The 115343-nt window shown below is 65.3% G+C and carries 114 protein-coding genes (2 of these 114 only partly in view); 9 read left to right on the top strand and 105 right to left on the bottom strand.

The window, feature by feature from the left end:
- The 3 genes from BMW72_RS03605 to guaB all read right to left on the bottom strand — a co-directional run.
- On the bottom strand, positions 1–357 hold the 5' portion of the coding sequence (locus BMW72_RS03605; protein WP_092107331.1) for a glycerol-3-phosphate dehydrogenase/oxidase. The gene continues 1374 nt to the left of window position 1, outside the view; 357 of the gene's 1731 nt are visible here — the first part of the coding sequence; its start codon is at positions 355–357; its stop codon lies beyond the left edge, outside the window.
- A 127-nt stretch (positions 358–484) separates the two neighbouring features.
- The gene (locus BMW72_RS03600; RefSeq protein WP_092107329.1) at positions 485–1603 is read right to left on the bottom strand and encodes a GuaB3 family IMP dehydrogenase-related protein; all 1119 of its coding nucleotides are present in this window, start codon (positions 1601–1603) and stop codon (positions 485–487) included.
- Positions 1604–1681: 78 nt separating this feature from the next.
- Positions 1682–3184, bottom strand: coding sequence for an IMP dehydrogenase (guaB, locus tag BMW72_RS03595; RefSeq protein WP_092107327.1), 1503 nt, complete (start codon positions 3182–3184; stop codon positions 1682–1684).
- Positions 3185–3481: 297 nt separating this feature from the next.
- Between guaB and BMW72_RS03590 the strand changes: the two genes are divergently transcribed.
- From BMW72_RS03590 to BMW72_RS03575, 4 genes are all read left to right on the top strand, one after another.
- Positions 3482–4747: a branched-chain amino acid ABC transporter permease gene (locus tag BMW72_RS03590; protein ID WP_092107325.1), complete on the top strand. Its 1266-nt coding sequence runs from the start codon at positions 3482–3484 to the stop codon at positions 4745–4747.
- 8 nt (positions 4748–4755) lie between these two features.
- The gene (locus BMW72_RS03585; RefSeq protein ID WP_092107323.1) at positions 4756–5736 is read left to right on the top strand and encodes a branched-chain amino acid ABC transporter permease; all 981 of its coding nucleotides are present in this window, start codon (positions 4756–4758) and stop codon (positions 5734–5736) included.
- Between the two features lie 73 nt (positions 5737–5809).
- Positions 5810–6685, top strand: a complete 876-nt coding sequence (locus BMW72_RS03580) for an ABC transporter ATP-binding protein (protein WP_241983957.1) — start codon at positions 5810–5812, stop codon at positions 6683–6685.
- Complete coding sequence (locus BMW72_RS03575; RefSeq protein WP_092107319.1) at positions 6672–7439, top strand: ABC transporter ATP-binding protein; 768 nt, start codon at positions 6672–6674, stop codon at positions 7437–7439. Before BMW72_RS03580 ends, BMW72_RS03575 begins: the two co-directional genes overlap by 14 nt.
- 186 nt (positions 7440–7625) lie before the next feature.
- On the opposite strand, the gene BMW72_RS03570 is transcribed toward BMW72_RS03575, so the two are convergent.
- The 4 genes from BMW72_RS03570 to groES all read right to left on the bottom strand — a co-directional run bounded on the left by BMW72_RS03570 (position 7626) and on the right by groES (position 11171).
- A complete protein-coding gene (locus BMW72_RS03570) occupies positions 7626–8930 on the bottom strand; it encodes an ABC transporter substrate-binding protein (RefSeq protein WP_092107317.1) in 1305 nt (434 codons plus the stop codon).
- A gap of 127 nt (positions 8931–9057) precedes the next feature.
- A complete protein-coding gene (locus tag BMW72_RS03565; protein ID WP_092107315.1) occupies positions 9058–9765 on the bottom strand; it encodes an ABC transporter substrate-binding protein in 708 nt (235 codons plus the stop codon).
- 44 nt (positions 9766–9809) lie between these two features.
- Positions 9810–10754, bottom strand: coding sequence for an EamA family transporter RarD (gene rarD / locus BMW72_RS03560; protein WP_092107313.1), 945 nt, complete (start codon positions 10752–10754; stop codon positions 9810–9812).
- A 120-nt stretch (positions 10755–10874) separates the two neighbouring features.
- A complete protein-coding gene (groES, locus tag BMW72_RS03555; RefSeq protein WP_092107311.1) occupies positions 10875–11171 on the bottom strand; it encodes a co-chaperone GroES in 297 nt (98 codons plus the stop codon).
- Positions 11172–11296: 125 nt separating this feature from the next.
- Between groES and BMW72_RS03550 the strand changes: the two genes are divergently transcribed.
- Positions 11297–12502, top strand: coding sequence for a class I SAM-dependent methyltransferase (locus BMW72_RS03550; RefSeq protein WP_092107309.1), 1206 nt, complete (start codon positions 11297–11299; stop codon positions 12500–12502).
- Positions 12503–12609: 107 nt separating this feature from the next.
- On the opposite strand, the gene BMW72_RS03545 is transcribed toward BMW72_RS03550, so the two are convergent.
- The 10 genes from BMW72_RS03545 to glmS form a co-directional block, all read right to left on the bottom strand.
- Positions 12610–13011 (bottom strand): hypothetical protein, encoded by a 402-nt coding sequence (locus tag BMW72_RS03545; protein ID WP_092107307.1) that lies wholly within the window; start codon positions 13009–13011, stop codon positions 12610–12612.
- A 75-nt stretch (positions 13012–13086) separates the two neighbouring features.
- Entirely contained in the window at positions 13087–13539 is a 453-nt protein-coding gene (locus BMW72_RS03540; protein WP_092107305.1) for a DUF4190 domain-containing protein, read from the bottom strand.
- Positions 13540–13592: 53 nt separating this feature from the next.
- On the bottom strand, positions 13593–14702 hold the full coding sequence (gene tsaD / locus BMW72_RS03535) for a tRNA (adenosine(37)-N6)-threonylcarbamoyltransferase complex transferase subunit TsaD (RefSeq protein ID WP_370448755.1): 1110 nt from the start codon (positions 14700–14702) through the stop codon (positions 13593–13595).
- The gene (gene rimI, locus BMW72_RS03530; protein WP_092107303.1) at positions 14699–15196 is read right to left on the bottom strand and encodes a ribosomal protein S18-alanine N-acetyltransferase; all 498 of its coding nucleotides are present in this window, start codon (positions 15194–15196) and stop codon (positions 14699–14701) included. The genes tsaD and rimI overlap by 4 nt, the downstream gene beginning before the upstream one ends.
- Positions 15193–15828, bottom strand: a complete 636-nt coding sequence (gene tsaB / locus BMW72_RS03525) for a tRNA (adenosine(37)-N6)-threonylcarbamoyltransferase complex dimerization subunit type 1 TsaB (protein WP_092107301.1) — start codon at positions 15826–15828, stop codon at positions 15193–15195. The genes rimI and tsaB overlap by 4 nt, the downstream gene beginning before the upstream one ends.
- A gap of 108 nt (positions 15829–15936) precedes the next feature.
- Positions 15937–16752, bottom strand: a complete 816-nt coding sequence (locus BMW72_RS03520; RefSeq protein ID WP_241983939.1) for a sulfite exporter TauE/SafE family protein — start codon at positions 16750–16752, stop codon at positions 15937–15939.
- A gap of 44 nt (positions 16753–16796) precedes the next feature.
- A complete protein-coding gene (gene tsaE / locus BMW72_RS03515; RefSeq protein ID WP_092107299.1) occupies positions 16797–17333 on the bottom strand; it encodes a tRNA (adenosine(37)-N6)-threonylcarbamoyltransferase complex ATPase subunit type 1 TsaE in 537 nt (178 codons plus the stop codon).
- Entirely contained in the window at positions 17326–18447 is a 1122-nt protein-coding gene (alr, locus tag BMW72_RS03510; protein WP_241983938.1) for an alanine racemase, read from the bottom strand. The genes tsaE and alr overlap by 8 nt, the downstream gene beginning before the upstream one ends.
- Positions 18444–18800 carry a holo-ACP synthase gene (locus BMW72_RS03505; RefSeq protein ID WP_092107295.1) on the bottom strand — a complete coding sequence of 119 codons (357 nt, stop codon included), beginning with the start codon at positions 18798–18800 and terminating at the stop codon, positions 18444–18446. The genes alr and BMW72_RS03505 overlap by 4 nt, the downstream gene beginning before the upstream one ends.
- A gap of 7 nt (positions 18801–18807) precedes the next feature.
- On the bottom strand, positions 18808–20658 hold the full coding sequence (gene glmS, locus BMW72_RS03500; protein WP_092107293.1) for a glutamine--fructose-6-phosphate transaminase (isomerizing): 1851 nt from the start codon (positions 20656–20658) through the stop codon (positions 18808–18810).
- 34 nt (positions 20659–20692) lie between these two features.
- Here glmS and coaA point away from each other — a divergent pair, with 34 nt between their 5' ends.
- Complete coding sequence (gene coaA, locus BMW72_RS03495; protein ID WP_092107291.1) at positions 20693–21649, top strand: type I pantothenate kinase; 957 nt, start codon at positions 20693–20695, stop codon at positions 21647–21649.
- Positions 21650–21751: 102 nt separating this feature from the next.
- Here the strand turns inward: coaA and glmM are convergent, their stop codons facing one another.
- The 4 genes from glmM to BMW72_RS03475 form a co-directional block, all read right to left on the bottom strand.
- Positions 21752–23113: a phosphoglucosamine mutase gene (gene glmM, locus BMW72_RS03490; RefSeq protein ID WP_092107289.1), complete on the bottom strand. Its 1362-nt coding sequence runs from the start codon at positions 23111–23113 to the stop codon at positions 21752–21754.
- Between the two features lie 19 nt (positions 23114–23132).
- Positions 23133–23618 carry a 30S ribosomal protein S9 gene (rpsI, locus tag BMW72_RS03485; protein WP_092107287.1) on the bottom strand — a complete coding sequence of 162 codons (486 nt, stop codon included), beginning with the start codon at positions 23616–23618 and terminating at the stop codon, positions 23133–23135.
- Positions 23619–23685: 67 nt separating this feature from the next.
- Positions 23686–24132 carry a 50S ribosomal protein L13 gene (rplM, locus tag BMW72_RS03480; RefSeq protein WP_092107284.1) on the bottom strand — a complete coding sequence of 149 codons (447 nt, stop codon included), beginning with the start codon at positions 24130–24132 and terminating at the stop codon, positions 23686–23688.
- A 138-nt stretch (positions 24133–24270) separates the two neighbouring features.
- Complete coding sequence (locus BMW72_RS03475; RefSeq protein ID WP_241983937.1) at positions 24271–25215, bottom strand: tRNA pseudouridine synthase A; 945 nt, start codon at positions 25213–25215, stop codon at positions 24271–24273.
- A gap of 92 nt (positions 25216–25307) precedes the next feature.
- On the opposite strand from BMW72_RS03475, the gene BMW72_RS03470 reads away from it, so the two are divergent.
- Positions 25308–27263, top strand: coding sequence for an acyltransferase family protein (locus tag BMW72_RS03470; protein ID WP_092107280.1), 1956 nt, complete (start codon positions 25308–25310; stop codon positions 27261–27263).
- 1 nt (position 27264) lies between these two features.
- On the opposite strand, the gene BMW72_RS03465 is transcribed toward BMW72_RS03470, so the two are convergent.
- The 12 genes from BMW72_RS03465 to BMW72_RS03410 form a co-directional block, all read right to left on the bottom strand.
- A complete protein-coding gene (locus BMW72_RS03465; protein ID WP_092107278.1) occupies positions 27265–28308 on the bottom strand; it encodes a GNAT family N-acetyltransferase in 1044 nt (347 codons plus the stop codon).
- Between the two features lie 33 nt (positions 28309–28341).
- Positions 28342–29385 carry a GNAT family N-acetyltransferase gene (locus tag BMW72_RS03460; RefSeq protein WP_092107276.1) on the bottom strand — a complete coding sequence of 348 codons (1044 nt, stop codon included), beginning with the start codon at positions 29383–29385 and terminating at the stop codon, positions 28342–28344.
- An 81-nt stretch (positions 29386–29466) separates the two neighbouring features.
- Positions 29467–29994 (bottom strand): 50S ribosomal protein L17, encoded by a 528-nt coding sequence (gene rplQ, locus BMW72_RS03455; RefSeq protein ID WP_092107274.1) that lies wholly within the window; start codon positions 29992–29994, stop codon positions 29467–29469.
- Between the two features lie 50 nt (positions 29995–30044).
- Positions 30045–31034 (bottom strand): DNA-directed RNA polymerase subunit alpha, encoded by a 990-nt coding sequence (locus BMW72_RS03450; RefSeq protein WP_092107272.1) that lies wholly within the window; start codon positions 31032–31034, stop codon positions 30045–30047.
- Between the two features lie 127 nt (positions 31035–31161).
- Positions 31162–31560 (bottom strand): 30S ribosomal protein S11, encoded by a 399-nt coding sequence (rpsK, locus tag BMW72_RS03445; RefSeq protein WP_092107270.1) that lies wholly within the window; start codon positions 31558–31560, stop codon positions 31162–31164.
- 46 nt (positions 31561–31606) lie between these two features.
- Positions 31607–31981, bottom strand: coding sequence for a 30S ribosomal protein S13 (rpsM, locus tag BMW72_RS03440; RefSeq protein ID WP_092107268.1), 375 nt, complete (start codon positions 31979–31981; stop codon positions 31607–31609).
- Between the two features lie 166 nt (positions 31982–32147).
- Positions 32148–32261: a 50S ribosomal protein L36 gene (rpmJ, locus tag BMW72_RS03435; RefSeq protein WP_035834639.1), complete on the bottom strand. Its 114-nt coding sequence runs from the start codon at positions 32259–32261 to the stop codon at positions 32148–32150.
- Between the two features lie 66 nt (positions 32262–32327).
- Entirely contained in the window at positions 32328–32549 is a 222-nt protein-coding gene (gene infA / locus BMW72_RS03430; RefSeq protein WP_035834638.1) for a translation initiation factor IF-1, read from the bottom strand.
- A 215-nt stretch (positions 32550–32764) separates the two neighbouring features.
- On the bottom strand, positions 32765–33919 hold the full coding sequence (locus tag BMW72_RS03425) for a mannitol-1-phosphate 5-dehydrogenase (RefSeq protein WP_092107266.1): 1155 nt from the start codon (positions 33917–33919) through the stop codon (positions 32765–32767).
- The gene (locus BMW72_RS03420) at positions 33916–34356 is read right to left on the bottom strand and encodes a PTS mannitol transporter subunit IIA (RefSeq protein ID WP_092107264.1); all 441 of its coding nucleotides are present in this window, start codon (positions 34354–34356) and stop codon (positions 33916–33918) included. The genes BMW72_RS03425 and BMW72_RS03420 overlap by 4 nt, the downstream gene beginning before the upstream one ends.
- A complete protein-coding gene (locus BMW72_RS03415; RefSeq protein ID WP_092107262.1) occupies positions 34353–35924 on the bottom strand; it encodes a PTS mannitol transporter subunit IIBC in 1572 nt (523 codons plus the stop codon). The genes BMW72_RS03420 and BMW72_RS03415 overlap by 4 nt, the downstream gene beginning before the upstream one ends.
- Positions 35921–36289 carry a PTS sugar transporter subunit IIB gene (locus BMW72_RS03410; protein WP_092107260.1) on the bottom strand — a complete coding sequence of 123 codons (369 nt, stop codon included), beginning with the start codon at positions 36287–36289 and terminating at the stop codon, positions 35921–35923. Before BMW72_RS03410 ends, BMW72_RS03415 begins: the two co-directional genes overlap by 4 nt.
- A 142-nt stretch (positions 36290–36431) precedes the next feature.
- Here BMW72_RS03410 and BMW72_RS03405 point away from each other — a divergent pair, with 142 nt between their 5' ends.
- Positions 36432–38372, top strand: coding sequence for a BglG family transcription antiterminator (locus BMW72_RS03405; protein ID WP_092107258.1), 1941 nt, complete (start codon positions 36432–36434; stop codon positions 38370–38372).
- Here the strand turns inward: BMW72_RS03405 and map are convergent, their stop codons facing one another.
- From map to BMW72_RS03100, 61 genes are all read right to left on the bottom strand, one after another.
- A complete protein-coding gene (gene map, locus BMW72_RS03400; protein WP_092107609.1) occupies positions 38373–39155 on the bottom strand; it encodes a type I methionyl aminopeptidase in 783 nt (260 codons plus the stop codon).
- Between the two features lie 150 nt (positions 39156–39305).
- On the bottom strand, positions 39306–39902 hold the full coding sequence (locus BMW72_RS03395) for an adenylate kinase (RefSeq protein WP_092107256.1): 597 nt from the start codon (positions 39900–39902) through the stop codon (positions 39306–39308).
- A complete protein-coding gene (gene secY, locus BMW72_RS03390; protein WP_092107607.1) occupies positions 39899–41221 on the bottom strand; it encodes a preprotein translocase subunit SecY in 1323 nt (440 codons plus the stop codon). The genes BMW72_RS03395 and secY overlap by 4 nt, the downstream gene beginning before the upstream one ends.
- Before the next feature lie 126 nt (positions 41222–41347).
- Complete coding sequence (rplO, locus tag BMW72_RS03385) at positions 41348–41926, bottom strand: 50S ribosomal protein L15 (RefSeq protein WP_092107254.1); 579 nt, start codon at positions 41924–41926, stop codon at positions 41348–41350.
- Complete coding sequence (gene rpmD / locus BMW72_RS03380) at positions 41926–42108, bottom strand: 50S ribosomal protein L30 (protein ID WP_066597599.1); 183 nt, start codon at positions 42106–42108, stop codon at positions 41926–41928. The genes rplO and rpmD overlap by 1 nt, the downstream gene beginning before the upstream one ends.
- Complete coding sequence (rpsE, locus tag BMW72_RS03375; protein ID WP_369827303.1) at positions 42108–42815, bottom strand: 30S ribosomal protein S5; 708 nt, start codon at positions 42813–42815, stop codon at positions 42108–42110. The genes rpmD and rpsE overlap by 1 nt, the downstream gene beginning before the upstream one ends.
- A complete protein-coding gene (gene rplR, locus BMW72_RS03370; RefSeq protein ID WP_092107252.1) occupies positions 42812–43183 on the bottom strand; it encodes a 50S ribosomal protein L18 in 372 nt (123 codons plus the stop codon). Before rplR ends, rpsE begins: the two co-directional genes overlap by 4 nt.
- Before the next feature lie 2 nt (positions 43184–43185).
- Positions 43186–43722, bottom strand: coding sequence for a 50S ribosomal protein L6 (gene rplF, locus BMW72_RS03365; protein WP_092107250.1), 537 nt, complete (start codon positions 43720–43722; stop codon positions 43186–43188).
- Positions 43723–43728: 6 nt separating this feature from the next.
- Positions 43729–44127 carry a 30S ribosomal protein S8 gene (rpsH, locus tag BMW72_RS03360; RefSeq protein WP_092107248.1) on the bottom strand — a complete coding sequence of 133 codons (399 nt, stop codon included), beginning with the start codon at positions 44125–44127 and terminating at the stop codon, positions 43729–43731.
- 205 nt (positions 44128–44332) lie between these two features.
- Complete coding sequence (gene rplE / locus BMW72_RS03355) at positions 44333–44941, bottom strand: 50S ribosomal protein L5 (protein ID WP_092107246.1); 609 nt, start codon at positions 44939–44941, stop codon at positions 44333–44335.
- Positions 44941–45300, bottom strand: coding sequence for a 50S ribosomal protein L24 (gene rplX, locus BMW72_RS03350; RefSeq protein ID WP_092107244.1), 360 nt, complete (start codon positions 45298–45300; stop codon positions 44941–44943). Before rplX ends, rplE begins: the two co-directional genes overlap by 1 nt.
- A gap of 2 nt (positions 45301–45302) precedes the next feature.
- A complete protein-coding gene (rplN, locus tag BMW72_RS03345) occupies positions 45303–45671 on the bottom strand; it encodes a 50S ribosomal protein L14 (protein ID WP_035834620.1) in 369 nt (122 codons plus the stop codon).
- A 34-nt stretch (positions 45672–45705) separates the two neighbouring features.
- Entirely contained in the window at positions 45706–46005 is a 300-nt protein-coding gene (gene rpsQ / locus BMW72_RS03340; protein ID WP_035834619.1) for a 30S ribosomal protein S17, read from the bottom strand.
- A 2-nt stretch (positions 46006–46007) separates the two neighbouring features.
- The gene (gene rpmC / locus BMW72_RS19480; RefSeq protein ID WP_092107242.1) at positions 46008–46352 is read right to left on the bottom strand and encodes a 50S ribosomal protein L29; all 345 of its coding nucleotides are present in this window, start codon (positions 46350–46352) and stop codon (positions 46008–46010) included.
- Positions 46352–46771, bottom strand: coding sequence for a 50S ribosomal protein L16 (gene rplP, locus BMW72_RS03330; protein WP_035880247.1), 420 nt, complete (start codon positions 46769–46771; stop codon positions 46352–46354). The genes rpmC and rplP overlap by 1 nt, the downstream gene beginning before the upstream one ends.
- Positions 46771–47541, bottom strand: a complete 771-nt coding sequence (gene rpsC / locus BMW72_RS03325; protein WP_092107240.1) for a 30S ribosomal protein S3 — start codon at positions 47539–47541, stop codon at positions 46771–46773. Before rpsC ends, rplP begins: the two co-directional genes overlap by 1 nt.
- Entirely contained in the window at positions 47541–47906 is a 366-nt protein-coding gene (rplV, locus tag BMW72_RS03320; protein ID WP_035880249.1) for a 50S ribosomal protein L22, read from the bottom strand. The genes rpsC and rplV overlap by 1 nt, the downstream gene beginning before the upstream one ends.
- 26 nt (positions 47907–47932) lie before the next feature.
- Positions 47933–48214, bottom strand: coding sequence for a 30S ribosomal protein S19 (gene rpsS / locus BMW72_RS03315; protein ID WP_092107237.1), 282 nt, complete (start codon positions 48212–48214; stop codon positions 47933–47935).
- A gap of 9 nt (positions 48215–48223) precedes the next feature.
- The gene (gene rplB, locus BMW72_RS03310) at positions 48224–49063 is read right to left on the bottom strand and encodes a 50S ribosomal protein L2 (protein ID WP_092107235.1); all 840 of its coding nucleotides are present in this window, start codon (positions 49061–49063) and stop codon (positions 48224–48226) included.
- 22 nt (positions 49064–49085) lie between these two features.
- Entirely contained in the window at positions 49086–49388 is a 303-nt protein-coding gene (gene rplW / locus BMW72_RS03305; protein WP_092107233.1) for a 50S ribosomal protein L23, read from the bottom strand.
- Positions 49388–50038, bottom strand: a complete 651-nt coding sequence (rplD, locus tag BMW72_RS03300) for a 50S ribosomal protein L4 (RefSeq protein WP_092107231.1) — start codon at positions 50036–50038, stop codon at positions 49388–49390. The genes rplW and rplD overlap by 1 nt, the downstream gene beginning before the upstream one ends.
- Positions 50039–50043: 5 nt before the next feature.
- Positions 50044–50703 (bottom strand): 50S ribosomal protein L3, encoded by a 660-nt coding sequence (rplC, locus tag BMW72_RS03295; protein WP_092107229.1) that lies wholly within the window; start codon positions 50701–50703, stop codon positions 50044–50046.
- A gap of 8 nt (positions 50704–50711) precedes the next feature.
- On the bottom strand, positions 50712–51020 hold the full coding sequence (rpsJ, locus tag BMW72_RS03290; protein ID WP_035834607.1) for a 30S ribosomal protein S10: 309 nt from the start codon (positions 51018–51020) through the stop codon (positions 50712–50714).
- Positions 51021–51504: 484 nt separating this feature from the next.
- Complete coding sequence (locus BMW72_RS03285; protein WP_092107227.1) at positions 51505–51948, bottom strand: hypothetical protein; 444 nt, start codon at positions 51946–51948, stop codon at positions 51505–51507.
- Between the two features lie 189 nt (positions 51949–52137).
- Positions 52138–53331 carry an elongation factor Tu gene (tuf, locus tag BMW72_RS03280; RefSeq protein ID WP_092107225.1) on the bottom strand — a complete coding sequence of 398 codons (1194 nt, stop codon included), beginning with the start codon at positions 53329–53331 and terminating at the stop codon, positions 52138–52140.
- 134 nt (positions 53332–53465) lie between these two features.
- A complete protein-coding gene (gene fusA / locus BMW72_RS03275) occupies positions 53466–55580 on the bottom strand; it encodes an elongation factor G (RefSeq protein ID WP_092107223.1) in 2115 nt (704 codons plus the stop codon).
- 129 nt (positions 55581–55709) lie between these two features.
- Positions 55710–56180 (bottom strand): 30S ribosomal protein S7, encoded by a 471-nt coding sequence (gene rpsG, locus BMW72_RS03270; RefSeq protein ID WP_092107221.1) that lies wholly within the window; start codon positions 56178–56180, stop codon positions 55710–55712.
- Positions 56180–56554 carry a 30S ribosomal protein S12 gene (gene rpsL, locus BMW72_RS03265; protein ID WP_035834602.1) on the bottom strand — a complete coding sequence of 125 codons (375 nt, stop codon included), beginning with the start codon at positions 56552–56554 and terminating at the stop codon, positions 56180–56182. The genes rpsG and rpsL overlap by 1 nt, the downstream gene beginning before the upstream one ends.
- Before the next feature lie 509 nt (positions 56555–57063).
- Positions 57064–57792: a hypothetical protein gene (locus tag BMW72_RS03260; protein WP_092107217.1), complete on the bottom strand. Its 729-nt coding sequence runs from the start codon at positions 57790–57792 to the stop codon at positions 57064–57066.
- Positions 57793–58001: 209 nt separating this feature from the next.
- Positions 58002–58493, bottom strand: a complete 492-nt coding sequence (locus BMW72_RS03255) for a DUF6121 family protein (protein ID WP_092107215.1) — start codon at positions 58491–58493, stop codon at positions 58002–58004.
- A gap of 289 nt (positions 58494–58782) precedes the next feature.
- Positions 58783–59838, bottom strand: a complete 1056-nt coding sequence (locus tag BMW72_RS03250; protein ID WP_092107213.1) for a hypothetical protein — start codon at positions 59836–59838, stop codon at positions 58783–58785.
- A gap of 87 nt (positions 59839–59925) precedes the next feature.
- Positions 59926–60600 carry a hypothetical protein gene (locus BMW72_RS03245; RefSeq protein WP_092107211.1) on the bottom strand — a complete coding sequence of 225 codons (675 nt, stop codon included), beginning with the start codon at positions 60598–60600 and terminating at the stop codon, positions 59926–59928.
- Complete coding sequence (locus BMW72_RS03240; RefSeq protein ID WP_174721730.1) at positions 60597–61283, bottom strand: hypothetical protein; 687 nt, start codon at positions 61281–61283, stop codon at positions 60597–60599. The genes BMW72_RS03245 and BMW72_RS03240 overlap by 4 nt, the downstream gene beginning before the upstream one ends.
- Positions 61280–62380 (bottom strand): type IV pilus assembly protein PilM, encoded by a 1101-nt coding sequence (pilM, locus tag BMW72_RS03235; protein ID WP_092107209.1) that lies wholly within the window; start codon positions 62378–62380, stop codon positions 61280–61282. Before pilM (BMW72_RS03235) ends, BMW72_RS03240 begins: the two co-directional genes overlap by 4 nt.
- A gap of 64 nt (positions 62381–62444) precedes the next feature.
- Positions 62445–64250 (bottom strand): hypothetical protein, encoded by a 1806-nt coding sequence (locus BMW72_RS03230; protein ID WP_241983935.1) that lies wholly within the window; start codon positions 64248–64250, stop codon positions 62445–62447.
- Positions 64247–64921, bottom strand: a complete 675-nt coding sequence (locus tag BMW72_RS03225; RefSeq protein ID WP_166787740.1) for a PilW family protein — start codon at positions 64919–64921, stop codon at positions 64247–64249. The genes BMW72_RS03230 and BMW72_RS03225 overlap by 4 nt, the downstream gene beginning before the upstream one ends.
- The gene (locus BMW72_RS03220) at positions 64918–66318 is read right to left on the bottom strand and encodes a type II secretion system protein (protein WP_134450381.1); all 1401 of its coding nucleotides are present in this window, start codon (positions 66316–66318) and stop codon (positions 64918–64920) included. Before BMW72_RS03220 ends, BMW72_RS03225 begins: the two co-directional genes overlap by 4 nt.
- Positions 66319–66482: 164 nt before the next feature.
- The gene (locus tag BMW72_RS19475) at positions 66483–66932 is read right to left on the bottom strand and encodes a type II secretion system protein (RefSeq protein WP_092107203.1); all 450 of its coding nucleotides are present in this window, start codon (positions 66930–66932) and stop codon (positions 66483–66485) included.
- A 279-nt stretch (positions 66933–67211) separates the two neighbouring features.
- Positions 67212–68441, bottom strand: coding sequence for a type II secretion system F family protein (locus tag BMW72_RS03210; protein ID WP_092107201.1), 1230 nt, complete (start codon positions 68439–68441; stop codon positions 67212–67214).
- Positions 68441–69898 (bottom strand): type IV pilus twitching motility protein PilT, encoded by a 1458-nt coding sequence (locus BMW72_RS03205; RefSeq protein ID WP_277871550.1) that lies wholly within the window; start codon positions 69896–69898, stop codon positions 68441–68443. The genes BMW72_RS03210 and BMW72_RS03205 overlap by 1 nt, the downstream gene beginning before the upstream one ends.
- Before the next feature lie 231 nt (positions 69899–70129).
- Positions 70130–71797, bottom strand: coding sequence for a GspE/PulE family protein (locus tag BMW72_RS03200; protein WP_092107199.1), 1668 nt, complete (start codon positions 71795–71797; stop codon positions 70130–70132).
- Positions 71798–71950: 153 nt separating this feature from the next.
- On the bottom strand, positions 71951–72559 hold the full coding sequence (locus BMW72_RS03195) for a hypothetical protein (protein ID WP_092107197.1): 609 nt from the start codon (positions 72557–72559) through the stop codon (positions 71951–71953).
- A 3-nt stretch (positions 72560–72562) separates the two neighbouring features.
- The gene (gene pilM, locus BMW72_RS03190; protein ID WP_092107195.1) at positions 72563–74257 is read right to left on the bottom strand and encodes a type IV pilus assembly protein PilM; all 1695 of its coding nucleotides are present in this window, start codon (positions 74255–74257) and stop codon (positions 72563–72565) included.
- Positions 74258–74339: 82 nt separating this feature from the next.
- Positions 74340–75167, bottom strand: a complete 828-nt coding sequence (locus tag BMW72_RS03185) for a prepilin peptidase (protein WP_092107193.1) — start codon at positions 75165–75167, stop codon at positions 74340–74342.
- Positions 75160–76659 carry a hypothetical protein gene (locus BMW72_RS03180; protein ID WP_092107191.1) on the bottom strand — a complete coding sequence of 500 codons (1500 nt, stop codon included), beginning with the start codon at positions 76657–76659 and terminating at the stop codon, positions 75160–75162. The genes BMW72_RS03185 and BMW72_RS03180 overlap by 8 nt, the downstream gene beginning before the upstream one ends.
- Before the next feature lie 11 nt (positions 76660–76670).
- The gene (locus tag BMW72_RS03175; protein ID WP_092107189.1) at positions 76671–77276 is read right to left on the bottom strand and encodes a PilW family protein; all 606 of its coding nucleotides are present in this window, start codon (positions 77274–77276) and stop codon (positions 76671–76673) included.
- A gap of 7 nt (positions 77277–77283) precedes the next feature.
- Complete coding sequence (locus tag BMW72_RS03170; protein ID WP_479684264.1) at positions 77284–77676, bottom strand: type IV pilus modification PilV family protein; 393 nt, start codon at positions 77674–77676, stop codon at positions 77284–77286.
- A 72-nt stretch (positions 77677–77748) separates the two neighbouring features.
- Positions 77749–78192: a prepilin-type N-terminal cleavage/methylation domain-containing protein gene (locus BMW72_RS03165; protein WP_092107185.1), complete on the bottom strand. Its 444-nt coding sequence runs from the start codon at positions 78190–78192 to the stop codon at positions 77749–77751.
- A gap of 161 nt (positions 78193–78353) precedes the next feature.
- Positions 78354–79583, bottom strand: coding sequence for a type II secretion system F family protein (locus tag BMW72_RS03160; protein WP_092107183.1), 1230 nt, complete (start codon positions 79581–79583; stop codon positions 78354–78356).
- Positions 79583–80758 (bottom strand): type IV pilus twitching motility protein PilT, encoded by a 1176-nt coding sequence (locus BMW72_RS03155; protein ID WP_174843171.1) that lies wholly within the window; start codon positions 80756–80758, stop codon positions 79583–79585. The genes BMW72_RS03160 and BMW72_RS03155 overlap by 1 nt, the downstream gene beginning before the upstream one ends.
- Positions 80745–82415, bottom strand: coding sequence for a GspE/PulE family protein (locus BMW72_RS03150; RefSeq protein ID WP_092107181.1), 1671 nt, complete (start codon positions 82413–82415; stop codon positions 80745–80747). Before BMW72_RS03150 ends, BMW72_RS03155 begins: the two co-directional genes overlap by 14 nt.
- A gap of 206 nt (positions 82416–82621) precedes the next feature.
- On the bottom strand, positions 82622–84511 hold the full coding sequence (locus BMW72_RS18940; protein WP_092107179.1) for a DUF7937 domain-containing protein: 1890 nt from the start codon (positions 84509–84511) through the stop codon (positions 82622–82624).
- A gap of 83 nt (positions 84512–84594) precedes the next feature.
- Complete coding sequence (locus BMW72_RS03140) at positions 84595–86238, bottom strand: variant leucine-rich repeat-containing protein (protein WP_092107177.1); 1644 nt, start codon at positions 86236–86238, stop codon at positions 84595–84597.
- 69 nt (positions 86239–86307) lie between these two features.
- Entirely contained in the window at positions 86308–87096 is a 789-nt protein-coding gene (locus tag BMW72_RS03135) for a hypothetical protein (RefSeq protein ID WP_092107175.1), read from the bottom strand.
- Positions 87083–87946 (bottom strand): PP2C family protein-serine/threonine phosphatase, encoded by an 864-nt coding sequence (locus tag BMW72_RS03130; protein ID WP_092107173.1) that lies wholly within the window; start codon positions 87944–87946, stop codon positions 87083–87085. The genes BMW72_RS03135 and BMW72_RS03130 overlap by 14 nt, the downstream gene beginning before the upstream one ends.
- Positions 87947–87949: 3 nt before the next feature.
- Positions 87950–89416: a DUF5684 domain-containing protein gene (locus BMW72_RS03125; protein WP_092107171.1), complete on the bottom strand. Its 1467-nt coding sequence runs from the start codon at positions 89414–89416 to the stop codon at positions 87950–87952.
- Positions 89417–92083: a transglutaminase-like domain-containing protein gene (locus tag BMW72_RS03120; protein WP_092107169.1), complete on the bottom strand. Its 2667-nt coding sequence runs from the start codon at positions 92081–92083 to the stop codon at positions 89417–89419.
- Complete coding sequence (locus BMW72_RS03115; RefSeq protein ID WP_092107167.1) at positions 92080–93468, bottom strand: DUF58 domain-containing protein; 1389 nt, start codon at positions 93466–93468, stop codon at positions 92080–92082. Before BMW72_RS03115 ends, BMW72_RS03120 begins: the two co-directional genes overlap by 4 nt.
- Complete coding sequence (locus BMW72_RS03110) at positions 93465–94430, bottom strand: AAA family ATPase (RefSeq protein ID WP_092107165.1); 966 nt, start codon at positions 94428–94430, stop codon at positions 93465–93467. The genes BMW72_RS03115 and BMW72_RS03110 overlap by 4 nt, the downstream gene beginning before the upstream one ends.
- A gap of 29 nt (positions 94431–94459) precedes the next feature.
- On the bottom strand, positions 94460–100474 hold the full coding sequence (locus BMW72_RS03105; protein ID WP_092107163.1) for an Ig-like domain-containing protein: 6015 nt from the start codon (positions 100472–100474) through the stop codon (positions 94460–94462).
- Positions 100474–101616, bottom strand: coding sequence for a serine/threonine-protein kinase (locus tag BMW72_RS03100; RefSeq protein ID WP_092107161.1), 1143 nt, complete (start codon positions 101614–101616; stop codon positions 100474–100476). The genes BMW72_RS03105 and BMW72_RS03100 overlap by 1 nt, the downstream gene beginning before the upstream one ends.
- Positions 101617–101897: 281 nt before the next feature.
- Here BMW72_RS03100 and BMW72_RS03095 point away from each other — a divergent pair, with 281 nt between their 5' ends.
- Positions 101898–104792, top strand: coding sequence for a putative bifunctional diguanylate cyclase/phosphodiesterase (locus BMW72_RS03095; RefSeq protein WP_092107159.1), 2895 nt, complete (start codon positions 101898–101900; stop codon positions 104790–104792).
- A gap of 12 nt (positions 104793–104804) precedes the next feature.
- Here BMW72_RS03095 and BMW72_RS03090 read toward each other — a convergent pair whose 3' ends face one another.
- The 11 genes from BMW72_RS03090 to BMW72_RS03040 all read right to left on the bottom strand — a co-directional run.
- Positions 104805–105461 carry a hypothetical protein gene (locus tag BMW72_RS03090; protein ID WP_092107157.1) on the bottom strand — a complete coding sequence of 219 codons (657 nt, stop codon included), beginning with the start codon at positions 105459–105461 and terminating at the stop codon, positions 104805–104807.
- Positions 105462–105463: 2 nt separating this feature from the next.
- Entirely contained in the window at positions 105464–106132 is a 669-nt protein-coding gene (locus tag BMW72_RS03085) for a hypothetical protein (protein ID WP_092107155.1), read from the bottom strand.
- Positions 106129–107232 carry a type IV pilus assembly protein PilM gene (gene pilM / locus BMW72_RS03080; RefSeq protein ID WP_092107153.1) on the bottom strand — a complete coding sequence of 368 codons (1104 nt, stop codon included), beginning with the start codon at positions 107230–107232 and terminating at the stop codon, positions 106129–106131. The genes BMW72_RS03085 and pilM (BMW72_RS03080) overlap by 4 nt, the downstream gene beginning before the upstream one ends.
- 6 nt (positions 107233–107238) lie before the next feature.
- A complete protein-coding gene (locus tag BMW72_RS03075) occupies positions 107239–108660 on the bottom strand; it encodes a hypothetical protein (protein ID WP_134450380.1) in 1422 nt (473 codons plus the stop codon).
- Complete coding sequence (locus BMW72_RS03070; protein WP_092107149.1) at positions 108651–109256, bottom strand: type II secretion system protein; 606 nt, start codon at positions 109254–109256, stop codon at positions 108651–108653. The genes BMW72_RS03075 and BMW72_RS03070 overlap by 10 nt, the downstream gene beginning before the upstream one ends.
- Positions 109253–109687: a type IV pilus modification PilV family protein gene (locus BMW72_RS03065; RefSeq protein ID WP_092107147.1), complete on the bottom strand. Its 435-nt coding sequence runs from the start codon at positions 109685–109687 to the stop codon at positions 109253–109255. Before BMW72_RS03065 ends, BMW72_RS03070 begins: the two co-directional genes overlap by 4 nt.
- Before the next feature lie 36 nt (positions 109688–109723).
- On the bottom strand, positions 109724–110164 hold the full coding sequence (locus BMW72_RS19470; RefSeq protein WP_277871549.1) for a type IV pilin protein: 441 nt from the start codon (positions 110162–110164) through the stop codon (positions 109724–109726).
- A gap of 180 nt (positions 110165–110344) precedes the next feature.
- Positions 110345–111574, bottom strand: a complete 1230-nt coding sequence (locus BMW72_RS03055) for a type II secretion system F family protein (RefSeq protein ID WP_092107145.1) — start codon at positions 111572–111574, stop codon at positions 110345–110347.
- A complete protein-coding gene (locus tag BMW72_RS03050; RefSeq protein ID WP_092107143.1) occupies positions 111571–112890 on the bottom strand; it encodes a type IV pilus twitching motility protein PilT in 1320 nt (439 codons plus the stop codon). The genes BMW72_RS03055 and BMW72_RS03050 overlap by 4 nt, the downstream gene beginning before the upstream one ends.
- A gap of 18 nt (positions 112891–112908) precedes the next feature.
- Positions 112909–114591: a GspE/PulE family protein gene (locus BMW72_RS03045; RefSeq protein ID WP_092107593.1), complete on the bottom strand. Its 1683-nt coding sequence runs from the start codon at positions 114589–114591 to the stop codon at positions 112909–112911.
- 329 nt (positions 114592–114920) lie between these two features.
- A protein-coding gene (locus BMW72_RS03040) for a DNA-directed RNA polymerase subunit beta' (protein WP_092107141.1) crosses the window boundary here: on the bottom strand, positions 114921–115343 show its end. 3501 nt of this gene lie beyond the right edge of the window; only the last 423 of its 3924 coding nucleotides appear in the window; the start codon falls outside the window, past its right edge; the stop codon is at positions 114921–114923.

Genomic DNA, 115343 nt, shown 5'->3' with positions numbered 1-115343 from the left:
TTTGAGCGGGTACAGAAACCGCACCGGTTTGACGAGATGCGGCGCGATGCGCTGCAACAGCAGCCCCCGCTCGGTGAGCGCCTCACGCACGAGGCGGAAGTCGAGCTGCTCCAGGTAGCGGATGCCGCCGTGCACGAGCTTGGACGACCGGCTCGACGTACCCGACGCCCAGTCCCGCGCCTCGAGGATGCCGACGCTCAGGCCCCGGGTGACGGCATCGAGGGCTGCACCGGCCCCGACGATGCCGCCACCGACGACGAGAATGTCGAGCTCTTTCTCTTTGAGCTTGGCGAGAGCGGCGACCCGCTCCTCAGGCCCCAATTTTGTGGACCGGGTGACCGAATTGTGGGAGGCCATTGCTGCTCCTGTTCAGACTCAGTGTTCAAAGACGAGCGGTCAGGGGAGGTGCGACAAACAACTGCGACTTCATTGTTGCGGGTAATGCTGAAAAGTACGTCTATCTTCGGCGTTGGTTCTTCTGACGCTAGTTCACTCGGTACGGCGCGACAACCACTTCAACCCGTTGAAATTCCTTGAGATCGGAGTAGCCCGTGGTCGCCATCGATCGACGCAGCGCGCCGATCAGGTTGGCGGTGCCGTCTGCGACCGGTGCCGGGCCGTAGAGAATCTCTTCGAGCGGGGCCACGGTACCGACTTCGACGCGCTTGCCGCGCGGAAGCTGCGGGTGGTGCGCCTCGGCGCCCCAGTGGAATCCGCCGCCGGGGGCATCCGTGGCCCGGGCCAGGGCGGTACCGAGCATGACGGCGTCGGCGCCGCACGCGACGGCCTTGACGATATCACCGGAGGTGCCGAGGCCGCCGTCGGCGATGACGTGCACGTAACGGCCGCCGGACTCGTCCATGTAGTCGCGGCGCGCGCCGGCGACATCCGCTACGGCGGTGGCCATCGGGGCGTGGATGCCGAGGGTCGCGCGGGTGGTCGACGCCGCTCCTCCGCCGAAACCGACCAGAACACCGGCCGCGCCCGTGCGCATGAGGTGCAGCGCTGCGGTGTAGGTGGCCGCACCGCCCACGATCACGGGAACGTCGAGCTCGTAGATGAACTTCTTGAGGTTGAGCGGTTCCTGGTTCTGCGACACGTGCTCGGCCGACACGGTCGTGCCGCGAATCACGAACAGGTCGACGCCGGCAGCGACGACGGTTTCGTAGAGTTCCTGCGTGCGCTGGGGTGAGAGCGCGCCGGCCACGGTAACGCCGCCCGCACGAATCTCGGCGAGGCGTGCGGTGACGAGCGCAGGCTGGATCGGAGCGGAGTACATCTCCTGCATGCGGGCGGTGGCCTTGTCGGCGGGCAGGCTGCGAATTTCGGCGAGCAACGGCTCCGGGTTCTCGTGCCGGGTCCACAGGCCTTCAAGGTCGAGCACGCCGACGCCGCCCAGCTGGCCCATCATGATGGCCGTGGTGGGCGAGACGACGGAGTCCATCGGGGCGGCCAGCACCGGAATGGCGAACTGGTAGGCGTCGATGGTCCAGCCGACCGACACGTCCTCCGGGTCGCGGGTGCGCCGACTCGGCACCACCGCGATGTCGTCGAAGGCGTATACGCGGCGAGCGCGCTTGGAACGGCCGATCTCGATTTCCATGGTTACAGTTTAGAGGACAGCCCCGACATCCCATTTTCGAGCGAATGCCGACGGGCATCCGCTCGAGAAAGGCTGGCCCTAGCGGCGGTAGTTCGGGGCTTCGACCACGATCTGCACGTCGTGCGGGTGCGATTCCTTGAGTCCGGCGGGGGTGATGCGCACAAACTTGCCCTTTTGCTTGAGCTCGGCGATGGTGCGCGCGCCCACGTAGAACATGGACTGGCGCAGGCCGCCGACGAGCTGGTAAGCCACGGCGGCGAGGGGTCCGCGGAACGGAACCTGGCCCTCAATGCCCTCGGGAATCAGCTTCTCGTCGCTCGGAACGTCACTCTGAAAGTAGCGGTCCTTCGAGTACGACGTCTTCGAGCCACGGGTCTGCAGCGCGCCGAGCGAACCCATGCCGCGATAGGTCTTGAACTGCTTGCCGTTGACGAACACGAGTTCGCCGGGGCTTTCGGTGCACCCGGCGAGCAGGGAGCCGAGCATGACGGTGTCGGCGCCGGCCACGAGAGCCTTGGCGATATCGCCGGAATACTGCAGTCCGCCGTCGGCGATCACCGGGATGCCGGTTTCGCGGGCGGCGAGGGAGGCCTGGTAGACGGCGGTGATCTGGGGAACGCCCACACCGGCCACGATGCGGGTGGTGCAGATCGAGCCGGGGCCCACGCCCACCTTGATGGCGTCGGCGCCCGCGTCGATGAGCGCCTGGGCGCCGGAGCGCGTGGCCACGTTTCCGCCGATCACGTCGACATCGGCGAACGCCTTGTCGGACTTCAGACGACGGATGATGTCGAGCACGCCGGCGCTGTCGCCGTTGGCGGTGTCGACCACGAGCACGTCGACCCCCGATTCGAGCAGGGCGGTCGCGCGCTGCCAGGCGTCACCGAAGAAGCCGATGGCTGCTCCGACCCGCAGGCGTCCGGCGTCGTCCTTCGTGGCGAGGGGGTATTCCTCGCTCTTGTCGAAGTCCTTGACCGTGATCAGGCCGGTGAGCTTGCCGTTGGCGTCGATCAGGGGGAGCTTTTCGATCTTGTGCTTCGCGAAGATTGCGAGCGCGTCTTCGGGGGCCATCCCGACCTTGCCGGTGATCAGCGGAGACCGTGTCATGACCTCGCTCACCCGGGTGAGCGCCTTCTTGGCATACGGCACGAAACGCATGTCTCGGTTGGTGATGATTCCCACGAGGATTCCGTCGCCGTCGATGACGGGCAGCCCGCTCACGCGGAACTGGCCGCACAGGGCGTCGACCTCGGCCACGGTGGCGTCGGGCGACGTGGTCACCGGGTTGGTGATCATTCCGGATTCGCTGCGCTTGACCAGATCCACCTGCTCGGCCTGGTCACCGATCGACAGGTTACGGTGCAGGATGCCGAGACCGCCCTCGCGCGCCATCGCGATGGCCATGCGGGTCTCCGTGACGGTGTCCATGGCACTGGAGAGCAGCGGCAGCGACACATCGATGCGCCGGGTCAGGCGGGATTTGGTGACCGCCTCACTCGGAATGACGTCGGTATGCCCCGGCAAGAGCAGCACGTCGTCGTAGGTGAGCCCGGTGAATCCGAACGGATCTGGCTGATCCATGAAACCCCTTTACCTGTAGCTAAAAACAGAAAAATATCCGGCAAAACGCGCTACCACCGCACGGGACGTGAAGTAACTAGACCGGTCCTTCAATGTTAAGCGTGTTTGGGCCCATCACATTCCGCGCACAATTACCGCGGGTTGCGGAGTTTCGAAACATATAGGACATAATCGGCACGTACTCTCAACAACGACGTTGGCAGTACTTGCCCGGCGTCCGCTCGGTTACCCACCGGTCGGCACCCACATGGAGGTCCCGTGAAGTCCACTCTTACGGCTCAGAGATACATACCCAGGATGCTGGCCATTCTGTTCGTGACGCTTCTCGCAGCCCTGACCATGGCCACCTTTTCGGTGAGCAGCGCGCACGCCGACGAGGTCGGCACCGAGTTCGAGTTCACGATCTCCGGCAATGTGCAGTTCGACGGTGAGGCCCTCGACGGCGTCGCGATCGCCGTGGACGGCAACGGCTATCAGGCCGACACCGTGACGGATGCCGAGGGCCGTTGGGCGATCGGTGTTCCCGAGAAAGGCACCTACGAGGTAACCCTCGACGAGGACACCCTGCCCGAAGGTGTCGTCGTCGCCGAGGGTGGCAACGTCATCGATACCGAGTTCGGATTGACCGACCGAAAATCGGTGAACTTCTTCCTCGGCGAAGGTACCCGCAACACGGTGAGCTTCTTCGACCAGTTCGTCAACCGATTCTTTAACGGCCTGAACTTCGGCCTGTTGCTGGCCCTCGCGGCAATCGGCGTGTCGCTGATCTTCGGCACCACCGGGCTGAGCAACTTTGCCCACGCCGAGCTGATCACCTTCGGCGCGCTGATGACGCTGGTGTTCTCGGTCACCCTGGGACTGCCGGTCTGGCTCGCCATTTTGATCGCCATCGCGCTCAGCGGCGCCCTCGGGTACAGCCTCGATGCGGTGCTCTGGAAACCACTGCGCCGTAAGGGCGTGGCGGTGATCCCCCTCATGATCGTGAGCATCGGACTCTCGCTCGCCCTGCGCTACCTGTACCAATACTTCTTCGGCGGCAGCACGAGTCAGCTTCCGGGCGCCGGCATGGCCGATCTCAAGTTCGGCCCGATCTCGCTCTCTCCCATCGACCTCGCGAGCATGGGCATCAGCATCGTGGTACTGCTCGCCGTGGCCTACTTTCTACTGCGCACCCGCATCGGCAAGGCCACCCGCGCCGTGTCCGACAACCCGAGCCTGGCCTCGGCGAGCGGCATCGACGTTGACAACGTCATTCGCATCGTCTGGGTGGTCGGCGCGGCCCTCGCCGGACTCAGCGGCGTGCTTTGGGCCTACTTCCGCCCCGGTGTCAGCTGGGACATGGGCTTTCAGATGCTGCTGCTGGTCTTCGCTGCCGTCACTCTCGGCGGTCTCGGCACCGCCTTCGGTGCCCTCGTCGGCTCTCTCATCGTCGGGCTCTTCGTTGAGCTGTCGACGCTCTGGCTTCCGTCCGACATGAAAATCGTCGGCGCCCTCGTCATTTTGATCCTCGTGCTGCTGTTTCGACCACAGGGCATTCTGGGTCGCAAAGAAAGAATTGGTTAGGGGTTCACATGGACTGGGGAGCAATCTTCAACAACGCCGCCGTCGAGCTGATCAGCCCGACCACGGCCGCCTACGCACTGGCCGCCCTCGGGCTCGCCGTGCACTTCGGTTACACCGGCCTGCTGAACTTCGGCCAGGCCGGGTTCATGGCCCTCGGCGCCTACGGTTATGCCATTTCTATTCTGACCTTCGGGTTTCCCGTCTGGGGTGCCTTTCTGGTCGGCGTCGGGGCATCCGTTGTCTTCGCGCTGATTTTGGGTATTCCGACGCTGCGACTGCGCGCTGACTATCTCGCGATCGTCACAATCGCGGCCGCCGAGATCGTGCGACTGTTGTTCACGACGAACACCTTCGCCTCGGTCACCGGTTCGGCCAACGGCCTCAGCGGTTACAAGAACGAATTTGCGGCGCTGAACCCGCTCGCAGATGGTACTTACGGCTTCGGCCCGTTCACCAACAACGCCTACGACACCTGGCTGCGCATCGTGGCCTGGTCGATCGTGATTCTCGCGGCTCTGCTGGTCTGGCAGATCATGCGCAGCCCCTGGGGCCGAGTCATTAAGGGTATCCGTGAAGACGAAGACGCGGTGCGCGCCCTTGGCAAGAACGTCTACGCCTACAAGATGCAGTCGCTCATCTTCGGTGGCGTGCTCGGCACCATCGCCGGCATGATCTTCGCCCTGCCGCGAGCGGTCGTACCGTCGAACTACCAGACGACGCTGACCTTTTTCATCTACGCCATACTGCTGCTCGGCGGGGCTGCGACGGTGCTCGGTCCCATCATCGGTTCGATGATCTTCTGGGTGCTGCTGTCCTTCTTCTCCGGTTTCATCGCCCGCGCCGTTGAGGCGGGCTGGTTGCCGTTCATGACGGCGATCCAGGGCGGTCAGCTGCGCTTCATCCTGGTGGGAGTGGCGATCATGTTAATCGTCATCTTCAGACCGCAAGGCATCTTCGGCAATAAGAAGGAGTTGGCTTTTGTCCGCTAACGCTGTCCCTCTCGATTCCGCGGCTCCGCTCGAGCCGCCCGTCCCCACCAAGAAGCCGGTCAAGACGACCGGGCTGCACATCGGTGAGGCTGAACCCGGCTGCGCCAAGGTCGACCCTATTCTCGTCGTCGACAACGTGCGACGCACGTTCGGTGGTCTCACCGCAGTGGATGTCGCCCACGTCGAGGTTCCGCGCGGCGCGATCACCGCGCTGATCGGCCCCAACGGCGCCGGCAAGACCACCCTGTTCAATCTGCTGACCGGCTTCGACAAGCCCGACGACGGCAAATGGACCTTCGATGGCCGCTCCCTCGCCGGTGTTCCCGCTTATCGGGTAGCCCGGATGGGCCAGATTCGCACCTTTCAGCTGACCAAAGCCCTCGGGCTGCTCACCGTGATGGACAACATGCTGCTCGGCGCCAAGGGCCAGACCGGCGAGAACATGTTCCGCGCCCTGATGCCGTTCCTCTGGCGCAACCAGGAAGAGGAGAATCGGGCCAAGGCCATTGATCTGCTCACCCGGTTCAAGCTCGACACCAAGAAAGACGACTACGCGGCGAGCCTCTCCGGCGGTCAGCGCAAGCTGCTCGAAATGGCGCGGGCGCTCATGAGCGACCCAACCCTGGTGATGCTCGACGAACCGATGGCCGGGGTCAACCCGGCACTGACCCAGTCGCTGCTCGACCACATTCTCAACCTCAAGTCGCAGGGCATGACCGTTTTGTTCGTGGAGCACGATATGCACATGGTGCGGCACATCGCCGACTGGGTGATCGTGATGGCCGAGGGCAAGGTGGTCGCCGAGGGCGACCCTCACGAGGTCATGAAAAACCCGGCCGTGATCGACGCCTACCTCGGGTCGCACCACGACGAGGACATCGGCGAAGACCTGAACACCGAGACCGAGAACGTGTCAGCCATAAAGGAGTTGCTCGATGACGAACGCTGAACCGCTGGCCGCTCCGGCGCCCACTGAGACCCGGGAGGCGGTGGTCGAGGTCAAGAACGTCACGGCCGGCTACGTCACCGGTGTGAACATTCTCAATTCCTGCTCGCTGACCGCCTACGCCGGCGAGCTGATCGGCATCATCGGCCCGAACGGCGCCGGCAAATCGACGCTGCTCAAGTCGATCTTCGGCCAGGTGAAGGTACGCGACGGCGACATTCTGCTGCGCGGCAAGAACATCACCAATCTCAAGGCCAACAAGCTCGTCGCGCAGGGCGTGGGCTTCGTTCCGCAGAACAACAACGTGTTTCCCACCCTGACCATTCGCGAAAACCTCGAGATGGGCATCTTTCTCAAGCCCAGGGGACTCGTCGAGCGGCTCGAATTCGTCACCGAGATTTTTCCCGAGCTGAGCAAACGGATGTCGCAGCGCGCCGGGTCGCTCTCGGGCGGTGAACGCCAGATGGTGGCCATGAGTCGAGCGCTCATGATGGGCCCGCACGTGCTGCTGCTCGATGAGCCGAGCGCCGGCCTCTCCCCGGTGCGCCAGGACGAAGCCTTTCTGCGGGTGAAAGAGATCAACAAGGCCGGCGTGACCACGATCATGGTGGAGCAGAACGCTCGTCGTTGCCTGCAAATCTGTGACCGCGGCTATGTGCTCGATCAGGGCCGGGATGCCTACACCGGCACCGGACGTGAGCTTTTGAACGACCCCAAGGTGATCGGCCTGTACCTCGGAACCCTCGGGCAGGACTAGCACCCGCATCAGCTGTATCAGCCCGTGGCGGCGTCCGACACTCTCTCGGACGCCGCTTCTGTGTGTGGGATTGCTGAGCGGATGCCGGCGGCCGGCTCAGCGCATCCGCTCGCGTGAATGGACGGGGTACGCAGAAGGGCCCCGACCGAAGTCGGGGCCCTTCACTCATTCAGCTAAGCGGTGGAGCTAGTTGATGCGCGCGTACTTGTTGGTGGCGTCGAACTCGTAGATGCCGATGCTGGCGCCGGTCGGGTCGCCATTCTCGTCGAACGTGATCGGGCCGGAGAAGCCGTCGTAATTGATCTGATCGCCGGCTTTCAGGGCTGCAGCAGCCTCGGCGAAGTCGGTAACCTTGCTGCCATCACCGGTTCCGCCGGAGACCTGACGCAGGTAGCTCGCAATGGATTCACCCGACACGTCGTTGGCCGCGTAGGCGGCCAGGGCAATCAAAATCACGGCGTCGTAGGATTCCGCGGCGTAGCTGTAGTCCGTCAGCGTCGGGTCGACCTCGAGGAGGCGGGTGGTGAAGTCACCGAGCGAGGCGGTGTCGAGGCCGGGCAGCGTACCCTTGGAGCCCTCGATAAGGCCGGGTGCGAAGTCGGAGCTGTAGTCGGCGACGTTTCCGTCGACGAAGTACAGCTTGTCGCCGGGGAAACCGGAACCGACGAGCGCCGGGACGATGACCTTGGCCTGGTCGAACGTGACAAGCGCGATCGCGTCGGGATCTGCCGCGGTAACTTCAGCGATCTGCGAGGCGAAGTTGGAATCGCCCTCATTGAACAGCGAGGTCGCTACGACTTCGCCGCCAGCCGCCTCGAACGCGTCGCTGGTGTACTTGGCCAGGCCGGTTCCGTAGGCATCGTTCAGCACGATCAGGCCGAGGGTGGCGTTGCCGTCATCAGCGATCTGGGTGCCGAGCACTTCGCCCTGCAAGACGTCGGACGGAGCCGTACGCCAGTACAGGCCCTTGTCGTCATAGGTCGTGAAGGCGTCCGAGGTGTTGGCCGGGGAGAACTGCACGACGCCGGCGCCGGTGATCTGGTCGATCACGGTCTTGGAGACACCCGAGGAGGCCGCACCGATGATCGCCGAGACGTTCTTCGACAGCAGGTCGGTCACGGAGACGGTGGCGGTGTCGGTCGTGGTGTCGCCCGAGTCACGCAACGTGACATCGACCGTGATGCCGAGGTCGGCCTCGTTGATGTCCCTCACAGCGAGCTGAACGCCGGCTTCTTCGGGCGGTCCGAGGAAGGCCAGTCCACCACTCTGCGGGAGGATGGTGCCGATGTTCAGAGTCAGATCCCGATCACCGGCCTCCACCGTCTGGAAATCCGCGGTCTCCGCCGCCGACGGTGCCGCAGAATCACTGGGCTCGGTCGCTGCTCCATTGCTGCAGCCGGTGAGCACGAGTGCGCTCACTCCGACCAGTGCGATACCGGTAACGAGGGTACGAACTGAGCGGGAGGCCGAGGCCTTCGCGAATACGCTCATGTTGCTCCTTGATAGTTGAAGAGGGGTAAGTCTGGTCAGCCGATTGACTGCCGTGGTGACAGAGTAGGGAATCAAGGACCGAGAAACCTACCTGTGCGTGTTACAACCGTGTAAAGCGACCAAATCGTTACGAACGGCGGCCAGTGATCCCCTGATAATCAATGATTTGCTTCTCACTCAGGGCGAGCACACACTCGCCCCAGGAAGCGCACACAACGCTGCCGGAAATCACCCGGAGCCAGCCCGCTTCGAGCGACGCACCCCCGTCGTCGCCGGTGATCACGGCGGCCAGGGCCGCCGTGACAACCCCGTCGTAGGCTTCCGCGCCGCCGTCGGTGCCGGTCAGGCCCGGGTCGGCAGTTTTCAGCCGGGCCGTGAATGCCTCATCAGCGGCAAGCGGCGTGCCGCCGTTGGCGAAGGTGCCGAGGGCAACGGTGGCGGCGTTGCCAACGGAGTTTTCAGCATCCGTCGGCAAGGCCGTTGTCGCGTCCCACAGCACGAGGTCGACACCGCGTGCCACCAGGTCGGCGTAGGCGGCGGCGAGGTCGCCGGCGGAGTTGCGGTGAATGAGCTGCACGGGCTGAGTGGGGACGGCCTGTTCGGCGAGGATATCGCGCACGGCCAGTTCGGTGCCCGCCACCTGGGCGGCGCCGCTCACGGCGTTGTCACCGGTCATCGGGAACAGGGTGCCGATGACGAGCGTTCCGTCGCCCGAGGGGGCTGTCGTCGCGGCCATCGTCGGGGTCGAAGTCGGTGTGGCACCCGATGTGCCCGTGCATCCGGTGAGGACGAGGGTGCCAAGTAGGGCGGCGACGATGAGCGGGCGACGGGGCATCTGGATCCTTTAGTGCGGGGGCTGTTCTTTTAGAATATCGACGCTCAGGCCGGCTCGAGGGCGCTTCGGCGTGGAGCGCGACCCGAGACCACCATGTCGACCGTCAAAATGACCAAGGCCACCCAGACCAGGCCGAAGCCGATCCAGCGTTCGACCGGCATCGCCTCGTTCAGCACGAATACGCCGACGAGAAACTGAATGACGGGCGCGACGAACTGGATGAGTCCGAGCACCGTCAGCGGCAGGCGCCGGGCTGCGGCGGCAAAGAGCAGGAGGGGAACCGCGGTGATCACACCGGCCGCGAGCAACCCGACCGTGTGCAGGGGCGAGACCGTGCCGAAGGTGAGGCCGGAAATGCCCGAGACGACCAACAGTTGCACGACGGCGACCGGGGCGAGCCAGGCCGTTTCGAGGGTGAGGCCGGTCACGGCGTCGACGTTCGGGCCGACGCGCTTCTTGATCAGGCCGTAGAACCCGAAGGAGAACGCGAGAATCAGCGAGATCCAGGGCAGCGAGCCGTAGCCGACAGCGAGAACGACGACGGCGAGAAGACTGATGCCGATGGCGATCCACTGCAGTCGACGCAGGTGTTCGCGCAGCACGAAGACGCCAAGCAACACGGTGACGATGGGGTTGATGAAGTAGCCGAGGGCCGCTTCGACGACGTGCCCGCTAGTCGCGGCGATCACGTAGGTCTGCCAGTTGATGAAGATGAACACCCCGGCCAGGCCCATCGTCCAGACCAGGCGCGGCTGCCTGAGTGCCCGCCCGAGCACGCCCCAGGTGCGGGTGACCGTGATGATCAGGGCGCAGAACACGAGCGAGAACAGCACCCGCCAGGCCACGATTTCAAAGGCACCGGACGGGGCCAGCAGCAGAAAGTACAGGGGCAGCACACCCCAGAGAGCGTAGGCGAGGCCGCCGAACCCGAGACCTGTGCGGTGCGTGGCGCGAGCCGCCGTCTCGGCTGGTGCGGCGGCATCCGTCATGGGTTATCTCCTGCGCTACACGAAATGGGCAAACAAAAAAACTCCCGGATGGCCAAGCCATCCGGGAGTTTCAGTCTAGAGACTAGTTTCAGACTCGAGACTACGAAGTGAAGAACCTACTTAGCGCACGACCACGGCGAGCACGTCGCGAGCGGAGAGCACCAGAAGGTCGTCGCCACCGAACTTGACCTCGGTTCCGCCGTACTTGGAGTAGATGACCTTGTCGCCGACGGCGATGTCGAGGGGAACGCGGTTGCCGTTGTCGTCAATACGGCCGGGGCCGACGGCAACAACTTCGCCCTCCTGGGGCTTTTCCTTCGCGGTGTCAGGAATGACCAGACCTGATGCGGTGGTCTGCTCGGCATCGACCTGCTTGATGACGATGCGATCCTCGAGCGGCTTGATGGAGACCGACACGGTTGACCTCTTTCTAAGATTTGGGTTAGCAGACTCACAGCGAGAGTGCCAAGTGAAGTTTAGGGGGCTTCTGGCACTCACGCAACGTGAGTGCCAGAACGGGGTCATTTTGGTAGCGTTGCAGCATGGATCGAACCGAACTCGTTGAGCTGCTCTCCCCCGCGAGTTTGCGGCTGCTGGACTCCCTGCCGCCCTATGACAGCACCGGTGACGTGCTGAAACTCGTGAGCGATCTGCGCAAGGCCGGGCACGCCCCCGGGCTGGTCTCGGCCGTGCTCAGCCAGTCCCGGCTGCGGGCGAAGGCGTCGGCCAAGTTCGGAGAATTCGCCGAGCGGATGCTGTTCACCGAGGCCGGCCTGGAGCAGGCGACCCGGTTGCGCGTCGCCGCACTGCACGCCGGCCGGTTCGCCGGACTCGCAGCTGCCCTCGGCCACCCGCCGCGGGTCGCCGACCTTGGCTGCGGCATAGGCGGCGACGCGATGGCCCTCGCCGCGATGGACCTGCCGGTCGTCGCCGTCGACGCTGACGAGGTCACGGCCACCGTGGCGAGTTTCAACCTCGCGCCGTTTCCCAACGCGTCGGCGCTTCAGGCCGACGCGGAGACCGTGCATCTGGCCGATTTCGATGCGGTCTGGCTCGACCCGGCGCGCCGCACGAGCGGCCACAGCAACACAACACGGCTCACCCGCTCCGAGGACTATTCGCCCTCGCTGGACTTCGCCTATCTGCTGGCGAGCCGACTGCCGCTCGGCATGAAGCTTGGGCCCGGCCACGACCGCGACCAAATTCCGGTCGACGCCGAGGCCCAATGGGTCTCGGTGGACGGCCAGCTGGTGGAGATGGGTCTGTGGTTTGGCGCGCTCGCCCGCCCGGGCATCCGTCGGTCGGCACTGCTCCTGACCGAGGGGGGCGCGCACGAACTGACCGCCGGCGCCGACAGCGACGACGCCCCGGTGGGCGAACTCGGCAGCTACGTGTACGAACCGGACGGCGCGGTGATCCGAGCACGCCTGATCGGCGACCTGGCCCGCTCGCTCGACGCCCGGATGCTGAGCGAGTCAATCGCCTACCTGACCAATGACACACTCACGCCCACGCCGTTCGCGAGCGCGTTCCGGGTGCTGGAAACCCTGCCCTTCGACGAGAAGAAGCTGCGGCTAGCGCTGCTCGAGCGCCGCATCGGCACGCTTGAGATCAAGAAGCGCGGCGTGGCTGTGGACCCGGCTACACTGCGCACCCGGCTGAAGCTCAAGGGGCCGGAAGCCGCGACCCTGATCCTGACGCGCGTGGCCGGGCAGCGGATGGCACTGCTCGTGGAGCGGGTGCGCTAACTCCGAAAGCTGCGTGCATAACCGCGGAGATTCGTTGCCGAACACCCCCGCATCGCCCCAATCCGCCCGGTTTCCCGGTGAATATCCGCAGTTCGGTACGGAACCGGCTAGAGCAACGGCAGCATGATCTGGCTGATATAGACGACCCAGCCGGCCGCGAGCAGAACCCCGACCAGGCCGCTCACCAGGCCACTCAACCAGAGCGTGCGCGCCCGGTGCTCGGTGCTGCGTGCAATGAGCGCGAGGGTGATCGCGCTGAGCGCGATCGGCAGTCCGAACACCCCGATCACGCCGAGGACGACCCCGCCCAGACCGCAGACCACCGACGCGAGCGAGAGCCGGCGGCGGCCGGTGATGCGCGCGACCTCGGCCTCGTTGTAGGTGTAGGGCACGAACTCGGTCGGAGCGGTCACCGTCGACGCCCAGTCCAGCTGGCTGCCGGGCGGCGCCGGGGCGCGCGTATAACCCAGCTGCGCCGAGGCACCGTCCGGCTGGTGGGGTGTGGTCATGGCTGTCCTCTGGCCTGAAGCCGCTCTCGCTCAGGCCGGCCGGTCGAATCTGACCGGGGATGGATCGGGTTCGGGTTAGAGGGAGTTGAAACTGGACGAGGTGGCAGCCCCGCTGACCAGGATCGCGATGAAGATGCCGACGAAGATGATCCCGCTGACGATGCCCAGGTAGCCCAGGATCAAACCCCACAGGGCCAGACCGTAGCCCTTTTCACCGGTCTTCTTGATCTGACTCATCGCCATGTGCCCGGTGATGACCGCTACCAGCGAGACGAAGAATGCGCTCACGAGCGAGATGATCGCCAGAACGTTGTATTTGTCTTGCGCGTTCTGCTGCCCGTACGGGTTCTGCCCGTAGGCGGCCGGCTGGCCGTAAGCGGGCGCTGCCTGGATGCCCGGTGCCGGGGAGCTGGGGTAGGCCGGTGCTGCGGGCGTTCCGTATGCCGGCGGCACGCTCGGGCCGGCAGGCTGCGAGCTGGTCGGGTCGTTTCTCGTCGGGTCGACGGGGGGCTGGGTGGGATCAGACATCTGCGGTCTCCTTCATCATTTCGTTCGGTGGTCGCAGAGCCCAGATTATCGCGTTAGGGCGCACCGAGCGACCGGGCCAGGCCCGAGACCTGGATCTGACCGACCGGCAGGGTGGAATCGGCGCCGAAATCCAACGTCGAGGGCTCATGCCCGGCCATGATCAGTTGGGCGCCGAGAGCGGCGATCATGGCACCGTTGTCGGTGCACAGCGAGAGCGGCGGGATGCGCAGAACGACGCCGGCGGCATCCGTTCTCTCGGTCGCGACCTGACGCAACCGGGCATTGGCGATGACCCCACCGCCGAGCAGCAGACGCGGCACGTTGTAGTCGGCGCAGGCCGCGAGGGCTTTGGTCAGCAGGATATCCACCACAGCCTCCCGAAAACTGGCCGCAACATCGCCGATCGGCACGAGCTCTCCGGCATCCTGACGCTGCTCGACGAACCGGGCGACCGAGGTTTTCAGCCCCGAGAACGAGAAGTCGTAGCGGTGAGCGGCCAGGTCTTTGGGCTGGCTGAGTCCGCGGGGAAAGCGAATCGCCTTCGGATTGCCCTCAAGTGCGACCCGGTCGATCTGCGGCCCGCCGGGATATGGCAGCGACAACAGGCGGGCGACCTTGTCGAAGGCCTCTCCGGCGGCGTCGTCGATGGTCTCACCGAGCAATTCCACGTCGCTGACCAGGTCGCGCACGAGCAGCAGCGAGGTGTGGCCGCCGGAGACGAGCAGTGCGATGGTCGGGTAGTCCAGCGGTCCGGTGTCGCTGGCGTCGCCACTGCTGTGCAGCAGGTCGGCTCCGACGTGGCCGACCAGATGGTTGACCGCATAGATCGGTTTGTCGAGCGCGACGGCGAGCGCTTTTGCGGCGCCGACCCCGACCATGAGGGCGCCGGAGAGTCCGGGGCCGCAGGTGACGGCGATGGCGTCGAGATCGCTCAAGCGGATGCCGGCCTCGGTGACGGCCGCGTTGATGGCCGGCACGAGTTCGTCGAGGTGGGCCCTGGCTGCGATCTCGGGCACGACACCGCCATAGCGGGCGTGCTCGTCCATCGAACTCGCGATGGTGTTGGAAAGCAGCGTGGTGCCGCGCACAATGCCGATGCCCGTCTCATCGCAGGAGGTCTCGATGCCGAGCACGAGGGGTGCTGATCGGTTCAGGGTCGTCACGGGGTCTCCACGGTCACGAGCATAGATTCCAGTTCGGGAATATTCAGGCGCATGACGATCGCGTCGACGTTGTCAGGCTGGTAATACCCGCGGCGCACTCCCACATCGATGAACCCGAGGCGTTCGTAGAGCCGCTGGGCGCCCGGGTTGTCGGCCCGCACCTCGAGGAAGATCAGCCGGGCACCGCGTTTGCGCGCCTCGCTGATGAGGGCCTGCATGATCGTGCGACCGAGTCCGCGGCCGCGCGCCGATTCGGCGACGGCGATGGTCTGGATGTCGCCCTCGACGGCTCCCTGCGGGGCGAGCAGCCCGGCATAGGCGTCGATACTGCTCGGATCGTCGGGTGGGAACGCGACGAGGTAGTAACAGGCGGGGTCGCCGAGGTCGCGCAGCATCATCGGGGCCGACCAGGCGTCGTTCTCGAAGATGCTGGTCTCGAGCAGCATGATGGCCGCCAGGTCTGCTTCGTGCGCGCGGCGCAGCTGCCAGGTCATCGGCTGACCCGCTTAGGCCCGTTCGAGATCGTGACGTCGGGCGAGCGCAGATAGAGCGGTTCGTTGGCGGCGAAGGGGCGCTGGTGGGCGTGGGTCAGCTCGGCGACCAGTCCGAGTTCGCCGGCCGACACCGTGGCGGCGTCGAGTCGAGGCCAGCGCGCGTGCAGCCAGGTCGGAGCGTCGAGGTCGGCCGGTTTGGCCAGGCCGGGCGGGCCGACGCGCACGGGCAGGCCGGCGGCATCCGCTTCGCTGTAGGCACTCCAGTAGATTTCGCGGCGCCGGGCGTCGGTGACGACGACGAGCGGGCCGGTGTGGCCGCGGCGGTAGTGGCCGTAGGCGATGGCGTCGTGACTGATCACCGGCACGAGCGGTGTGCCGGCGCCGAGGGCGAAGACGCGGGCGGAGGCGATGCCGACGCGCAGGCCGGTGAACGGGCCGGGGCCCATGCCGCCGACGACTCCGGAGAGGTCAGCGGGTACGACGTTCGCTTCGCGGAGACACTCGACGATGAAGGGACCGACGATTTCGGCGTGGCGCATGGTATCGGCTTCACCGCGTTCGGCGATGACCCCGCGGGCAAGGTCGACGACGGCGACGCTCGTGCCGGCGGAGGTATCGATGGCGAGTAACACCCGTTCAGCCTAGCTTTTCCGGGCAGGCGCTTCGCGCGCCGCTTTGTTCGGGCAGGCGCTTCGCGCGCCGCTTTGTTCGGGCAGGCGCTTCGCGCGCCGGGCGCCGGTTCAGCTCGCCGCGGGCTTGGGTGCGCGTTGGGCACGCACCGCTTTGATGCTCAACTGCACAACGGCCAGAATCAGCAGCCCGGCAAAGAGGATGCCAGACAGGCGCGGCGGAAGAATGAGCGCGAGCGTCACTCCGGGGGCGGAGACGAGGGTCGCCGCGACGCCGACCACGAGGCCGGCGCGCAGATTGACCAGGCGGCCGCGAATGTTCGACACGGTACCGACAATGCCGGTCGGCAGCATGACGAGCAGCGAGGTGCCCTTGGCGATCAGGTCGCTTGCACCGAACAGGGCGATCAGGCCGGGCACCGCGATCACGCCGCCGCCGATGCCGAACAAGCCCGAGGCGATGCCCATGAACAGGCCAAGCACGATGTAGCCGACGGCTACATACCAGGTGAAATCGATAGCGTCGCCGCGTACCGGGGCGACGAGCAGCAGGCGGGCGGCCACCACCACGAGCAGGCCGATGAACATCCAGCGCAGCCAGACCAGAGGGATGCGGCGCAGCAGCCTGGTGCCGATGATGGCCCCGACGACGGCGCCGATGACGATGAAGCCCGCAGCAACCAGGTCGACGTGTCCGTTCAGAAAGTAGGTGGTGGCGCCGACCGCTGAGGCCGGCACGATCGCGACGAGCGACGTCGCGGCGGCTCGGCGCTGGTCCATCCGGGCCAGGCCCACGAGCAGGGGCACCATGACGATGCCGCCGCCGACGCCGAACATGCCGGAGAGAAAACCGCCGATCACGCCGATCAGGGCGAGCACGAGCCAATACCGAACGCCAGACGAGCGCAGGCCGGAATCAGGCGTCACGGGAGCGCACGAACGGGGCAGCAGGGTACGAGCATGGGTTCAGCCTAGGCGGGTTCCGTCGGCAGCAACTCCGTGAGGCGCCTCCAGCGTTGGCCGTGGCCGCTGATGGTCAGGGTGCGTGGTTCGTCGAGATCGTGGTCCAGGTCGAGAACGGATGCCGCGGCATCCGTTTCGGCGGTTGCCAGCGATCGGCCCTGCGGCCGCTCGATCTCGATGTCGAGCCAGGACTCGCTGATGCCGTCGAGCAGGCCGCGGCCCCACTCGACCACGACGATGGACCGGGCGAAATCGATGTCGAGGTCGTCGAGTTCCATGGCGCTGCCCAGGCGGTAGGCGTCGACGTGCACGAACGGCGGGCCGCCGACCAGACTCGGGTGGGTGCGCGCGAGTACGAAGGTGGGACTGGTGACGGCCCCGCGCACCTGGAGGCCCTCACCGAGGCCGCGCGTGAGGGTGGTCTTGCCGGCGCCGAGCGGTCCGGTCAGCACGATGAGGTCGCCGGCGTGCAGGATGCGCGCGAGGTCGACGCCGAAGCGGTGCATGGCCGCGGCATCGGCGATGGTGCGGCGCTGCTCAGCCATTGATGTGTCGCCGGGGCACCCGGTGCCCGATGCGGGTGACGATCTCATAGTTGATCGTGCCGGCGGCGTCGGCCCAGTCGGTGGCGCTCGGCGCTCCGGCGCTCGGGTCACCAAACAGCACGACCGTGTCGCCGACGGCCACGGCGGGGCTGTCCGCGCCGAGGTTGACCACGAACTGGTCCATCGCCACCCGCCCGACCAGGGGATAGTTCACGCCGTGCAGGTGCACTTGTGCCGTGCCGGAGGCCTGCCGTGGGATGCCGTCGGCATAGCCGAGCGGCACGAGCACGAGCGTGGAATCGTGCGGCGCCCGCCACAGGTAGTCGTAGGAGACGCCGGCGCCCGCACTCACCCGGCGAACGAGGGCGACCCGGCCGCGCAGGGTCATGGCTGGAATCAGCCCGAGGTCGGCGCTGGTCGCATCGTCGAACGGCGACAGCCCGTAAATGGTGATGCCGAACCGCACCATGGTGAAACGGGCGGCCGGCAGCCGCAGTGCCGCAGCGGACGATGCGAGGTGCACGAGCGTGGGGGTCAGCCCGGCGGCGCGTGCAACGGCGACTCCGCGTTCGAAACATTCGAGCGCCTGCTGGTCGTCGAACGCCGAGGCATTGGCGAGGTGGCTCATGACACCGTCGACGCGCAGCAGACCGCCCCGTTCGAGTGCGGCAGCCAGCGCGAACACCTCAGCCCAGTCGTTTTCGTGCACGCCGTTGCGACTGAGCCCGGTTTCGAGTTTCAGGTGAACGGATGCCGCCCTGCCGAGTTCCGCCGCAGCATCCGCTACCTGCTGCACCTGGCGGGCAGAGGAAAGCCCGAGGGTGACGTCATCGGCGATGGCGGCGCTGAAATCGGCGTCGGGGTCGTGCAGCCAGGCCAGGATGGGCGCCTCGATGCCCGCGTCACGCAGTTCGAGGGCCTCGTCGATGTCGGCGACGCCGAGCCAGTCGGCCCCGCCGGCGAGGGCGGCGAGCGCCACCGGTACCGCCCCGTGACCGTAGGCGTTGGCCTTGACCACCGCCATCGCGTGCGGGGTGCCGACGAGGTGGCGCAGGTGGGCCACATTATGGCGAATCGCGGCGAGGTCGATCACGGCCTCGCGAAACCCGCTCACAGCTCCCCCTCGGCCACGACGAAAGCGCAGGCCACCCCGGCATCGTGGGTCATGGTGACGTGCACCCGGCTGATGCCCCGATCGGTGAGCGCTGCGAGGGCGGCCCCGCTGAGTTTGAATTCGGGGTTGCCGTGCGGGTCGTTCACGATTTCCATTTCTTGCCAGGTGGCCCCTGCGCTGTCGCCGAGGGCCTTGATCAGGGCTTCTTTTGCCGCAAACCGCGCCGCGAGGGAATGTATCGGGAGCCCCCGTTCAGTTTCGGTGAACAAGCGCGAGACCAGGCGGGGGGTGCGCTCGACCTGGCGGGTGAACCGCGCCAGGTCGACCACGTCCACCCCGATGCCCTTGATCACGTCAGGCTTATTCGACCGTGACGGATTTGGCGAGGTTGCGCGGCTGGTCGACATCGAGGCCCTTGGCGATGGCCAGTTCCATCGCGAACATCTGCAGCGGCACCACGGCGAGCAGCGGTTCGAACAGCGGCGCCGCGAGCGGAATGTGGATGACGGTGTCGGCGAACGGCAGCACCGCGGCGTCACCGACCTCGGCGATAGCGATGATGCGGGCCCCGCGGGCGCGGATCTCCTGAATATTGGAGACGACCTTCGGGTGCAGGTGGGCTGAGCCGCGCGGGCTCGGCACGACGACGAACACCGGCTGGCCGGGTTCGATCAAGGCGATCGGTCCGTGCTTGAGCTCACCGGCGGCGAAGCCTTCAGCGTGGATGTAGGCGAGTTCCTTGAGCTTGAGCGCGCCCTCGAGCGCGATCGGAAAGCCGACGTGACGGCCGAGGAACAGCACAGCGCGGGTGTCGCTCATCCAGCGGGCCAGCTGGCGCACCTCGTCTTCCACACCGAGCACGGCCTGGATCTTCTCCGGGATGGCCTGCAGTTCGGCGACCTGCGCGGCCTGCTCGGCCTCGGTGAGGCTGCCGCGCACCCGGGCGAGGTGCAGGGCGAACAGGTACAGGGCGGTGATCTGGGCCACAAAGGCCTTGGTCGACGCGACGGCGACCTCGGGGCCGGCGTGGGTGTAGATCACAGCGTCACTCTCGCGCGGGATGGTCGCGCCCTGCGTGTTGCAGATGGAGATGGCCCTGGCCCCGAGCGACATGGCGTACTTGACGGCCATGAGCGTGTCCATGGTTTCGCCGGACTGGCTGATTGAGATCACCAGGGTGTGGTCGGTGAGTACCGGGTCGCGGTAGCGGAACTCGTGGCTGAGTTCGACGTCCACCGGCACCTGCGCCCACTTTTCGATGGCGTACTTGGCGGTCTGACCGGCGTAGGCCGCCGTACCACAGGCGACGATGACAATACGACGGATGCCCGCGAGCACCTCATCGCCGAATTCGGTCAGTTCCGGCACGATCACCTGGCCCTCCGTTATGCGGCCGCGCAGGGTGTTGGCAACGGCATCCGGCTGCTCGGACACTTCCTTGGCCATGAAGCTGGACCAGCCGCCCTTTTCGCTGGCGGAAGCGTCCCAGGCGATATCGAACTCCTCCGTCTCGACGGGGTGACCGTCGAAGTCGGTGACGGTGACGGCATCCGCTGTGATGGTGACGATCTGGTCCTGGCCGATGGCGACGGCGCGGCGGGTGTATTCGACGAACGCTGCGACGTCGGAGCCGAGAAAGTTCTCGCCGTCACCGAGGCCGATGACGAGCGGGGAATTGCGGCGGGCACCGACGACGACGCCGGGCTGGTCCTGGTGCACGGCGAGCAGCGTGAACGCACCGTCGAGGCGGGCCACGATGGTGCGGAAGGCTTCGGCCAGGTCGCCGACCCGCTGGTATTCCCGGCCGAGCAGCACTGCGGCGACCTCGGTGTCGGTTTCGCTCTCGAAGGTGAAGCCTTCATTGAGCAGTTCGTCCCGCAACGGGGCGAAGTTCTCGATGATGCCGTTGTGGATGAGGGCGAGCTTGTCGTTGTCGCCGAGGTGCGGATGGGCATTGCCGTCGGTGGGTCCGCCGTGGGTGGCCCAGCGGGTGTGGCCGATGCCGGTCTGGCCGTCGTTGATCGGGTGCGCCTTCAGCTCGGCGGTCAGCGCCGAGAGCTTGCCGGCCTTCTTGGCCGTGTTGAGTACACCCGACGAGTCGATGACGGCGATTCCCGCGGAGTCATACCCGCGATATTCCAGCCGTCTGAGCCCTCCCATGAGAACGTCAACGGTCTTGTTGCTTCCGACATAACCTACGATTCCGCACATGGAAGTCGATTTTAGTCGGACTAAGCTTGGGGGAATGTCCGATCCGGTGCTGGCCTCTTCAATGAACGGTCATCGCACCCCTTTTGTGGAGCTCGACCGAGCAGACTGGGCGGCGTTGGCGCCGACCACCCTGCTGCCGCTCAAAGAGACTGAGATCGTGCAGTTGCGCGGTATCGGTGAGCCGCTCGACATCAACGAGGTGACGGATGTCTACCTCCCGCTCAGTCGGCTGCTCAACCTCTATGCGGCGAACGCCCGCACCCTGCACCGGGCAACGAGTGGTTTTCTGGGCGAACGCGCCCGCCCGACCCCCTTTGTGATCGGCGTCGCCGGCTCGGTTGCGGTCGGTAAGTCGACCACCGCCCGGTTGTTGCGCGAGATGCTCGCCCGCTGGGACGACACTCCCCGGGTCGAACTCGTCACGACCGATGGCTTTCTGTTTCCCAATGCCGAGCTGAACCGCCGCGGCCTGATGGAACGCAAGGGCTTTCCGGAATCGTATGACCGGCGTGCCCTGCTGCGGTTTGTGAGCGCGGTCAAGAGCGGGGCTCCCGAGGTGCGGTCACCGTTCTACTCGCATCTGAGCTATGACATCGTGCCCGACGCGCAGATCGTCGTGCGGCAACCCGACATTCTCATCGTCGAGGGCCTCAACGTGCTGCAGCCGCCCGGGCCGGGGCACGGCCTCTCGGTCAGTGACCTGTTCGACTTCACCATTTACGTGGATGCCCGTACCCAGGACATCGCCCGCTGGTACGAGGAACGCTTTCTCAAGCTGCAGCGCGGGGCCTTCGCCAACCCCAACTCGTTCTTCCACCGCTACGCGGCCTTCACCGAAGATGAGGCTCGTGCCAAGGCGCGCACCATCTGGACCAGCATTAATCAGCCCAACCTGCTGCAGAACATTCGTCCCACTCGGTCGCGCGCCACCCTGGTACTGCGCAAGGACCCCACGCACGCCGTCTCGACGGTGCTGCTGCGCAAGGTCTGACCCGCGCCACACGTGCGCCCTCTTTGACCGGGCCCGGGCCCGGAAAGCGGGGCCACGATAGAACATGGTCCCAGTTTCCGGGCCCGGGCCCGGTCAGTAGCGCTAGAGGGTCAGGCGGGAGCGCACCACGTCGGCCAGGGAGTGCGCCAGACGGTCGGCGGTGGGCTGGTCGGCGGCTTCCACCATGACGCGCACCATCGGCTCGGTTCCGGACGGACGCAGCAGCACCCGGCCGGTGTCACCGAGTTCGGTTTCTGCGGCAATGACCGCTTCGGCGATGACCGCGTCGGCGGCGAGCGCCTTGTGGTCCACGCCGCGCACGTTCACGAGAATCTGCGGGTAGACCGTCATAACGGATGCGAGTTCGGCGAGCGTCTTGCCGGTGCGCGCCATTTCGGCGACAAGGTGCAGCCCGGTGAGGATGCCATCGCCGGTCGTGGCGAACTTGGTCATGATGACGTGGCCGCTCTGCTCGCCGCCGAGGGAATACCCGTGGGCGTTGAGTTCTTCGAGCACATACCGGTCGCCGACCTTGGTCTGCACCATGGCGATGTCGTTGGCCGCCATGGCCTTGCGCAGCCCGAGGTTACTCATGACGGTGGCCACGAGAGTGCGGTCTTTCAGCACACCGCGCTCGGCCATCGACACGGCCAGGATGGCCATGATCTGGTCGCCATCGACGATCTTGCCGTCGCGGTCGACCGCGAGGCAGCGGTCGGCGTCGCCGTCGTGGGCGATGCCGATGTCGGCGCCGTGTTCGAGTACGGCTTTGGCGAGGTTGTCGAGGTGAGTCGAACCGACACCGTCGTTGATGTTGAGGCCGTCGGGGTCGGCGCCGATCACGGTGAGGCGAGCGCCGGCATCCGTGAACACCTGCGGTGAAACGCCGGCGGCGGCACCGTGGGCGCAATCGAGCACGACGTGGATGCCGTCAAGGCGGTGCGGCAGCGTCGTGAGCAGGTGCACGACGTAGCGGTCTTCGGCGTCGGCGAAACGACGGATGCGTCCGACGTCGCCGGCGATCGGCATCAGCGTGTCGCGACCGATGTAGCTCTCGATGCGGTCCTCGACGTCGTCGGGAAGTTTGGTTCCGCCGAAGGCGAAGATTTTGATGCCGTTGTCGGGCGCCGCGTTGTGTGAGGCAGAAATCATCACACCGAAATCGGCGCCGATGGCGTTGATCAAGAAGGCCGCAGCGGGCGTGGGGATGACCCCGGCGTCGAGAACGTCGACACCGCTGGAGGCCAGGCCGGCCGAAACGGCGGCGGTGAGGAACTCACCGGAAATTCGCGGGTCGCGGGCGACCACTGCGACGGGTCGGCGACCCTCAGCGAGGCGTGCTTGGGCACGACGACCCTTGGTGAGCACTGCTGCGCTCGCCTGGGCAAGGCTCAGGGCCAGGCCAGCCGTGAGATCACGGTTGGCCAGGCCCCGAACGCCGTCCGTGCCGAACAGACGAGTCATTTCGTCGTCGGCTATCGGGTTAGCGCTTGCTGAACTGAGGTGCCTTACGGGCCTTCTTGAGTCCGGCCTTCTTACGCTCCTTGACTCGGGCGTCGCGGCTGAGGAAGCCGTTCTTCTTGAGAATGGCGCGGTTGTTCTCTTCGTCGATCAGGTTCAGGCAGCGTGCAATGCCGAGGCGCAGCGCGCCGGCCTGGCCGGACGGGCCACCACCGGTGATGCGGGCGATGACATCGTAGGAGCCGAGCAGGTCGAGCACCTTGAACGGGTCGTTGATGAGCTGCTGGTGCAGCTTGTTCGGGAAGTAGTCGGCGAACTCGCGGCCGTTGACAACGATCGTGCCGGAGCCGGGGACGATGCGCACGCGGGCGATGGCCTGCTTGCGACGGCCGACGGCTGCGCCGGGAACGTTGAGGACGGCGCGGGGCGCCTTGGTTACGGTTTCGGCCGGAGTCTCGGTGGAGTAGCTCTCCGGAGCCTGGTCAATCTGGTCTGCGATCTTCGCCACGATGATGGGAATCCTTTTTATCCGTGTATCTAAGTATCTAAAGAGTCGAGAAGTCTGGTTGCCGGCGCTACTGCGCGACCTGGCTGAGGGTGTACGGCTTGGGCTGCTGAGCGGAGTGCGGGTGCTCAGGGCCGGCGTATACCTTCAGCTTGGTGAGCTGGGCGCGACCGAGCGAGTTCTTCGGCAGCATGCCGCGAATCGCTTTTTCGACCGCACGGGTCGGGTGCTTCTCGAGCATCTCGGAGTAGTTGGTCGCCGTCAGGCCGCCCGGGTAACCGGAGTGGCGGTAAGCGATCTTCAGGTCGAGCTTCTTGCCGGTGAGGGCAACCTTCTCGGCGTTGACGATGATGACGAAGTCGCCACCGTCCATGTGCGGGGAGAAGGTCGCCTTGTGCTTGCCGCGCAGCAGGATTGCCGCGTGGCTGGCCAGACGTCCGAGGACGATATCGGTGGCATCGATGACAACCCAGTCGTGCTGGAGTTCGCTTGCCTTGGGGGTGTAAGTGCGCGTCACTGTTGTGCTGCTTTCTTCTTTTTCGAACGGAGGTGTTCGTGAATCCCGCTCCGGGCGTGTTTTCGTGAAGAAAACACTGTCGATGGAGGGCTCACGTTCGGATGCCGTGCTGCAACGCACAGACACCAAGGGTCAACACTAGTCGGAAGCCAGCATCGACGCAACCTCGGCGACGGCCGGCAGCGAGCGCCGGTTGCGGGTGTCCACTGCGCGCTGCGCCAGGGACGCATCGTCGGGATAGCCGACGTCGATGAGGGTGAGGCCGTGCGCCTGCATCACCTTGAACTCGCTGATGCGGTGCTTGTCGAAGTGCAGGTGGGCGAGGGTGCTGCCATCGAGACGCCCCTCCCCCACGGCAACGCAGGCACCGACCATGGCGCGCACCATGCTGTGGCAGAAGGCATCCGCTGTGATGGTGGCAATGAGCAGGCCGTCATCGTCGCGGGTCCAGCGAAATTGCTGCACGGTGCGGATGGTCGTCGCTCCCGGGCGTGGCTTGCAGTAGGCGGCGAAGTCGTGCAGGCCCACCAGGGTGGCCGCTGCGGCATCCATGGCTTCGAGATCCAGTCTGAACGGATGCCACGTGGTGCGCAGCCGCTGCTGCGGGTCGTGCAGGGCGAGCGGGTCGGCGATGCGGTATTCGTAGCGACGCCACAGGGCCGAGAACCGGGCGTCGAAGCCGCCGGGAACGACCGTGGCCCGGCGCAGCACGACGTCGGGTTTGGTCACCAGGATGCCGCCGAGGCGGCGCAGCACCGCGGTACCGAGGTCGACCGGGGGACGGTTTCCGGTGCCGCGTTGAATGCGCACGAGGGAGTGCGCCTGCTCGGCGGTGAGGTCGAAATGGGCCACCTGCCCGCGGGCGTGCACCCCGGCATCCGTTCGGCCGGCGACGATCAGGGTGGGGTGCGGGGGAAAGCTCTGCAGAATGCCGGCGAGCCCGTTTTCGATGTCGGCCTGCACGGTGCGAAAGCCCGGCTGGCGGGCCCAACCGGTGAAATCGGTGCCGTCGTAGGCGAGGTCGAGGCGGATGCGCGTGGAGCCCAGCGCTGCATTCGCGGCGCGGGGCACAAAAAGATTCACGAGGGTAAGCCTAGGTGGCACGCGCGGGTTATCGTTGAAACCGGCCCCTGGCGCACCCCCCTTGTGTGTGCCAAAGAAACCTCGTGTTGCCCATGACCCGTTCCCCGCTGTCGTTCCCGTTTACCGGGAGGACTCGGTCAACGACCGCCCTGATCGCCCCGGCGAACACCTCGGTGCCGGGGCCGATGAACGCCCCGCGCAGCAATCGTCTGGCCGGGCTCGACGGCCTGCGCGCCCTCGCGGTCATTGCCGTCGTGCTCTACCATTTTTTCCCGGCAGTCCTTCCGGGCGGCTTCATCGGCGTCGACGTTTTCTTCGTGATCAGCGGATTTCTGATCACCGGACTGCTCGTCTCCGAGCACACCCGATCCGGGCGCATCTCGCTGGGCCGATTCTGGCAACGACGCGCCCGCCGGCTGGTGCCCCCGCTCATTCCGGTCATTCTGATCAGCTGCAGCATCGCTTTTCTCATCGGCGGCGATGTGCTGGTGGGGCTCGGCGCCCAGCTGCTCGGAGCCACGACCTTCGGCTACAACTGGGTGTCGATCGCCACTGACGCCAGCTATTTCAGCGTCAACGAGCCCGAGCTGCTGCGCAATCTGTGGTCGCTCGCTGTGGAAGAGCAGTTCTATCTGGTTTGGCCGCTGCTGTTGCTGGTCGTGCTGCTGCTTCGCCGCCCCCACGTGCGCCTGGCCGTCGTCACCGGCCTGTTCATCGCTTCTGCCCTGTGGATGGGCCTGCTCTACCAGCCCGGCGCCGACCCGACCCGGGTGTACTACGGCTCGGACACGCACAGTTTCGGGTTGTTCGCCGGTGCCGCCCTGGCCCTGTTGTTGCGCCGCCCGAGTGGGCACCGCAACGAATTGCCGCGCTTGCGCCCGTGGCTCGGCGGCGGCGCCATTCTCGCGATCATCGGGTTTGCGTTCTGGCTGCCGGAGGACGGCACGGCCACCTATCGGGGCGGCCTCGTGGCGGTGAGCCTCGCCACCGCTGTCGCCATCTGGGCGGGGGTGCGCGGCGGCCGGTTCGGGCACCTTCTCGATGCGGCCCCGCTGCGTTACCTCGGCGAACGCTCCTACGGAATCTACCTGTGGCACTGGCCAGCGCTCGTACTGGTGCAGCTGCTCTGGCCGGCATCGTCTCCGTCCGGCGGTCTGCTGCCGATCGGGCTCCTCGCCACCGCCATCACCCTGGTGTTCGCGGGTATCTCCTACCGCTGGCTGGAAATGCCGATCCGGCGGGTCGGCGTGCGCGGCAGCATCCGTCGGGTCGGGGAGCTCTGGACCGGCCCGACCCGTCGTCGCCGTCTGGTCGCCGCCACGGCCGCGCTGTCGCTGCTGCTGGTCGGCGGCACGACAGCCGCCGTCGTTGCGGCGCCGGCGCAGACCTCGGCGCAATTGCGCATCGAACGCGGCCAACGGGCAATGGATGCTGCGGCGCGCGCCGCCACGCAGGCTGCCGCCGCCGAGGCCGCCCGTCAGGCCACGGCCCAGCCCGCCCTGACCGAGGGTCCGATCACGGCCATCGGCGACTCGGTGATGCTGGCCTCGGCCCCCGAATTGCAGGCCACCTTTTCGGGAATGACCGTGGACGCTTCGGTCTCGCGGGGGATGTATTCCGCAGATGACATCTTGCGGGCGTTGGAGGCTGCGGGTCAGTTGCATCCCGTTGTGGTCGTCGGGCTCGGGACCAACGGACCGATCACCGACGACGAACTCACCGTGATTCTGCGCATTTTGGGACCGGACCGAAAGCTCGTGCTGGTCAATGCCTACGCCGAGCGGGACTGGACTGACGGCGTCAATGCCACTCTTGCTGATTTCGCCGCCGGCAATCGTCGCATCGAACTGGCCAACTGGCACGATGCCATCGCGGGCCGGCTTGATCTTCTGGCCGGCGACCACGTGCATCCGGGGCCGACCGGCGGGCAGCTCTATGCCGACGAAGTGGGAGCGGCGCTCGACCGTCTCGCGGCGGTGCCGCCGCTGCCCGACACCAGCTGGTTGTTGCGCGACCCCGACGCGCCCCGCCCGCCGCCGTACCGGTGACTCAGAACTCGCGCACGTAGACGAGCTCCCGGTTGCTGGCGAAGAAGCCCATGCCGGTGTACAGGTCGAGCGCGCCGGTCGGGCTCGCCGAGTCCACATCGAGGGTCGCCCGCTCGTGCCCGGCCGCACGGCTCGCGTCCAGCTGCGCGGCCAGCAGGGCCTGCGCGATATGACGGCCGCGCCATCCCCTCAGCACGCCGACGAGGCCGATGTAGCTGCTGCGGTACCCGGCGGCGGCCCAGTCCTCCTCGTTGACACTCGACATGATGAAGCCCACGACGTGCTCACTGCCGTCCGGCTCGATGCCGAAGGCCACAAACGAGAGCTCCTCAACGAACGTCGAACCGGTGACGTAGGCGTTCCAGGTTTCGTCGGGAATCGGCTGGCTGGACCAATGGTCCATGAAGACCTCGTTGCGCGCTGCGTGTACGACCGGCGAGAGTTTCGACTCATAGGGTGCCAGGCGGATGCCGTCGGCCAGCGTGAATTCGCGAATGGGGTCGGCGAGGATGCGGTCGAGGCACAGAAAATAGCGGGTGCAGACCAGACCGAAGCGTTCATACAGGCGACCATTCTGCGGTGCGCGCTCGTCGCACGACGTGGCGATCCAGCCGGGAAGACGTTTGTCTGAAGTCGCCAATTGCTGCGTGGCCCGGGCGACCTGCCAGTTCAGCAGCTCGCGACCGATGCCCCGGCCTCGCATCGTCGGCAGGACGCCGCCATCCAGGTTGGATTTCACCAGGGTCACCTGCCCCGGCGAGAGCACGACGAGCCCGTTGGCGACGAGGTGGCCGTCAACGGCCTCTGCGACGAGAGTGTCAGTCGTTACATCAACGAACGAGAAATCGAAGATCTCGGCGATTTCGTCCCGTTCGAGAACGTAGTTGGGGTGGTCGGCCTGACCGATCGACTTCTCAAGCTGCCAGATGGCGTCGATATCGTCGACCGTCGCCGGGCGCCACACGGCAATGTCGGGATGCTCCGGCACGGGCAGTGCGGCGGGCATGGTCACACGTTCCGAGAGTGGACTCGTGGCATCGGTCATGCTTTCACCCTATCTACGCGGCCCCGATTCGGGCTAGAACTCCAGCGTGTATGCCATCTTCTTGTGGGTGGGCACAAAACCCATCCCGGTGTAGAGGCCGAGGGCTCCGGTCGGGCTCGCCGAGTCGACCGCGAGGGTCACCCGCTCATGCCCGAGCGCCTGCCCGGCAGCGAGCTGGGCGGCCAAAAGGGACTGGGCGATATGGCGGCCGCGCCATCCGCTCAAAACACCGACCAGGTCGATGTAGCTGCCGGTGAAACCCTGGGTGGCCCAGACGTTTTCGTTCGCCGTCGACAGCACGAAGCCGACGACGCGCTCGGTGCCGGACTCGTCGGTGCCGTAGGCCACGAACGAGAGGTCGGGACGAAACCATTTTCCGCCGACGAAGGCGTTCCAGTTCTCGTCACTCATCGGCTGGCTGCCCCAGTGGTCCATGAAGGCTTCGTCGCGGGTGGCGTGAACCTCGGCCGACGCCGCGGCGGTGAACCCGGCGATGCGGATGCCGGCGGCCGCGTCGACGACGCGCACCGGCGCATCCAGCGGTCGTTCCAGGGTGAGGAAGTAGCGGGCGAGGCCGAGGCCGGCGTGCTCGAACAGGCTGGCGTTCTGCGGGGAACGTTCGTCGGCATAGGTCAGGATCCAGCCGGGCAGGGCCTTGGCCGAGGAAGCGAGCTGCTGCTTCGCCCGGCCCAGCTGCCAGGCCAGGAGCTGGCGCCCGATGCCCCGACCGCGCAGTAGCGGGTGCACTCCACCGATCGGCAGCGAACGCACGAGGCTCACCTGGCGCGGCGGGAACATGACCATGCCCACCGCCACGATGCGGCCGGTTGCATCAAGACCCACGAGCGAGTCAAGTTCGGGGTGAAAGTGTGAGTAGCCGAAGTCGGCGGCGATCGCGCCGCGCGCCGTGAGGTAGTTCGGGTGGTCGACCTGGCCCATGAATTGGCGCAGCTGCCAGATGCCGTCAATGTCGCCCTCGGTGGCCGGCCGCCACTCGGCGACGTCCGGATGCTGCGGAACCACCGGAACCTGGGCATCCCCCACGCGTTCTGCCAACGAAGTCTCGAAATCACCCATCTTCACACCCTATCTTCCCCCGAAAGCGGCATGCAAAAAGGGGGGAGCCAACTCTCGTTGGCTCCCCCCTCGGTGGTGGTGCTACTTCTTGTCGGCCTCGACTGCAGCGTCGTCGACGGCTGCATCGTCGGCGACAACGGTCTCTTCGACGACAACATCGTCAGCGACGACGTCTTCGACCACGACGTTCTCGGACCCGACGGGGGTCGCGGCAACGGTCGCGGTCTTGGAGCGCTTGACCTTGGGGGTCAGGGGCTCGAGAACGAGCTCCATCTGCACCATGGAGGCGTTGTCACCCTTGCGGAAACCGAGCTTGGTGATGCGGGTGTAGCCGCCCTGACGCTCGTTGACCTGCGGGGCGATGACCGTGAACAACTCGTGCACGACGGTCTTGTCGGTGATCGTCGCGAGAACGCGACGACGGGCGTGCAGGTCGCCGCGCTTGGCGAACTGCACCATGCGCTCGGCGAGCGGACGCAGGCGCTTGGCACGGGTCTCGGTCGTCTTGATCGACTTGTGGGTGAACAGGGCCGCGGCCAGGTTCGCAAGCATGAGGCGCTCGTGCGCCGGGCCGCCACCGAGACGGGGGCCCTTTGTGGGCTTAGGCATGGGTAATCTCCAGTATCAAAAAATCGAAAGGCAGCGTTGAAGCGCGAGCCTTAGATGGTCTCTTCTTCGTAGCCGCTGTAGAAGTGCGCGCCGTCGAATCCGGGAACCGAATCCTTCAGGGACAGGCCGAGCTCAACGAGCTTGTCCTTCACTTCGTCAACCGACTTCTGCCCGAAGTTGCGGATGTTCATCAGCTGGGTCTCCGAGAGGGCGACCAGTTCGCTGACGTTGTTGATGCCTTCGCGCTTGAGGCAGTTGTACGAGCGCACCGACAGGTCGAGGTCTTCGATCGGAATCGAAAGCTCGGTCGAGAGCACGGCGTCAACCGGCGCGGGGCCGATCTCGATGCCCTCAGCGGCGGTGTTGAGCTCGCGGGCCAGGCCGAACAGCTCGGTCAGGGTGCGACCAGAGGATGCGATGGCGTCGCGGGGCGAGATAGCCGACTTGGTCTCCACGTCAACGACGAGGCGGTCGAAGTCGGTGCGCTCACCGGCACGAGTTGCCTCGACACGGTAGGTCACCTTGAGCACGGGCGAGTAGATCGAGTCGACCGGAATCTGGCCGGCCTCGGAGAACTCGTTGCGGTTCTGGGTGCTGGACACGTAACCACGGCCACGCTCAATGGTCAGTTCGAGTTCGAACTTCGCCTTGTCGTTGAGGGTTGCGATGACCAGTTCCGGGTTGTGCACCTCGACGCCAGCCGGAGCCGAAATGTCAGCGGCGGTAACCTGGCCGGCACCCTGCTTGCGCAGGTACGCGGTGATGGGCTCGTCGTGCTCGCTCGAGACGACGAGGCCCTTGATGTTCAGGATGATCTCGGTGACATCTTCCTTCACCCCGGGAACGGTGCTGAACTCGTGCAGCACGCCATCGATACGGATGCTGGTTACAGCAGCGCCCGGGATCGAGGAGAGCAGGGTACGGCGAAGCGAGTTGCCGAGGGTGTAGCCGAAGCCGGGTTCGAGGGGCTCAATGATGAACCGTGAACGGAACTCCGAGATGTTCTCTTCGGTGAGCGTTGGACGCTGTGCAATAAGCACTGTTGATTCCTTTCGGCTAAGTGTCCGCTATATGACACTTGCAATGACGAGAGAGTGAAAAGGTGAAAGAAAAGAGTCCCGACGGGCTCAGTGCGAGACAGAGCCCGTCGAGATGACAGCGAGTGCTTTAGACGCGGCGGCGCTTCGGCGGGCGGCATCCGTTGTGAGCCTGGGGGGTTACGTCGTTGATCGAACCGACCTCGAGGCCGGCGGCCTGCAGTGAACGGATCGCGGTCTCGCGGCCTGAGCCGGGTCCCTTGACGAAGACGTCAACCTTCTTCATTCCGTGTTCCTGCGCCTGGCGGGCGGCCGACTCGGCGGCCAGCTGTGCGGCGAAGGGAGTCGACTTGCGCGAACCCTTGAAACCAACCTGGCCCGACGAGGCCCAGCTGATGACAGCACCGGTCGTGTCGGTGATCGACACGATCGTGTTGTTGAAGGTGCTCTTGATGTGGGCCTGGCCCACAGCAACGTTCTTCTTTTCTTTCTTACGCGGCTTCCGTACGGCCGACTTGGGTTGTGCCATGAATTTCTCCTGAATCCTAAAGGCGTTAGCGAGCTAGGCCGAGGGCCTAGCGCGCCTTCTTCTTGCCGGCTACGGTGCGCTTCGGGCCCTTGCGGGTGCGAGCGTTGGTCTTGGTGCGCTGACCGCGAACGGGCAGGCCCTTGCGGTGGCGAATGCCCTCGTAGCTGCCAATTTCAACCTTGCGGCGGATGTCAGCGGCAACCTCACGGCGGAGGTCACCCTCAACCTTGAAGGAACCCTCGACGTAGTCGCGGAGAAGGACGAGCTGGTCGTCGCTCAAATCCTTGACGCGGATGTTTCCGTCGATTCCAGTGTCGGCGAGGGTCTTGAGGGCCCTCGTACGGCCAACACCGTAAATGTAAGTCAATGCAACTTCCACGCGCTTATCGCGCGGGATGTCGACGCCGGCTAGACGTGCCATTGTGTCTCCTGTTAGTGATGGAGGTCTGTAGCAGCTCCTGTACACCGGCCTCCAACCGATGGTGTCACCCGTGACGGGCTCCCGGAACTGCTATTCAATATTTAGTTGTGCAGCGCAGTGTTGTGCAGCGCAGTGTTGTGCAGCGCAGTCTCGAAGAAAAAGAGACTTAACCCTGGCGCTGCTTGTGACGGGGGTTCTCACAGATGACCATCACGTTGCCGTTACGGCGGATGACCTTGCACTTGTCACAGATCTTCTTGACGCTGGGCTTGACCTTCATGGTGATTCCTTGTTTTCGCTGTCTTCGTACCCTCGGGATGCCGAGGGCCGTTACTTACAGCAGTCGTTACTTGTAGCGGTAGACGATCCGGCCACGGGTCAGGTCGTACGGGCTCAGCTCTACGATCACGCGGTCCTCCGGGAGGATGCGGATGTAGTGCTGGCGCATCTTGCCCGAGATGTGGGCAAGAACTCGGTGGCCGTTTGACAGCTCAACGCGAAACATCGCGTTGGGCAGAGCTTCGACTACTGCGCCCTCGATTTCGATGACACCGTCTTTTTTGGCCATACCCTCACTGTCGCTCTGTATTGATTGCTGGTCATGCGGGATTGATGCCAGACACGCCACGAAAGACGACACCAGACACCAAGGATCAATCTTATGGTATGAGATTGCCTTTTGGCAATTCAGTCCTATAATCGCCGGCGCAAGCGCCCCCGACTTGGCGCAAGCAGGCTTGGCCGCAGGAGTCGGGGGCGCCGGGAGAGCGGCTGTGGGTTCGTTCAGTGGCGCACCCGCTGCGCCGCGGCGATTTCGCGGGTGACCGCTTCGAAGAGCGGATGCCCCCCGTCGAGCCCGCAGACGACCTCGGTAATCCGCGGCGCGGCTTCCCCCGCCAGCATCCGCTGCAGTTCGACGCTCTGCGAATCACCGGGGACGTCGAACCGGAAGGCCGCGCGAATGGCTTCGAGCAGGGCGACCGGATTGGTCCCGCCCTCGGCGAGCTCCGCCGCGGGCCCGATGAACCGTTCAAAGCGGCTGAGTTTACGCATCGGCTCCCGACCCACCCGTACGACGGTGTCCTGCAGGGCCGGGTTCTCGAACCGGGTCAGGATCTTCTCCCGGTAGGCCCGTTGGGCGTGCGAGTCGAGGCCGTGCTTGGCTACGAGCAGCGCGGAGGTCTCCTCGAGTACCCGGCGCGCGGCATCCCGCACAACCGACAGCTCGAGCGCCTCGCTGATTGTGGCCGCTCCGGCCAGGTGACCGAAGTACGCGATGGTCGCATGCCCGGTGTTGACGGTGAACAGCTTGCGTTCGATGAACGGCTCGAGGTTGTCGACGAAGGTCGCCCCGGCGATGTCGGGCACCGCGCCGGCAAAGCCGCCGCGCTCGATCACCCACTCGGCGAAGGTCTCCACGGTCACATCAATGCCGGCATCCGGGGATTGCCCCGGCACGATGCGGTCGACGGCGGTGTTGGCGAACACCACCCGGGCGGTGACGGCGTCCCGGTCGGCCGAAAGCACGTGGGACAGCACGTGTTCGGCCAGCCGGTCGGTGGCGTTGATGGCGTTCTCGCAGGCGATCACCGGCAACGGCGGTAGTGTCGCCCGCCGTCGTACCAACCCGGCTGCGATGGCCGGAGCGATGAATTTGAGAATATTCGGTCCGACCGCAGTGGTGACGATATCGGCCGTGGCGATCTCAGTGGCGAGTTGGTCGGATTGCGTGTCGCTGTTGATCGCCCGAAAGCTGTCGACGACGTGCACGCTCGACTCGCCGCCGACCTCGAACACCCGGTAGCTCGGGGCCGACTGCAGCGCGTCGATCAACGCCGCGTTCACGTCGGCGAAGACAACCTCGTAGCCGGCCTCGTGCAGCAGCAGTCCCACGAATCCCCGCCCGATATTGCCCGCGCCGAAGTGGATGGCTTTCATGCTTCGTTGACCTCCTCGAGCAGCTGAAAGATCTCGTCGGCCGACCCGGCGTCGAGGAGCTTCTGCACCTCGTCGGTGTCGGAGAACACGATGGCAACCTTGGAGAGAATCTCGAGGTGTTCGTTGTTCAGTCCGGCGATGCCGACGGCGAACCGCACCGGTTTGCCGTTCCAGTCGATCGGCTGCGGGTAACGCACGAGCGAGAGCGAGGAGCGCAGGATCGACTCCTTGGCCTCGTTCGTGCCGTGCGGAATAGCGAGGAGATTGCCCATGTAGGTGCTGACCGAGGCTTCCCGCTCGAACATGGAGTCGATGTAGTCGGGCCGCACCGCGCCGGAGTCCACCAGCAGGGCTCCGGCTTCGCGAATGGCCTCGTCCCTGGTGGTGGCCGTGCCTTCGGCCACCACGTTGCTGCGCGCGAGGATGTTCTGCGTCACCGGGTCACCTCGTTGTCGTTCGACTTGATCAGCTCGACCACCTCGTCATACCGGGGGCTGTTCATGAAGTTCTCGACCGAGACGTGCACCGAGTTGGGTGACTTGCTCCGTGCCCGGTCGGTGAGGTCCTGGTGGGTGATGACCAGGTCGGCGGACCCGTCGAGGTTGGCGATGGACTTGTTCACGACGGTGACGCCCTCGATGCCGGCCTTCTTCATCTTGTTGCGCAGCACGGAGGCGCCCATGGCGCTCGACCCCATACCGGCATCGCAGGCGAACACGATGTTGTGCAGCGGGCGACCGGCACCGACCGGCGCGGGGGCGGCATCCGCTTGGCCGGCGAGACCGCCGAGCACCGAACTGGACTTGCCCTTGTAGGCCTCGGTTTGCGCGACGGCGGCACCGAGGTCGCCGGTGCTGCCGGCCGCGAGGTCACGCTTGCGGCTGGCCCGCAGAATGACGGCCGCGATCAGGAACGACACCCCGGCGGCGGCGGCCACCGAGAGAATCACCCCGAAATAGCTGTCGGGGGCGGTCTGGAACAGCACCGCGAAGATACTGCCGGGTGAGGCTGGAGCACGCAGCCCGGTCTGGAACGCCACGTTGACGGCGACGCCGGTCATGCCGCCGCCGATCGCAGCGAGGATGAGGAGGGGCTTCATCAGCACGTAGGGGAAATAGATCTCGTGAATGCCGCCGAGGAACTGGATGATGATGGCGCCGGGGGCGCTCGCCTTGGCGATGCCGAGTCCGAAGAACGTGTACGCCAGCAGAATGCCGAGGCCGGGGCCGGGGTTGGCCTCGAGCAGAAACAGCAGCGACTTGCCGCTCTCTTCGACCTGCTGCACCCCGAGCGGGGTGAGCACGCCGTGATTGATGGCGTTGTTGAGGAACAGCACCTTGCCCGGTTCGATCAGGATGCTCGCGAGCGGCAGCAGGCCGGCGTTGATCAGCCAGTCCACCCCGGCCTCGAGCATGCTGCTCAGCCAGGTCACCACCGGCGCGATTCCGAAGAAGGCCCCGATCGCGAGCAGCGCGCCGAGAATGCCGGCCGAGAAGTTGTCGATGAGCATCTCGAAGCCGGGCTTGATCTTGCCGTCCCAGATGGAGTCGACCTTTTTGAGCAGCCAGGCGGCGAGCGGGCCGACGATCATGGCGCCGATGAACATCGGGATCTGGCTACCGACGATGACACCCATAGTGGCGATCGTGGCGATGACGCCGCCGCGGGTGTCGTAGACCATGCGACCGCCGGTGTTGGCGATCAGCAGGGGCAGCAGGTAGGTGATCATCGGGCCGACCAGGCCGACATATTGCGGGAAGGTCGAGCCGTCTTCGTTGGCGGCCAGTGCGGTGGCGGCGCCCTGCCAGCCGATGGCGTCGGCATCACCGAAACCGCCGAGGATGCCGTTGGGCAGCCAGCCGGTCGAGATGAACAGGGCGGTGATGAGTCCCCAGGCAATGAACGCGGGGATGTTCGGCATGACCATGCCGCTCAAAAAGGTGCCGAAGCGCTGCACGTGCACGCGTGTACCTGGGCGCTGCGGGTCGGCTGATGTCGTCGTCATTTCAAGACCTCTCTTGTCGTTGTTGTCTGGCTGGGTTGTTCGGGTTGGCCCATCGCCGCGAGGATCAGGTCGAGTGCGGTCTCACCGTCTCGGTCGGTGAAGATCGTGGTGGGCAGGAGTCGAGCCAGCGCTCCGTGTTCGGCGCATTGCTGAGCGATGGCCGGAAAGGCGGGCGCGAGGTGCGGGCCGACCAGTACGACATCGACCGGGGTGTGGGCGACGGCGGCGGCGAGGCGCACGAGCAGGTCCGCTTCGGTGATGGCGGTCACCGAGGCGGTGAGGCCGCGCAGGGTGGCGCTGCGTCGCAGGCGAAGCGCCACGAACGTGCTCGACGCACCAGCTCCGCACACCACCAGAATCTTCATCGATTCGCCTTCCGACGCTTGCGATCCTGTCAAATTGTTGAGAATTACTCCAAGATCAGAATTTCCGCACCCCCGGAAAGGGCCCCTGGGGCCCGAATGGTGGGCACAATGGTCGCGGAACAGACGGACACGGGGTGCGATCATGGCCGACAAGCAGGCGAGAATGCTGGATTACCTGGTGCGCACGCCTGCCTGGGTCACAGCCGGTGAACTCGCCGATGCGCTCGGGGTCACGCGGCGCAGTGTGCGCAGTTACGTCACCAACGTGAAGGCGGCGGCGCATCCGCTCGCCGTGATCGAGTCCGGACCGTTCGGATACCGTCTGAACCGCACCGCGTACGCCACGTTCGCGCAGACTCCGCCCCCGGAGACGACGGATTCACCGCAGAACCGGGTGTACCAGCTCGTGCGGCGACTCACCGACAGCATGGGTTTCGAAGGCACCGGCGGGCTCGACCTCTACGCCCTGGCTGCGGACCTGTTCGTGAGTGACTCCACCATTGAGGCCGACCTGGTGCGGCTGCGCGCGCTGTTGCCCGGGTCGGGATTGGAGGTGACCCGGCACGGCAGCATCGTGGGGCTGGCTGGCTCGGAGACTGATCGTCGGCGGTTGCTCGGGCGCATGTTCCGGGAGGAGAGCAAGCGGGGGGTCCTCGAGCTTGCCGCGATCTCGCGCGAGTTCGACTCCCATCAACTGGGCGCCTTCAAAACCGACCTGCTCGCCCACCTCGCCACCTCGGGCTATTTCATCAACGAGTTCGGCACTGACGGTGTGCTGCTGCACCTCGCCATCGCCGTCGACCGGGCCCGCAAACTGAGGCCTGCAGCGTCCCCGACCCCGCCGGCCGGTCCCCCGCCGGCCGGCGCTCGGCAGGAACTGGCGAGGACCCTGGCCGGCCTCATCACCACGCACTTCGACGTTGCGCTCGAGGCGGCCGAGCTCGACTACCTCGCCGTACTTCTGCGCACCCGGGTGCTCGCGCCGGGACACGACCTGCCGGCGCGCGCGACGGCATCCGCTTTCGCACGCCCTGAGGATCTCGCGGTCGTGCGCCGCATCGTGGCCAGGGCCAGCGCTGAGTATCTCGTCGATCTGACCGACGAGGATTTCATCGCCCGCCTCACCCTGCACGTGCGCAACCTCATCGACCGGGCCGGACAGAGTTCGTTCTCGCGCAACCCGCTCGCGCGCTCGATGAAGACGTCGTATCCGATGACCTATGAACTCGCTGTCTACATCGCGAGCGAACTGCAGCGGCACGAGCAGATCCTGATCAACGACGACGAGATCGCCTACATCGCGATGCACGTCGGCGCCCACCTCGAGCAGCAGCAACGGCAGGAGCAGCCGGTGCGCACGGTGCTGGTCTGCCCGAATTACTACGATCTGCAGGCGGTACTGCGGGGCCGTATCGAGGGCACGCTTGGCACCGACCTCGACGTCGTCGGCGTCATCACGCGCGCTGACGTGGACTGGGAACGGCTCGATGCACCGCTCGTGCTGACCACGATCGAGCCGCCCCGTCCAGTCGACGGGGCGCTCGTGATCCATCCGTTCCTAACCGAGGTCGACGTGAGCAACATTCGCCAGTTCGTCAGCCGGATGCGCCGCAGCGGACGCCTTACCCTGATCAAAGACGAATTGCTGCGCTTCTTCGACGCGGGTCTGTTTCTGCGCAACTTCTATCCCGGCGACGCCGCGGCCATGATTCGCGCCCTCGGCGAGCGGATGCGCGAGCACGGCATCATCACCCAGGCCTACGTCGACGGCGCCCTCGCCCGTGAACGGATGTCGTCGACCGCGTTCACCGACAATCTCGCGGTGCCCCACGCTATGGAGATGACCGCTCTGCGCACGTCCATCGCGATCGTGCTGAACGACGTGCCGATGGACTGGGGTGAGAACCGGGTCACGGTCGTCGCGATGATCGCGTTCAGCGCCGCCGGACGCTCGTCATTCCAAGTGGTGTTCGACCAGTTCGTCGAGGTGTTCGCCGATCGCAAAGACGTGCAGCGGCTGGTACACCGGTCCCCCGACTTCGCGAGCTTCATCGACGAGCTCGTGCATCTGATGGATCAGTAGTTACGGGATGGGAACGGGCACGATGCCGAACTGGGCCAGCCCCGCGGCTCCGCCGTCCTCAGCGGTGAGCACCCAGATGCCGTCCTTGTGCACCGCAACGCTGTGTTCCCAGTGCGCGGCGGCCTTACCGTCGCTTGTGGCGACGGTCCAGTCATCGTCGCGGGTGTACGTGTCGATGGAACCGAGCACAATCATTGGCTCGATGGCGACGACCAGGCCGGGCTTCACGTCGGGGCCCTTCTGACGCACACGGTAATTGAACACCGGCGGAGCCTCGTGCATGGAGCGGCCGATACCGTGACCGACATAGTCGGTGAGGATTCCGTAGGTGCCCTGAGATTCGACGTAGTCTTCGATGGCTTCGCCGACCTCATTGAGGTGACGGGCGGTGTGCAGGCGGGCAATGCCGTGCCACAGTGACTGTTCGGTCACATCGGACAGTTTCTGGCGTTCGGCGACGAGCTCAGGCCGGCTTGCGTCGGGAATCACGTAGCTGAACGCGGCATCACCGTTCCAGCCCTCGATGATCGCTCCACTGTCGATCGAGACGATGTCTCCGGCACCGAGGCGGCGATCGGAGGGGATGCCGTGCACGACGTCGTCGTTGACCGACGCGCACACGGTGTGATGGTAGCCCTCTTCGAGTTTGAAGTTGGGCTTGCCGCCGAGCGCGACGATGGCGGCCTCAGCCGCGGCGTCGAGGTCGAGGGTCGTCGCGCCGATGACCATGGCCGAGCGGGCAGCCACGAGTGATGCCGCGGTCGCCAGGCCCGGTGCCACCATGAGGCGAAGCTGGGCCGGGTTCTTGTAGATGGAACGTCGAAGACTCACTGGTTTCCCACAGACTAGCTCCGAAGAGGGGAGCGATATTTTTATGATTGTTCACATGGTGATGGGCCGAGCCGTGAGGCCCGGCCCGAAGGGTGGAGCGGTTTAAAGCGTGGTGGTGCTGGCGCGAAGGCCACGTTCGGCCAGCGCGGCGAGAATGCGGTCGGTGACCGCTTCAACGGCGCCGAGGCCGTCGATGGTGACGACGACGCCGCGGGTGCTGTAGACATCGATGAGCGGGGCGGTCTGCTCGGCGTAGACGTCGAGACGGTGCCGGATGACCTCGGCCGTGTCATCCGCACGGCCCTGCTCGGCAGCCCGCTTGAGCAGACGCGCGACGACCTCGTCGGTGTCGGCGGTGATCAGCACGACCACGTCGAGCTGGGTGCCCTCGGCGACAAGGAGACGGTCCAGCTCAGCAACCTGGTCGGTCGTGCGCGGGTAGCCGTCGAGCAGAAAGCCGCTGGCGGCATCCGCTTCTTTCAGTCGGTCGGCGACGATCGCGTTGGTGAGGCTGTCGGGAACGTAGGCGCCGGCATCCATGAACGATTTGACCTCCAGCCCCAGCGGGGTGTTGTTGGTCACGTTGTACCGAAAGATGTCGCCGGTGGAAATGGCCGGAACGTTGAAGGCGAGAGCGAGACGCTCGGCTTGGGTGCCCTTGCCCGCGCCGGGCGGGCCGATCAGTAGTAAGCGCGTCATTTAAGAAGCCCCTCATAGTGTCGCTGTTGCAGTTGCGAGTCGATCTGCTTGACCGTCTCGAGCCCCACCCCGACGACGATGAGAATGCTCGCGCCGCCGAACGGGAAGTTCTGGTCGGCGCCGATCAACGAGAAAGCGATGAGCGGGATGAGCGCGATCAGGCCCAGGTAGATCGAGCCCGGCAGGGTGATGCGGGTCAACACGAAGTCGAGGTACTCGGCGGTCGGGCGGCCGGCCCGGATGCCGGGAATGAACCCGCCGTACTTCTTCATGTTGTCGGCGACCTCTTCGGGGTTGAACGTGATGGCCACGTAGAAGTAGGTGAAGCCGATGATGAGCAGGAAGTACATGGCCATGTAGAGCGGCTGGTCGCCACCGGTGAGGTTCTGTGAGATCCAGACCACCCAGGCCGGGGCTTCCTGGCCGGCGGCCGGCTGGTTGAACTGCGCGAGCAGGGCCGGCAGGTAGAGCAGCGAGGAGGCGAAGATGACCGGGATGACGCCGGCCATGTTGACCTTGATCGGTATGTAGGTGTTGTTGCCGCCGTAGGTACGGCGCCCGACCATGCGTTTGGCGTACTGCACCGGGATTCGCCGCTGCGACTGCTCAACGAAGACCACGCCGGCGACCACCAGAACTCCCACGATCAACACGATGATGAGTGTGTCGAAGCCCTGCTGCTGGCCGATCGCGGTCAACGAGCCGGGGAAGAGTGCGGCGATCGAGACGAAGATCATGAGCGACATGCCGTTGCCGACGCCGCGTTCGGTGACGAGCTCACCCATCCACATGATGACGCCGGTGCCGGCGGTCATGGTGATCACCATGAGCATGATCGCGTACCAGGCGTCGTTGGTGATCAGCTGCGTGCATTCGGTGCTGGCGGATGTGCCGAACAGCGCGCCGCTGCGAGCCACCGTGATCAGCGTGGTCGACTGCAGGATGCCGAGGGCAATGGTGAGGTACCGGGTGTACTGGGTCAGGGTGCTCTGACCGGCGGCACCCTCCTTATAGAGGGTGTCGAAGTGTGGGATGACCACGCGCAGCAGCTGCACGATGATCGAGGCCGTGATGTACGGCATGATGCCGAGCGCGAAAACGCTGAGCTGGAGCAGGGCGCCACCGCTGAAGAGGTTGACGAGCTCGTAGAGGCCACTCGTGCCCTGATTGGCTGCCAGACACAGTTGCACGTTGCCGAAGTCCACGAACGGGGCCGGAATGAACGAGCCCAGACGGAACAGAGCAATGATGCCCAGGGTGAAGCCGATCTTCTTGCGAAGGTCGGGTGTGCGGAAGATCCGCGCAATGGCGCTAAACAAAAAGGCCTCCAGATTTTTACGCAGATCGACCCGCACAGGTCGTCTTAAAGCGATCGAGCTTGTCGAATCACACCAAACGATTTACTCGTTGACGGATTCGACAAGCTCGATTGAGCGTCTACGGACTTACTTTACAGATCCACCCGCGGCGACAATTTTCTGCTCAGCTGAAGCAGAGACCTTGTCGACCGTCACGTTCAGCTTAACGGTAATTTCACCGGTTCCGAGAACCTTGACTTTTTCGTTGTCACGAACTGCACCCTTGGCGATCAGGCTGGCAATGGTGACATCGCCGCCGTTCGGGTAGAGCAGTTCGAGCTTTTCCAGGTTGACAACCTGGTACTCGACGCGGAACGGGTTCTTGAATCCACGCAGTTTCGGGGTGCGCATGTGCAGAGGCATCTGCCCACCCTCGAAGCCGACGCGCACGGTGTAGCGTGCCTTCGTTCCCTTGGTGCCTCGACCCGCGGTCTTACCTTTGGATCCTTCACCACGGCCAACGCGCTGGCGGGCCTTCTTCGCTCCGGGAGCCGGGCGAAGGTGGTGTACCTTCAGCACGTGCTCGCGGGGCTCGGTGGGCTCTGCTGCAACAGCGGCCTTTTCAGGGGCAGCGGCCTTCTTCGGTGCTGCGGCCTTTTTGGGGGCAGCAGCCTTCTTCGTGGCGGGCTTGTCCGCTACCTGGGTAGCTTCCTTCTCGTCAGCCATTAGTCAATCTCCTCGACCTTTACGAGGTGAGCGACGGTGTTGACGTAGCCACGGTTCTGCGAGTTGTCCTCGCGGATCGTGACGGCGCCAATGCGTCGCAGACCCAGGCTGCGAAGAGTGTCGCGCTGGTTCTGCTTCTCACTAATTTTGGACTTGATCTGTGTGATCTTCAGCTGGGCCATCAGGCACCTGCCTTCGCGGTTGCGGCCGCTGCAGCTGCAGCAGCGTCGGCACGAAGAAAACGGGCCGGAGCGACGTCTTCGTAGGCGAGGCCACGGCGAGCCGCAACCGCACGCGGCTCTTCGAGCTGGTGCAGGGCCTCGACCGTGGCGTGCACGATGTTGATGGTGTTCGACGAACCGAGCGACTTGCTCAGCACGTCGTGGATGCCAGCGCATTCGAGTACGGCGCGCACCGGGCCACCGGCGATAACGCCGGTACCTGCTGCTGCCGGACGAAGCAGAACGACACCGGCTGCAGCTTCACCCTGCACGGGGTGCGGGATGGTCAGTCCGACGCGAGGAACGCGGAAGAAGTTCTTCTTCGCTTCTTCAACGCCCTTGGAGATAGCGGTCGGGACCTCACGGGCCTTACCGTATCCAACGCCAACCAGGCCGTTACCGTCGCCGACGACGACGAGAGCGGTGAAGCTGAAGCGACGACCACCCTTGACGACCTTCGACACGCGGTTGATGGTGACGACGCGCTCCAGGAACTGGCTCTTGTCGGCATCGCGGCTTCCGCGGTCCTTGTTCGGGTTGCGCTCACGTCCACCACGACGAGCCTCGCGGGGCTCGTTCTGCGGCGGGGTCGTGGAGGCAGCGGTTTCAACCGGTGCCTCGGCAACGGCAGCAACAGGTGCTGTGGTTTCGATCTTTTCAGTGCTCACAGGTTCAATCCACCCTCTCGAGCTCCCTCGGCGATGGCTGCGACGCGTCCTGCGTACTTGCTGCCACCACGGTCAAATACAACGGCTTCGATGCCGGCGGCTTTCGCACGCTCAGCAACAAGCTCACCGACCTTGCGGGCCTTGGCGGTCTTGTCACCATCGAAGGTGCGCAAGTCCGTTTCGAGCGTGGATGCCGACGCAAGGGTGAAACCCTTGCTGTCGTCGACGACCTGCACGAATACGTGGCGAGCCGAGCGCGTGACAACGAGGCGCGGGCGAAGCGCCGTTCCCTCGATCTTCTTGCGAAGACGTGTGTGTCGACGTCCGCGGGCTGCGGCCTTGCTCTTGCCTCTAGTTCCGAGTCCCATGGTTACTTACCGCTCTTTCCGGCCTTGCGGCGAACAATCTCGCCGGCGTAACGCACACCCTTGCCCTTGTAGGGCTCTGGCTTGCGAATCTTACGGATGTTGGCGGCAACCTCGCCGACGGCCTGCTTGTCGATTCCGCTGACCGTGAGCTTGTTGACGCTCTCCACGGTCAGAACGATGCCGACGGGCGGCTCGACGACGACCGGGTGCGAGAAGCCGAGGGCGAACTCAACGGAGGTGCCCTTCTGCGCCGCGCGGTAACCGGTACCGACGATTTCAAGACCCTTGGAGTAACCAACGGTTACGCCGATGATCTGGTTGTTGATCAGGGTGCGGGTCAGACCGTGCAGCGAACGCGACTGGCGTTCGTCGTTCGGACGGGTGACGAGAACGTGACCGTCCTCGATCGACACCGAGATGGGGTTGGAAACGACGAGCGAGAGCTCGCCCTTCGGGCCCTTGACGGAGACGGCCTGGCCGTCAGCCACAACCGTTACCCCAGCAGGGATCGGGATGGGGAGTCTTCCAATACGTGACATTCTCAGTTACCACACGTAGGCGAGAACTTCTCCGCCTACGCCCTTCTTCTCAGCCTGGCGGTCGGTGAGCAGACCGCTGGAGGTGGACAGGATGGCAACGCCGAGGCCGCCGAGAACCGTGGGGATCTCGGTCGACTTTGCGTACACGCGCAGGCCGGGCTTGGAGACCCGCTTGATGCCTACGATGGAACGCTCACGGTTCGGACCGAACTTGAGGTCCAGCGTGAGGGTCTTGCCTACTGTTGCATCTTTGACGGTCCAGGCGGAGATGTAACCCTGAGCCTTGAGGATGTCAGCGATGTGCGCTTTCAATTTGCTATGCGGCATCGACACGGTGTCGTGGTACGCCGAGTTCGCGTTGCGCAGTCTGGTCAGCATGTCTGCGACCGGATCTGTCATTGTCATTTTGTGGTGCCTTTCTCGCCTGGTTTCGCCCATCCGTTACACGAATGACGACCTGTGGTGGTGAGGAAACCGATCGGTTGATCGGCTTCCGGGGTGAAAATCTCTGTGCGCCCGCGATTTCTCGGCGAGCGAGTCCAACCGGGGCTGGGAGCCTGCAAGCGCAAGCTCCCAACTCTAGTTGAAAATGTTCCTGCGTAGTGAGGAACTACTTCTTAGCGTCGTCCGACTTGAACGGGAAGCCGAGCGCCTTGAGCAGCGCGCGACCCTCATCGTTGGTCTTCGCGGTCGTGACGACCGTGATGTCCATACCGCGAACGCGGTCGATGCGGTCCTGGTCGATCTCGTGGAACATGACCTGCTCGGTCAGGCCGAAGGTGTAGTTGCCCGCACCATCGAACTGCTTGTCGGACAGACCGCGGAAGTCACGGATACGCGGAAGGGCCAGGCTGAGCAGCCGGTCCAGGAACTCCCACATGCGGTCGCCACGAAGTGTGACGTGGGCGCCAATGGGCTGTCCCTCACGCAGTTTGAACTGCGCGATGGACTTGCGGGCCTTGGTGACCTGCGGCTTCTGGCCGGTGATCTTGGTGAGGTCAGAAACCGCACCGTCCATCACCTTGCCGTCGCGTGCTGCTTCGCCGACACCCATGTTGACGACGATCTTCGTCAGGGTGGGGATGCGGTGCACGTTGGTGAAGCCGAGTTCCTCGGAGAGTTTGGCACTGATCTCATCGCGGTACTTCTGCTTCAGACGCGGCAGGGCCTTGACGGGCGCGACGCCCTCAGTGCCTTCAACAACTGCGGTGTCAGTCATTAGAGGTCCTTCCCTGACTTCTTGGCGTAACGAATGCGGACCGTCTTGGTGACGCCGTCCTTCGTTACCTCTTCCTGGCGGAAGCCGACGCGGGTCGGCTTCTTGGTCTCCGGGTCGACGATCGCAACGTTGGACACGTGGATGGGGGCTTCGAAGGTCTCGATGCCGCCCGTCTTGGTGCCGCGCTGGGTCTGGCCGACGCGAACGTGCTTGGTCACGAAGTTGATGCCCTCAACGAGGACACGGTTCTTCTCGACGTCGACGGAGATGATCTTGCCCTGCTTGCCACGGTCTCCGCCGCGAGCCTGGCTGCGGCCGCTGATGACCTGAACGAGGTCACCCTTTTTGATTCTGGCCATGATTAAATAACCTCCGGTGCCAGCGAGATGATCTTCATGAACTTCTTGTCGCGAAGCTCGCGACCGACCGGTCCGAAGATTCGGGTGCCGCGGGGGTCACCGTCTGCCTTCAAGATCACTGCAGCGTTCTCATCGAACTTGATGTAGGAGCCGTCTGGACGACGGGTCTCCTTCTTGGTGCGAACGATGACAGCTTTGACGATGTCACCCTTCTTGACGTTGCCGCCCGGGATTGCATCCTTGACCGTGGCGACGATGACGTCGCCCAGGCCGGCGTAACGACGGCCGGAGCCACCGAGAACGCGGATGGTCAAGAGTTCCTTGGCACCGGTGTTGTCGGCAACTTTGACTCGTGATTCTTGCTGAAGCACTTTATAACTCCTTTACGTCAAGTAAGCGCGAGGCTTACTTGGCCTTCTCAAGAATCTCGACCAGGCGCCAGCGCTTGGAAGCGCTGAGCGGACGGGTCTCACTGATCAGGACAAGGTCGCCGATGCCGGCGGAGTTCGCCTCGTCGTGCGCCTTCAGCTTGGATGTACGGCGGATGACCTTGCCGTACAACGGGTGCTTCACGCGGTCTTCGACCACGACAATGATGGTTTTGTTCATCTTGTCGCTGGTCACGTAACCACGCAGCGTCTTGCGGTAACCGCGTACGAGCTCGGTGGCTTCGCCCGCGACGACCGTTTCGTCAGTCTTCGCCATGACTAGGCCTCCTTCGTCTCGACGGTCTCAGCTGCAGCGTCGTCGGTGGACTCCACTGCGGCCTTGGCCTTCTTGGTCTTCTTGTCGGCCTTCTCAGCCTTGGCCGGAGCCGGGGCTGCGACCGGCGTGGCACGAATGCCCAGCTCGCGCTCACGGAGGACCGTGTAGATGCGAGCGATGTCGCGCTTGACCGCGCGGAGACGGCCGTGGCTCTCGAGCTGACCGGTGGCCGACTGGAAGCGCAGGTTGAACAGCTCTTCCTTGGCCTTCTTCAGCTCTTCGAACAGCTTTTCATTGTCAAAAGTATCGAGCTCGACTGGGGCGAGCTCCTTGGTTCCGATCGCCATTATGCGTCGCCCTCCTCGCGCTTGATGATGCGTGCCTTGAGGGGCAGCTTGTGAATAGCGCGGGTCAGCGCCTCTTTCGCAACGGCGTCGGTGACACCGCTGAGCTCGAACAGAACGCGACCCGGCTTGACGTTGGCAACCCACCACTCGACCGAACCCTTACCGGAACCCATGCGGGTTTCGGCAGGCTTCTTGGTCAGCGGGCGGTCGGGGTAGATGTTGATCCACACCTTTCCGCCACGCTTGATGTGACGCGTCATGGCGATACGAGCGGACTCGATCTGACGGTTGGTCACATACGCGGGGGTCAGCGCCTGGATGCCGTACTCACCGAAGGACACCGTGGTGCCACCGGTAGCGTGGCCGGTGCGACCCGGGTGGTGCTGCTTGCGGTGCTTGACTCTACGTGGAATCAACATTATTTAGCCTCAACTCCTGCTGCGACCGGTGCCGCTGCCGGAGCATCTGCACGAGGTGCACGGCGCGGTCGATCGTCACGACGCTCGGGGCGGGACGACTTAGCGTTGGCCTGCTCGCGAGCGAGTTCCTTGTTGGTGATGTCGCCCTTGTAGATCCAGACCTTCACGCCGATACGGCCGAAGGTGGTCTTGGCTTCGTAGAAGCCGTAGTCGATGTTCGCGCGCAGGGTGTGCAGGGGCACACGGCCTTCGCGGTAGAACTCGCTGCGGCTCATTTCGGCGCCACCCAGACGACCGGACACCTGGATGCGAACACCCTTGGCGCCGGCGCGCTGTGCACCCTGCAGACCCTTACGCATCGCGCGGCGGAACGCCACACGAGCGGAGAGCTGCTCGGCGATACCCTGCGCGACCAGCTGGGCATCCTGCTCGGGGTTCTTGACCTCGAGGATGTTCAGCTGAATCTGCTTGGCGGTGAGCTTCTCAAGGTCAGAGCGGATGCGCTCGGCCTCCGCGCCGCGGCGACCGATCACAATGCCCGGACGGGCGGTGTGAATGTCAACGCGAACACGGTCACGAGTGCGCTCGATCTCGATGCGGCTGACGCCGGCACGGTCAAGGCTGGTGCTCAGCAGGCGACGGATCTTGACGTCTTCTGCAACAAAGTCAGCGTAGCGCTGACCCGGCTTGGTCGAGTCGGAGAACCAACGCGATACGTGATCGGTGGTGATTCCCAGACGGAAGCCATAGGGATTTACTTTCTGACCCATTACTTCGTACCCTCCTCAGGAGTGGTGAGCACAACCGTGATGTGGCTGGTGCGCTTCTTGATTTCGAATGCGCGACCCTGGGCACGAGCCTGGAAACGCTTGAGGGTCGTACCCTCGTCAACGAATGCCCGGCTGATGAACAGGTCCTGCTCGTCCAGATACGTGTTGGCTGCATCTGCCTTGACCCGGGCGTTGGCGATGGCCGAGGCCACCAGCTTGTACACCGGATCGCTCGCGCCCTGCGGCGCGAACTTCAGAATTCCCAGCGCTTCATGCGCCTGCTTGCCGCGGATCATGTTGACAACGCGACGAGCCTTCTGGGGGGTAACGCGGATGTGACGCACGCGTGCGATCGACTCCACCATTTCTTCTCCTCCTTCACGTCCCCGCGTTAGCGGCGACGGCCCTTCTTGTCGTCCTTCACGTGTCCACGGAAGGTGCGGGTGGGCGCAAACTCGCCGAGCTTGTGGCCGACCATGCTCTCGGTGACGAACACCGGGATGTGCTTGCGTCCGTCGTGCACTGCGATGGTGTGTCCGAGCATGTCGGGGATGATCATCGAGCGGCGCGACCAGGTCTTGATTACGTTCTTGCTCTTGGCTTCGTTCGCCGCGAACACCTTGCGAAGCAGGTGGTCGTCAACGAAAGGGCCTTTCTTAAGACTTCTTGGCATCGTCTACTCCTACTTACGCTTCTTGCCGACGGTGCGGCGACGAACAATGAGCTTGTCGCTTTCCTTATTCGGGTGGCGGGTGCGCCCTTCCTTCTGGCCCCAGGGGCTGACGGGGTGACGTCCACCGGACGTCTTACCCTCACCACCACCGTGCGGGTGATCGACCGGGTTCATGGCAACACCACGAACGGTCGGGCGAACGCCTTTCCAGCGCATACGTCCGGCCTTGCCCCAGTTGATGTTCGACTGCTCGGCGTTGCCGACCTCGCCGATCGTCGCGCGGCAGCGAGCATCCACGTTGCGGATTTCACCAGACGGCAGACGAAGCTGGGCGTAGACGCCCTCCTTCGCGACGAGACGAACCGACGAACCGGCGGAGCGGGCCATCTTGGCGCCACCACCCGGACGCAGCTCGATCGCGTGAATGATGGTACCGGTGGGGATGTTCTTCAACGGCAGGTTGTTGCCGGGCTTGATGTCAGCCCCGGCTCCCGACTCGATGATGTCGCCCTGTGCGAGCTTGTTCGGCGCGATGATGTAACGCTTCGTGCCGTCGATGAAGTGCAGGAGCGCGATGCGCGCCGTGCGGTTCGGGTCGTATTCAATTTCAGCGACGCGGGCGTTGACGCCGTCCTTGTCGTTGCGCTTGAAGTCGATCACGCGGTACTGGCGCTTGTGTCCACCACCGATGTGACGGGTCGTGATGCGGCCCTGGTTGTTACGTCCACCGGTCTTGTGGAGCGGACGCAGAAGCGACTTTTCCGGGGTGGAACGTGTGATCTCCGCGAAGTCGGCAACGGATGAACCGCGTCGACCCGGGGTCGTGGGCTTGTACTTACGAATAGCCATTAGTTATCCCTCTGCCTGTCGCTTAGCCGACGGCCGTGAAGATGTCGATGGAGCCAGACTTGAGCGTGACAATGGCACGCTTGGTGTCCTTGCGCTTGCCCATGCCGAACTTGGTGCGGCGAGTCTTGCCCACGCGGTTCAGGGTGTTGATCGAAGCGACCTGCACCTTGAAGATCTTTTCGATCGCGAGCTTGATCTCCGTCTTGTTCGAGCGGGGGTCAACGATGAAGGTGTACTTACCCTCGTCAATCAGGCCGTAGCTCTTCTCAGAGACAACCGGAGAGATGATGATGTCGCGGGGGTCCTTGTTGGTCGCGATAGTCATTATGCGGCCACCTCTTCCTTCTTGGTCTTGCTCTCCACGAACGCGTTGAACGCGCCGGTGGTGAAGACGATGTCGTCGCTGACGAGCACGTCATAGGCGTTGAGCTGATCCCACGAGAGGATGTGCACCGTCGGGATGTTGCGAATGCTGCGCAACGTGGTCTCGTCGGTACGCTCGAGAACGACCAGCACGTGCTTGCTCGTGGCGATCTGCGTGAGCAGCTCCAGGGCAACCTTCGTGTTGGGGGTCTCAGCCGTGAACAGTGCCTCGACGATGTGCAGGCGGCCACCGCGGGCGCGGTCGCTCAATGCACCCTTGAGGGCTGCGGCGATCATCTTTTTCGGGGTGCGCTGGTCGTAGCTGCGCGGGGTCGGTCCGTGGACGATTCCACCACCGGTCATCTGGGGAGCACGGATCGAGCCCTGACGAGCGCGACCGGTTCCTTTCTGCTTGAACGGCTTGCGGCCGGCACCGGAAACTTCTCCACGGCGCTTGACCTTGCTCGTTCCCTGGCGTGCGGCAGCGAGCTGCGCGACAACGACCTGGTGGATGAGGGGGATGTTGGCGGGAACGTCGAAGAGCTCGTCGGGAAGCTCGGCAGAGCCTGCCTTCTTGCCCTTGGCGTCAATGATGTCGAGTGCTGTAGCCATAGTGACTAGGCTCCCTTCACTGCGTTGCGAACGAATACGAGGCGGCCACGAGCACCGGGAACGGCACCCTTGACGAGCATGAGGCCCTTGTCGGCGTCAATAGCGTGCACCTTGAGGTTCAGCACGGTTACGCGCTCGCCACCCATACGACCGGCCATGCGCATGCCCTTGAAGACACGGCTCGGGGTCGAGGAAGCACCGATGGAACCGGGCTTGCGGTGGTTGCGGTGCGAACCGTGAGAGGAGGAAACACCCTTGAAGTTGTGACGCTTCATAACACCGGCGAAACCCTTACCCTTGCTGGTGCCCATGACATCAACCTTGGTGCCGGCAGCGAAGACACCGTCAACGGTGAGCTCCTGGCCCAGGTTGTAGTCAGCGGCGTCCGCGGTGCGGAGCTCAGTGATGTGGCGACGCGGCGTGACGCCGGCCTTGTCGAAGTGACCGGCAAGGGGCTTGTTGACCTTGCGCGGGTCGATGGGGCCAGCGGCGATCTGAACGCCGTTGTAGCCGTCGACGGCCTTAGTACGAATCTGCGTGACAACGTTCGGCGCGATCTCGATGACGGTAACGGGAACAAGCTTGTTGTTCTCGTCCCACACCTGGGTCATGCCGAGCTTCTTGCCGAGGAGACCCTTGGTGGTCTTGGTATCGGAGTAAGACATCGCGGGCCCTAGAGCTTGATCTCGATGTTGACGTCGGCCGGGAGGTCGAGGCGCATGAGCGAGTCAACAGCCTTCGGGGTCGGGTCAATGATGTCGATCAGACGCTTGTGGGTGCGCATTTCAAAGTGCTCCCGGCTGTCCTTGTACTTGTGAGGGGAACGGATGACACACACCACGTTCTTCTCGGTCGGAAGCGGCACCGGGCCGACGACTGTAGCGCCCGCACGGGTCACTGTGTCGACGATCTTGCGCGCCGAAATGTCGATGACCTCGTGGTCATACGACTTAAGTCGAATGCGGATCTTCTGTCCCGCCATGTCGAACTCTCTCTCTGTCGAGGCGTCTTACAGACAACGGCACGATTTGCCGAGGTTGCATTGGACGCCGTAGTAGCACTGCTGCTATTAGCACCACTGTTCATATGTCAATTTCGATTTCACGCCGAATGACCGACGCTCATCGTCAACGTCGACTCCCAGAAGCAGACCCTGGGGGACGGCACGGTTTTACCCACGCCAACCAGATCGTTGATTTATGCTGCGCTCTGCTCCCTGCGGCCTAGCCTGCAATCAACGCTCTTTCGACGATGTGTTTTTCGAAAGACTGTGACGCGACTATGCACTGCCTGGCAGTGATTCCGACTGCGCACGCGCATGCCGAAAGTGTTGAACTAGAAGAGTCTGCCACACTGTTGCCATTACATGCAACCCGGGCGTGTCGCGCTCGGCGTGTCGTTCGGTATTCAAGCGAATGACGGCGGCCGGCCGGCCGCGGGCATCCGCTTTCGAACGATTTTCGCGGCTAGCCCTGGCTGATGCCGGCGGCCACGCGCGGGCTCTGGTCGGGGCAGCTCTTCGCGGTGGATTCGGTGAGCACACGCTCGGCCATGATCTGACGGGATTGCTCTGTCAAACCTGTGGTCGGATATTCGGCGAGCACCTGGGTGATGATCGCGGGAATGCTCAGGGTGGCGTATTCCTCGAGGCTGTCGCAGACCAGCACGCTGTAAACGCTCACGGTGCTGACCACGATGTTGTCGAGAATCTGCTGCTCGGTCTGCGCGGTTGGCGTCGGAGTCGGGGCGGGAACGACGGTTGGGCTCGGGGTCGGAGTCACCCGGGTGACGGCGGTTTGGGCAGCGGGAGCGGACCCGGCCAGGCGTGGCACGATCACCACGGCCAGGATGCCGACCACAACGACCGCGATCACCATCAGGATGCGCATTTCCAGTTTCGATATCTGCATGGGCAGACCCTAACCAAAAACTGAGGATTCTGCAGGACTCCCCCGAGCAACGACATGGGCTCGAAACAGGCGGCCGCGCCGAGGTGAGTCTCCGCTTGGTGGCTGTATCCACGGTGGATGCGTCCGGGTGCAAAAAAGGGGGCCGGGCCCGAAGGCCCGACCCCCTTTCAGGAGATCAGTAGAAGAAGACTACTTGATGATCTTGGTGACCGTGCCGGCGCCGACGGTGCGGCCACCTTCACGGATAGCGAAGCCGAGGCCCTCTTCCATGGCGATCGGCTGAATCAGCGCGACAGTCAGGTCGGTGGTGTCGCCAGGCATGACCATCTCGGTGCCCTCGGGCAGCGTGATGACGCCGGTGACGTCCGTGGTGCGGAAGTAGAACTGCGGGCGGTAGTTCGCGTAGAACGGGTTGTGACGGCCACCCTCGTTCTTGCTGAGGATGTACGCGGTGCCCTCGAAGTCGGTGTGCGGCGTAACCGAACCCGGCTTGACGACGACCTGGCCGCGCTCAACGTCTTCGCGCTTGGTGCCACGAAGAAGAAGTCCACAGTTCTCGCCGGCCCACGCCTCGTCGAGCTGCTTGTGGAACATCTCAATACCGGTAACCGTGGTCTTCTGCGTCGGGCGGATGCCGACGATCTCGATCTCGGAGTTGATCTTGAGGGTTCCACGCTCGGCGCGGCCCGTAACAACGGTGCCACGGCCGGTGATCGTGAAGACGTCCTCGATCGGCATCAAGAACGGCTTGTCCTTGTCGCGGATCGGGTCGGGGATGAAGTCGTCAACGGCCTTCATGAGCTCAAGGATGTTGCCGGTCCACTTCTCGTCGCCTTCAAGCGCCTTGAGTGCGGAGACCTGGATGACGGGGGCGTTGTCGCCATCGAAACCCTGGCTGGAGAGAAGTTCACGAACTTCGAGCTCAACGAGCTCCATGATCTCTTCGTCATCAACCATGTCGGCCTTGTTCAGCGCGACGAGCAGGGTCGGAACGCCGACCTGCTTGGCGAGAAGAACGTGCTCACGGGTCTGAGCCATCGGGCCGTCAGTAGCGGCAACCACGAGGATTGCGCCGTCCATCTGAGCAGCACCGGTGATCATGTTCTTGATGTAGTCAGCGTGGCCCGGAGCATCGACGTGCGCGTAGTGACGCTTGTCGGTCTCATACTCAACATGCGAAATGTTGATCGTGATGCCGCGCTGGCGTTCTTCCGGAGCCGAGTCAATCGACGCGAAGTCGCGCTGAACGTTGATCTTGGACGGGAACTTATCGGCAAGAACCTTGGAGATCGCTGCAGTCAGCGTGGTCTTTCCGTGGTCAACGTGACCGATCGTTCCGATGTTTACGTGCGGCTTTGTCCGCTCGAACTTGGCCTTGGCCACTGTGGGTCCTCCTCAGGACTCGCGTGCAAATTCACGGCCGCCGTTATGAGCGGCCGGTATGCGCTGGATGTGTCTACTTATGTTACTAGGGCCAGGTGGCCGAAGCGATTTTGGCCCGAAGGCCACCTTAGGGGCTATTCGCCCTTGTTCTTGTTGATGATCTCGTCGGCAACAGCCTTCGGGACCTCCGCATAGCTCTCGAACGTCATCGAGTACACCGCACGGCCTGAGGTCTTCGACCGCAGGTCACCGATATAACCGAACATCTCCGACAGTGGAACGTGAGCGCGAATTACCTTCACGCCCTGCGCATCCTCCATGGTCTGGATCTGCCCACGACGCGAGTTGAGGTCGCCGATTACGTCACCCATGTATTCCTCAGGGGTACGAACTTCGACGGCCATCAGCGGCTCGAGCAGAACGGGGTTCGCCTTACGAACGGCTTCCTTGAAGCCCATCGAGCCGGCAATCTTGAAGGCCATCTCCGAGGAGTCGACGTCGTGCGCAGCGCCGTCAAGCAGGCTGGCTCGAACGCCCACCATCGGGTAGCCGGCCAGGATGCCTACGCGGAGCGCATCCTGAATTCCAGCATCTACCGAGGGGATGTACTCACGCGGGATACGGCCACCGGTGACCTTGTTGAGGAACTCGTACGACTTCTCAGCAGTGATTTCCATCGGCTCGATCGCGATCTGAATCTTCGCGAACTGGCCGGATCCACCGGTCTGCTTCTTGTGCGTGTAGTCGTGACGCTCAACGGCCTTGCGGATCGTCTCGCGGTACGCGACCTGGGGCTTGCCGACGTTCGCCTCAACGTTGAATTCACGCTTCATGCGGTCGACCAGGATGTCCAGGTGAAGTTCACCCATTCCCTTGATTACCGTCTGGCCAGTTTCCTGGTTCTGCTCGGTACGGAACGTGGGGTCTTCTTCGGCGAGCTTCTGAATGGCAAGGCCCAGCTTTTCCTGGTCCTGCTTGGTCTTGGGCTCGATAGCGACCTCGATGACCGGGTCAGGGAACGTCATGGACTCGAGGACAACCTGCTGGTTCGGGTCGCACAGGGTGTCGCCCGTGGTGGTGTCCTTGAGGCCGATGACCGCGTAGATGTGACCGGCGGTAACGAAACCGACCGGGTTCTCCTTGTTGGCGTGCATCTGGAAAATCTTGCCGATGCGCTCCTTCTTGCCCTTGGTCGAGTTGATGACCTGGGCTCCGGAGTCGAGACGGCCCGAGTACACGCGCACGTAGGTGAGGCGACCGAAGAACGGGTGCACCGCAACCTTGAACGCGAGAGCCGTGAACGGCTCCTCGGCGTCGGGGTGACGCATGATGACCTTTTCTTCGTCGCGCGGGTCGTGTGCCTCAATGGCAGGCACGTCGAGCGGCGTCGGCAGGTAATCAATGACAGCGTCGAGCATGGGCTGAACGCCGCGGTTCTTGAACGCAGAACCACAGAGAACCGGGTAGATCTCACTGTTGATGGTGAGTTTGCGGATGGCGCCCTTGATCTCGGCGACCGTCAGCTCTTCGCCGGCGAAGTAACGCTCCATGAGGTCGTCGTCGGTTTCGGCGACGGTCTCGAGCAGGAGCTTGCGGTACTCAGCAGCCTTTTCGACGAGGTCAGCGGGGATCTCTTCGATGGCGTACTTCGAGCCCATCTCCACGTCACCCTTGGAGTCGCCGCGCCAGGTCAGCGCACGCATCTGAACGAGGTCAACGACACCCTCAAATTCCGACTCTGCACCGATCGGCAGCTGAATGACCAGCGGCTTCGCGCCGAGGCGCTTGATGATGGTGTCGACCGTGAAGTAGAAGTCGGCGCCGAGCTTGTCCATCTTGTTGACGAAGCAAATGCGGGGCACGTCGTACTTGTCGGCCTGACGCCACACGGTTTCGGACTGGGGCTCAACGCCCTCCTTGCCGTCGAACACGGCAACGGCACCGTCGAGGACGCGGAGCGAACGCTCCACCTCCACGGTGAAGTCCACGTGTCCGGGGGTGTCGATGATGTTGATCTGGTTGTTGTCCCAGAAACACGTCGTCGCAGCAGAGGTGATCGTGATGCCACGTTCCTGCTCCTGCGCCATCCAGTCCATCGTCGAGGCGCCGTCGTGGGTCTCGCCGATCTTGTGGTTGACACCCGTGTAGAACAGGATGCGCTCAGTCGTGGTGGTCTTGCCAGCATCAATGTGAGCCATGATGCCGATATTGCGGACCTTACTCAGGTCGGTGAGCACGTCAAGTGCCACAGGGGTCCTCCGGAAGGATAGGGGTGGGGAATGCGGAACAGGGCCGTAAACATCCGCTTGTCAGTGGGCAGGCGCGTGCAAGACTCAGCACGCGCCTGCCTGGTGATCAGGAATGCTCGATGGATCTGACTACCAGCGGTAGTGAGCGAAGGCCTTGTTCGCTTCTGCCATCTTGTGAGTGTCTTCACGACGCTTGACAGCGGCACCGAGGCCGTTGCTCGCGTCGAGGATCTCGTTGGTGAGACGCTCGGTCATGGTCTTCTCGCGACGCGCCTTGGCGTAGCTGGTCAACCAGCGCAGCGCCAGGGTGTTGGCGCGGTGCGGCTTGACTTCAACCGGAACCTGGTACGTGGAACCACCGACGCGGCGCGAACGCACCTCGAGGGTCGGACGAACGTTGTCGAGTGCCTTCTTCAGCGTGACGACGGCATCCAGCTCGTTTTTGGCGGAGACTCCGGCGAGGGCGTCGTAAACGATGCGCTCGGCGAGGCCCTTTTTGCCATCGAGAAGAATCTTGTTGACGAGCTGGCTGACGATGGGTGCACCGTAAACCGGGTCGGCAATGACAGGGCGCTTGGGAGCGGGTCCTTTACGGGGCATTACTTCTTCTCCATCTTTGCGCCGTAGCGGCTGCGTGCCTGCTTGCGGTTCTTGACGGCCTGGGTGTCCAGTGCGCCGCGAATGATTTTGTAACGCACACCGGGGAGGTCCTTAACACGGCCTCCGCGCACGAGCACCATGGAGTGCTCCTGCAGGTTGTGGCCCTCGCCGGGAATGTAGGCGGTGACCTCGGTGCCGTTGGAGAGCTTGACGCGGGCGACCTTGCGCAGAGCCGAGTTCGGCTTCTTCGGGGTGGTCGTGTAAACGCGGGTGCAAACGCCGCGCTGCTGCGGGTTGGACTTCAGGGCGGGAGCCTTGGTCTTGGTGACCTTGGGGCTACGGCCCTTCCTGACCAACTGCTGAATGGTGGGCACTAATTACTCCTTGTTATTGCTGCACGGTGACAGCTTTGTGATGGTTAGCATTCGACGTGTAAGTCGAGTTCATCTGGACCCGCTTGAACCCACACGATTACTCGCGCGTTTTTTGGTGGGTATGCCGTGGGGGCATGGCCTTCGACCAGCCCTACATGTGTGGAATCTCGGCCTGTGCTCTCAAGAGGGCATAACTCAGGCGCACGACAAAGCGCACACCCGATGAGTCTAGCCCGGCGGTACCGTGATGGTCAAATGGGTTGCGCCCCGGGTCGTGGTGTCGCCCGGCGGCCTGTTCGCCCTGTCTTTTCTTTCCGGGCCCGGGCCCGGAAACTGGGCCCATGATCTATCGTGGTCCCGCCTGCACAACCTGCGCCCGGTCGCTCCGAGGGAGGCTCCGCCCCCTTTTTCGGACGGGGCCCGGGCCCCGTCCCTGGGCCCAGTTTATAAGCTGGGCCCGAGTGCATAAAGTGGGCCCGGTCGGCAACAGAACGGATGCTGCGGCTCGGCTAGGGATTGCGCGGCCAGAGCGGGGAGTCGAGGGTGCTCTCGAGATCGGCGAGCAGGGCCTGCACCTGCGGCTCGACATACTGCGCGATCGCCGCGAGCAGGCGCGGCCGCTCGTGCGCGAGCTGGGCGCACACGCGAAGCCCGACCTGGGTCGCAAATTCATCGGCGAGCCGCATCTCGGCCTTCAGCGCGGCCTTCTCCTCGGCAGTGAGCGGCGGAAGGGGGTCGGGGGTCACTGCGGCGCTGTGCTCGGGGCCGTGGGTGTGGTCGGCGTCATCGGGCGCCAGGACCGGAGGAGGCTTCGGCTGGGGTTCGGGGGGCTGCTGGTCGGCGAGCTCGCTGAACGTGAAGAGGTAGGGGGCATCCGCTGCCGGTTGGGGGTCGAGGTCGAGGCCGAGAAACTCCGGGTCGAGGCCCTCGGCGGGCCGGTAAGCCTGAGCAGATTCGCGGCGCTCACTCAGATTGAGCTCGTGCGCGAGCAGGGGCAGGTTGAGTTCGGTGTACTCGTCGACCGAGGCGTCGATCACGATCTTCATGCGCATTGACAGGGCGTGTTGCACGACGTGGGGAACGTCGACGGCGAGCCCGGCGGAGGCGACGATCGGTGAGCCGAAGCATTGGCGGCAGAGTCTGGCGCGTCCGCGGTGCGTTGCGGGGCGCCACCGGGTGATCCAACGCAGCCAATTCTCAACCTCGTGGTTGACGCGCGACTCGATGGACCTTTCCATAGTGCCTAAGGGTACTCGTAACGCGTTCTTCGCGAGATGCCAACAATGGCCCCATGACTGGTCGTACACCCCGCGAGATGCCAACAATGGCCCCATGAATCAACTTCAAGGGGCCATTTGTGGCACCTCGCGCAGCGTCATACCTCGCGCAGCGTGACACCTCGCGCAGCGGATGCCGATAACGGGCATGCCGGGCCGCCCAGGCAGCTCTAGTGGTCGTCGTTCTTCTGCCACGGCCACTCGGGAGCGCCGGATCCCGACGGCTTGGCGAGCAACACGACGAAGAACAGGAACGCGATCAGCCAACCGCTCACCGCCACGGCGATCGCGAACGGGCCCATCATCTCTCCGCCGATGAAGACGACGGAACGAAAGAGTTCGCCGGCGCCGAGGCTGTAGAACACTCCCCCGGACAGGCAATAGCCGAGGTACGCGGCAACGCCGGCCATGAAGATCGGCAGCGGCGGAACGTGCGTAAGGCGTTCGGGTGAGCGCAGCACCGCGCCGAGAACGACCCAGACCAGCGCGAGGACCGCGGTGGTGACCATGATGGGGCCGAGAAGAGCGCCGGCATCCGTCTCGTTGATGACGTCGCGATTGAGCAGCAGGCTGAGCACCCCGAACGCCGCCACGATGAGGGCCACGTACAGGGCCACCGAGAAGGCCGCCATGGTGATCGCGTACTTTCGGTATTCCCGCATGGCTCCAGCGTAGGCCCGCGGGGCGTAGCGCGACACCCAGCGGATGCCGAGGCCCGGCCGGCGCGAGCCCGCCCGGCCTGGCGCGAGCCCAACGTCGGACGGGGCCTGGGCCCCGTCCCCGGGCCCGGTTTATAGACTGGGCCCACGGTCCGGGCCCGGGCCCCGTCCGCAAGCAGGAGGGCCGGGGCCGACAACCACGAAGCCCCGGCTGCCATCAGGGTAGCCGGGGCGTGGGAGCGAAGCCGGGGGTTACGGGCGCGAAGCCGGGGCTTGGGAGCGAAACCCGGCGTTACGGGCGGGTGAGGTGTGGACCGTCGGCGAGCAGGCGCTCGTATTCGGTGCGCGACTCGAGGTTCTTGGCGGTGACGCGGCGACCGCGGCGGGCGATCCAGGCTCCCGCCCAGATCGGTACCTCGCGGGCGATGAGCGCGGCGGCGATCGCACCGGGATTGAGCCACAGGGTGCCCACGATGCGGCCAATTTCAGCCGGGCTGAGGCCGTCGGCCCGTCCGTCGAACACGAGGCCGAGCAGCGCACCGCCGATGTAGGCGAAATAAACCACAACAGCGACGAGAAATCCGAACAGCACGTAGGCCCACCAGCCGCCCCGATTGACCAGCGAGATGAGAGCGGCAAAGGCGAGGAAGAAGAAAATGATGGGGATGTAGAAGAGCGGGAGCAGAGCGACGCTGCTAAATCCGTCGACGGTCGCCGCGATCGATGTGCTCGTCACACCGATGATAATGAACGCCGCGACGGCGTAGAGCACCGCGAAGACGACGGTGGCGAGCAAGGCGATGAGAATGCCGCCGCCCCGGTTGCTGCGGTCCTTCGGCTTGGTCGGTGCCTGCACGTAGATCGGTGACTGAGTCGGCGGGGTGTACGTCGGAGCGGCGGCAACGGGAACGTCTTCGACCGGCTGTTCCACGGCGGCAGCCGTTGCCACAATGCGCTCCTCCGGCACGATCTGCACGACCGGCTCGGAGTCGAACGCCGTGCTCGTGGCCGGAACGGTCGCGGCGGGAGTATAGGAATCGGCGTAGTCATCGGCGAGGCTCGGCGCGTCGGCCTCAGCCGGCGAGACCGGGGCGGCCGTCGACATGGGTGCCAGGTTGCGGGTTGCCGCCGAGGCGGACTGGGCGTCGGCGCGCTCAGCCGCGCTCAGGTTGGCGTTGATGGCGTCATAGTCGATGACGATGGGCTCCTGCTCCGGCACAACCGGCACGGCATGCTCGGGCGCACCGCTCTGGTCGCTGGAACCGTGCTCGGCCGGGCTCAGATCGGGCGCTGCGGCAGCATCCGTTTCAGGGTTCTTCTTGCCGTCGGTGGGCGTGTTGTCGCTCATGCTGAACTCCTCGTGGCCTTCGCCGTGACTGACTTCTACTGTACCAAGGGCGCAGCGAATGCCATGAAGACTCGGCGTGCCGCCGCATTATCCAGCGGATGCCGCCGCCGGCGCCACGAGAGAATAGACCAGCCCGGAGACGGTCGCGTTCACCAGGCCGGGCAGCGCGGGCGCCGCGACCGTGTCGAGGCCGCTGACCAGGAACAATCGGCTTCCGGATTGCAGACGGGCGACGAAGTCGAGCACCTCGTCGTAGCTGCCCGTGACGGTGACCTGCAGCGGGAAGGCCGCGAAGTTGGTTGCGTTGACCGCCGTGGTCGTGACAACCGCGGCCGGCACGACTGCCGGAACAACTGCCGGATCCGCCGGAACGGCCGCACCGTCCGCCGGCACTGCCGCCGCGGCGGGCAGGATCGGCGCGTAGGCCACCGCCTCGGTCACGGTCATTCCGGTCAGGGTGAGACCGGCGGCCAGGGCCTCGGCGTCGAGCTGGTCGACCAGGGCCGGCATCATTGAACCGCTCGGCACCGACTCGGCGAGCGCATCCGCTGTCGTGGTGAGGGCGTCGAGGTTGGCGAAGTCATGCTTGAGGCGGGCGAGCAGGGCGACGTGCCCCGTATTCGTCGCCTGCACGGCGGCGCGACTCGCGTTGGCCGCGTTCATGGTCTCCAGCTGGGGCTGAATGCCCAGCAGAACGCCGAGAACGACAATGACGCTCGTCACCAGCGCCGAGCCGATGAGCCAGAGTTTGTTGTGATTCATGGCTGCTTCTCTTCCGTTGAATCTTTCGTCGGGTCAAAACGATGCGCGAAGGCCAGGTCGTTGACGTGCATGGTGATGGTGACCGTGTAGATACCGGTGGTCTGGTCGAGCGAGACCGAGCCGGGCAGGGCGTCGGCGAACCCGTCGAGTCGGCCGAGCGCGCTGAGCCAGGCCGGAATATCCGGCAGCAGGGTACTCGTGGCGGTGAACGACACCGTCGCCACCCGCAGGCCCTGCAACGGCGCGGTCGCCTGGCCGTAGGCCGCGAGCGGCGTCGCCGAGTCAACCTGCACGGAGCTGATCGCCACGCTGCGCGGCAGGGTGCCCTGCACGGCCCCCAGGTATTCCTTCCAGTCGATCTCGGTGGAGGCCCCCACCCGCTGCGCCGCCTCGGTGAGCGTGACCTGGTTTTGCAGGGCCCGCACGGCAAAGTACCCGGCCTGGTCGGTCAGCAGCGTTTCGGTGCGCGCCTGCTCGCTGGCCAGGTCAGCCTGGGCTGTCAGCGAGAGCGCCGTGGCCGAGCCCACGAGCAGACCCATGACCACGGCCACCCCGACGACGCCGAGGCTCAGTCGTCGCCGTTGCCGCTGGGCCCGCCGCTCCGCGCGCACTTCGGGCGGCAGCAGGTCGAGCCGCTGGTCGCCGCCGATGACGAGCTCGTCGTCTTTCGCGCGGCGATTCATGCGGCACGCCCGAGCGCAAGTCCGAGGGCAACCGTGTAAGCGGCGCTGCTGAGGCGCAGCCCCTCCGCGTCGAGAGCGGATGCCAGCCCCACCGTCGATAACGGATCTCCCGTGGACACCCCCAGCCGGGTGAGTTTCGACACGGCTTCCGGAAGTCCCGGCAGGCGGGCTCCCCCGCCGCTGAGCACGATCGCGGTCACCGGATCGCTCGGCCGGGTGCTCGCATAGTAACTGAGGGTGTTGACCACACTGCCCAGCTGGTCGTTCATGACCTCGGCGATGATGTGGGCGCCGGCCGCGTCGATCGGGCCGGATCCGCCGGCGATGACCCCGTCGAAGGAGACTTCCTGGCGGGGCGCGGCGTTGGTCGCGGCCAGCAGGCCGACGCGACGCTTGAGCAGGTCGGCGGTGGCGGCATCCGTTTTCAGACCGGCGGCGAGCGCCCGGGTAACGTCGTCGCCTCCGGTGGGGATGATGCGCACGAACTGCGGCACGCCCTGCCGGGTGATAACCACGCTCGTGGTGGTGGCACCGAGGTCGATCACGGCGACGACGCCGTCCATGCCGGGGCGGGTGACCAGCAGGCGACTGACCGCGAACGGAATGAGGTCGACGTCGATCGTGGTGAGGCCGGCCAGCCGGGCCGCCGACACGTTGGCGACCACTGCAGCTTTGACCGCCGCGATGAGCAGGCCGTTCACCGTTGGCCCGTGCTCGGTGGTGGATTCGGAGATGGGATAGAAGTCGAGCAGGGCGTCGGCGACGGGAACCGGGAGCAGGTCCTGCACCTCAAACGGCAGCGACTGGCGAATGCGGGCCAGCGACATTTTGGGCACGCTCAGGTCGCGGGCGAGCACCCGCTGGCTACCCATGCCGAGCACGACCTGGCGGGAACGAAACCCGCCACCCGACCAGAGCGCCTTGAGAGCGGCCGCGACGGTATGCGGTTCGAGCACCTCGCCGCCGCTGACGGCGCCGGTCGGCAGTGGCACCTCGTGGTAGCGCAGCACGGTGGGCCGGGTCTTGCCGGGGTTTCGAACCTCCACGGCGCGCAGATGCGCGGTGCCGATGTCTATTCCTACGACGTTCTGGGCCACGAGGAGTGCTCCTTATATATAGGGACGGGTGAACTGACGAGTGGATGCTGGGCGCGGCCGGTCATTACGGAACCGTCGCACCCCGCGCGGTGAACGCCGAACTCACTTCAACCAGCAGGTTCACGCTGTAGCGGGCCGACACCGGCGAGAGGAATTTGGGCGGCGCAATGTAGCGAAAGCGCGGATCGTAAGTGTAGTTCTTGGTGTAACCGTTGCTGCCGGAGCGCACGATCCCGCGGTACTTCTGTGCGAGGGAACCGTTGATGGTGAGCGTTCCCTGCGCGCCGCCGCGGTCGTAGTTCTGCACCTGAATGGTGTGGTCGAGCGAGAGCATGGCCGCGTCGATGCGCCGATTGTCAGGCAGGATGGCGCCGCCTGCACCGCGGCCAACCCCCGGGCAAATCACCCCATGCGTACTGTCGCAGTACGGGTTCCAAACCCAGATGGCATTCTGCGCGACCAGCCCGAGCACGTCGGTGGATGCATCCGAATAAATGATGTCGCCGGTGACGTAGAGAAAGTTGTCGGTGGCGATGGTCATCGTGCCGTCCAGGGTTCCCTTGACGAAGGCATCACCCCTGCGGCAGTCATAGGACCGGGCGCTTGGCGCGGTTTCATGCGTCACGGGAAAGCCGATTCCGTTGCCGACGGAGCAGGTGGCCGCGCTTTGGCCGCTCGGCCAGTCGGTGCTGCTCGTATAGTTCGGATCAGTCACGACGCCCGGAACGCTCTGGACGAAGAGCAGGTTCGCGTTCAACACCGGGACGGTGGCGCCGGCCGTAGAGCCGAGCTGGCCATTGGCATTTCCCGGTAGGCCGCAGGCCGCCGGCGTGCTGCCCGACGTCGCCGGGTCCCCGACGATGCGGGTCTTCTTGGTCCAGGGCGAACGGATGGTCATGGTGCCCGAGCTATTCAGTACGATGCTGGTCGGGCCGGTGTAGAGGCAACCCGGAGCGTCGATACCGGCGTCGGTCCGGGTTTCCTGCTTGAGCTGCATGTTGGTAGCCGGCATCGCGATGACCGGGCTGGTCGTCGGCTGGCCGCCGTTGAATACTTGACCGGAGCAGGCGGCGCCGTTCGAATTCTGTTTGAGGTAATTCGACCCGGTCGGCCCCGGGCTTCCGGTGGTGATCAGCCCGTTGAACGTGGCATCACAGATGCGGATGGTGTCATTGGAGTGCGCCGGACCGTTGATGACGTCGCCGCCGCCGAAGGCGATATCGCTACACGGTACTGAGCGGCCCGCCCAGGCATAGGTGTCGGCGCAGGCGGTCAGGCCGCTCTGTTCCGGATCCTGGATCTCATAGATCGTGAAATAGAGGTAGTCAATGAACCCGTCCTGGCGCAGGTTGGCAACGATGCTACGGGTGGAGGTGCCCACCCGGCCGGTGGAGCGGATGCGCAGAACGCCCGAGGCGGAATAGACGGAGTTGTCGACCTCGTATCGGTAGCTGGCCGTGCCGCCGCTGCCGGCGACGCTGCCCCAGCCGCCCGCGGCTCCCACGTCGAACGCGGGATTGGGCACAGAGGGAGGCGTCAGAGCGCTTCCGACGCTGAAGGCGGCGGCCGAGTTGCCATAATGAAAGTAGGTGTTGTCGTTGGCGAGGCGGCTTTCGTAGTCGGCGACCCCGGCATAGGCGGCGGCCATTGCGCCGTTCCAGTTTTGATCACTCGTGGCCTTGAGGCTGCCGCTGACCGAGAACGTCATAGCGGTGGCGACGAGCGTGAGCAGCAGCAGCCCGAGGCCGATCACGACGACGAGCGCCGCGCCGCGTTCGGAAGCGGCGTCCGGTTCATTCGGCCCGCGCCCGAGGCGCGCGCGAGCTGCGCGCACGAAGGCGGAGCCGCGCGCGTTCGACCGGGCGCTCATGGCCGGGCCGCCAGAGCCACGTTGGGCATACCGACCGTATTCTGCAGGGTGACCGCGCTGCGCGCATCTGTCGGGCTGGCCTGCACGGTGAGATTCACCGAAATGGCGGCGATGCTGCGCAGCTCGGTGGCTGTGAAGGCACCGGCGCTGGCCACGGGCACCCCCGCGCTGTCCAGGTAGCGAAACAGTGCGGTGCCGCCCGGCGCGACGCTCTCGGCGACGATGCGCGACGACTGGGGCGACGTTTCGAAGGAGAAGAATCCGCCGGCGAGCGCGATCGACGCCCAGCGGGTCTCGATTAGGCGCCGGTCGGCGTCGACCGCCAGCTGAATTTTCACCGGCCGCTGCGCCGACATGCCGAGGTTGACGTAGGCGTACAGGGTGAGCGCTTCCGCGGTCGCCTCCTCGACGGCCGGGTCGGAGAGCGGATGCCCCGCCACGGGGTTCGCCGTGGCCGCGCGGATGACCCGAGCCACCTCGTTCATACCGTTGGACACCTGTCGGGTATTACTGCCGAGCGACTTGGCCTGATCGAGCGACCGGGTCGCAGAGATGTACAGTCCGGAGATCATGGTCAGAAGCACGCCGAGCAGCACCATCGAGACGAGCAGTTCAACGAGGGAGAGCCCGCTCTCCCGGTTGCCTGCCCGCAGCAGCTGCCAGCGCGTCACGGGGCCACGACCAGGCGCGGGTCCAGCGTAACGACGGACCCGGCAATGCTGCCGCGAGTGAGTAGGACCAGGTTCGCCGCCGGGACCGGTGCGATTGTCGTGGCGCTGGAGGCACCAGAGAACAGTGCGAATGAACCGAACGGGAGGCCGAGTTGGGCCGAGGGGCCGGCGGGCAGCGGCCCGAAGCTGAAGGTGGTCTCGAGAGCGCAGCCGGGGTCTCCGGCCGCAACTCCGGCCGGCTGTGAGACGGCCAGCAGGTACTGCCCGGCCAGGCCGGACACGGTCAGCACGCCGAGCGGTACGTCCACGCTCGCGCCGCCACCGGGCAGCGTGGCGACCTGGGCCGCCGCCGTGCCGATCGCGCCGTCGGGGGCCGGCGTCGTCCAGGCCGCCGGATCGACCGCGACGCAGCCGTTCGTGGTGGGCGTGGGTGCCACGTAGCTGCCCGCGAACACCTGATAGCCTGACGCGAATGGATGCAGCCGAACCGCTTGAGTGGTGGCGGTATTAGCATTCAGGGGCGTATAGGCGGCATAGGTGCTGCGCCAGGTTGTGTGCAGGTCGTTCGGGAGCAGGGTGGTTCCCGAGGTCACGTTCGTGCCGTAGCTGGCCGTAATCGTGCCGGCCAGGTCATAGGCGAAGGCAACGGATGCTGCTCCCCCGGCCGCAACGCCGACGGTCATCGTCGACGAGCTCGCCTGGTTCTTGTCGACGAAGTTCGGTCGGGACGCGCTCACGTCGTACGTGCCGGGTTTGACCTTGAGCAGATAGCTGCAACCCTGCGCATCCGTTGCCGTTGGGGTCTCGGTCAAGGTTGCAGCAGCATTGGGCACGACGCCAGGCACGGCGGAGATGGCCACACCGGCGGCGCCGCTGCCGGAAGCGGTCAGCACCGAGACGAGGATGGTGCCGAGGCCGGGATCGTTGATGCGGCTGCCAGGGGCGAGGGCGCTGTCGGCGCGAACGACCGGGGTCGTTGCGCGCATGCTGTCCCAGGTGACGGAGACGTTGACGCGGCGGTAGCGCAGCTGGCCGCCGCCGGATCCGCAGTTGCCGTCGGCACCGGTGGTGGTTTCCCAGTCGGTGGAGCGGTGCACGCTGAAGGTCGTGCCGTTCTGCACGACGGTGGTGGTGCGGTCGAGCACGCTGAACACGTCGCCCGCCGATCGGGCCAGATCGATCTCCTGCGCTGCGAGGTTGGTGGCGGCTTCGCGCGACCGGGCGTCGTTGCTGAGGTAGAGCGAGATGACGATGCCGTAGCCAACGCCGACGGCGATGATCGCGAAAATCATCATGGCCACAAGGACTTCAATGAGACTGATACCGGCGTCGTTGCTGTTGTTGCCGCTGGCTTTTCGGGCGAGGCGGCGGCCCAGGTGACGGAGCAGAGCTTTCACGTGAGCCTCCTTCGCGAGGTTTGGGATGAGGGTGAGACCGCGCGGCCGGGGCGACCCGAAGGCCCACCCCGGCTCACGCCGATATGAGAAGTGAAGCTGTGCAGAGCAATGAGCGCTGCGGCCAGCGGATGCGGCGGCCGGGCCGGCGCATCCGCTCGCGTGGCTTAGAAGGTGCAGCCGGTGGGCGCAGGGGTGGTGGTGTTGTTGGTGATGCCGAGGGACTGGGTCACGTAGTACTTGACCGAAGTCGAGCTCGTGGCGCCGATGCAGAAGGTCGACGTAGAGAGGTTCTTGTAGGTGATCGTGGTCGTGTTCGGGCCCTTGGTATAGCCGTAGCTCGCGATGGTCGGCATCGCCGTGAACAGGGCGGTGGCCGGCATAGCACCGGTCTCGGTCTGCAGCGCGATGATGGCGGTCTTGGCGTTGGCGAGGTCGCTCTTGACGCTCGCGTCCTTGGCGTTGTTCTGCACTCCCAGGTAGACCGGGATGGCGATGGCCGCGAGGATTCCGATGATGATCACGACGACGAGCAGCTCGATCAACGTGAACCCTCTCTGGTTCTCGGTGAAGCGTGCGCGGCGCAGGTTGAGGGAAGCGAGCAGGCGAGTGAGCATGGGGGTATCCATTCGGGTTGGAGTGGGTGGTGCGAAAGCGAGCCGGGTAAGGACTCGTGATGCTGTGAGCTGTAAAGTGGTGCTGGGTGATTCTTCCGATCGAGGGTGCGATCGGAGCTTCAGATTAGGGGCGAGAATTTCTCGAGCACGACCCACATTTGCGGGTGATTTGGGTATTACCCACCCCCATAACGAACGCCACCCGAACGGGGCAGATCAAACCGGCTGCGGGCACGCCAAACGCCCCCGCCGGAGCGGGGGTCAGAAGGCAGTCACCGCCTACTTGATCATGCTCGCAATGCTGAAGATGGGCAGGTACAGGGCAATAACCATGCCGCCGATGACGACACCGAGAAACGCGATCAACAGGGGCTCGATCATGGCGGTGAGCTGTTCGGTAGCCGCGTGCACCTCCTGGTCGTAGAAGTCGGCGATCTTGTCGAGCATCAGCTGCAGCGTGCCCGCGTCTTCGCCGACCGCGATCATCTGGGTGACCATGGCGGGAAAGATCGAATGCTCCTGCAGCGGCTCGGAGACCGACTGACCGCGACGCACGCCCTCGGCCACCTCGGTGAGGGCGTGTTCGATGGCCCAGTTGCCGCTGGTCTCCCCCACGATCTTGAGCGCCTGCAGAATGGGCACGCCGGCGCCGAGCATGTTGGCGAAGTTGCGGCTGAACCTGGCCACAGAGATTTTCTTCTGCAGCGGTCCGAACACCGGCAGTTTCAGCCGCAGGGGGTCGAGCGTTTGCCGCACCCGGTCCGTGTGCTTGTTCTTGCGCCACCACAGGGCAAACGCGACGCCCACCACGAGACCGATCGGCACCACATAGATCATGCTCTGCGACATCGTCACGAGCAGTTGCGTGGGCAGCGGCAGGGCCCCGCCCAGACCGGCGAACATGTCCTGAAAGATGGGCACGATGAAGATCAGCATGATCATCACGGCCGCGAGTGACATGGCGAGCACGATCACCGGGTAGGTCATGGCCGACTTGATGGTGCCGCGCAGCTTGACCTCCTTCTCGAAGTTCTCGGCGATCGAGTTCAGCGCCCGGTCGAGAAAACCACCGGTCTCGCCGGCCCGCACCATGTTCACCATGATCGGCGGGAAGGCGAGCGGATGCTTCGCGAGCGCCTCCGAGATCGACTGCCCGGCTTCGACGTCGTCCCGCACAAGAGCGAGCACCGCCGCGAGCGGTTTGCTCTCGGTCTGCTCCGTGAGAATGCGGAGGGCCCGCAGCAGCGACAGTCCGGCCGAGATCATGGTGGCGAACTGTCGGCTCAGAATGGCGAGGTCTTTCAGGCGAACGCCGCGGGAGAAGCCCGGCAGCGAGACGGACCGCGCCAGGCCGGTGGCCGGCGCGGCCGGCGCGATCGAGACGGGCGCGATGCCCTGCGCGTTCAGTCGCGTCGCCACCTGCCCCGGGGTGACCCCGTCGATGCGGCCCTTCACGTTCTTGCCGGTGGTGTCGCGGCCGGTGTAGCTGAAGGCGACGGGCGCCGGCATCAGATCACTGCCCGGGCGAACCCGGCGTTGTAGTCGGCCTCGCGGCCGGTGTCATAACCGGCGCTGGCGGGGGCGCTGTACCCGGCACTCGCGCCGGCGAAGACGAACCCGCCGCCGCCGGCGACCGGGTCGGTGCGATGCACGAGCAGATCGAGCCCGTCGGCATCGTGCGCTTTCGCGAGCGCGGCCTTGCGAGTGATCTGCCCGGTGTTCACGAGTTCGGCGAGATGCTGGTCCATGGTGTGCATGCCGCGTTCGCGCCCGGTCTGCATCATCGACTCGATCTGGTGCGTATTGCCCTCGCGAATAAGGTTCGCAATGGCCGGCGTGGTCACGAGTACCTCCGTTGCAGCCACCCGGCCGGAGCCGTTGGCCCACTTCACCAGGGTCTGGCAGACCACGCCCTGCAGAGTCTGGGCGAGCTGCGCCCGCACCTGGTTCTGCTGGTGTGGCGGAAACACGTCGATGATGCGGTCGATGGTCTGCGCCGCGCTCTGCGTGTGCAGCGTCGCGAACACGAGGTGCCCCGTCTCGGCGGCGGTCAGCGCCACCTGAATGGTCTCGAGGTCACGCAGCTCTCCGATGAGAATCACATCGGGGTCCTGCCGCAGTACGTGTTTCAGAGCGGATGCGAAACTCGCCGTATCGTGCCCCACCTCGCGTTGGGTTACCAGCGACTTCTTGTGCGCGTGCAGAAATTCGATCGGGTCTTCCACGGTGACGATGTGATCGGAGCGGGTGCTGTTCACGAGGTCGACGAGGGCGGCCAGGGTGGTGGACTTTCCAGAGCCGGTGGGGCCGGCCACGAGCACGAGGCCGCGGGGCAGGGCGGAGAACGCCGCCACGGACTCGGGAATGCCGAGCGCTTTGAGGTCTTTGAGCTCACTCGGGATGAGCCGAAAAACCGCGCCGAGCGCGCCGCGCTGCTGGTGTACATTCACTCGAAACCGGCTGGTGGCAGTGTCGTTCGGGTTGGCAGCGCGCAGCGTGTACGCGAAGTCGAGTTCGTGGTCACGATCGAAGATCTGCTGTTGAGCGCGGGTGAGGATGCTGCGGATGGCCAGGCTCATCTTCTCGCTCGACCAGGCCGGCGAAATGCCCACGGCACCCAGCTCACCGTCACGACGAATGGTCGGCGGGGCGCCGACGGCAACGTGCAGGTCGGAAGCCTGTCCCAGCACGACCTCGTTGAGCGCCTCGATCAGGTCGGCGTCGGGTTCACCGAGCACGTCGGGCAGCGCGGGCAGGCCGGGCATCGTCGGGCCGCCGAACGGTCTGCGATCCTCGGGAATGCTGCGGAGCGCCATTCGAGTGCGCCGGCGCTTCGACGGGAGCACGTGCACTTCGCCCTCGTGCGTGGCGTTGACGGTGGCACTGGCAGAGACCGGAGTGAAGTCGGTCAGGCCCGCAGGCCAGGGGGTGCTGGTGAACAGGGCTGACGTTTTCGGGTCGTCCATGAGCGAATCCTTTTCGAAAGCAAGCGTCGGGTACGTATTGCCGCAAAACAGGTACGGCCGTGCGGGTGGTGCGCGGCCGGTCGTCGAGGGACGACGACCGGCCGGTGCAGACCGTTGCGAGAGTAAAGCCAGAGGGTAAGTCTTGCTCGCGAAGGTCTGCGTAAGGCGTAACGCTAGGGACGCGGCTCCCTCGGCGGTAGTCCCGCAATCTGGGGGTGCGTGCGGGTGTTGTCAGGCCACGACGCGCAGAATTTCTTCGATCGTGGTCAGGCCGAGCTGCACTTTCTGCCAGCCGTCCTGGCGCAGGGAGATCATGCCCTCGGTGCGGGCGACCCGGCCGATTTCAGCGCTCGACGCGCGCGCCACGGCGAGCCGCTCAATCTCTTCCGAGACGATCATGACCTCATGAATGGCGATGCGACCGCGGTAGCCCGTGTTCGAACAGTGCTGGCATCCGTTTGCCTGAAACAGTGTCGCAACCGGCAGCGTGCGTTCGAGAACGAAGTTGACACTCGCCAGATAAGCGGCGTCGTGTTCGGCCGGCTTCTTGCACCGATCGCAGAGCCTTCTGGCCAGCCGCTGGGCCACGACACAGTCGAGGGCACTGCCCACCAGAAAGGGTTCGATTCCCATCTCGGTCAGCCGGGTGATCGCGCTCGGGGCATCGTTGGTGTGCAGGGTCGACAGCACGAGGTGGCCGGTCAGTGACGCTTCAATGGCGATCTGGGCGGTCTCGCGGTCGCGAATCTCACCGACCAGAACCACGTCGGGATCGCAGCGCAGAATGGCGCGCAGGGCGCTGGCAAAAGTGAGGCCGGCCTTGATATTCACCTGAATCTGGTTGATGCCCGGCATGCGGTATTCCACCGGGTCTTCGACCGTGATCACGTTGATCTGCGGCCGCGCAATAGTGTTCACGGTCGTGTACAGGGTGGTAGATTTTCCCGATCCGGTCGGTCCGGTCACAAGAATCATTCCGTAGGGCTTGCTATAGGACTTCTCGTAGGCCGCCTGATTGGTTTCCAGCAGGTTGAGGTCGCCCAGGCTCAGACTGGTCGTTGAGTTGTCGAGAATGCGCATGACGATCTTCTCGCCCCACACCGTGGGCAGCGTCGCCACCCGCAGGTCGATTTTGCGCCCGTCATGGGTGACGGACATGCGGCCATCCTGCGGTTTGCGCCGCTCGGCGATATCGATGTCGGCCATGATCTTCAGCCGAGAGATCACACCGTTCTGGGTGCTCTTGGGGGCGCTGTGCATTTCGTGCAGCACCCCGTCGATGCGATAGCGCACATCCACGTGGTGCTCGCCAGGCTCGATGTGAATATCGGAGGCCCGATCGGCAATGGCCTGGCTCACGATCACATTGACGAAGCGCACAATGGGCGCCTCATCAAGCGAATCGGCGGCACCGAACTCGACGGGCGTCACCGGCGCTTGTTCCTGCTCGAGCGACGTCGACAGGTCGGTCAGTTCGTCGTCGACCCGGTAATAGCGGATGATGGCGGCGCGCAGGTCAGCCCGCTCGACCACAACCGGCCGCACCGGCAAGTGCGCCGCCTCGCGCACGTCGTCGAGGGCGAACACATTGCCGGGATCGACCATGGCGAGGGTGAGGTGGCCGTCGCTGACACTCAGCGGCAGCACGTCGTGGCGGGAGCACAGGGCAGCGGTGACGAGGGTCACCGCTGCCCGTTCCACCGCAAAGTCGATCAGCTGAACGAAGGGCAGGCCGAGCTGCTCGGCGCGCGCGCGCGCAAACTGCACCTCCGAGATGATGCCCTGATCCACCAGGGCGCGCACGGCTCGGTCGTCGGCGGGGTTGCCGGCGCGCAGTGAATCGAGTTCTTCAATGGGCAATTCGCCGTGCAGAATGAGAATTTCGGTCAGGGTGGTCACGCTGAAGGCTCCCTCGGGTAGGGATTGTGGGTGCACAACAGTGAGACGGGGCGCTCCGAATGGGTGGTTCGGTGCCGTCCAGTTGTGCGTGTGGCGCTACGCTAGCGGCGCTCGTCAGCGCGGGGTAGTCCCGCGATCTGGGGGTCTTCGACCCTAGTCGGTGGCGGCGTCCGTGGGCAGCACGTAGATTTGGGCGGTGATCGTTCCCGTAACGGCATCCGCTTCGCCGGTGAAAGCGGTGTCGAACGCGGTGACCGAGACGAGGCGCTCGCCGTGCCGCAGCGCGTCGATGAAGTCGAGAACGCCGTCATAGCTGCCGCCGACCGACAGAGAAACGGGAATGACGAGGAAAGGGGCCGAAGGTGCGGTCACGGTGGCCGGCGCGGTATCGGCAGTGGTGGTCGCAGCGACTGGGACGGCGGGGGGTTGCGGATCGCCCAACGAGATTTCTTCGAGTGTGACACCGAGCGGCGTGGCGCTCGTGGCGAGCTGCATGATGAATGCAGATGCGTTCACGTTTGCGGGGATCGATGCCTGCAACGCAGCCAGATCGTCTCGGATACCACCGATAGTGCTCGACCTCAGCACGAGGTCGTCGATGCGCGCCTGCGTGTCAAGGTTGGAAGTTTGAATGGTGTCTACCGCAGTGCGCGCGACATGTAGCGCTTCAAGCTGCGGCACGACGACGAGCACCCCACCCAGAAGAACGACGAGTGCGATCACGAAGGCAGCAGCATAGGAGATGGCCTTGTTGAGCGTCATCGGCTATTTCTCGCTTTCTTCAGCATTGCTCACATAGATGGCGTCATTCAGGTGCAGCGTGAGGGTGGCACTGTAGGTACCGGTCTCCGACCGTGACATGGCGCCCGGACTGGCGTCGACGAAGCCGACCAGCCCGTTCATCGCATCCAGCCACGCGGGAATACTCGGAAGGGTTGGACTGGTCAAGTTCATTTCGACCGTCGCCACCGCATCCGTTGGAACCACCACGTCCGTTTCAATACCGGCGTCCGTTGTGGCCGTGCTCACCGTGACCGAGTCGATCGTGACCCCGGCCGGCAGGGCATCAGTCACCGCACCGAGCTGTTCTTGCCAATCGATCTGCTCGGCTACCGCAATTTCGTGGGCGGCATTCGACTTGGCAAGGTCATTTTCTGCTTTGTTCAGTTCGTAGAATTGGTTCTCTTCACCGTGCAGAAGGGCCGTGCGATGTTGGGCGATTTTTAGGTCGGCGGTACCGGTACCGGCCAGACTCGCGACGAACAACATCCCCACGAGCACCGCTGCAAGCACAACGCCCACTGCGACGGCCAGGCGGCGCCGCAGACCCTTGGCGTGCCGACCTGCCGCAACCTCGGGCGGCATCAGGTCGGCGCGGGGTTCACCACCGATCTTCGTCTCGAGGCTGACACCCACCCGACTGCCGAGCGCCAGACCGACGGCCACCAGGAAGGTGCTCTGGGTGGCCCGCAGCGCCACCGGGTCGAGTTCGCTCCCCACGCCGATTCCGGTGGGGTCAGCGAAGACAATGGGCAGCTTGGCCAGCTCACTCAGCGCCGCATCGAAACCGAGCAGGTGGGTACCGCCGCCGGTGAGCACGATCTGCGTCACGGTGAGATCCAGGCGGCTGTTGCTGAAATAGCTCAGGGTGTTGCGCAGGCCCTCGAGCAGGTCATAGGTGACCTCCCGAATGATCGACGCAGCCTCCTCCTGGTCTGGCTCGGGCGAGCGGGTCAGGCCGACGGTGCGTTTGAGACTTTCGGCGGCCTCTTCATCGATGCCCAGCTGGGTCTTGAGGGCCTTGGTGAGGTCGTTGCCACCGGCCGGCAGCAACCGCACGAACTGCGGAATACCACCGTCGGTGATGACGACGCTGGTCTTGCCCGAGCCCACGTCGATCTGCGCGATCACGCGGTCGGTGTTTGTGCCGTGGGTGATGGCACGGCTCAGGGCGAACGGCATGAGATCCACCGCGATCGCCGACAGCTTGGCCGCCTTGGCCACCTTGAGGTTGGCCGCGACCACGTCTTTGGCTGCGGCAATCAACAGGCCCTTGATCTGCGGCCCGCTATCACCCTCGCCGGCAGTCTCCGAAATGGGGTAGAAGTCGAGCAGGGCGTCGTTCACCGGAAACGACAGCAAGTCCTGCACCTGAAACGGCAGAGATTCCCGAATACGCCGCATCGACATGCTGGGAACGCTGAGATTGCGCGCGACCACCCGGCTGTTTCCCATGCCGACCACCACATCGCGGCTGGAGAATTTGTCGGCACCCCACATGCGTTTGAGCGCCGCCGCGACGATCTCAACGTCGATGACCTCGCCGCGGAACACGGCGCCCACCGGCAACGGTTCTTCGAAATAGTGCAGCAGGGTGGGGGTGTCTGTGTCGGCCCCGCTCAGTTCAACGGCGCGAACGGTTGAGGTGCCGATGTCGATTCCGACGACGCGAGATCTCATTGCGTCTGCCTCCTACAGGGTTTCAGGGGTTCGTGGTGTCTGGAAAACGGGTGCTGCGTGCTGGGTGGCGCCGGGCATCCGCTCAGGCCAACCCGAAGAGTGCGAGATAGCCGGTGGCGAGCTGGTCGCCGGCGAAGATGCCGAGCCAGGCGCCGAGCAGCATCCACGGGCCGAAGGGAATGCTGCTCTTGCGGCCGGCCTTGCGTGAGGCCATCAGCAGCAGGCCGAACACCCCGCCGAGCAGAAACGCACCGAATGCTCCGACGAAGAGTGCGCCCCAGCCGAGCCAGCCGAGGTAGAGGCCGAGCACACCGGCCAGTTTCACATCGCCGAGGCCCATGCCGCCGGGCCGCACGAGCGCCAGCGCGAGGTACAGCGCGAACAGGCCGCCGCCGCCGATAGCCGCGCTAAGCAGGCGGCCCGGCTCGCCCGCCAGCAGAGCGGATGCGGCGAGCAACGCTCCCCCCACGAGATAGGCCGGCAGCACGATGGCATTGGGCAGGGTATGGGTGTCGAGGTCGATCAGCGCGAGGGCCACGCTGATGCTCGCGAGGTAAAGGAAGGCGACGGCCAGGAGGATCAGCGCGAGCAGGTCGGGCGTCTGGAGCGGCAGAGTGACGGTTGCGGCGACCCACCAGGCCACCGCCGCGAAGAACAGCGCCGTGCCGAGCTCGACCGCCGGGTAGCGCGCCGAGATGTGCGCGCCGCAGTCGCGGCAGCGGCCGCGCAGAATGAACCACGACACGACCGGAATGTTGTCCCACGGCCGGATGCGCGCTCCGCAGCTGCCGCAGGCGCTCGGCGGCGACACGATGGACTTCTTGGCCGGCACCCGGTAGATCACGACGTTGAGGAACGACCCGATGAGCGCGCCGAAGAACCCCACGATGACGACGAATACGCTAGCCATTCACATCCCGAATCGAGTCTCGCGGGCCCAGGGTAACCGTTCCCGAGGGGGTTCCCGCACCACCGGTCGAAGGCGCACCCGGAAACCCTACTTCAGCGTAGGTGTAGACGCCGGATGTGCCCAGGTGCACGGTGCCGCCCCAGATCTGGCCACGCCACTGAGTTGACGTGGAGATGTCTACGGCGCAGGGCGAATAGACCATCACATCAACATTGGGGTTCACCTTGAAGGACTGGCTGACTACGAAAGGACCGTCCTTCGCGTTGCAGGTCGGCTTGTTGTTGGGTGATCCGTCCGGAGTGACCAACCAGAGTTTATGTTTCGCAGCGGAATTGATCTGCGCGCTCTCACGAAATTTGAAACTCTCGGCGATAACCGCGATGTCGCTGCCTAGCGTGAGTACGCCAGCGCTTGCCACGTCAACTCCGGCCGCGCATTCGATGATACCCGGACGGCCGGCGAGGCTGTCGGCGGCCGCCTGCAATTCCGGCAAGCCGCACACACCTTCAATTCGATACACGCTCTCAAAGGATTTCCAGTGCGCCTGATCTTTCGGACTTTGTACCCTGATCTTGTTCGGGTTGTTGCTGTACTTGTAGTTGAGTTCGAACCACCCAGGATCCGCGACGTTGGATACAGGAGGAGGCTGGCTTCCCGACGCCGTTAGGACGCTGAGAATCGAACCAAGAAGGCCTGCTACAGAACCAGCCGTGAGAGTGCCCCCGATCTTCGTGCCAAGTCCAATGGTTGCTTTTCCTGAAACCCAAACATTGCCGATCACCTGCGCCGTGGACAGTGTGTTTAGTTTCGCAGCAATCAAGCTCTCGTGAATGATTGACGAACCTTCGACTTTGACTGCGCCGGAAGCCCACACGTCGCCGAATATGCCGCAGGATTCTCCGAGAGTTACGTCGCCCGCCTTGACGATGATGTCCACATTGTTCGCGCCCGAGCTGATGCAACTTGCGTTTCCCTCATGAACGTAAATTGTGGAATCTTTGGCGTGAATCGTCACAGACTCGATGACGGAGAAGCCTAGATGGGCGTAGATGGCAATGCCACCGGTCTTGGCGGATCTCGAGGTCTTCCCGGAGTAGATGGCTTCAACCGTACGCGTATTGTCAGACGCGCTGCCCGCACGTGCAGCGTTTTGGGCCGTGCCGGTGGAGACGACGCGAATAAGCGAAGCATCTGCCGGTGCGCAGCCCTCCTTCCAATCGGACGAGCCCCCCTGATAGGACAGGGTCACCGAGTAATTCGGAACGCCCTCTGACTGAATGTGTGCCCTCGTGCAGGGACCTGTCGACAGTTCGGCAGCGGCTGCATCGATACCGGCCTCGGCAGCGGCCTGTGCCTGCACGCCAGCCTGGGTTGCACCGCTGACGCCGATCGCCGACATGGTAGAGCCGACGATGGTGACGGAGATGATTCCGAAGACGGCCATAATTCCGACCACCGCGAGCAGGCTGCTCCCTCGCTCAGATTCGGGCAAGCGGTAATTCCTCAGTTGAAACATGCGGATGACTCCGATCCAGATTGGCGGGTGATGGTGGTCGACTCGATCAGAATGGGGGCATTCTTGCTACCGGCACCGACTGTGAAAGAAACAGCAACTTCGTTCAGGGGGCTGCCCGCACCCAGGAAGAAAGGTCTTGAAGCCTCACTCGGGCTGATGTCATCACCCAGCATCAGCCACCCGGCGAAACTGCCTGCGGCTGGAGGAGAAATGAAATTCAACTCGCCCGCAGCGGCACTCTTGTAGTAGACGGCACCACCATCAGCCGCTGTGTAAAACCATGCCTGGCAGGACTCTCCGGTCTCGCCGTCGCCTGTCTGGACCGTGGCCATGATCAGCATCTCGCTCCCGACGACCGGCGAGACAATTTTGATTGCATTCGCATTACGAACACCGGAGTGAATCGACTGCGAGATGAGCTGACCCGCGGACGCAGCTTCTGAGCGGGCGATCATGGTCTTCTGCGCCGAGAGGCTCGTGACCAGCATTCCCCCGACCAAAGAAAGGATGATCACGGAAAAGGCCGAGTAGATCAGTAGCTCCACGAGCGTGAAGCCTTGCTCGGCAATCGGCGCAGTGCGAGGTGTGAACATGGTCTGCTTAGCTCGATATGTAGATCAATGTCACGGCCTGGGATACGACCCTTGTGCTATCAGAGACCGACACCACAACTCTCGCGGTTTGCGCCTCACCCGCAGCCGGACAGACGACATCAACCTTGGCGGTCAGCCGATTGTCAGAGGGTGACGTCGGCTTGAAGTTTTTCAACGTCTGGCAGACCGGGTCAAGGTCTCGAATCTGTTCCATCTGCATTTCGACCAGCTGCGTGGCCGTTGCGAGTGTCGCGTTGGACGCCGACACCCGCATCGTTTGCATCAACAGCGGGAGAAAACCGATTGCAAGTAGGCCGAGCAGGAGCATCGAGATCATGATCTCGAGCATTCCAAACCCGTCATCGCGGTTCTCAGCGGACCACTCAAATTGAGCATTCATGGATTAACCAATCATTGCGACGCCCTGGTGCGGGCACAGGGATCGACCCCCACTATTGCCCGAGAGCGGGTTCTAGGCGCCTGGTTTGGCGGTCGTCGTGTCGGTGATGCTGTGTACGTTTGAGCCTGAGTTGTCAGTGCCGTAGTAACCCGTAATTTTGAAAGTCTCGCCCGCGGATGTACCTACTAGAAAAATCTTGTCACTCTTGGAGTAACCCTTGAGAACCGTGACTGCTCCTCCACCTTCGATGCCATTCAGCTCCGTGATCGCCGCGGCAACCGTGGAAGTTCCATCAATTACGGCGACGGCAATCGACGATTTTGCGTTGGTCAGCGCAGCCTGAACGGCGCTATCTTTCGCACCATCCTGCTGATTAAGGAAGATCGGGATGGCGACGGCGGACAGCACGCCGAGGATGAGCACCACAACGAGCAGCTCGATGAGGGTGAAGCCTTTGTCCTTGGTGCCGAGGGTGGCGCGCCTACGCGCGAGACCCGAAGTCAGTGTGCGAATCATGCGTGAATCCTTTGCGTTGATGAACGTTTTTAGCAGGAAGCCCATAAGCCCCTATACCCAAAAGGCTACGTCTTAAATGCACCCCCATCAGCGAAAAACCTGCCCCTCGATACCCCAAAAAGGGCTACAAATCGGCCAGTCTTCAACGCGGGTGATTGACGTTATTTCACGTAGTCGAAGATGGTGAACATGGGCAGGTACAGCGCTACGACCATGCCGCCAATGACGATGCCGATAAAGGCGATCATGAGCGGTTCAATGAGCGCGGTGAGCTGCTCGGTGGTGGCCTGCACCTCCTGGTCGTAGAAGTCCGCGATCTTGGTGAGCATCTGTTCCAGGGCTCCCGCGTCTTCTCCCACGGCGATCATCTGCGTGACCATGGCGGGAAACACCGGCTCGAGCGACAGCGGCCCGGCGATGGAGCGACCGAGGCTCACCGAGCTCTGCACCTTGCGCAGTGCGTTCTCCACCACCCAGTTGCCCGAGGTCTCCCCCACAATGGCGAGCGACTGCAGAATGGGCACGCCGGCCCCGATCATGGTGGCGAAGTTGCGACTGAACCGTGCCACGGCGAGCTTGGTGAGCAGGTCGCCGAACACGGGAAGCTTGAGCTTGACCGGGTCGATGATGCGGCGCACGCGGTCGGTGTGTTTGTTCTTGCGCCACCAGAACGCGAACACCACGCCGAGCACGATCAGCACCGGAGTCAGCCAGACCATGAGGCCCGACAGCACCACCAGAATTTGGGTGGGCAGCGGCAGCGCACCACCGAGGTCGGCGAACATGCCCTCGAACACCGGCACGATGAAGATGAGCATGCCGATCACCGCCACGACGGCCATGATCAGCACGATAACCGGGTAGGCGAGAGCCGATTTGATCGTGTCGCGCAGTTTCACCTCGGCCTCGAAGTTCTCGGCGATGGAGTTGAGGGAGTCTTCGAGAAACCCGCCGGTTTCGCCGGCCTTCACGAGGTTGATCATGATGGGCGGAAACACCGTTTTGTGTCGCACCATGGCGTCGGAGAGTGACAGCCCGGTCTCGACGTCGGTGCGAATGGTCGTGAGCACCGCGGCCAGCTGCGTCTGCGTGGTCTGCTCGGCCAGGATGTACAGGGTGCGCAGCAGGGTGAGCCCCGCCGAGGTCATGGTGGCCATCTGGCGGCTCATCACGGCGAGGTCTTTCAGGCTCACACCACGGCTGATGCCGGGAATACGAATGTCGCGGTTCAGCCCGGTCTTGGCCGCCACCTCCACGATGGAGATGGGCGACAGGCCGAGCGAGCGCAGGCGCAGAATCGCGGCGCCTTCGGTCTTGGCCGTGAGCCGCCCCTTGACGACCTTGTCGGTCGAGTCCCGCCCGCGGTAGGCCCAGGACAGCGTGCTGTCCATTACAAGCCTCCGTCGGAGTAGGCATCGTGAAAGTCGATGTTCGCGGCGCGGGCGCCGGTGCCGAAATCGATGTTGGCGCTGCGGTGATCGGCGCCGGCGGGTGCACCGACCCGGTGGATGAGCTGGTCGAGGCCGATGGTGTCTTGCGCCTGTTCCTCGGCCACCTCGCGGGTGATGACGCCGTTATTGACGAGGTCGGCCAGGTGCTGATCCATGGTGTGCATGCCGAGCGCGCGCCCGGACTGCATCGCCGTGCTCAGCTGGTGGATCTTGCCTTCCCGAATGAGGTTGGAGACCGCCGGCGTGGTGACGAGCACCTCGGTGGCCACCACCCGGCCGCCGCCGATCTTCTTCACGAGCGTCTGGCAGACCACGCCCATCAGGGTGATGGCGAGCTGCGTGCGCACCTGCGCCTGCTGGTGCGGCGGAAACACATCGATCAGGCGGTCGATGGTCTGGGCGGCATCCTGCGTGTGCAGGGTGGCGAACACGAGGTGCCCGGTTTCGGCGGCGGTCAGGGCCACCGAAATGGTTTCGAGGTCGCGCAATTCGCCGATCAGAATGACATCCGGGTCTTGCCGCAGCACGTGTTTGAGCGCGTCAGCAAAGCTGTGCGTGTCATGGCCCACCTCGCGTTGGTTCACGAGCGACATACGGTGCTTGTGCATGAACTCGATCGGGTCTTCGACGGTGACGATATGGTCGGCCCTGGTGCGGTTGACCACGTCGATGAGCGCGGCCAGGGTCGTGGACTTACCCGAACCGGTGGGACCGGTCACCAGAACGAGGCCGCGCGGAAGGTGAGCGAACCGGGCGACCGTCTCGGGCACCCCGAGCTGGACCAGCGATTTGATCTCACGCGGAATCAGTCGAAAGGCCCCGCCCACCGAATTACGCTGCAGGTAGTAGTTGACCCGAAAGCGGGCCCCGCCGGCCGTGTAGGCGAAGTCGAGTTCGAGGTCACGGTCGAAGGTGGCGCGTTCCTGCGGGGTCAGCAGGCTGTACAGGGCCGAGGAGACCTTTTCAACCGGCCATTCCTGGTCTCCCTCGATGGCACACAGGGTGCCGTCGATCCGGATGCGCGGAGCGGCTCCGACGGTGACGTGCAGATCCGAGGCCCCGCGTTCGAGAACCTCGTGCAGCGCGGCCAGCAGGTCGGGGTCAGGCGACGACACGCAACACCTCGTCAATCGAGGTCAGGCCGAGACGCACCTTGGCCCAGCCGTCGTCGAGCAGGGTGATCATGCCCTGTTTGCGGGCGGCGGCGGCGATCTCCCCGCTGGAGGCACGCGCGATGGTGAGGCGTTCCACTTCGGGGGAGACCGTCATCACTTCGTGCACCGCGACCCGGCCGCGGTATCCCGTGTGCGAGCAGGCGGTGCATCCGCTCGGCACGTAGATGGTCGGCGGGGTGTCGGTGTGGTTGTGGCCGAAACCGAGGCCGGCGAGTTCGTGCTGGTCGCGACGATCGACGACCTTGCAGCGTTCACAGAGCCGCCGGGCCAGGCGCTGGGCCACCACACAGGTGATCGCCGAGCCCACCAGAAACGGCTCGATCCCCATCTCGACCAGGCGAGTCATGGCGCTCGGCGCATCGTTGGTGTGCAGGGTGGAGAGCACGAGGTGGCCGGTGAGCGAAGCCTCGATGGCGATCTTCGCGGTCTCCTGGTCGCGAATCTCACCGAGCAGCACCACGTCGGGGTCGGAGCGCAGAATGGAACGCAGCGCCACGGCAAAGGTGAGGCCCGCCTTGCGGTTCACCTGCACCTGGTTGATTCCCGGCATGCGGTATTCCACCGGGTCTTCCACGGTGATCACGTTGATCTCGGGTTTGGAGATGGCGCTCAGGGTCGTGTACAGCGTGGTGGACTTGCCCGACCCGGTCGGCCCGGTCACCAGAATCATTCCGTTGGGCTTGGTGTACGCCATCTTGTATTCATCGCGGTTCTCCACGAGCATGTTCAGGTCGTTCATGCTCATGCGCGAGGTGGCGTTGTCAAGAATGCGCAGGACCACCTTTTCACCCCAGACCGTGGGCAGAATGGCAACACGCAGGTCGATTTTGCGCCCATTGTGGGAGACCGACATGCGGCCGTCCTGCGGTTTGCGCCGCTCGGCAATGTCGATCTCGCTCATGATCTTGATGCGGGAGATGACGCCGCTTTGAATGTTCTTCGGTGCTGACGGCATTTCGTGCAGCACACCGTCGATGCGATAGCGGATGCGCAGGCTGAGTTCGGCCGGTTCAATGTGAATGTCGGAGGCTTTGTCCTGGATGGCCTGGGAGACCAGCAGGTTGACGAAACGCACGATGGGCGCGGCGTCTTCGGCGGCCTCGGCGTCGCTGAGCGAGTCGTCGTCGGGCGCCGCCTGCTCTTCTTCGAAGGTGTTGGTGAGGTCGTTGAGCTCGTCGTCGGCGCGGTGATAGCGCGAGATCGCGGCCATGAGGTCGGAACGCTCCACGACGACCGGAGTCACGCGCATGCGGGCGGTTTCGCGCACATCGTCGAGGGCGAACACGTTGCCCGGGTCGACCATGGCCAGAATCAGCCGTTTGCCGTCGAACCCGATCGGCAGCACCTCGTCGCGGTGGCAGATGGCTACCGGAACCTTGGTCAGTGCCAGCTCGTCGACGGGATAGTCGAGCAGCTCAACGAACGGCAGGTTGGTCTGCTCGGCGCGGGCCCGAGCGAACTGCAGCTCGGAAATCACCCCGCTGGCGAGCAAGGCCCGCACTGCGGTCTCGTCGGCGGTATCACCGGCCGAGAGCGTGTCGGATTGTTCGGCCGGCAACAGGCCGTGCGAAATCAAAATCTCTGTCAGGCTCGACACGAAACGTGCCCCCAAGGTGTGACGCTGCTGCGGTTATCGCTCTGGCTCAGGCAGCTGCGCCAAGTGATGATGCCCGAGGTGTGTGGGTGACACTTCAACGTATCCGACGAGGACAATGCTCGGCCAGACCCACAATCGGGGGGTGATCAGCAAAATTGTCAGCAGTTCTGCTGCGGTTGCGCGCGACGGGCGTCGCACGCAACCGGCTAAAGTGCGCGGGCGCGCAGGGCCTGCTGCACGAGCGGGTCGGGCGACTGCGCCAACCAGGTGAGCAGGTCGGGATAGGTGCTCGGGTTGCCCGCGAGTTGCGGCCACACCTCGGGGTACTTCTGAGCGAGCTCGTAGAGCTCAGCGGCCGAGGAGGCCGGGTCGGACGCGGTCAGGCTGGCAGCGCTCGGTGCTTCGATCGGCAGTTCGGACGTCGGTTCAAGCGATGCCGGCGGAACAGCCGGCGCCGCGGCCGTGGCCGTGGCCGCTGCCGGGGCGCCTGACGCAGGCGCTGCCGCAGCGGGTGTGGCCGGCGCCGCGGCATCCGTTTGCACGGTCGGTGCAGCAGCTGCCGGGGCGGACAGACCAGCAGCCGCATAGCCGGTGAAGTCGGCGGGAGCCTGCGCCCGCACGGGGCCGTACTGGGCGAAGTAGCCGCGCACGGCGGTCGGAGCGGTCAGCGCGTAGAAGACCAGTGCGGGCAGCGCGAAGGCCAGGGCCAGGCTCAGTGTGGCCGCGGTGGTGAGGATGATCAGCGAGAACGAAGTGTACGTCGTGCCCTCGAAGAGCCAGGAATAGAGCTGCCCGAGGTTCTCGTCGGCGATGCTCTGCCCGCGCAGCACGACGAAGACGATGCCGAGAACGGTGATCAGACCGGTGAGGCCGAGCACGAGCCACTGGCTGGCGGCCGGGTTTGAGCGCAGCGTTGTGCGGGCGATGATGGCCACGACGATGATGATCGACAGCACGATGGTGGCGCCGATGTTCAGACCGGTCGAGCCGGAATCGGCGCCGCTTCCGATGAGGGTTGCGATGACCAGCAGCAGGCTCAGGCCGGCGGTGCCGACGATGAGCACGAGTGTGAGCGAGGCAACCCCGAACCATGTGCTGATCGGTGCGGTCGGAGCCATCGCGAGGCGGAGGGCCGGCGAGCAGGCCAGGCCGAACAGGCCGGCGAGCAGAAGGAGCGGGTAGCCGCCGTAGCTGAGCGATTCGATGCCGCTGACCGACAGCAGATGGTCGGTGAAGGCGTCGATGGTGATGACGCCGATGGCGGTCGCGCCCAGCACGCGGGCGATGGTGAGCCAGATCGCACTGCCGCGCACGATGCCGTAGATCGGCAGCAGCGCGGCGGCCGCACCGGCGAGCACGGCGACGATGGCGGTGAGCAGCACCAGGCCGGTGACCTCAGCGGATGTCGTCGCCACGATTCCGAAACCGATCCCTCCCAGCACGGTCAGCGCCACGACCACGCCGTAACCGATCACAATGCGGTACCAGAGCCGAACGATCGGGCGCGCGCCGACGATTCCGACGAGTTCTGCTGCACGCGGTTGGGCGGCGAGGAAGGCGCCGGCCAGTCCGAAAGCGGCTGCGTACCCGACGCCGGTCGTTTGATCGGTCGTGAAGATGTCGACGAGCATGAAGCCCAGCACGAGGAGAGCGTAGGGCACGTTGACGAGCAGTCGAATCAACCAGATCTGGGCGAGCCCGACCCCGGCACCGAACACGCCGGCCCGCAGCAGGTAGGTGAGGCTGAGCGAGAACAGTGACAGCAGCGTGATCAAAATAACCTCGATGCGGCCGGTCGCGCCGATCGATTCGCTCATGCTGTAAGTCTCGGTACTGAACATCCATGGCAGGGCCAGGGAGATCAGCAGCAACAGCAGCGCACCGCCGTCGCGCGCCCAGTCAGACGCCGGGATGCCGGCGAACGGGTTCGGGCGGGCGGGCGGCTGCGTGTACTGGGGGGCAGCGTACTGGGGTGCGGCGAACTGCGGGGCGGCGTATTGCGGGGCGACGGGCGCTGCGTACTGGGGCGCAGCGGGCGCAGCCGGAGCGACGTATTGCGCAGCAGCCGGCGGCTGCTGGGTGGGGTCGAAGGTCATCTGGGTCCTCTGTCTTCGGTCTGGCGTCGTGTGGCTGCGTGTCGAGTGGCTGCGTGTCGAGTGGATGCTGTGCTGCGACGGTGTTACTGATAGAGCCGGTCGAGCTCGCCGTCCTGGCTGAGCTTCACGAGCTTTTCCACGGCGATTCCGGTCACGTCGGCGATGGTGCGCAGGGGGCTGACGAACCATCCGCCCTGCTCCTGCACGGCGAGAACCCGCCAGCTGCCCGCGCCGAGTTCCTTCATCGCGGGAACGTCGTCGAGGCATCCGTCGAACGAGGAGTACCCCGAATCGGTGGTGACGCACACCCCGGAGAATTCGGTGCGGTACGGCCAGTCATAGCCGTCGCCCTCGATCACGATGCTGTCGATGTCGAGGCGCGCCGTCTTGCCCTCGACCTGCGGGGTCACGGCGAAATCGGTGATCGTCAGGTTGTCATAGTCGCCGCCGCCATCGGTGGGCATGAGCGCGTCACCGTAGAGGCTGAGAAAGCGGCGTTCGGATTCGGGCACTACGGCGGCGAGGTCGCCGTAGTCGCCATTCTCGCCGAACGCGATGACGGCCTCGGCGAAGCCCTCGGCGGCAGCGTCACCGGTGTCGAACGCGGCCACGTCGTCGGCGGCGACCAGGCTGCCGCGGGTTTGCGATGCGCCCAGCAGCAGGTTCTCACCGGCGGTGAGCAGCGGGCTGACGTACCAGGAGCCGCCCTCACGCACGGTGACGACGGCGGCGTCGTGGCCGAGCTCCTCGGCCAGGTCGGCGGCCGATTGCGTGAACGGCAGCATGTCGTTCAGCTCGTCGATCGAGGACTCGCGCAGGTCCGCGATCATCGCATCGGTGTCGCTGTCGTCATAGCCGAAGGATTGTTGCTGCAGCCGCAGCTGCGGAGCCACGACCTCGAGGTAGGCGTCGGTGATCGTTTCGGCATCGCCGTTCATGGTCATTTCGCCCGCGGTGATGGTGACCACCGCAACGCCGTCTTCGATGTCTTCGGACTCGAGTTGCAGCCCGGTCAGGGTGATATTCAGGCTATCGACGACCGTGTTGATGAGCGCGGGCAGGTCGACCGGGTCACCGTTTTCGTCGTCCATGGCCATGGTACCGAGCTGGTCGATCGGCGCCTTGAACGACTCGATCTCGGCGGGAGACAACGAACCGTACAGGCTGACCAGGTCCATATCGGCGGTGCCCTCGAGCAGTTTCTGCACCGCTGCCGTCGGCGAGGATGCGCCGCCGAGTTTGGAGAAGATGGCTCCGTACGCCCACACGCCTCCACCGGCGATCAGCAGCACGACGACACCGATCGAGCTCCAGATCAGCAGTTTCTTGCGCGGACGCCGCGCGGACTGGCCGCGTGCATCCTGGCCCGGGGCTGGCGTCGACCTCGGCGCCGCGGCGGAGGCCGACGGTGCGAAGGGATTCGGCACAGCGGATGCCGCCGGCTCAGTCGGCAGACCGGTCGGCGCCGCGGCGGCGGGCACAGCGGCGGCCTGTTCGGCGGCGGCATCTTCGGTGAGCACCGGCTCCGGGATGACGGGTGTTGCGGGCGCGACGGGCGCGATGGTGCCGAGCTGGAGCATCCACTCGATCAGGGCCGGATAACAGGACGGGTTCGCCGAAATGACAAGGTGCAGATCGTGATGGGCTGCGGCGATCTCGGCGAGCCGGGCCTGCGGGGTGGCCGGGTCGGCGGCTTCCCGAAAGAGGGGGGAGGTGGAATCTGTCACGAGAGGGGAGCTCCTAGGTTCTCGGTGCTGGCGGAAGGGTGCAGAAGTGTGGGGCGGCGCGGTTCGGCTTCACCAGGTGAGAACGGTGAAGACGGTATACGCGGCAGCAGCGAGTACCACCACACCTGTGATCGAGATGATCGCGACCAAGGTGAATCGGCGACGATGACGCTTCACTGCGGCGGCGTGCTCGCGAATTTCAGCGGCGGCGTCGGCGAGACGGAGCCGGGCCACATCGGGCTGCGGGTCGGCCACGGGGAGCGGGGCTCTCGGTGCGACGATCGCCGGCGTCGGACGCGCCGCGTAGCGCACGCTCGCACCGCTCTGCACCTGTGGTGGTTCATAGCGGCGTTGCAGCGCGTCAGCGACGGGGGTGTGCGCGGGAGCGGCCGCCCGCCGACTGCTCAGCAGGGTATCGACGGCCGTGCTGCCCCGGGAAGAACGCACGGTGGCGTCGTCGGCATTGTCGTCGTCGGCGTTGTCGACGGCATTGTCGTCGGCACGGTCGTCGGCACGGTCTGGCTCGCCGCCGGCCTTGGGCCGTCGTGCCACGCGGCGGGTGTGTTCGTCCCCCGCACGCTGCACGATGCGCGTGCGTTCATCGGCCTCGCGCTGCACGATGACGGTGCGTTCGTCTGCCGTGCGCTGCACGATGACGGTGTCGTCGTCGAGGCCGGCCTCGTCGTCGGGCTGACTGCTGTCGTCGGAGTCGCTGCTGTCGTCGGATTCGCTGCTGATGCTCGGTTGCGGGGCCGCCGCGCCGTGCCGCGGACTGCCCCGGCGCACGATTCTGGTGGCCTCGTCGCGGTCGTCGTCTGCGGGCTGCATGGCCGGCTGCCCGGGATCAGCGGGCTGCATTGCGGGCCACCCGTTGTACCGGTCGGGTGTCTTCGGTGCGGGTGTCGATGGTGTCGGACTGGTCGTCGCCGATGGCGATGCCGTGCCAGGAGTTGACCCCGCCGGCGATGACGTCGATCACGATCACCGACACGTTGTCGCGGCCGCCGTGTTCCAGGGCTCCGGCGAGCAACGCGTCTGCCGTCTGCTGGGTGCTGCCGCCGAGGGTCAGGCCGGCCTTGATGGCCTCATCGGAGAGTTCACCGCTCAGCCCGTCGGAGCACACGAGCAATCGTTCGCCGGTCACGACCGGGCGCAGCCAGTAGTCGGCATTGCTGTTATCGGCGCCCATCGCGCGGGTGATGACGTTCTTGCGGGCGAAGGTGGCGACATCCGCTTTGAGCAGTGAGCCTTCGTCGATGAGTTCCTGGGCGAGGGAGTGGTCAACGGTGAGCTGCTGCAACTCCCCGCCGTGCAGGCGGTAGACGCGGGAGTCGCCCACGTTCACGATGAGCCATTGCGGGGCGTTCTCGTGGTCGATGAGCACCAGGCCGGTCAGGGTGCTGCCGGCACCGCGCCCGGTCGAATCCGACACGATTCGCACCGCGGCGTGCGCGCGTTCGACGGCGGCCACCACGTCGCCGGCCGGCACGGCGGTGCGGCCGACGCAACCCTGGAATTCCGCAATCACGGCGGCGCTCGCGCGCTGACCGGCTTCGAGGCCGCCCATGCCGTCGGCGACAATGAACACTGGCTGAGAAGCCAGCAGCGAGTCTTCGTTCTCAGTGCGTTTGCGGCCGACGTCGGTGCGCCAGCCGCACTGCAGCGACACCCCGGCGCTGGTGGCCCGCTGGTCGGCGAGTTGGGTCATGGCTCAGGCCTCCAGGTAGATGCGCGCGGCGAGCTCCCCCAGCAGGAACCGATCGGTCAGGGCTGCACTCGCACCCGCATCGAGCTCGTTCTCCACGCCGCCACCGTCGATGAGAACGACACCGTTAGTGGACTGCAGATCGCTGATACCCCAGACTCCCTCAACGAAGTCGAGCCGGGCGTGGGTCTTCGACACGGTCTTGCCCGGGTCGTGCAGCGGCACCAATTGGGCGTCCGCGTGTGCGCCGCCGCGCGTGGGGTTGCGCCCGAGCAGCACCACCGGTTTGGTGAGCGAGACCTTGAGACCGTGTTCGGTTTCGAGGGTCCACGGCTTCATGCGGCGCACCACGATCATGGTCTCGTCGAGGTCGTCGTCCTGGTCGACCCCGTCGTCGTGAGTGTTTGCACCGGCCGGGGCTGCAACCGGGGTGACAGCGGCGGGCATGACGGCGGTCGTGACGGCGGCGGGTACTGCTGCCACGGATGCCGCGTAAGCGACAGCCGCGGCTGGCTCAGCGGGCGGAGCGGGTACCGGAGCTGCGCTGGCCTGAACGACCGGTGCCGGCGGAGCCCACGGGTTTGCCGGTTCTGCCGGCGGGGCCGGCGGGGCTGGCGGGGCTGGCGGTGCGGCGAGAACGGGCGGTGCCGGAGGGGCTGGCGGCGCCGGAGGGGCGGGAGGGGCTGGCGGGGCTGCAAAGACGGGCGGCGCCGGAGGGGCTGGCGGCGCCGGAGGGGCTGGCGGCGCCGAGAACGCCGGCTGCGCCGCTATCGGCGGGGCTGGCGGCGCGCTCACGTAGAACGGCGGCGGTCCGGTGGGCAGACCGCTCACGACGGGCGGAGCCGGCGGCGTGGACGGTACGGGCGGAGCCGGCGGCGTGGACGGTACGGGCGGAGCCGGCGGCGTGGACGGTACGGGCGGTGCCGGAGGAGCCGGAGGAGCCGCCGCCAGGAACGCCGCCGGAGGGGCCGGCGGAGCGGGCGGCATCAGGCGCGGCTCGGCCGGAGCAGCAGCCACAGCCGCAGCCCTCATCGACAGGGGCGTCATCGACAGGGGCGTCACCGGGGCAAATGGCACGTATCCGGTCGCGGCCACGCCGGGCATCCAGCCGGTGTCGACGCTCTTGCCAAAGCCGACAACGCCGGCCCAGATGGGAAAGGAGACCAGATAGAGCAGCGTGAATCCGCCGCCGTGGCCCAGACGCCGGTTCACATTGTTGACCGCCATGATGAAGACGACGAGGGCCACCAGGTTTGCTGCGGGAATGAACAGGCCGATAACCCAGAGGGCCGAATAGCGACCGAGCTCGAACAGGATGATGGTGTTGACGATCGGCACCCAGCCCTTCCAGGCTTGTTCCCCGAGCTTCACAAAGATTCTGCCGAGGGCGATTGCCGAGAAAACGTACACGCCGAGGCTGACCAGCACGGTCACCACGATTGCCGCGATCACCGCTCCAGATGATTCATCCATTTATGCTTCGCGGCCGCTGGTGTGCGGCCGCTCCCCCATTCTGCTGGTGTCGCGCCGGTTCGAGCGCACGGTGGTCGTGACGTATCGAGAAATGCGTCGTCGAAAAGTGAAGAGTCGACCGGCATCCGCCAGCCGAGCAAAGGAGCGCAGGGAGAGGGCGGCGCGCCAGCGGTCGCGGCGCGTGCCGCTCGCGGCGAGGCCCGCCCGTTCCGCGGTGACGAGGGCCCAGAAGGCATCGCTGTCACCGGTCCCGGGTGGCACCGGGCCGAACACGGCGCGGTCGGCGAGGTGTGCGAGCACGGTGCCGCCGACCGACCCGTACTGCGACGCGATCTCGACCCTGGTCATGCTGCCCTGGTCGGCGAGGCCGCGGTCGACGGCGGCGTCGACGTATTCGTCCCAGCCGCCGGCAAACCGCGCCGACACGTCGGCAGCGCGGTATCGGTCCCGGCGACGCTTCAGCTTGGCACCGAGAATGACCAGGAACGGCGTGCTGATCGCCAGCAAGGCGGCGAGGCTGATGCCGCCAATCTTGAGGGCCGCGAACAGCCAGGCCAGGTCGGGGCCGGTGACCTCTTCCTGTTCCTGCTGGTCTTCACCGCTGGTCGGGTTCGCTTCGGGAGCGCGCTGTTCGGTGGCGCTCTCGGCGATGACTTCGGTGTTGTACTGCGGGTCGCGCGTGGTGTCATCGATGGGCGACAGCGGGTTCTGAAACTGCGGGGTCGCCTCCACGGTGACCCAGGTGTCGTCGCCGGCGGCCACTTCGACCCAGGCCGCGAGGTTCCGCCCCGAGCAGATGCCCTGCAGGCAGGCGCTCGCCGCGCCCACGGTCCGCGCAGCACCAGCAGTGGTCGCAGCGTCGAGGTTGAAGCCGAGCACCACCCGGGACTCGAACCCCAGGTGGCGGGCGAGCAGCGCCGTCGCCACCGCAAATTGTTCGTCGTCGCCGATCGCGGCGACGAGCTGGGAATTCTCGGTGGCCGTGGTGTTGTTCTGCTTCTCGAGCAGCGCGGTGAAGAGCGTGTCGATGCGGGCGACCGAATGCCCGGAGAGGCTCGGCGAGAACTGATAGTCGCCGAGATCGGCGGTCCAGGAGTCTTCGGGCGCTGTGTCGAGGGATGGTGCGGTGAGCGCGTGGCTGAGATAGCCGCGCTCGCGCAGCCGGGTGACCAGTTCGGCCAGTCCGGCACCATCACTCGTGACCGCCTGGGCGTCGACCCAGTCGGCGAGGCTCGCGGGAATCAAAGCGTCGTCGATCGTGACGCCGGCCGGGCGGGTGAGAGCGGCGAGGGTCGTCGCCTCCGTTTGAGATTCGGAGACCATCGTGTAGCGGTCACCGTTTTCGAGGGCGTTGAGCTGAATACCCGAGGCCGTGCCGGCGTTGTAGAAGAAGCCGTCACTCAGTTCGGCGGCACGATCACCGGCAAAGCGGATGCTGGACAGCTCGCCTGCCCCCGGCATCCACACGCCGCTGTACCCGGCGATGTCGAACCTGGTCGTGACGCGCTGCGCGGTCGAGGCACGCGAGTGCGGCACCCGGGCGAAGGCCGTGATCTGGTCACTCTCGCCCGCGGCGGGGTTCACGACCCGAAACACTTCGCCGTCGTAGTAGCTGAGCACGGCGAGGCGCACGCGCGATGCGGTGCCGGCGGCGGCGGCGGCGGCGGCGCCGGTCACCGTGAACAGTTGCTGGTCGTACCGCTCCGCACTGAAGTAGCTGCGGTACTGGCTGAGCGGGCTGATGTACTCACGCAGGTCGACAGCCGGGTCGATGCTGCTGCGCAGCACGTCGCGAGCCGGCGTCGCCCAGGTGGCCGAGAGTCCGCCGAGCGAGACACCGATGGCGAGCAGCAGCACACCGCCGGCGAGAACGCCTCGGCGCACGCGACCGCCGAGGCCGCCGGGCGTGCGCCGCACCCCGGTCGTGCGGGCGGCCAGGTCGAGCGCTTCGCTGCGGGCAAGATGGGTGCGCCAGGCCAGAAAGCCGAAGGCGAGCAGCAGGGCGGCGAGGCCGATCAGGCTTTCCCGCGGTGCCGGCACGCTCCACCCGAGCACGGTCAGCGGAATGCTCACGGCACTCGACCCGAAGACCAGGCCGAACAGCTGCACGGCGAAGATCAGGGGCACGGCGAGGGCGAAGAGTCGGCCGCCGCGCCAGACCAGGGACAGCGCAACCGTGGTGCCGCCGAGAAACAGCAGAAAGGCCGGGGCCAGCAGGCTCTGGTAGGAGCCGACCGGCAGAGCGATGGTGACGAGCTCCTTCCAGCTGAACACCGTTGCGGTCACGAGATCGAGCAGCCCGCCGAGAACGTTCGGCACGCTGCTCAGAGCGGTCGGAACGGCGAGCGGAACACCGAGCAGCAGGTAGCCGCCGAGCACGGCCAGCAACACGGTGAACCAGGACCAGCCCCGGCGGGCGCCGAGCCAGGCGAGGGCGATGCCGGTGAGCATCGCGCCGGCCGCCATGATCAGGTAGCTCACGTCCTGGTAGATCGGCCAGGCCGCCCAGACGGCGACGAGCATCATCGCCACAACGAACAGGGCGTTGATCACGCGGGCCCGGCGGCGGTGGCTGCGGGCGCGGCGTGGTCGGCGCGGCCGAATCGTCGGCATGGCCCCGGTCACGGGGCGGCCGGCGTCGGAGGTCGGCGTTGCGGGGGCGCTCATGCGGCTTTTCGGCTCAGCAGGGAGCGAAAGTCGTCGAGCACGCCAATGGTCAGCACGCTCGTTCCGGCGAGGTCGCGAAAGCTCGGCTGCTCGGCGGGGTTGCACAAAACGGCGACGACCTGCACGTTGCCGGCAAATTTGAGGGTGAGCGCCTGCAGGCGCCGCGCGGTCATGGTCGAGCCGCAGACCACGAACGCGATCGAAATATCGGGCACCACCTGGGCGGCGAGCACGCAGACATCTTCAACGTTCATGGCGTGCGGGCTGGTCTCGATCGCGGTGAGGTCGTCGAGCAGGGTGCGGGTCGACACGACACTCAGGCTGCGCACCGAACGGATGCTGCGGCGCACGATATCGGGGATCTCCTCGCTCGCCACGACGGCGAGATCGCGACCGTCGCGAATGGCGCGCACGCCGAGCGACCCGGTGGCGCTGACCGCCATCTCGAACTCCTCCTCGGAGGCGTACTCCGCCGCGTTGAGGCTCAGCACAATGGCCAGGCGGGAGCGTCGGCTCTCTTCGAACTGCCGCACCATGAGCTTGCCGGTCTTCGCGGTGGACTTCCAGTGGATGTGCCGTTGCCCATCGCCGGGGGCATACTCGCGAATGGCGTGAAAAGAGATGTCGGAGTCGACGATGTCACTCGTGGGATTGCCCTCGAGGTCACGCACGAAACCGGCGCTCGTACTGGGAATCGACACGGTCACCGGGTGCACGAACAGGTGGTTCACGTCGGCCCAGGCCACTTCACGGCCGAGCACCCCGAGCGGGTCGCTGCGCACGGTCGTGACCGGGCCCACGTCGATGACGCCGCGGCGGTAGGCGGGCACGCGAACGTGCTCTTCGTGCACCTGGCCGGCGCGCAGAAGCGGCACGTAGACATCCGCCAGTCCTTTGCCGATGGGAACGTCAACGCGACCGGGCAGTTCGAGCCGCTTGGAGATGTTCGTCACGGTGAGGGTGCCGAGCACCTCGGAGCCGGCGACGACCCGATCGACCGGCAGCACGAAGTCCACGCTGTAGGCGCGACCGCCGGCCAGAAACGGCAGCGAGATGAGAATGAGCGCAACCGCCACACAGCCGGTCACGATCAGTTCGGTCCAGCCGAAGACCAGGCCGAGCGGCAGCAGCACGATCGCCGCCGCGACCACGACCCACCCGGCCGGTGTGACCGTCTCACCGACCCACTCAACGGATGCCTTCACACCGATTCGCACCATTCGCGCGACACGCATCCAGAGCACCACGGCGCCCACGAGGGTCAACGTCGTTGATTTGCTCGTGCGCGTGCTGCTGTACCGGGTGTGCGTTGCAGACCTGGTCTGGGTGCTGGTGCGAGCCAGATTTGACGTCTGGGACCGCCGCGATTCGGTGTGAAAGCTCACGCCAGGTCGCTCCGACTGGGCGGTACGACGTCGAGCAGAATCTGACCGATGACGGCGCTCGCGGTGACGCCGTCGAACTCGGCCTCCGGATCGAGCACCATGCGGTGCGCGAGCACCTGCTCGGCGAGAGCCTTGACGTCGTCGGGGGTGACGAAGGTGCGGCCGTGGGCGACAGCCCAGGTCTTGGCGGCCTTGGTGAGGGCGCGGGCGCCACGCACGCTCACGCCCATGCGCACCTGACGGGCATCGCGGGTGGCCTCGACCAGACGGCCGATGTAGTCATAGACGAGGGGGTTCACGAACACGCCTCGAGCGATGTCGCTCATACTCACGAGCGCCTGCGGGGTGATCACCGGGGTGAGTTCGTGCCGCACATCGGCGGTGCCCTCAAGAATGCGAATCGTCGACGCGAGGTCGGGGTAACCGAGCGAGGCCTTCATCATGAATCGGTCGAGCTGCGCTTCGGGCAGCCGGTAGGTGCCGGCCTGCTCGATCGGGTTCTGGGTGGCGATGACGAGAAAGGGCACGCCGGTGGAGCGGGTGACGCCGTCAATGGTGACGTTACCCTCTTCCATCGCTTCGAGCAGCGCCGACTGGGTCTTCGGGCTGGCCCGGTTGATCTCGTCGGCGAGCACCACGTTGGCGAAGATCGGACCGCTGTGAAACTCGAACTCGCCGGTCTTCTGGTCGTAGACGGTGATACCGGTCACGTCGCCGGGCAGCAGGTCCGGCGTGAACTGGATGCGGGTCGAGACGCCCTGCACAGTCTGCGACATGGCGCGGGCGAGCGAGGTCTTGCCGGTGCCCGGGTAGTCCTCGAGCAGTAGGTGGCCCTCGCTGACCATCGCCGTGAAGGCGAGTTCGATCACGTGGCGCTTGCCGAGCACGACCTGCTCAACGTTGTCGACCATCATCGTGAAGGTCGCGGCAAACCAGTCTGACTGCTCCGAGGTGATTGTCATGTGTGTGGCTCTTTCAGTGGGGCGGGGCGTTACGAGGCGGGATTGCAGGGGATGGCGGTGGTCTGGGTCACGCCGGAGACCGTGGCGAGGCCCTGGGTTTGGGGCGCGGTCCAGGTGATCGTCCAGTTCACGTTTCTCGTCTGGGCTGCGTCACCGGGAACGTTGGCGCCGTCGCGATACGCCCACATGCGGCCGCCGTTCGGGTTGGGCACGTCGTACTCGGCGCGGGTGACGACGGCCGTCGCGAGACCGGTCGAGGTTGCATCGACGGCGACCTCGAGGGTGCTGCCGATCACGCACTGCGCGGTCGTCAGGCTGGCAACCGAGTACCTGACCTGCCAGGCGCGCGAAGCATCCGCTGCCGTCACCGTCGACCAGTCGCTGCACAGGCTGGCGTCATTATCGGTGCAGTACCGCGCGGTGATGCCGGGGTCGGCTCCGAAAACGGATGACCCGGTCGACTCGTCGTAGCCGTTGAAGTCGACCACGAAATCGGCGGGCACGGTGGCCTTGGCGCTCGGCATCGTCAGCCGGTACTCACCGTTGGCCGGCGCCCCCATGCCGTAGGTGTACGTTCCGTTGCCGGGGGCGGCCGGTTTCTCCCAGGTCGTGATCGAACCGGCACCGGTTTGTGTGACCCCGTAGCCGTTGGAGTAGCAGACGGTCACGAAGTACTTGGTGTGCTTGGTCAGGCCGCCGATCGCGGGGTCGTCCGATGAGCCGGCGCCCTCCGGGGTGAATCCCGCCGGGGTCAGCGTGCAGGCTGCACCCGCGGTAAGCGAAGCGACGTACAGCACCTCTGGCGGCTGAACGCTGGAATTCACGTCAAACCGGGCGTCGGTCACGGTGATCGATCGGTTCTGGGAGGTCAGCACCCCGGGCGATGTAATCAGGGGCGATCCGGCCACGAGCACCGTTTGACTCTTCGATTCCTCGGTCGGGCCGCTGCCGGCCGGTTGCACGAAACTGCTGAGGGGGGTGACGATCACGGTCTGTGCCCCCACGCCGAGCGCCAGCTGGTGCACCGTCGTTCGTCCCGCGGCGGCATCGATGACGGCGTCGCCGATGCGGTAGCGGTTCGTGGAAGGGTCGGTGTTCTCGATGGTCACGGTGACCGCACCGGTCGATGCGCTCGTGGTGCCGTCCTTGAAAACGGGTTCCGCCGAGAGTGCGCCCATGCCCGGAGTGTCGTACGACCAGGCCGTCACGCTCACCGCGGTGCGCGATTCGCCGACCGCGTTGACGGCCCTGGCCTCGTAGACCGCCTGGTCGCCGTTCGCCGTCGTGGTGATTTGACCGCAGTTACCAGAGGTATCGCAGCGGGCCACCGAGGCTCCATTGCGGTACAGGTTGAACCCCTCCAGCGCCGGGTAGGCGGCGTTGGCACCGCCGGGGCTCACCGAGAGGGTCAGCGAACGGTTGCCGTAGGCTATCTGCGCCACCGCGTTCGGCGCCTTCGGGTAGCCCTGCAGGTCCACGGTGATCGACCCGTTGCGGCTTCCGGCGCTGAGCTTGCCCTGGGCGTCGCGCACCACGAAGCTCGCCTCACAGACCCCTCCGGCAGTGTCGCCCGACCAACTGGCTCGCACGTTCTTGGAATTCTCGACCGCGAACGACACACCCACGCAGGTGCTCGGCGCGGTGACGGAGACCAGTTCGAGCGGCGTGTTGCGGTACAGGTTGACCTCACCGGCGGTTCCGACGACCGCGATCGAGCAGCTGGAGCCCGACGACTGCGTGCAGGTCGTGGCCACGGTGCCGCCCTTGGGCAGTTCGCTCGGCGCCGGTCCCACCTTGAGCGCGAGCACCGCCGAAACCACATCGCGGTGGCTCGACAGGCTCACCGAGACGGCGGCTTCGCGGCCGGCCACGGCGTTGTCGGCGACACCGATGGTGAGGATCGCGCCGTCCTGCTGCACGGTGAACTGATCGGAGGAGAAGTCGATCGCAAAGGTCAGGGCCGGCACGTCGCCCTTGCCCTGCCACTCCACCATGTGGCTGAGGTCGTAACGAATGGCCTCGGAGCCAGGGCTCGCGGTGAGTGCCGCCGGGCGCAGTTCCGGCTGCGGGTCGAGCGGTTCGACCACGATCGGCACGACCAGCTGGGTGTAGTCCTCCTGCCCGTCGATGCGCGCCGGCACGGTGCAGGAGTCGGTCCAGGGCGCGTCAGACCCGGCCGTGTAGGTCACCGTGGTACCGGAATCGAAGGTGCAGGTTGCGTTGCCGCGCTCCCCCGACGAGCGGATGCCGGTGCGCTGCAGTTCCAGCGTGGTTCCAGCGGGAATCGATACCAGGCTGGTCAGATCGAAGCTGACCGAGGCGTCTTCCTTCACGTTTTGCTCGAGGTTGCCCTTTTTAAGCGCGATGATGATGGCGTCCTTCGCCGGGATGCGGAGAAACCCGTAGGTGGTCACCTCGACCCCTTGAAAGTTCGGTCCGGTCAGGACGAACGGGGCGAGCAACCCCTCGTCGGGAACATCGCCGCTGATCTTCCAGCCCGACACCTCGAGGCCGGGGTGGCTGCCCCACAGCGTAAGGGTGAGGTCAGAGACGTCACCGGAGTTCCAGGAGACCTTGTCGGTGACGACGTCGACGCCCTTCGGGAACGTGTCACGTTCGTCTAAAGCCAGGGTCGTGTCAATCACGACCGGATAGTCCGGAACGGAGGTACGCACGATCTTGACCACGATGAGTCCCTGGCCGACGTCGTCGTTGGCGTTGGTGACGGAATAGACGAAGGTGAGCAGGCCCGGCTCTTCGCCAGCCGTGAACACCACCCGGTCGTCGGTGACGGATTCGATCCGCCCGGCGAGCGCGTCGAACTCGACGGTGCCGGCCGCCGCGTCGGGGGTGACCATGCTCAGGGTCAGGTTGCCGCCACCGGGCTCGATGTCGTTGGCGGCGGGAAAGACCACCACTTGGTTGTCTGCTCCGGCCTGCACCTCGACGTAGTCGCTGAAGGTGATCGGGCTCGGGTTGGAGCGTTGGTCGAGCACGCCGATGCGCACGAGGGCGAGACCGGTGGCTCCGCCGGTGTCGCGCACGCGGTATTGAAATTCGATGGCGCCGTGATAGTCGAGGGGGCTGGAGTAGACGATGGCGTCGCCGGTGGCGTTGATCGACGCCGTTCCGCGGGCCGGCTGGGTGAGTACCCGATCGAGCACGACGTTATCACCGTCGGGGTCGGTGCCGAAGCTGTCGAACGGAATCTCGATGCTCTCCCCCGACAGCACCCGACCGTACAGGGTGTGCGGCTGGGGGGCGGTGTTATCGCCGTCGGGCAGCACCTCGACCGCGACCACGGCCGAGTCGATGAGTTCGGGTGCGCCAGCGGTGTACACGCTGTAGGTGAGTTCGTAGCTGCCCGGTTCGTCGGGGGCGAGGTAGCGCAGCTCGGCGCCGGCCGCGAAGGCGAGACCCCGGTCGCTGCGGTTCCGCACCGATTCGGCGTTGAGCAGTACGATATTGCCGTCAGGCGCCACGTCGTTGTCGAGTACCGGAATGTCGATCTGGGCGCCGACCCGCACCGAGACGCTGTCGTTTAGGGCGATCGGCGCCTGGGGAACGGATGCCGGAAGCAGGTACACCGTGGCCTCGCCGCGCACGGTGTAGAGCGGGTTCTCGGTGCCGTCCGACACGGTGTACCGCACGGTTCCGAGCTTGCCCGGCTGTTCATCGGCCGTGGAACCGCGCACCCGCAGAATGTTCTGCCCGACGACGTCGACGCTGAGGGAAGCGCCGAGCACGGTCTCGGGAATCGCTTCGCCGAGCAACAGCACGCGCCCGGCCGGGTTGGAGACGGCGGAGAAGACGTCCACACTGGTGTCGGCCTTGGGCCGCACGAAAACCGTCACCGGGGAGGTCGTGAGGGCCTGGGCATCCGCTGACACGACCGAGATGCGCACGAGCGACACGACCTCGCTGACGTCGTCGGCGATGGTGAGGCTGACCGTGTAGTTGCCGATGGCGGTCGCGGCGAAGTCGAAGGCGGTACCGTTGGCGGTGATGGCCACGGTGGAGCCCTCGGCGCTCGTCGGGATGGTGGCCGACTCGATGCGGTACAGGCCCGCAACGCCCGACACATACTCAGCCGGATTCACCGTAATGCGTTCATTCACCGAGGCGAGCAGTGCGAACGGTTCCACCGTGAGGCGCGGGGTCGGCGTGACCGTGATCGTGAGCGGTTTCTCGGTCGCGGCACCATGGATGTCCGAGACGCCCACCAGAATAGTGGCGGACTGCGCGCTCTGTTCGGCCGCGTTGGGGTGCTTGTAGACGAGTACCCCGGCCGGCGTCACACTGGCCGAACCGATGTCGGTGGTGTTGTGAGCGGATGCGACGAAAATAGGATCCCCGTCGGGATCGACCCAGCCGGGCAGCACCGGAACGGTCGCCGTGCCGCCCGGCTGCACCTCGGGGCTCGGCCACTCCTGCAGGCAGCCGTCGGTGCCACACCAGACCGGCGCTGAATTCACGTCGTCGCCGTGCACGGTGAGGGTGACGGTGGTGGACGGCGAGTTGAGGCCGTCGGTGCGGGAACCGTCGGTGATGGCGTAGTTGAAGGTGGCTGAGCCGCTGGCGCCGGGGGCGACCTGCACGGCGAGCACCTGGTTCTGGTCGGTCACGAAGACGGTGCCCCAGTCGGGGTCGAGACCGGTGACCGAATCGGGCACCACGCTGAGCACGTCGTCGTTGGCGTCGTGGTCGTTGAGCAACACCGACAGCGTAACGAGCTGGTCGACGCGCACGCCGAAGGAATCCGGCACGGCCACGGGGGCTTTCGGTTCGACGACCTCGGACGCCTCTTCCACGTCGTCCTGCCGCTGCGGTTCGTCAACGGCGGCCAGGGTCCAGTCCTGGGAACTCGGAACGAGGGCGCCGTCGGGAAGCGTCCACACCCATCCGCTTCGGGTGTCGTTGAGAATCATAAGCGATTCGTTGACGCGAAACGCCGGGGCGGCGTCACCGTTCGGCGTGACCGCGCCGTAGCTCAAGGCGGACTCGCCGGCGCTCTCGCTGAACAGCGTTCCGCCGGTGCCGGAGGCGGGCAGCCAGGCCGCGTAGCGCTCTCCGTGATACGACGTGGGGGCGGCGGGCGCACCGAGCACAGCTCCGGCGCCCCCGTTTAGCGCAGTGTCCCCGACCAACTCGGTGCGAGCGCCGTCGGCGAGGGCGAAGGCTGCCAGGCCGGTCTGGTCGGCGATGAGCACGTCGTCATCATCGGTACTGGGGCGTTGCAGCAGGGCCAGTTCGCTCAGGTTCGTCTCGATGGGTTCGTTCCGGCCGGCCAGCCACAGTTGCTCGCCGCTCACGCTGAGCACCGCCCAGGTGTCACCGACGACGGTCAGCTGGCTTCCGGCATCGGCCGGACCGTCGGTGACGGCGTCTTCACCCACCACCTCGTCGTCGTCGATGGAATAGCGGAGCACGCTTTCGGCCTCGCTCGAATAGCTGTATAGCACCCCATCCGGCGTGATCGCAATGGAATCGGAGCGGTAAACGCGGGGAGTCTCACCCGGAACGACCTCATCGTTGGCGTAGGGGTTCACCGGGCGGGGCTCGGCAGCATCACCGGCACCGCCGACAGCGCCGGCGAAGACTGTTCCCGCGCTCGTGAGGTAGCCGACCCAGGAGCCCGACGACACGATGGTTCGGGTGCCGGCCGGCGTGCTGTCGTAGTCGGCCGCGTCGTCACCGAGGTCGATCGGAGCCGCGAGGCTCACGTCGACGACTTTTTCGTTGTTCTGGGCGTAGAGCAGCACGGTGGTATCGGTCTGTACCAGTTCACTCGGTGCCGGCACCGTCTTCACCGTGTCGACTTCACCGAGGTCGGTGTTGATACGGGCGTAGCGGTTGCCCTCGCCGCTCTGCAAAGCCCAGATCGAACTGGCATTGACCGGCGTCTGCTTCACGTCGAAACCGTCGACGACGATGGCCACCGTGGCCAGCAGCGCGCCGATCGCGGCGACCGCAATGATGCGAACGACGCCGAGGCGCGCCTTCAAGAGCAGCGGCAGGTGCCGACGCCTGCGTTTGCCGCCCATCAAAACACCCCGGCGAGCGCGAGCGCACCGACGGTGGCACCGATTCCGACAACGACCGCGCCAGTGAGGAGCAGGCTGAGTGTGAGCGGGGTGAACCGCGTGCGCTCGGCGCCGCCGCCCGGCATGGTGCCCTCGCGGGTTTGCGAGACTGGGCGCCGCGCGCTGCGCCGCGGTCCGGGGCGCAACGTGGGCATGATCACGTCGGAGATGATCGCCCCGCGCGACTCCTGGTTGTTGAAGTCAACCGGTGCGCCAGCGGATGCCCACGCTTCGTCCGCCACTTCGAGCGCGGTGAGGGGCAGCCCGAGGTCTCGTTCCACGCGCTGCAGGTCGTGGGCGCACTCGAGCAGGCTCGTCTGGCGGGCAGCGGGGTCGCGACTCATCATGCGGGCGAGGGCGTTCTCGAGGGAGGCGGGAACATCCGCTCGCCCGATGTTGGTGTACCTGGCACGGTTGATGCGCTGCTTCAGCTGGGTGCGCGACCCATTGGAACCGGCGGGCAGTTCGAACGGAGCCCGGTCGGCCAGAAGCGAGTAGATGGTAGCGCCGAAGGACCAAACCTCGGTAGCGATCGTGCCGGTGGTACGTTCGTCGACCACTTCGGGTGCGCTCCAGGGCAGCGACATGGCGAACAGTTCGCTCTGGGCACCGCCGGCGAGCGAGGCGGCAATACCGAAGTCGCCAAGCACCGGCCCGCCGAAGGTGGTGGTGAGAATGTTCGAGGGTTTGATGTCGCGGTGCAGCACCTTGGAACGATGGGCCGTCTCGAGGGCGCAGGCGATTCGCACGGCCACAGCGAGCACGGTCGCCACGGGCAGCGGCTCCGCACGCTCGCGGGCCGAGTACGAGCCGGGACAGAATTCCATGACGAGGTACGGGCGGCCATCGGCTGAGATGCTCGCGTTGTACACGGTGAGAATCGCGGGGTGCGAGCTGAGCCGCGCCATGACGTCCGCTTCGGCGTTGAAGGAGCGCAGCACGTCATCGTCGACGATGTCCTGCAGCAGAACCTTGACCGCCACCGAGCGGCGCGGCATGTTCTGCTCGAACAGAAAAACATCGGCGAATCCGCCGGTACCGAGGGGACGCACGTAGGTGTAGCCCGACAAAACGGGCGGAGCGGAAGGAAGCCGTCTGCCCATTGTTCCCCCGACCTGCATTGTTTCTCTATTGCGTTTGATTACCCCACGCAAAGACTCAGCTGGTCTCGAGCTCAAGCCTAACAATGGCACCCGACCCCGTCACCCACTCGGGGCGATGGTACACCCCCAAAATGGGGGTGTCTGTTGTGATGATTGTTGAGGCTGCCGAACGGAACGGTACCGGCAGAAACGTGAGCATTCATGTTGCTTCGGGGGTGGTCGTCGACATAACCTTAAGCATCGTTCGGCACCGAGCCCTTCGGAACTGAAGGGCTCTCCCCATGCTGCAAATAGCACGACTGGCTGTCTCCGTTGTTGGAGCGACCACCGTGATCGTGATCGTCGGCTGGTACACCGGCATGATGGTGCTCACCAAACTTCCCGGCTTTGCGTCAATGAAGCCGACCACCGCTGTGATTTTGTTGTTACTCGCGGTGGGGCTGCTCCTCATCGATAAGCAGCGGGTTGCCGTCACGATCGGCACCGTGGTGGCGCTTCTCGGCACCCTGACCCTGGTAGAAGTGCTGATGGGCAGGTCGATCGGTATCGACACCATTCTGATGGGCATCAGACCCGGCACCGGTTCGCTCCTTATGGCCCCCGCCACGGCGCTCGTCGGGCTTCTCCTTGGCTGTTCGCTGGCGACCAGTGGCCTGGCCCGCACCTGGCTGTCCCCCGCTTTCGCGCTTCTGGCGTTGTGCGGAGGCCAGATCGCTTTTTTGGGGTATCTCTATGGGGCGTCGTCGTTGTACGCGTTCGGCAGTTTCGCCGCCATGGCCCCGCAGACCTTCGTCTGCACGATCGTTCTGGGTTCCGTGCTCCTGCTGCACCGCTACGAAAGCAGCCCCGCCGGACTGCTCGCGGATCGCGGCAGTGCCGGAACTCTGCTGCGCTGGGCTATCCCCTTTTTCATCATCGGCCCGCTGGTGCTCGGACTGGTACGCCTCTGGGGGCAGCAGGCGAACCTGTACGACACCAAATTCGGGGTGGTGTTGCTCGTCATCACCATGACGGTGCTGGGTTGCACCGTCAGTTGGGTCGCAGCGGCACGACTGCGCGACCTCGACCGCCTGCGCGACCACGCGACCGTCGAACTTGCCCAATCGATCGCCGGTCTCGAATCGGCGGTGACGGAGCGTACCGCCGAGCTGGCCGACACCGCCCTGCAGCTGAACGCACTCGTGCGGCTCGCCCCCGTTGGCATCGTGGAGCTCGACCCGACCGGCGCTCTGCTGACAGCGAATGACCAGTGGCTGGCCCTCAGCGGCCTGCGCCTCGACCAGTCCCTCGGGTCTGGCTGGGCGGCCGCGATCCACCCCGACGACCTGGAGCGGGTGACCAGCGAGTGGGCGGCGCATGCCGCCGCCGGCACCGCGTACCAGACGTCGGTGCGCTTTCGCACGCCCAAGGGTCGCATCAACTGGGTGCAGGTGCACACGTCGCCGACCGATTCAGACGGGGTGGTGGTCGGGCATGTGGCGGCCGTCACCGACGTGACCGCTCTGCGCGTGGCCGAGCACGAGGCATCCGCTGCCCGCGCCCGTTTCGAGGCAGCCTTCGAATCGTCTCCCCTCGGAACGGCCATCGTCACCCTCGACGGGTACGTCGTCGAGGGCAATCGACGCCTGTTCGAGCTCGCGGGACCGGCAGGAAAGGTGCTGAACCGGCCCATCGAGAACATTTTTCAACCGACGATTTCAGCGGATGAAAGTCACCCCGTCACCCCGCCGGCTCGCCGCCAGTCACACCAGTCGTCCGAGCGCCAGCTGCGCGGTAGCCACGCGCAGGAGATCACCGTCAACGTCAGCGTCGCCGAGATTCACGAGGACGCGCGGGTGACCGGGCTGCTCTACCAGCTCGAAGACATCACGGCCCGGCTAGTGGCCGAAGCACGGGTGGAGCACCAGGCTTTCCACGATTCCCTGACCGATCTGCCCAACCGGCTGCTGCTGCTCGGCCGTCTCGACGACGCCCTGCACGCGGCTACGCAGAGCGGGCGCGGTGTCGGGGTACTTTTTCTCGATCTGGACGGCTTCAAGGCCGTGAACGACACGCTCGGCCACCAGGCCGGAGACGCCGTTCTCGTTGAAGTCGCCGCTCGTCTGGTGGGCGGCGCCCGCGCCAATGACACCGTGGCCCGCATCGGCGGCGATGAATTCGTCGTGCTCTGCCCCGACATCGCTTCGACCGCTGAGGTGGCCGTCATCGCCGAACGTCTGCAGCAGTCGCTCGTGCAACCGATCCGTGTTGGCACGGCGACCGCATCGATCGACGCGAGCATCGGAATCGCGTTCGGCAGTGGCTCGTCCGATCCCGAATCGCTGTTGAGTGACGCCGACCAGGCCATGTACCTGGTCAAGAATCAGGGTCACGGTGCGGTTGAAGTCGGCGGCGAACGCGTTCGCGCGGTCACGTCAAACCGGCTGGAGACCGAGACGGCCCTGCGCGAGGCCGTCGGCCGCGGCGAGATCGAGACCTGGTATCAGCCCATCGTCGACCTCCAAAACGGCGGGGCGGCCACGGTCGTCGCGACCGAGGCCCTGGCGCGCTGGCGACGCCCGGCCACCGGAATCATGATGCCGGGCGACTTCATCGCCCTCGCCGAAGAGTCCGGCCTCATCGCCGACATCGGCCAGGCGGTGCTCAACCAGGCCTGCCTCGCGGCAACGGGGCTCGACCGGGTGACCGTCAGCGTCAATGTCTCGGCCCGCCAGTTCACCCGCGACGATTTCAGTGACGTGGTGCGGCAGGCCCTGCGCGTGTCCGGGCTTCCGCCGGAGCAGCTTTGCCTGGAGCTGACTGAAAGCTCCCTCCTCGACGCCATCGGCACGGCCGCCGCGACGTTCGCCGAGCTGCGACAGCTCGGCGTGCGCCTCGCCATCGACGATTTCGGCACCGGCTATTCCTCGTTCACGCACCTGCGGGCTTTCACCTTCGACCTGCTCAAGATCGACATGACCTTCATTCAAGGCATCGAAGAATCGGGCCGCGACCGCGGAGTGGTCGAGGGAATTCTGCGGCTGGCTGACGTGCTGCACCTCGACGTGATCGCCGAGGGAATCGAGACCGCCGGTCAGCGCGACCTGCTGCGCGAGATGGGCTGCCGCTACGGTCAGGGCTATTACTTCTCCCGTCCCTCGCCGGCGGCGCAGCCCACCCTGGTCGCGCACCCGTGAGATCGCCCGAACTCAGTCCGTGTTGAGCAGCACGTAGACGATCCCCGCGATCTGGCCCGTCACCTGGTCGGGAACGTCGGCGCTCGGGGTGCCCGAGCTGAACGAGGTCACCGTCATCAGACGCTGACCGTTGTGCAGGCCGTCGAGAAATTGCAGTACGGCGTCGAGACTTCCCGTCACCGAGATCGTGACCGGCACGGCGACGAAATTGTCTGTGGTCACCAGTGGGCTCGGCGCGGCGGAGGCCGCATCCGCAGCCTCCGGCACCGTCGTGTCGGGCGTCGCGTCGGGCACCGTGGTGTCCGGTGCTGACGTGTCGGGCACGATCGGCGCATAGGGCAGTGCGTCGGCCGAGGAGAATTCGGTCAGGGTGACCGAGGTGCGGGCGGCGATCGCGTCGAGCTGACCGACAAAGGTGGGAAGCGCTGCCCCCTCCGGAATCGCCTCCCGAAGCACCGCGAGCTCGTCCTGCACCGTCTCGAGGCCGTCGAATTCGCGCTGCAGGGCAGCGAGCTGCAATTCGTAGACGTCGTTCTGCGCCAGCGCCGCGGTGCGCGTCGCGCGTGACGCGCTCAACTCCTCGAGTTTGGGTGAGATACCGAACGTGAATCCGGCCGAGACGACGAGCACGATGACGAGTATCGCCCCCACCAGCCACCATCTGGTCATCGTCACTGGGTCACCTCGGCTTCTGCGAATCGGTTGGAGAATGCCTCGGCGTTGACGTGCAGGGTGAGGCTCACCTCGTACCCGCCGGAGTCGAGCAGCGCCACCCGGTTCGGTGCGCTGTCCGCGTAGCCGGGCAGGGTCGCCATGGCGTCGAGCCAGTCCGGAACGCTCGGCAGGGTCGGGCTGGTCAGCGTGAGACTAACGGTGGCCACGCGCCTCGGCTGCAGCGGCGCGGTCGACTGCCCGTACGGCGCCCACGGCGAACCCGCGTCGAGCACCACGGCACTGATCACGACGTCGCCGGGCAGGCGCGTGCGTATCTGCTCCAGGTAATCGGTCCAGTTGATATCAACGGATGCCGCCAGGCGGCGCGCCGCGACCGTCGCGTCGACCTCCTCCTGCGCCCGGCGCACCTCCACGTACTCACCCTGCGCGGCGAGGAGTTCGGCCGTGCGGGCCTCGACGACGGCGAGGCTGGCCTCGCTGCGCTGCGCTTCCCAGAAGACGGCCGCGACGCCTCCGGCCGTGACGAACACGACCGCGACGACCGCGACGGCGAGTGCGCGGCGCAGCCGGCCTCCCTTCTGCTCGGCCGTGACTTCGGGCGGCAGCAGGTCGACCCGGGGTTCGCCGCCGATGACCGGGTCGTGCAGGGACTTCGCGGCGCTCATGCTGTTCGTCCGAGCGCGAGACCGAGTGCAACGAGATAGTCACCGCGGGAATTGACCAGCCGCTCGGCGTCGACGCCTTTGCCCACGGCGAGACCGCCGGTCGGGTTCGGCGGTACGACCGGCAGGCGGGTGAGGTCGGCGAGTTGGGCGGCGAACCCGCCCAGCCGGGCTCCGCCGCCGGTGAGGACGATGCGGGTGACGGGCAGGTCGCTGCGGGTGTGGATGAAATAGTTCACGGTGTTGCGCAGGCTCGCCAACAACTCGCTCACTCCCTCGTGAATGACGAGCGCAGCGGTCGCAGCGGCGCCGTCGGCAGCGGTATCGACCGACCCGCCGGCATCCACTGTGCTGGCCGTGAGCGGCCCGCCGAGGCCGATTCCCGACGCGCGTTTGAGGGCTTCCGCCTGATCGGCGGGCAGGTCGAGGTGCGCGGTCAGGGCCTGGGTGAGGTCGTCACCGCCGGCCGGAATGAGCCGCACGAACTGGGGCACACCGGCCGCCGTGATCACGACACTCGTCGTGCCGGCGCCGACGTCGATCTGCGCGACGACGTCGTCGGTGGGACCGCCGCGACGAATGGCCCGGCTGAGGGCGAACGGAATGAGGTCGACCGCCACCGGGTTGAGACCGGCCAGCTGCACCGCGCGAACGTTGCGCAACACGACATCTTTCACCGCGGCGATGAGCAGTCCATTGAGCTGCGGCCCCGACTGGCCGTCACCGGGCATCGCCTTGATCGGGTAGAAGTCCAGCAGGGCCTCGGACACCGGAACGGAGAGCAGGTCCTGCACCTGGAACGGCAATGCTTCGCGGATGCTGCGCATCGGTTGCGCAGGCACGGTCAGGTCGCGAGCAACCACCCGGTGATTGCCCATGCCGATGACCACATTCTTGCTGGTGAACTTGCCGCCGGCCCATAACCGTTTCAGCTGGGAGGCCACCGTGTTGGGCTCGAGAACTTCGCCGCGCCCCACGGCACCGTCGGGCAACGCCTCCTCATGAAAGCGCACGATTGTTGGTTGCTCCCGGCTGGCGTCGGCCAGTTCAACCGCGCGCAACGAGGCCCGGCCGATGTCGATGCCGACAACGTGGCGCGTCATTGTGTGTTATCCATCGTTCAGGTCCCTCATTGACGTCATGTTTCCCAGCCGGGCAACAGCACCGGCCGAACCTCCCCCGGTGACCGTGCCGGTCTCGAGGTCGATTCCCGGCAGCCCGAGCGGCGCGGACTCGAACCGGGTGTTGTTCTTGAAGTCGTTGGCGCCGTTCGCGTAGAGCTGGCCGCGCCATTCGAAGTTGTTCATGGCGTTGAACCGGCACGGGGTGTAGGTCATCGCGTCGAGTGTGGGCGCGATCGTGAAGCTGTTTTTCATCCAGAAGTCGCCCTGCAGCACACCGCAGGTGGGCAGCTGGTCGGCCACCAGGTCGGGCGTGATGAACCAGAGCTTGTGCCGCGCAGTCGTCGAGGACTGAAATTGCACATTGTTGACGAAGGTGAATTTGTTCGCGAAGATCACGACGTCGCCCGGCAGCTTCACCGTGCCGACGGCGGTGACGCCGAGCGGGCAAAGGGCCAGGGCGTTGATGATGATGGGTTTGCCGCCGTTCACCGCCACGGCCGCGGCCAGAAGGCTCGTGTCGATCGTGCAGCCGAGGCCGATCGGCGCGACGCGGTACGGCAGCCCGTTCGCGTCGACCCAGTCGCTCGGCACGTAGTTCAGGTCCACCCAGGCCGGCACGGTCGGAATGGGCGTGCCGACGGTGTTCCGGGTGTAAACGCCACCGATCCGGCTGGCCCGCTGGGCCGCGGTCAGGTTGACGCTCGCCGCGGTCAGGTTGCCGGTAACTGCGCCGAGCGTCGCCGCCCCGGATGCCCAGGCGTTGCCCTCGATGGAACATCCGCTGATATTGAGGTTGCCAGCCGCTACGACGACATCGCCCTCGATCACGGTGTTGTTGGAGCACGACACGTTGCCGTTTTTCACCTGGATGGCCGCCCGGCCCGACTCGGCAACGAGCAGGTTGGCGTTGTTCATGAATACCACGCCACCGTGGAGATACATGGCTGCACCACTGGGCTGCACGCCGGGGGGCACGGCCGATTCGTAATCGAAGATGGCCTCGACCGTGGCCTCGTCCGACGCCGGGCCGGTGAGCGAGCTGCCGGTGGATTCGACGCGCAGCCGCACGGCCGGCACACCGACCGGCGGGCAGCCCGCCACCCAGGCGTCACCGGTCCCGCTCACTGAGTACGACACCGCGGCCGTGAACTGCGGCGACGAGCGCGAGAAAGCGGGGCGACAGGTGCCCGTGGTCAGGCTGAGTTGGGCGGCGCTGACACCGCTTTCGGCGGCGGCGACCGATTGCACCGACGCCCGGGTGCTGCGGGTGAAATCGAGCGAGTACAGCGTGGCCGTGGTCAGGGTGAGCGTGATCACGATCAGCACGCCCATGACGCCGATCACGGCCATGAGCGCGCTGCCCCGCTCGGTGCCCGGGTGGCCGAGCTGTCTTTGGTTCAGAGGCACGGGGCACCCACCGTTGCGAGTGTGCGCGGCGTCACCGTCGTGTTGACGATCACGGAGGGCTGGGTGCCGGCCTCAAGATCGAGGGCGATCGTGATGCGGTCGTTGACCCCGCCGAAAACCGCTGAGCCGTTCGTGCTGACGCCCTCGCCGAGCTTGATCCAGCTCGCCAGGTCGCCGCCGGGTGCCGCGATGAGGCTCGCCGGTGAAGTGCGTTTCGTGTAGACCGAGCCGCCGGCCGCCGGTGTGTAGAACCATGCCTGGCACGCCCACACCACGGATGCCGCGCTGCCCGCTGTTCGTGCCACCAGGAGTTGGGTGTCGTCGATGTTCTGCAACGACACCTGTGAGGCGTTCCGCACGCCGGACTGCACCGACCGGCTGATCAGCTGGCCGAGATTGGTCGCTTCGGTCGTGCTGCGCACGTCACGCTCGGTTCCGACCGAGCTGATCAACATGCCGCCGACGATCACCAGTATGACCACGGCAAAACTCACGTAGACCAGTAGTTCGATCAGGGTGAATCCCGACTCCGGCGCCGTCGAAGCGGATGCAGCGGTGCCTCTGGCAGCGGAGCCGGTCACGGCCGCGCCGGTCACGGCGCATCCAGCAGAATGAGAGTCTCCGCGGCGGCCAGTTCCTCGGATGAGCCGACGTCTGACACCCAGACCCGCAGCTGCACGACGCGCAGGTACGGCTCGACGCAAACATCGGACACCGGCAGGTCAAGGCTGAGGTGCGGTTGCAGCAGACCACGTTCGGTCGACACCACCGCCGGAACGATCGCGGTGATGGCCTTGACCGCTGAGCAGCTCGACCCGGCGGCCCCGACGCGCTCCAATTGCTGGGCAACGATTTGGGTCGCTTCGGTGAGGCGAGCGTTCGCGGCGGTCACTCGAACGCTCTGCACCAGAATGGGAAGGAACGCCACCGCCAGGATCCCGATCAGGAACATGGCCACGACAATCTCCACCACCCCGAAACCGCGCTCGTCGCACGGTTCCGGGACGCGTTTCGGCCGCGAGGGCATGGTCGCCCCTTTCACTGGTGGTTAGCGCAGGCGCGGTTACGGAGTTGTTGCAACTGCGACGAACGCCGTGCTGCAGGTGCCTTGGACGGCGGCCCCGTTGTCATCAATGGCGAAGGTTCGCGTCGAGCCGGTGTATTTTCCGCTGATGCAAAAGGCAGCGGCCGAACCGGTGAGCGTCACGGTGACTTCTTTGCTCTCGGTGTACGCGCTCGCGGCGGCCAGGCTGGCGGGGAAGGTGTTGGTGACCATCTCAGCGACGACGGCGGTCTTCGCTTGGGTGATCTGCGCCTTGACGGCGCTGTCCTTGGCGCCCTCCTGCTGGTTGAGGAAGATCGGGATGGCCACGGCGGCGAGCACGCCGATGATGAGCACGACCACGAGCAATTCGATCAGGGTGAAGCCCTGTTGCCGATCGCGAATCGCGGTGCGTGTGCGGGTGAGTGCGGCCAGGGTGCGGTGAATCATCGGTCGAATCATGAGCTTGTGTCCTTATTGCTGTGCAAGAGTTGCTGCGCAGGAATTGCTGCAAATATTGCTGTCGAGGTGGGGATGGTGGGTAAATGGGAAATGCCAAAAAATCACCTGTTTTGATCTTACGGTTTCAGTCCCCTTAATGGGGGTCTTTTCGTAAAGTCGTTCTCCGTGACCTCAGATGGACTATTTCACGTACTCGAAGATGCTGAACATGGGCAGGTACAGGGCTACGATCATGCCGCCGATCACCACACCGATGAATGCGATCATGAGCGGCTCGATGAGGGCCGTGAGCTGCTCGGTGGTGGCCTGCACCTCCTGGTCGTAGAAGTCGGCGACCTTGGCGAGCATCTGCTCGAGTGCGCCGGCATCTTCCCCGACGGCGATCATCTGCACGACCATCGGCGGAAAGATCGGCTCCAGCGCCAGTGGACCCGCTATCGAGCCGCCCTGCCGCACCGACTCGGCGACCTTCCGCAGGGCGGATTCGATCACCCAGTTGCCGCTCGTCTCGCCGACGATGGCGAGCGACTGCAGAATAGGCACACCAGCGGCGATCATGGTCGAGAAATTGCGGCTGAACCGCGCAATAGCGAGCTTCATGAGCAATCGACCGAAGACCGGCAGTTTGAGCTTGAACGGGTCGAGCCGGCGGCGCACCGCTTCGGTGTTCTTGTTGGTGCGCCACCAGAACGCGAGAGCGGCGCCGAGCACCAGCAGAAGCGGCCCGAGCCAGACCATCATCCTGGACAGCACCACGAGCACCTGGGTGGGCAGCGGCAACTCGCCGCCGAGCCCGGCGAACATCTTCTCGAAGACCGGCACGATGAAGATCAGCATGCCGATGACGGCCAGCACCGCCATGATGAGCACGACGACCGGGTAGGCCAGCGCCGACTTGATCGTGTCTCGCAGCTTCACTTCCGATTCGAAATTGGCGGCCACCGAGGTGAGCGAACCTTCGAGAAAACCCCCGGTCTCGCCGGCGCGCACGAGGTTGATCATGATCGGCGGAAAAACCTGCGCATGCTTCGCCATAGCCTCCGACAGCGACGCTCCGGTTTCCACCTCGGTGCGAATGGTCGCCAGGATTCGTGCGAGCTGTGGGTTTTCGGTCTGCTCAGAGAGAATGTTCAGCGTGCGCAGCAGGGACAGCCCCGCACTGGTCATGGTGGCCATCTGTCGGCTCATGATGGCGAGGTCCTTCAGCCCCACCCCCTTGGAGAAACCGGGGATGTGCAATTCCCGTTTCAGCCCGGTACCGACGCTGACCTCCGCCACCGAGATCGGTGCAAGTCCCATGGTACGCAGACGCTGCGTGGCCGCGTTCTCGGACGCGGCATCGAGGCGGCCGCTGACGATCTTACCCACCCCATTGCGGCCCCGGTAGGCGAAGACGCCGCCCGTGGTCATTGCGGTTCCCGCATGGAGTAGGAGTCACCAAAGTCGATGCCGTCCGATGACGCCGGACCGGCTGCACTGTCGCCCGCATCCGACTGTCGCAGCAGCTGGGCGAGGCTGGCCCGATCCTGCGCCTTCTCTTCGGCTGCTTTTCGGGTGATGAGCCCGGTCGTGACGAGTTCGGCGAGGTGCTGGTCCATGGTGTTCATGCCGAGGGCCCGCCCGGCCTGCATGGCCGACGGAATCTGATAGGTCTTCCCTTCTCGGATCAGGTTTGCGATGGCCGGGGTAGCCACGAGCACTTCAATGGCCACGGCCCGTCCGCCACCGATTTTCTTGATCAGTGCCTGGCAGACCACGCCTTGCAGGGTCGCTGCGAGCTGGGCGCGCACCTGCTCCTGTTGGAACGGCGGGAAAACATCAATGATGCGGTCGATGGTCTGTGCGGCATTCTGGGTGTGCAGGGTGGCGAATACGAGGTGCCCCGTCTCCGCAGCGGTCAGCGCCACCGAGATGGTCTCCAGGTCTCGCAGCTCACCGATCAGGATCACATCGGGGTCCTGCCGCAGCACGTGTTTGAGAGCGGATGCGAAGCTGTGCGTATCGTGGCCCACCTCGCGTTGGTTCACCAGGGATTTCTGATGCTTGTGCAGGAACTCGATGGGGTCTTCGACGGTGACGATGTGATCGGCCCTGGTGCGGTTGACGAGGTCGATGAGGGCGGCGAGCGTTGTCGACTTGCCCGATCCGGTCGGTCCGGTCACGAGCACGAGGCCGCGGGCCAGCTGGGCGAAATTGCCGACCGATTGGGGAACGCCGAGATCGGAGAGCGGTCTGATCTCCAGCGGGATCAGCCGGAACGCGCCGCCGACCGAGCCGCGCTGAATGAAGTAATTCACTCGAAAGCGGGCTCCGCCAGCCGTGTACGCGAAATCGAGCTCGAGTTCACGTTCGAACTGCTCGAGTTGCGCCGCGGTGAGCAGACTGTGCAGGGCGGGCGTGACCTTGTCTCGCATCCACTTGCTGGAATTCTCCAGCGGTCGCAAATTGCCGTCGACCCGCACGCACGGCGGAGCCCCCACGGTGACGTGCAGGTCGGAGGCGCCGAGATCGAGCACGGTCAGCAGTGCCGCAATGAGATCGGGGTCAGGCCCTTCGTCCAGCGGCGACCGCTGGCCGCGTCGGGTCGGCTCGGCCGCGTCCTCTTCCTCGCGCGCCGCTGCCCCGCTGGCCGGTTCCGGCACGTCGAGGGCTGGATCGTCGAGGGGCCAGGCCGCGCCGGCCGCCCCCGGGGGCGTGACCGGGATTTCGTAGATGGGGTGGGTCATGACACTGGTCCTTTCGACCTAAGCGACCACGCGCAGAATTTCTTCGATGGAAGTGAGACCGAGGCGCACCTTGGCCCACCCGTCGTCACGCAGGGAGATCATTCCCTGCTCCCGGGCAGCGAGCGTGATTGCCGCGCTCGAAGCCCTGGCTACACAGAGACGTTCGATTTCCTCGGTGACCGTCATCACCTCATGTACGGCAAGCCGGCCCCGATAGCCGGTGTGCGAACAGTTGATGCAGCCGGCGGCTTTGTAGATCACCGTCGGTCTCGCGTGGGTGAATCGTTCGACGTTGGCGTCGAATCGGAGGGACGTCAGTTCGTCAATGCTGCGCGTATCGGGCACCTTGCAGCGGTCACACAGGCGGCGGGCCAGCCGTTGAGCCACCACGCAGTCGAGGGCACTGCCCACGAGAAAAGGTTCTATCCCCATCTCGGTGAGGCGGGTGATCGCGCTCGGTGCGTTGTTGGTGTGCAGGGTGGAGAGCACAAGGTGACCGGTGAGCGCCGCCTCGATCGCGATCTGGGCGGTCTCGTGGTCGCGAATCTCACCGAGCAGGACAACGTCGGGATCGCACCGCAAAATGCTGCGGAGTGCGCTCGCAAAGGTGAGGCCCGCCTTCGGGTTCACCTGCACCTGGTTGATGCCCGCCATACGGTATTCGACGGGGTCTTCGACGGTGATGACATTGATCTCCGCACGGGCGACCGAGTGCAGGGTCGTGTAGAGAGTCGTCGACTTTCCCGACCCGGTCGGCCCCGTCACGAGGATCATGCCGTAGGGCTTGGAGTAGGCCTTCTTGAAGTCGTCATAGTTGTGGTCGAGCAGCGACAGTGCGCGCAGGTCCATGCTCGTCGTCGAGTTGTCGAGAATACGCATCACGACCTTTTCGCCCCAGACCGTCGGCAGGGTCGCTACTCGCAAGTCGATTTTTCGACCGCCGTGACTGACCGACATGCGGCCGTCCTGGGGTTTGCGCCGTTCGGCAATATCGATATCAGCCATGATTTTGAGGCGGCTGATCACTCCGTTCTGAATACTTTTCGGCGCGCTCGGCATCTCGTGCAGCACGCCGTCGATGCGATAGCGCACCCGCAGGCTTGCCTCTCCAGGCTCGATGTGAATGTCACTGGCCTTGTCCTGAATGGCCTGGCTCACCAGCAAATTCACGAACCGCACGATGGGCGCGCCGTCGTCGTTGACCTCGTCGCTGGGGTCCGGCGTCGACGAAATGGAGTCGTGTTCTTCCTCGAGCGTGGTCGTCAGGTTGCTGAGCTCGTCGTCGGCACGGTGATACCGCGCGATGGCCGCGAGCAGGTCCGATCTTTCGGCGACGACCGGGGAGACCCGCAGGCGGGCAGCTTCACCGACATCGTCGAGCGCAAACACGTTACCTGGGTCGACCATCGCGAGCACGAGACGTCCGGCCACGATCCCGATCGGCAGCACCTCATGGCGTCGACAGATCAACGGTGACACGAGGGCGAGGGCACTCGCCTCGACCGCGTATTCGAGCAGTTCAACGAAGGGGAGGTTGGCCTGGGCGGCCCGCGCCTTGGCGAACTGCAGCTCGGTGATCACTCCGCTGTCAACGAGCCGCCGCACGGCGCCCTCGTCGGCCGGATCACCGGCCATCAGGGTGTCGAGCACCTCGATCGGCAGCAAGCCGTGCAGAATGAGAATCTCGGTCAGGGTTGCCACGCGGGCCTCCCCCGAACTGGTCACATCTACTCTAGACCCCGAGTATACGTCCCCCGCCCCCGTTTTTTCTCCTCCCCTCCACTTCCCTCTCCCCTGCGCCCTCTGCCCTTCCGGCACTTTCCGGGCCCGGGCCCGGAAAGTGGGACCACGATAGATCATGGGCCCAGTTGCCTAAGGTGGTCCCGGACGGCGGGGCGCACCTGCGAAGCCAGCGGGCGGCATCCGCTTACCCTGCACATGCTCGCCGACCCGTGTGTGCTCGCCGACCCGGGCTTAAATAACGGATGGCCCCTGCCGAAGCAGGAGCCATCCGTTGGTGCTAACCGAGGTTAGTTGTACGTACCGGGAGCCAGGTCGTCCGACGAGAAGCTGTCGAAGTCGACGAAGCTCAGGTCACCCTCGTTGAACGTGGCATCTTCGGTGAAGATGCGGTTCGGGTAACGCTCAGCCTTGGCTTCTTCCGTTGCCTCGACGGTGACGTCGCGGTAGCGGGGAAGGCCGGTGCCGGCGGGGATCAACTTACCGATGATGACGTTCTCCTTGAGGCCCATCAGCGGGTCGCTCTTGCCTTCCATGGCCGCCTGGGTCAGAACCCGGGTGGTCTCCTGGAAGGAAGCGGCCGACAGCCAGGACTCGGTCGCCAAGGAAGCCTTGGTGATACCCATGACCTCCTGGCGAGCGGATGCCGTCTTCTTGCCCTCGGTGAGCGCCGTGCGGTTGAGGTCGTTGTACTTCAACCGGTCAACGAGCTC

The organism is Cryobacterium luteum (assembly GCF_900110125.1).
Lineage (GTDB): Bacteria > Actinomycetota > Actinomycetes > Actinomycetales > Microbacteriaceae > Cryobacterium > Cryobacterium luteum.
This window is presented reverse-complemented; position numbering and strand designations above follow the sequence as displayed.

Bases quoted from the DNA above. Each gene is read 5' to 3' on its own strand.
- BMW72_RS03600 (WP_092107329.1), bottom strand. From the start codon at position 1,603: ATGGAAATCGAGATCGGCCGTTCCAAGCGCGCTCGCCGCGTATACGCC.
- guaB (WP_092107327.1), bottom strand. From the start codon at position 3,184: ATGGATCAGCCAGATCCGTTCGGATTCACCGGGCTCACCTACGACGAC.
- BMW72_RS03590 (WP_092107325.1), top strand. From the start codon at position 3,482: ATGCTGGCCATTCTGTTCGTGACGCTTCTCGCAGCCCTGACCATGGCC.
- BMW72_RS03585 (WP_092107323.1), top strand. From the start codon at position 4,756: ATGGACTGGGGAGCAATCTTCAACAACGCCGCCGTCGAGCTGATCAGC.
- BMW72_RS03575 (WP_092107319.1), top strand. From the start codon at position 6,672: ATGACGAACGCTGAACCGCTGGCCGCTCCGGCGCCCACTGAGACCCGG.
- BMW72_RS03570 (WP_092107317.1), bottom strand. From the start codon at position 8,930: ATGAGCGTATTCGCGAAGGCCTCGGCCTCCCGCTCAGTTCGTACCCTC.
- BMW72_RS03565 (WP_092107315.1), bottom strand. From the start codon at position 9,765: ATGCCCCGTCGCCCGCTCATCGTCGCCGCCCTACTTGGCACCCTCGTC.
- rarD (WP_092107313.1), bottom strand. From the start codon at position 10,754: ATGACGGATGCCGCCGCACCAGCCGAGACGGCGGCTCGCGCCACGCAC.
- BMW72_RS03550 (WP_092107309.1), top strand. From the start codon at position 11,297: ATGGATCGAACCGAACTCGTTGAGCTGCTCTCCCCCGCGAGTTTGCGG.
- BMW72_RS03545 (WP_092107307.1), bottom strand. From the start codon at position 13,011: ATGACCACACCCCACCAGCCGGACGGTGCCTCGGCGCAGCTGGGTTAT.
- BMW72_RS03540 (WP_092107305.1), bottom strand. From the start codon at position 13,539: ATGTCTGATCCCACCCAGCCCCCCGTCGACCCGACGAGAAACGACCCG.
- rimI (WP_092107303.1), bottom strand. From the start codon at position 15,196: ATGACCTGGCAGCTGCGCCGCGCGCACGAAGCAGACCTGGCGGCCATC.
- tsaE (WP_092107299.1), bottom strand. From the start codon at position 17,333: ATGGCTGAGCAGCGCCGCACCATCGCCGATGCCGCGGCCATGCACCGC.
- glmS (WP_092107293.1), bottom strand. From the start codon at position 20,658: ATGTGCGGAATCGTAGGTTATGTCGGAAGCAACAAGACCGTTGACGTT.
- coaA (WP_092107291.1), top strand. From the start codon at position 20,693: ATGTCCGATCCGGTGCTGGCCTCTTCAATGAACGGTCATCGCACCCCT.
- glmM (WP_092107289.1), bottom strand. From the start codon at position 23,113: ATGACTCGTCTGTTCGGCACGGACGGCGTTCGGGGCCTGGCCAACCGT.
- BMW72_RS03470 (WP_092107280.1), top strand. From the start codon at position 25,308: ATGACCCGTTCCCCGCTGTCGTTCCCGTTTACCGGGAGGACTCGGTCA.
- BMW72_RS03465 (WP_092107278.1), bottom strand. From the start codon at position 28,308: ATGACCGATGCCACGAGTCCACTCTCGGAACGTGTGACCATGCCCGCC.
- BMW72_RS03460 (WP_092107276.1), bottom strand. From the start codon at position 29,385: ATGGGTGATTTCGAGACTTCGTTGGCAGAACGCGTGGGGGATGCCCAG.
- rplQ (WP_092107274.1), bottom strand. From the start codon at position 29,994: ATGCCTAAGCCCACAAAGGGCCCCCGTCTCGGTGGCGGCCCGGCGCAC.
- rpsK (WP_092107270.1), bottom strand. From the start codon at position 31,560: ATGGCACAACCCAAGTCGGCCGTACGGAAGCCGCGTAAGAAAGAAAAG.
- rpsM (WP_092107268.1), bottom strand. From the start codon at position 31,981: ATGGCACGTCTAGCCGGCGTCGACATCCCGCGCGATAAGCGCGTGGAA.
- rpmJ (WP_035834639.1), bottom strand. From the start codon at position 32,261: ATGAAGGTCAAGCCCAGCGTCAAGAAGATCTGTGACAAGTGCAAGGTC.
- infA (WP_035834638.1), bottom strand. From the start codon at position 32,549: ATGGCCAAAAAAGACGGTGTCATCGAAATCGAGGGCGCAGTAGTCGAA.
- BMW72_RS03425 (WP_092107266.1), bottom strand. From the start codon at position 33,919: ATGAAAGCCATCCACTTCGGCGCGGGCAATATCGGGCGGGGATTCGTG.
- BMW72_RS03415 (WP_092107262.1), bottom strand. From the start codon at position 35,924: ATGACGACGACATCAGCCGACCCGCAGCGCCCAGGTACACGCGTGCAC.
- BMW72_RS03410 (WP_092107260.1), bottom strand. From the start codon at position 36,289: ATGAAGATTCTGGTGGTGTGCGGAGCTGGTGCGTCGAGCACGTTCGTG.
- BMW72_RS03405 (WP_092107258.1), top strand. From the start codon at position 36,432: ATGGCCGACAAGCAGGCGAGAATGCTGGATTACCTGGTGCGCACGCCT.
- map (WP_092107609.1), bottom strand. From the start codon at position 39,155: ATGGTGGCACCGGGCCTGGCGACCGCGGCATCACTCGTGGCTGCCCGC.
- BMW72_RS03395 (WP_092107256.1), bottom strand. From the start codon at position 39,902: ATGACGCGCTTACTACTGATCGGCCCGCCCGGCGCGGGCAAGGGCACC.
- rplO (WP_092107254.1), bottom strand. From the start codon at position 41,926: ATGGCTGACGAGAAGGAAGCTACCCAGGTAGCGGACAAGCCCGCCACG.
- rpmD (WP_066597599.1), bottom strand. From the start codon at position 42,108: ATGGCCCAGCTGAAGATCACACAGATCAAGTCCAAAATTAGTGAGAAG.
- rplR (WP_092107252.1), bottom strand. From the start codon at position 43,183: ATGGGACTCGGAACTAGAGGCAAGAGCAAGGCCGCAGCCCGCGGACGT.
- rplF (WP_092107250.1), bottom strand. From the start codon at position 43,722: ATGTCACGTATTGGAAGACTCCCCATCCCGATCCCTGCTGGGGTAACG.
- rpsH (WP_092107248.1), bottom strand. From the start codon at position 44,127: ATGACAATGACAGATCCGGTCGCAGACATGCTGACCAGACTGCGCAAC.
- rplE (WP_092107246.1), bottom strand. From the start codon at position 44,941: ATGACTGACACCGCAGTTGTTGAAGGCACTGAGGGCGTCGCGCCCGTC.
- rplX (WP_092107244.1), bottom strand. From the start codon at position 45,300: ATGGCCAGAATCAAAAAGGGTGACCTCGTTCAGGTCATCAGCGGCCGC.
- rpsQ (WP_035834619.1), bottom strand. From the start codon at position 46,005: ATGGCGAAGACTGACGAAACGGTCGTCGCGGGCGAAGCCACCGAGCTC.
- rpmC (WP_092107242.1), bottom strand. From the start codon at position 46,352: ATGGCGATCGGAACCAAGGAGCTCGCCCCAGTCGAGCTCGATACTTTT.
- rplP (WP_035880247.1), bottom strand. From the start codon at position 46,771: ATGTTGATTCCACGTAGAGTCAAGCACCGCAAGCAGCACCACCCGGGT.
- rpsC (WP_092107240.1), bottom strand. From the start codon at position 47,541: ATGGGTCAGAAAGTAAATCCCTATGGCTTCCGTCTGGGAATCACCACC.
- rplV (WP_035880249.1), bottom strand. From the start codon at position 47,906: ATGGTGGAGTCGATCGCACGCGTGCGTCACATCCGCGTTACCCCCCAG.
- rpsS (WP_092107237.1), bottom strand. From the start codon at position 48,214: ATGCCAAGAAGTCTTAAGAAAGGCCCTTTCGTTGACGACCACCTGCTT.
- rplB (WP_092107235.1), bottom strand. From the start codon at position 49,063: ATGGCTATTCGTAAGTACAAGCCCACGACCCCGGGTCGACGCGGTTCA.
- rplW (WP_092107233.1), bottom strand. From the start codon at position 49,388: ATGACTATCGCGACCAACAAGGACCCCCGCGACATCATCATCTCTCCG.
- rplD (WP_092107231.1), bottom strand. From the start codon at position 50,038: ATGGCTACAGCACTCGACATCATTGACGCCAAGGGCAAGAAGGCAGGC.
- rplC (WP_092107229.1), bottom strand. From the start codon at position 50,703: ATGTCTTACTCCGATACCAAGACCACCAAGGGTCTCCTCGGCAAGAAG.
- rpsJ (WP_035834607.1), bottom strand. From the start codon at position 51,020: ATGGCGGGACAGAAGATCCGCATTCGACTTAAGTCGTATGACCACGAG.
- BMW72_RS03285 (WP_092107227.1), bottom strand. From the start codon at position 51,948: ATGCAGATATCGAAACTGGAAATGCGCATCCTGATGGTGATCGCGGTC.
- rpsG (WP_092107221.1), bottom strand. From the start codon at position 56,180: ATGCCCCGTAAAGGACCCGCTCCCAAGCGCCCTGTCATTGCCGACCCG.
- BMW72_RS03260 (WP_092107217.1), bottom strand. From the start codon at position 57,792: ATGGAAAGGTCCATCGAGTCGCGCGTCAACCACGAGGTTGAGAATTGG.
- BMW72_RS03255 (WP_092107215.1), bottom strand. From the start codon at position 58,493: ATGCGGGAATACCGAAAGTACGCGATCACCATGGCGGCCTTCTCGGTG.
- BMW72_RS03250 (WP_092107213.1), bottom strand. From the start codon at position 59,838: ATGAGCGACAACACGCCCACCGACGGCAAGAAGAACCCTGAAACGGAT.
- BMW72_RS03245 (WP_092107211.1), bottom strand. From the start codon at position 60,600: ATGAATCACAACAAACTCTGGCTCATCGGCTCGGCGCTGGTGACGAGC.
- BMW72_RS03240 (WP_174721730.1), bottom strand. From the start codon at position 61,283: ATGAATCGCCGCGCGAAAGACGACGAGCTCGTCATCGGCGGCGACCAG.
- BMW72_RS03230 (WP_241983935.1), bottom strand. From the start codon at position 64,250: ATGAGCGCCCGGTCGAACGCGCGCGGCTCCGCCTTCGTGCGCGCAGCT.
- BMW72_RS19475 (WP_092107203.1), bottom strand. From the start codon at position 66,932: ATGCTCACTCGCCTGCTCGCTTCCCTCAACCTGCGCCGCGCACGCTTC.
- BMW72_RS03210 (WP_092107201.1), bottom strand. From the start codon at position 68,441: ATGCCGGCGCCCGTCGCCTTCAGCTACACCGGCCGCGACACCACCGGC.
- BMW72_RS03205 (WP_277871550.1), bottom strand. From the start codon at position 69,898: ATGGACGACCCGAAAACGTCAGCCCTGTTCACCAGCACCCCCTGGCCT.
- BMW72_RS03195 (WP_092107197.1), bottom strand. From the start codon at position 72,559: ATGACGCTCAACAAGGCCATCTCCTATGCTGCTGCCTTCGTGATCGCA.
- pilM (WP_092107195.1), bottom strand. From the start codon at position 74,257: ATGAGATCTCGCGTCGTCGGAATCGACATCGGCACCTCAACCGTTCGC.
- BMW72_RS03185 (WP_092107193.1), bottom strand. From the start codon at position 75,167: ATGGCTAGCGTATTCGTCGTCATCGTGGGGTTCTTCGGCGCGCTCATC.
- BMW72_RS03175 (WP_092107189.1), bottom strand. From the start codon at position 77,276: ATGTTCACACCTCGCACTGCGCCGATTGCCGAGCAAGGCTTCACGCTC.
- BMW72_RS03170 (WP_479684264.1), bottom strand. From the start codon at position 77,676: ATGAATGCTCAATTTGAGTGGTCCGCTGAGAACCGCGATGACGGGTTT.
- BMW72_RS03165 (WP_092107185.1), bottom strand. From the start codon at position 78,192: ATGATTCGCACACTGACTTCGGGTCTCGCGCGTAGGCGCGCCACCCTC.
- BMW72_RS03160 (WP_092107183.1), bottom strand. From the start codon at position 79,583: ATGGACAGCACGCTGTCCTGGGCCTACCGCGGGCGGGACTCGACCGAC.
- BMW72_RS18940 (WP_092107179.1), bottom strand. From the start codon at position 84,511: ATGACCTTCGACCCCACCCAGCAGCCGCCGGCTGCTGCGCAATACGTC.
- BMW72_RS03135 (WP_092107175.1), bottom strand. From the start codon at position 87,096: ATGCAGCCCGCTGATCCCGGGCAGCCGGCCATGCAGCCCGCAGACGAC.
- BMW72_RS03130 (WP_092107173.1), bottom strand. From the start codon at position 87,946: ATGACCCAACTCGCCGACCAGCGGGCCACCAGCGCCGGGGTGTCGCTG.
- BMW72_RS03125 (WP_092107171.1), bottom strand. From the start codon at position 89,416: ATGGATGAATCATCTGGAGCGGTGATCGCGGCAATCGTGGTGACCGTG.
- BMW72_RS03120 (WP_092107169.1), bottom strand. From the start codon at position 92,083: ATGAGCGCCCCCGCAACGCCGACCTCCGACGCCGGCCGCCCCGTGACC.
- BMW72_RS03110 (WP_092107165.1), bottom strand. From the start codon at position 94,430: ATGACAATCACCTCGGAGCAGTCAGACTGGTTTGCCGCGACCTTCACG.
- BMW72_RS03105 (WP_092107163.1), bottom strand. From the start codon at position 100,474: ATGGGCGGCAAACGCAGGCGTCGGCACCTGCCGCTGCTCTTGAAGGCG.
- BMW72_RS03100 (WP_092107161.1), bottom strand. From the start codon at position 101,616: ATGGGCAGACGGCTTCCTTCCGCTCCGCCCGTTTTGTCGGGCTACACC.
- BMW72_RS03095 (WP_092107159.1), top strand. From the start codon at position 101,898: ATGCTGCAAATAGCACGACTGGCTGTCTCCGTTGTTGGAGCGACCACC.
- BMW72_RS03090 (WP_092107157.1), bottom strand. From the start codon at position 105,461: ATGACCAGATGGTGGCTGGTGGGGGCGATACTCGTCATCGTGCTCGTC.
- BMW72_RS03085 (WP_092107155.1), bottom strand. From the start codon at position 106,132: ATGAGCGCCGCGAAGTCCCTGCACGACCCGGTCATCGGCGGCGAACCC.
- pilM (WP_092107153.1), bottom strand. From the start codon at position 107,232: ATGACGCGCCACGTTGTCGGCATCGACATCGGCCGGGCCTCGTTGCGC.
- BMW72_RS03065 (WP_092107147.1), bottom strand. From the start codon at position 109,687: ATGCCCTCGCGGCCGAAACGCGTCCCGGAACCGTGCGACGAGCGCGGT.
- BMW72_RS19470 (WP_277871549.1), bottom strand. From the start codon at position 110,164: ATGATTCGACCGATGATTCACCGCACCCTGGCCGCACTCACCCGCACA.
- BMW72_RS03055 (WP_092107145.1), bottom strand. From the start codon at position 111,574: ATGACCACGGGCGGCGTCTTCGCCTACCGGGGCCGCAATGGGGTGGGT.
- BMW72_RS03050 (WP_092107143.1), bottom strand. From the start codon at position 112,890: ATGACCCACCCCATCTACGAAATCCCGGTCACGCCCCCGGGGGCGGCC.